The sequence below is a fragment of the Streptomyces nidicola genome (assembly GCF_050106155.1).
In the GTDB taxonomy this organism is placed as follows: Bacteria; Actinomycetota; Actinomycetes; order Streptomycetales; family Streptomycetaceae; genus Streptomyces.
Genome location: NZ_JBNBPI010000001.1, coordinates 6,071,963 through 6,185,437, shown reverse-complemented (window position 1 = coordinate 6,185,437; position 113,475 = coordinate 6,071,963). Strand labels below are relative to the sequence as shown.

Annotated in this window: 95 protein-coding genes and 1 pseudogene (2 of these 96 only partly in view); 43 read left to right on the top strand and 53 right to left on the bottom strand. The window is 71.6% G+C overall.

From position 1 onward, the window contains the following. From dnaG to ACOKM3_RS27870, 4 genes are all read right to left on the bottom strand, one after another. A protein-coding gene (gene dnaG / locus ACOKM3_RS27885; RefSeq protein ID WP_426903766.1) for a DNA primase crosses the window boundary here: on the bottom strand, nt 1-507 show its start. Its footprint begins 1,401 nt before the window's first position; 507 of the gene's 1,908 nt are visible here — the first part of the coding sequence; the start codon lies at nt 505-507; the stop codon falls past the left edge of the window. Nucleotides 508-562: 55 nt separating this feature from the next. Further along, on the bottom strand, nt 563-1,828 hold the full coding sequence (locus ACOKM3_RS27880) for an NAD(P)/FAD-dependent oxidoreductase (protein ID WP_426903765.1): 1,266 nt from the start codon (nt 1,826-1,828) through the stop codon (nt 563-565). Between the two features lie 78 nt (nt 1,829-1,906). Next, entirely contained in the window at nt 1,907-3,238 is a 1,332-nt protein-coding gene (locus tag ACOKM3_RS27875) for a deoxyguanosinetriphosphate triphosphohydrolase (RefSeq protein WP_426903764.1), read from the bottom strand. 46 nt (nt 3,239-3,284) lie between these two features. Next, nucleotides 3,285-4,169, bottom strand: a complete 885-nt coding sequence (locus tag ACOKM3_RS27870) for a sirohydrochlorin chelatase (RefSeq protein ID WP_426903763.1) — start codon at nt 4,167-4,169, stop codon at nt 3,285-3,287. 158 nt (nt 4,170-4,327) lie between these two features. Between ACOKM3_RS27870 and ACOKM3_RS27865 the strand changes: the two genes are divergently transcribed. The 5 genes from ACOKM3_RS27865 to ACOKM3_RS27845 all read left to right on the top strand — a co-directional run bounded on the left by ACOKM3_RS27865 (nt 4,328) and on the right by ACOKM3_RS27845 (nt 10,977). Continuing rightward, nucleotides 4,328-5,014 (top strand): SanA/YdcF family protein, encoded by a 687-nt coding sequence (locus ACOKM3_RS27865; protein WP_426903762.1) that lies wholly within the window; start codon nt 4,328-4,330, stop codon nt 5,012-5,014. A gap of 79 nt (nt 5,015-5,093) precedes the next feature. Then, nucleotides 5,094-7,202 carry a molybdopterin oxidoreductase family protein gene (locus ACOKM3_RS27860; RefSeq protein WP_426903761.1) on the top strand — a complete coding sequence of 703 codons (2,109 nt, stop codon included), beginning with the start codon at nt 5,094-5,096 and terminating at the stop codon, nt 7,200-7,202. A gap of 773 nt (nt 7,203-7,975) precedes the next feature. After that, nucleotides 7,976-9,565: a M4 family metallopeptidase gene (locus tag ACOKM3_RS27855; RefSeq protein ID WP_426903760.1), complete on the top strand. Its 1,590-nt coding sequence runs from the start codon at nt 7,976-7,978 to the stop codon at nt 9,563-9,565. 124 nt (nt 9,566-9,689) lie between these two features. Then, nucleotides 9,690-10,235, top strand: a complete 546-nt coding sequence (locus tag ACOKM3_RS27850) for a hypothetical protein (protein WP_426903759.1) — start codon at nt 9,690-9,692, stop codon at nt 10,233-10,235. 79 nt (nt 10,236-10,314) lie between these two features. Then, entirely contained in the window at nt 10,315-10,977 is a 663-nt protein-coding gene (locus ACOKM3_RS27845; protein WP_426903758.1) for a class F sortase, read from the top strand. Between the two features lie 26 nt (nt 10,978-11,003). Here ACOKM3_RS27845 and ACOKM3_RS27840 read toward each other — a convergent pair whose 3' ends face one another. Together ACOKM3_RS27840 and ACOKM3_RS27835 are read right to left on the bottom strand one after the other, a co-directional pair. Beyond that, nucleotides 11,004-11,786, bottom strand: coding sequence for a sulfite exporter TauE/SafE family protein (locus tag ACOKM3_RS27840; RefSeq protein ID WP_426903757.1), 783 nt, complete (start codon nt 11,784-11,786; stop codon nt 11,004-11,006). 303 nt (nt 11,787-12,089) lie between these two features. After that, complete coding sequence (locus tag ACOKM3_RS27835) at nt 12,090-13,544, bottom strand: ferredoxin reductase family protein (RefSeq protein ID WP_426903756.1); 1,455 nt, start codon at nt 13,542-13,544, stop codon at nt 12,090-12,092. A gap of 251 nt (nt 13,545-13,795) precedes the next feature. On the opposite strand from ACOKM3_RS27835, the gene ACOKM3_RS27830 reads away from it, so the two are divergent. The 4 genes from ACOKM3_RS27830 to ACOKM3_RS27815 all read left to right on the top strand — a co-directional run bounded on the left by ACOKM3_RS27830 (nt 13,796) and on the right by ACOKM3_RS27815 (nt 19,430). Further along, entirely contained in the window at nt 13,796-15,052 is a 1,257-nt protein-coding gene (locus ACOKM3_RS27830; protein WP_426903755.1) for an NAD(P)/FAD-dependent oxidoreductase, read from the top strand. Nucleotide 15,053: 1 nt separating this feature from the next. Further along, nucleotides 15,054-17,591, top strand: coding sequence for a nitrite reductase large subunit NirB (nirB, locus tag ACOKM3_RS27825; protein WP_426903754.1), 2,538 nt, complete (start codon nt 15,054-15,056; stop codon nt 17,589-17,591). Continuing rightward, entirely contained in the window at nt 17,588-17,932 is a 345-nt protein-coding gene (gene nirD, locus ACOKM3_RS27820) for a nitrite reductase small subunit NirD (RefSeq protein ID WP_426903753.1), read from the top strand. The genes nirB and nirD overlap by 4 nt, the downstream gene beginning before the upstream one ends. Nucleotides 17,933-18,143: 211 nt before the next feature. Next, the gene (locus ACOKM3_RS27815) at nt 18,144-19,430 is read left to right on the top strand and encodes an LPXTG cell wall anchor domain-containing protein (protein ID WP_426903752.1); all 1,287 of its coding nucleotides are present in this window, start codon (nt 18,144-18,146) and stop codon (nt 19,428-19,430) included. Nucleotides 19,431-19,497: 67 nt separating this feature from the next. Here the strand turns inward: ACOKM3_RS27815 and ACOKM3_RS27810 are convergent, their stop codons facing one another. The 3 genes from ACOKM3_RS27810 to ACOKM3_RS27800 form a co-directional block, all read right to left on the bottom strand. Next, on the bottom strand, nt 19,498-20,421 hold the full coding sequence (locus ACOKM3_RS27810) for an oxidoreductase (protein ID WP_426903751.1): 924 nt from the start codon (nt 20,419-20,421) through the stop codon (nt 19,498-19,500). Nucleotides 20,422-20,592: 171 nt separating this feature from the next. After that, nucleotides 20,593-23,310, bottom strand: a complete 2,718-nt coding sequence (ppdK, locus tag ACOKM3_RS27805) for a pyruvate, phosphate dikinase (protein ID WP_426903750.1) — start codon at nt 23,308-23,310, stop codon at nt 20,593-20,595. 415 nt (nt 23,311-23,725) lie between these two features. Further along, nucleotides 23,726-24,928: an ROK family protein gene (locus tag ACOKM3_RS27800; RefSeq protein WP_426903749.1), complete on the bottom strand. Its 1,203-nt coding sequence runs from the start codon at nt 24,926-24,928 to the stop codon at nt 23,726-23,728. 145 nt (nt 24,929-25,073) lie between these two features. Between ACOKM3_RS27800 and ACOKM3_RS27795 the strand changes: the two genes are divergently transcribed. Beyond that, nucleotides 25,074-26,429, top strand: a complete 1,356-nt coding sequence (locus ACOKM3_RS27795; protein ID WP_426903748.1) for an MGH1-like glycoside hydrolase domain-containing protein — start codon at nt 25,074-25,076, stop codon at nt 26,427-26,429. Further along, nucleotides 26,426-28,399 (top strand): amylo-alpha-1,6-glucosidase, encoded by a 1,974-nt coding sequence (locus ACOKM3_RS27790; protein ID WP_426903747.1) that lies wholly within the window; start codon nt 26,426-26,428, stop codon nt 28,397-28,399. The genes ACOKM3_RS27795 and ACOKM3_RS27790 overlap by 4 nt, the downstream gene beginning before the upstream one ends. Before the next feature lie 83 nt (nt 28,400-28,482). Here the strand turns inward: ACOKM3_RS27790 and dusB are convergent, their stop codons facing one another. Both dusB and ACOKM3_RS27780 read right to left on the bottom strand, forming a co-directional pair. Beyond that, nucleotides 28,483-29,610: a tRNA dihydrouridine synthase DusB gene (gene dusB / locus ACOKM3_RS27785; protein WP_426903746.1), complete on the bottom strand. Its 1,128-nt coding sequence runs from the start codon at nt 29,608-29,610 to the stop codon at nt 28,483-28,485. A gap of 129 nt (nt 29,611-29,739) precedes the next feature. Then, nucleotides 29,740-30,597, bottom strand: coding sequence for a helix-turn-helix transcriptional regulator (locus ACOKM3_RS27780; protein WP_426903745.1), 858 nt, complete (start codon nt 30,595-30,597; stop codon nt 29,740-29,742). Nucleotides 30,598-30,697: 100 nt separating this feature from the next. Here ACOKM3_RS27780 and ACOKM3_RS27775 point away from each other — a divergent pair, with 100 nt between their 5' ends. Both ACOKM3_RS27775 and ACOKM3_RS27770 read left to right on the top strand, forming a co-directional pair. Further along, nucleotides 30,698-32,131, top strand: coding sequence for an MFS transporter (locus tag ACOKM3_RS27775; RefSeq protein ID WP_426903744.1), 1,434 nt, complete (start codon nt 30,698-30,700; stop codon nt 32,129-32,131). Between the two features lie 95 nt (nt 32,132-32,226). Next, on the top strand, nt 32,227-33,696 hold the full coding sequence (locus ACOKM3_RS27770; protein ID WP_426903743.1) for an MFS transporter: 1,470 nt from the start codon (nt 32,227-32,229) through the stop codon (nt 33,694-33,696). Here the strand turns inward: ACOKM3_RS27770 and ACOKM3_RS27765 are convergent. After that, a complete protein-coding gene (locus ACOKM3_RS27765; protein WP_426903742.1) occupies nt 33,691-34,575 on the bottom strand; it encodes a helix-turn-helix transcriptional regulator in 885 nt (294 codons plus the stop codon). The genes ACOKM3_RS27770 and ACOKM3_RS27765 overlap by 6 nt on opposite strands. 101 nt (nt 34,576-34,676) lie before the next feature. Here ACOKM3_RS27765 and ACOKM3_RS27760 point away from each other — a divergent pair, with 101 nt between their 5' ends. The 3 genes from ACOKM3_RS27760 (at nt 34,677) to ACOKM3_RS27750 (ending at nt 37,800) form a co-directional block, all read left to right on the top strand. Beyond that, entirely contained in the window at nt 34,677-36,107 is a 1,431-nt protein-coding gene (locus tag ACOKM3_RS27760) for an MFS transporter (RefSeq protein ID WP_426903741.1), read from the top strand. A gap of 73 nt (nt 36,108-36,180) precedes the next feature. Next, nucleotides 36,181-37,191, top strand: coding sequence for an aldo/keto reductase (locus ACOKM3_RS27755; RefSeq protein WP_426903740.1), 1,011 nt, complete (start codon nt 36,181-36,183; stop codon nt 37,189-37,191). A gap of 24 nt (nt 37,192-37,215) precedes the next feature. Beyond that, entirely contained in the window at nt 37,216-37,800 is a 585-nt protein-coding gene (locus tag ACOKM3_RS27750) for a TetR family transcriptional regulator (RefSeq protein ID WP_426903739.1), read from the top strand. A 432-nt stretch (nt 37,801-38,232) separates the two neighbouring features. Here the strand turns inward: ACOKM3_RS27750 and ACOKM3_RS27745 are convergent, their stop codons facing one another. Then, a complete protein-coding gene (locus tag ACOKM3_RS27745) occupies nt 38,233-38,679 on the bottom strand; it encodes an ATP-binding protein (protein ID WP_426903738.1) in 447 nt (148 codons plus the stop codon). Nucleotides 38,680-38,853: 174 nt separating this feature from the next. Between ACOKM3_RS27745 and ACOKM3_RS27740 the strand changes: the two genes are divergently transcribed. From ACOKM3_RS27740 to ACOKM3_RS27730, 3 genes are read left to right on the top strand one after another with little or no spacing between them, the layout of a single operon-like run. After that, nucleotides 38,854-39,711, top strand: a complete 858-nt coding sequence (locus ACOKM3_RS27740; RefSeq protein ID WP_426903737.1) for a helix-turn-helix domain-containing protein — start codon at nt 38,854-38,856, stop codon at nt 39,709-39,711. Further along, a complete protein-coding gene (locus ACOKM3_RS27735) occupies nt 39,711-39,941 on the top strand; it encodes a DUF397 domain-containing protein (protein ID WP_266719861.1) in 231 nt (76 codons plus the stop codon). The genes ACOKM3_RS27740 and ACOKM3_RS27735 overlap by 1 nt, the downstream gene beginning before the upstream one ends. Beyond that, complete coding sequence (locus ACOKM3_RS27730) at nt 39,938-40,204, top strand: DUF397 domain-containing protein (protein ID WP_426903736.1); 267 nt, start codon at nt 39,938-39,940, stop codon at nt 40,202-40,204. Before ACOKM3_RS27735 ends, ACOKM3_RS27730 begins: the two co-directional genes overlap by 4 nt. 85 nt (nt 40,205-40,289) lie before the next feature. Here ACOKM3_RS27730 and ACOKM3_RS27725 read toward each other — a convergent pair whose 3' ends face one another. Beyond that, nucleotides 40,290-41,672 carry a glycine--tRNA ligase gene (locus tag ACOKM3_RS27725; protein WP_426903735.1) on the bottom strand — a complete coding sequence of 461 codons (1,383 nt, stop codon included), beginning with the start codon at nt 41,670-41,672 and terminating at the stop codon, nt 40,290-40,292. A 188-nt stretch (nt 41,673-41,860) separates the two neighbouring features. On the opposite strand from ACOKM3_RS27725, the gene ACOKM3_RS27720 reads away from it, so the two are divergent. From ACOKM3_RS27720 to ACOKM3_RS27705, 4 genes are all read left to right on the top strand, one after another. Beyond that, nucleotides 41,861-42,826 (top strand): metal ABC transporter substrate-binding protein, encoded by a 966-nt coding sequence (locus ACOKM3_RS27720; protein ID WP_426903734.1) that lies wholly within the window; start codon nt 41,861-41,863, stop codon nt 42,824-42,826. 17 nt (nt 42,827-42,843) lie between these two features. Continuing rightward, nucleotides 42,844-43,617, top strand: coding sequence for a metal ABC transporter ATP-binding protein (locus tag ACOKM3_RS27715; RefSeq protein WP_426903733.1), 774 nt, complete (start codon nt 42,844-42,846; stop codon nt 43,615-43,617). After that, entirely contained in the window at nt 43,617-44,489 is an 873-nt protein-coding gene (locus ACOKM3_RS27710; RefSeq protein ID WP_426903732.1) for a metal ABC transporter permease, read from the top strand. The genes ACOKM3_RS27715 and ACOKM3_RS27710 overlap by 1 nt, the downstream gene beginning before the upstream one ends. A gap of 67 nt (nt 44,490-44,556) precedes the next feature. Further along, the gene (locus ACOKM3_RS27705) at nt 44,557-44,958 is read left to right on the top strand and encodes a Fur family transcriptional regulator (RefSeq protein WP_399233016.1); all 402 of its coding nucleotides are present in this window, start codon (nt 44,557-44,559) and stop codon (nt 44,956-44,958) included. 174 nt (nt 44,959-45,132) lie between these two features. Here the strand turns inward: ACOKM3_RS27705 and ACOKM3_RS27700 are convergent, their stop codons facing one another. The 3 genes from ACOKM3_RS27700 to ACOKM3_RS27690 are packed head-to-tail and all read right to left on the bottom strand — an operon-like array spanning nt 45,133 to nt 47,321. Then, entirely contained in the window at nt 45,133-45,963 is an 831-nt protein-coding gene (locus tag ACOKM3_RS27700; protein ID WP_426903731.1) for an isoprenyl transferase, read from the bottom strand. Between the two features lie 37 nt (nt 45,964-46,000). Next, a complete protein-coding gene (recO, locus tag ACOKM3_RS27695; protein WP_426903730.1) occupies nt 46,001-46,750 on the bottom strand; it encodes a DNA repair protein RecO in 750 nt (249 codons plus the stop codon). A gap of 49 nt (nt 46,751-46,799) precedes the next feature. Further along, on the bottom strand, nt 46,800-47,321 hold the full coding sequence (locus tag ACOKM3_RS27690; protein ID WP_426903729.1) for an RrF2 family transcriptional regulator: 522 nt from the start codon (nt 47,319-47,321) through the stop codon (nt 46,800-46,802). Between the two features lie 65 nt (nt 47,322-47,386). Between ACOKM3_RS27690 and ACOKM3_RS27685 the strand changes: the two genes are divergently transcribed. Beyond that, nucleotides 47,387-48,838 carry an MFS transporter gene (locus ACOKM3_RS27685; RefSeq protein WP_426903728.1) on the top strand — a complete coding sequence of 484 codons (1,452 nt, stop codon included), beginning with the start codon at nt 47,387-47,389 and terminating at the stop codon, nt 48,836-48,838. A gap of 8 nt (nt 48,839-48,846) precedes the next feature. Here the strand turns inward: ACOKM3_RS27685 and ACOKM3_RS27680 are convergent, their stop codons facing one another. Further along, on the bottom strand, nt 48,847-49,062 hold the full coding sequence (locus ACOKM3_RS27680) for a hypothetical protein (protein ID WP_389278117.1): 216 nt from the start codon (nt 49,060-49,062) through the stop codon (nt 48,847-48,849). Nucleotides 49,063-49,416: 354 nt separating this feature from the next. Between ACOKM3_RS27680 and ACOKM3_RS27675 the strand changes: the two genes are divergently transcribed. After that, nucleotides 49,417-50,250, top strand: a complete 834-nt coding sequence (locus ACOKM3_RS27675; protein WP_426903727.1) for a helix-turn-helix domain-containing protein — start codon at nt 49,417-49,419, stop codon at nt 50,248-50,250. After that, on the top strand, nt 50,232-50,435 hold the full coding sequence (locus tag ACOKM3_RS27670; RefSeq protein WP_426903726.1) for a DUF397 domain-containing protein: 204 nt from the start codon (nt 50,232-50,234) through the stop codon (nt 50,433-50,435). The genes ACOKM3_RS27675 and ACOKM3_RS27670 overlap by 19 nt, the downstream gene beginning before the upstream one ends. On the opposite strand, the gene ACOKM3_RS27665 is transcribed toward ACOKM3_RS27670, so the two are convergent. Beyond that, nucleotides 50,377-51,501 (bottom strand): PP2C family protein-serine/threonine phosphatase, encoded by a 1,125-nt coding sequence (locus ACOKM3_RS27665; protein ID WP_426903725.1) that lies wholly within the window; start codon nt 51,499-51,501, stop codon nt 50,377-50,379. The two genes, ACOKM3_RS27670 and ACOKM3_RS27665, sit on opposite strands and share 59 nt — an antisense overlap. Before the next feature lie 236 nt (nt 51,502-51,737). Here ACOKM3_RS27665 and ACOKM3_RS27660 point away from each other — a divergent pair, with 236 nt between their 5' ends. Next, entirely contained in the window at nt 51,738-53,831 is a 2,094-nt protein-coding gene (locus ACOKM3_RS27660; protein ID WP_426903724.1) for an ATP-binding protein, read from the top strand. Here the strand turns inward: ACOKM3_RS27660 and ACOKM3_RS27655 are convergent. Then, nucleotides 53,818-55,017 carry an MFS transporter gene (locus ACOKM3_RS27655; RefSeq protein WP_426903723.1) on the bottom strand — a complete coding sequence of 400 codons (1,200 nt, stop codon included), beginning with the start codon at nt 55,015-55,017 and terminating at the stop codon, nt 53,818-53,820. The two genes, ACOKM3_RS27660 and ACOKM3_RS27655, sit on opposite strands and share 14 nt — an antisense overlap. Nucleotides 55,018-55,117: 100 nt before the next feature. On the opposite strand from ACOKM3_RS27655, the gene ACOKM3_RS27650 reads away from it, so the two are divergent. Beyond that, entirely contained in the window at nt 55,118-56,047 is a 930-nt protein-coding gene (locus tag ACOKM3_RS27650; RefSeq protein WP_426903722.1) for a LysR family transcriptional regulator, read from the top strand. Here ACOKM3_RS27650 and ACOKM3_RS27645 read toward each other — a convergent pair. Continuing rightward, a complete protein-coding gene (locus ACOKM3_RS27645) occupies nt 56,025-57,119 on the bottom strand; it encodes a PP2C family protein-serine/threonine phosphatase (protein ID WP_426903721.1) in 1,095 nt (364 codons plus the stop codon). The two genes, ACOKM3_RS27650 and ACOKM3_RS27645, sit on opposite strands and share 23 nt — an antisense overlap. A 248-nt stretch (nt 57,120-57,367) precedes the next feature. Between ACOKM3_RS27645 and ACOKM3_RS27640 the strand changes: the two genes are divergently transcribed. Both ACOKM3_RS27640 and ACOKM3_RS27635 read left to right on the top strand, forming a co-directional pair. Next, nucleotides 57,368-59,440, top strand: a complete 2,073-nt coding sequence (locus ACOKM3_RS27640) for an ATP-binding protein (protein WP_426903720.1) — start codon at nt 57,368-57,370, stop codon at nt 59,438-59,440. A 56-nt stretch (nt 59,441-59,496) separates the two neighbouring features. Then, nucleotides 59,497-59,844 carry a VOC family protein gene (locus ACOKM3_RS27635; RefSeq protein WP_426903719.1) on the top strand — a complete coding sequence of 116 codons (348 nt, stop codon included), beginning with the start codon at nt 59,497-59,499 and terminating at the stop codon, nt 59,842-59,844. An 88-nt stretch (nt 59,845-59,932) separates the two neighbouring features. Here the strand turns inward: ACOKM3_RS27635 and ACOKM3_RS27630 are convergent, their stop codons facing one another. Next, nucleotides 59,933-60,628, bottom strand: a complete 696-nt coding sequence (locus ACOKM3_RS27630; protein WP_426903718.1) for a TerB family tellurite resistance protein — start codon at nt 60,626-60,628, stop codon at nt 59,933-59,935. A gap of 187 nt (nt 60,629-60,815) precedes the next feature. Next, the gene (leuA, locus tag ACOKM3_RS27625; RefSeq protein WP_426903717.1) at nt 60,816-62,537 is read right to left on the bottom strand and encodes a 2-isopropylmalate synthase; all 1,722 of its coding nucleotides are present in this window, start codon (nt 62,535-62,537) and stop codon (nt 60,816-60,818) included. Between the two features lie 288 nt (nt 62,538-62,825). Between leuA and ACOKM3_RS27620 the strand changes: the two genes are divergently transcribed. Beyond that, on the top strand, nt 62,826-63,911 hold the full coding sequence (locus ACOKM3_RS27620; RefSeq protein WP_426903716.1) for a M4 family metallopeptidase: 1,086 nt from the start codon (nt 62,826-62,828) through the stop codon (nt 63,909-63,911). Between the two features lie 25 nt (nt 63,912-63,936). Then, a complete protein-coding gene (locus ACOKM3_RS27615) occupies nt 63,937-64,203 on the top strand; it encodes a protealysin inhibitor emfourin (RefSeq protein WP_426903715.1) in 267 nt (88 codons plus the stop codon). A 15-nt stretch (nt 64,204-64,218) separates the two neighbouring features. Here ACOKM3_RS27615 and ACOKM3_RS27610 read toward each other — a convergent pair whose 3' ends face one another. Beyond that, nucleotides 64,219-65,073, bottom strand: coding sequence for an NAD-dependent epimerase/dehydratase family protein (locus ACOKM3_RS27610; protein ID WP_426906915.1), 855 nt, complete (start codon nt 65,071-65,073; stop codon nt 64,219-64,221). Nucleotides 65,074-65,218: 145 nt separating this feature from the next. Here ACOKM3_RS27610 and ACOKM3_RS27605 point away from each other — a divergent pair, with 145 nt between their 5' ends. After that, entirely contained in the window at nt 65,219-66,055 is an 837-nt protein-coding gene (locus tag ACOKM3_RS27605) for a helix-turn-helix transcriptional regulator (RefSeq protein ID WP_426903714.1), read from the top strand. A gap of 33 nt (nt 66,056-66,088) precedes the next feature. Here the strand turns inward: ACOKM3_RS27605 and era are convergent, their stop codons facing one another. Continuing rightward, on the bottom strand, nt 66,089-67,057 hold the full coding sequence (gene era, locus ACOKM3_RS27600; protein WP_426903713.1) for a GTPase Era: 969 nt from the start codon (nt 67,055-67,057) through the stop codon (nt 66,089-66,091). Nucleotides 67,058-67,177: 120 nt separating this feature from the next. Here era and ACOKM3_RS27595 point away from each other — a divergent pair, with 120 nt between their 5' ends. Together ACOKM3_RS27595 and ACOKM3_RS27590 are read left to right on the top strand one after the other, a co-directional pair. Further along, complete coding sequence (locus ACOKM3_RS27595; protein ID WP_426903712.1) at nt 67,178-68,479, top strand: ammonium transporter; 1,302 nt, start codon at nt 67,178-67,180, stop codon at nt 68,477-68,479. After that, entirely contained in the window at nt 68,476-68,814 is a 339-nt protein-coding gene (locus ACOKM3_RS27590) for a P-II family nitrogen regulator (RefSeq protein ID WP_426903711.1), read from the top strand. Before ACOKM3_RS27595 ends, ACOKM3_RS27590 begins: the two co-directional genes overlap by 4 nt. A gap of 369 nt (nt 68,815-69,183) precedes the next feature. Here ACOKM3_RS27590 and ACOKM3_RS27585 read toward each other — a convergent pair. The 3 genes and pseudogenes from ACOKM3_RS27585 to ACOKM3_RS27575 all read right to left on the bottom strand — a co-directional run. Continuing rightward, nucleotides 69,184-69,513: pseudogene (locus ACOKM3_RS27585) on the bottom strand (transglycosylase family protein); the annotation flags it as partial. Nucleotides 69,514-69,866: 353 nt separating this feature from the next. Next, complete coding sequence (locus ACOKM3_RS27580) at nt 69,867-70,220, bottom strand: cytidine deaminase (protein WP_426903710.1); 354 nt, start codon at nt 70,218-70,220, stop codon at nt 69,867-69,869. Between the two features lie 28 nt (nt 70,221-70,248). Continuing rightward, entirely contained in the window at nt 70,249-71,070 is an 822-nt protein-coding gene (locus tag ACOKM3_RS27575; RefSeq protein WP_426906913.1) for a helix-turn-helix transcriptional regulator, read from the bottom strand. A gap of 145 nt (nt 71,071-71,215) precedes the next feature. On the opposite strand from ACOKM3_RS27575, the gene ACOKM3_RS27570 reads away from it, so the two are divergent. Beyond that, on the top strand, nt 71,216-72,631 hold the full coding sequence (locus ACOKM3_RS27570) for an MFS transporter (protein ID WP_426903709.1): 1,416 nt from the start codon (nt 71,216-71,218) through the stop codon (nt 72,629-72,631). Between the two features lie 4 nt (nt 72,632-72,635). Here the strand turns inward: ACOKM3_RS27570 and ACOKM3_RS27565 are convergent, their stop codons facing one another. The 6 genes from ACOKM3_RS27565 to ACOKM3_RS27540 all read right to left on the bottom strand — a co-directional run bounded on the left by ACOKM3_RS27565 (nt 72,636) and on the right by ACOKM3_RS27540 (nt 78,561). Next, complete coding sequence (locus ACOKM3_RS27565) at nt 72,636-73,001, bottom strand: MmcQ/YjbR family DNA-binding protein (RefSeq protein ID WP_426903708.1); 366 nt, start codon at nt 72,999-73,001, stop codon at nt 72,636-72,638. Then, the gene (locus tag ACOKM3_RS27560) at nt 72,998-74,287 is read right to left on the bottom strand and encodes a hemolysin family protein (protein WP_426903707.1); all 1,290 of its coding nucleotides are present in this window, start codon (nt 74,285-74,287) and stop codon (nt 72,998-73,000) included. The genes ACOKM3_RS27565 and ACOKM3_RS27560 overlap by 4 nt, the downstream gene beginning before the upstream one ends. Beyond that, complete coding sequence (gene ybeY / locus ACOKM3_RS27555; protein ID WP_426903706.1) at nt 74,284-74,781, bottom strand: rRNA maturation RNase YbeY; 498 nt, start codon at nt 74,779-74,781, stop codon at nt 74,284-74,286. The genes ACOKM3_RS27560 and ybeY overlap by 4 nt, the downstream gene beginning before the upstream one ends. A gap of 12 nt (nt 74,782-74,793) precedes the next feature. Next, on the bottom strand, nt 74,794-75,828 hold the full coding sequence (locus ACOKM3_RS27550) for a PhoH family protein (protein WP_426903705.1): 1,035 nt from the start codon (nt 75,826-75,828) through the stop codon (nt 74,794-74,796). 172 nt (nt 75,829-76,000) lie between these two features. Beyond that, nucleotides 76,001-76,762 (bottom strand): GNAT family N-acetyltransferase, encoded by a 762-nt coding sequence (locus ACOKM3_RS27545; RefSeq protein ID WP_426903704.1) that lies wholly within the window; start codon nt 76,760-76,762, stop codon nt 76,001-76,003. Between the two features lie 710 nt (nt 76,763-77,472). Continuing rightward, the gene (locus tag ACOKM3_RS27540; RefSeq protein WP_426903703.1) at nt 77,473-78,561 is read right to left on the bottom strand and encodes a carbohydrate kinase family protein; all 1,089 of its coding nucleotides are present in this window, start codon (nt 78,559-78,561) and stop codon (nt 77,473-77,475) included. Nucleotides 78,562-78,668: 107 nt separating this feature from the next. Here ACOKM3_RS27540 and ACOKM3_RS27535 point away from each other — a divergent pair, with 107 nt between their 5' ends. Both ACOKM3_RS27535 and ACOKM3_RS27530 read left to right on the top strand, forming a co-directional pair. After that, nucleotides 78,669-79,487, top strand: coding sequence for an IclR family transcriptional regulator (locus ACOKM3_RS27535; RefSeq protein WP_426903702.1), 819 nt, complete (start codon nt 78,669-78,671; stop codon nt 79,485-79,487). A 268-nt stretch (nt 79,488-79,755) separates the two neighbouring features. Next, on the top strand, nt 79,756-81,141 hold the full coding sequence (locus ACOKM3_RS27530) for an MFS transporter (protein ID WP_426903701.1): 1,386 nt from the start codon (nt 79,756-79,758) through the stop codon (nt 81,139-81,141). Here the strand turns inward: ACOKM3_RS27530 and ACOKM3_RS27525 are convergent. The 9 genes from ACOKM3_RS27525 to hrcA all read right to left on the bottom strand — a co-directional run bounded on the left by ACOKM3_RS27525 (nt 81,093) and on the right by hrcA (nt 91,824). Further along, entirely contained in the window at nt 81,093-82,124 is a 1,032-nt protein-coding gene (locus ACOKM3_RS27525) for an adenosine deaminase (protein WP_426903700.1), read from the bottom strand. The two genes, ACOKM3_RS27530 and ACOKM3_RS27525, sit on opposite strands and share 49 nt — an antisense overlap. Before the next feature lie 33 nt (nt 82,125-82,157). Continuing rightward, nucleotides 82,158-83,066, bottom strand: coding sequence for a ribonuclease Z (locus ACOKM3_RS27520; protein ID WP_426903699.1), 909 nt, complete (start codon nt 83,064-83,066; stop codon nt 82,158-82,160). A 3-nt stretch (nt 83,067-83,069) separates the two neighbouring features. Continuing rightward, nucleotides 83,070-83,423: a histidine triad nucleotide-binding protein gene (locus ACOKM3_RS27515; protein ID WP_426906912.1), complete on the bottom strand. Its 354-nt coding sequence runs from the start codon at nt 83,421-83,423 to the stop codon at nt 83,070-83,072. A gap of 123 nt (nt 83,424-83,546) precedes the next feature. After that, nucleotides 83,547-86,762: a S41 family peptidase gene (locus ACOKM3_RS27510; RefSeq protein WP_426903698.1), complete on the bottom strand. Its 3,216-nt coding sequence runs from the start codon at nt 86,760-86,762 to the stop codon at nt 83,547-83,549. 45 nt (nt 86,763-86,807) lie between these two features. After that, nucleotides 86,808-87,344: a hypothetical protein gene (locus ACOKM3_RS27505; RefSeq protein WP_426903697.1), complete on the bottom strand. Its 537-nt coding sequence runs from the start codon at nt 87,342-87,344 to the stop codon at nt 86,808-86,810. A gap of 103 nt (nt 87,345-87,447) precedes the next feature. Beyond that, nucleotides 87,448-88,194 (bottom strand): 16S rRNA (uracil(1498)-N(3))-methyltransferase, encoded by a 747-nt coding sequence (locus ACOKM3_RS27500; RefSeq protein WP_426903696.1) that lies wholly within the window; start codon nt 88,192-88,194, stop codon nt 87,448-87,450. Further along, on the bottom strand, nt 88,194-89,267 hold the full coding sequence (locus ACOKM3_RS27495; RefSeq protein WP_426903695.1) for a nitronate monooxygenase: 1,074 nt from the start codon (nt 89,265-89,267) through the stop codon (nt 88,194-88,196). The genes ACOKM3_RS27500 and ACOKM3_RS27495 overlap by 1 nt, the downstream gene beginning before the upstream one ends. Nucleotides 89,268-89,667: 400 nt before the next feature. After that, nucleotides 89,668-90,807: a molecular chaperone DnaJ gene (dnaJ, locus tag ACOKM3_RS27490; protein ID WP_385757015.1), complete on the bottom strand. Its 1,140-nt coding sequence runs from the start codon at nt 90,805-90,807 to the stop codon at nt 89,668-89,670. Continuing rightward, on the bottom strand, nt 90,808-91,824 hold the full coding sequence (hrcA, locus tag ACOKM3_RS27485; protein ID WP_422407266.1) for a heat-inducible transcriptional repressor HrcA: 1,017 nt from the start codon (nt 91,822-91,824) through the stop codon (nt 90,808-90,810). It abuts the gene before it with no gap. Nucleotides 91,825-91,955: 131 nt separating this feature from the next. Between hrcA and ACOKM3_RS27480 the strand changes: the two genes are divergently transcribed. Both ACOKM3_RS27480 and ACOKM3_RS27475 read left to right on the top strand, forming a co-directional pair. Then, on the top strand, nt 91,956-92,696 hold the full coding sequence (locus tag ACOKM3_RS27480) for an MBL fold metallo-hydrolase (RefSeq protein WP_426903694.1): 741 nt from the start codon (nt 91,956-91,958) through the stop codon (nt 92,694-92,696). A 34-nt stretch (nt 92,697-92,730) separates the two neighbouring features. Further along, complete coding sequence (locus ACOKM3_RS27475) at nt 92,731-93,552, top strand: DUF3097 domain-containing protein (protein WP_426903693.1); 822 nt, start codon at nt 92,731-92,733, stop codon at nt 93,550-93,552. A gap of 33 nt (nt 93,553-93,585) precedes the next feature. Here ACOKM3_RS27475 and hemW read toward each other — a convergent pair whose 3' ends face one another. Further along, entirely contained in the window at nt 93,586-94,818 is a 1,233-nt protein-coding gene (hemW, locus tag ACOKM3_RS27470; RefSeq protein WP_426903692.1) for a radical SAM family heme chaperone HemW, read from the bottom strand. A gap of 42 nt (nt 94,819-94,860) precedes the next feature. After that, a complete protein-coding gene (locus ACOKM3_RS27465; protein WP_426903691.1) occupies nt 94,861-96,816 on the bottom strand; it encodes a SpoIIE family protein phosphatase in 1,956 nt (651 codons plus the stop codon). Nucleotides 96,817-96,918: 102 nt separating this feature from the next. On the opposite strand from ACOKM3_RS27465, the gene ACOKM3_RS27460 reads away from it, so the two are divergent. Both ACOKM3_RS27460 and ACOKM3_RS27455 read left to right on the top strand, forming a co-directional pair. After that, on the top strand, nt 96,919-101,076 hold the full coding sequence (locus ACOKM3_RS27460) for a HAMP domain-containing protein (RefSeq protein WP_426903690.1): 4,158 nt from the start codon (nt 96,919-96,921) through the stop codon (nt 101,074-101,076). 12 nt (nt 101,077-101,088) lie between these two features. Next, the gene (locus tag ACOKM3_RS27455) at nt 101,089-101,667 is read left to right on the top strand and encodes a response regulator (protein WP_426903689.1); all 579 of its coding nucleotides are present in this window, start codon (nt 101,089-101,091) and stop codon (nt 101,665-101,667) included. 41 nt (nt 101,668-101,708) lie between these two features. On the opposite strand, the gene ACOKM3_RS27450 is transcribed toward ACOKM3_RS27455, so the two are convergent. After that, nucleotides 101,709-103,598, bottom strand: coding sequence for an AMP-dependent synthetase/ligase (locus tag ACOKM3_RS27450; protein ID WP_426903688.1), 1,890 nt, complete (start codon nt 103,596-103,598; stop codon nt 101,709-101,711). 254 nt (nt 103,599-103,852) lie between these two features. Next, a complete protein-coding gene (lepA, locus tag ACOKM3_RS27445) occupies nt 103,853-105,724 on the bottom strand; it encodes a translation elongation factor 4 (protein ID WP_426903687.1) in 1,872 nt (623 codons plus the stop codon). 233 nt (nt 105,725-105,957) lie between these two features. On the opposite strand from lepA, the gene rpsT reads away from it, so the two are divergent. After that, nucleotides 105,958-106,224 (top strand): 30S ribosomal protein S20, encoded by a 267-nt coding sequence (rpsT, locus tag ACOKM3_RS27440; protein ID WP_266719751.1) that lies wholly within the window; start codon nt 105,958-105,960, stop codon nt 106,222-106,224. 318 nt (nt 106,225-106,542) lie between these two features. On the opposite strand, the gene holA is transcribed toward rpsT, so the two are convergent. The 6 genes from holA to ACOKM3_RS27410 all read right to left on the bottom strand — a co-directional run. Then, nucleotides 106,543-107,532 (bottom strand): DNA polymerase III subunit delta, encoded by a 990-nt coding sequence (gene holA, locus ACOKM3_RS27435; protein ID WP_426903686.1) that lies wholly within the window; start codon nt 107,530-107,532, stop codon nt 106,543-106,545. Between the two features lie 150 nt (nt 107,533-107,682). Next, nucleotides 107,683-107,928 (bottom strand): hypothetical protein, encoded by a 246-nt coding sequence (locus tag ACOKM3_RS27430; RefSeq protein WP_426903685.1) that lies wholly within the window; start codon nt 107,926-107,928, stop codon nt 107,683-107,685. A 49-nt stretch (nt 107,929-107,977) separates the two neighbouring features. Further along, on the bottom strand, nt 107,978-108,859 hold the full coding sequence (locus ACOKM3_RS27425) for a YceI family protein (RefSeq protein ID WP_426903684.1): 882 nt from the start codon (nt 108,857-108,859) through the stop codon (nt 107,978-107,980). A 133-nt stretch (nt 108,860-108,992) separates the two neighbouring features. Next, nucleotides 108,993-111,611: a ComEC/Rec2 family competence protein gene (locus ACOKM3_RS27420; RefSeq protein ID WP_426903683.1), complete on the bottom strand. Its 2,619-nt coding sequence runs from the start codon at nt 111,609-111,611 to the stop codon at nt 108,993-108,995. Nucleotides 111,612-111,652: 41 nt separating this feature from the next. Next, nucleotides 111,653-112,648, bottom strand: coding sequence for a helix-hairpin-helix domain-containing protein (locus tag ACOKM3_RS27415; protein WP_426903682.1), 996 nt, complete (start codon nt 112,646-112,648; stop codon nt 111,653-111,655). A 135-nt stretch (nt 112,649-112,783) separates the two neighbouring features. Further along, nucleotides 112,784-113,475: the 3' portion of a DegV family protein gene (locus ACOKM3_RS27410; RefSeq protein WP_426903681.1), read on the bottom strand. Its footprint extends 157 nt past the window's final position; only the last 692 of its 849 coding nucleotides appear in the window; its start codon lies beyond the right edge, outside the window; its stop codon occupies nt 112,784-112,786.

Genomic DNA, 113,475 nt, shown 5'->3' with positions numbered 1-113,475 from the left:
GAGGTGGTCCCAGCCCGCCGGGCTGTAGCCGACGCCGAAGTGCTGGGCCGCGGCCTGGTCGAAGCCGCGCTCGGCGAGGAACTTGCGGCCGATCTCGGCTTCCGGCGACTCCAGCTGCTCGACGTAGAACTGCGCGGCGACCTTGTGCGCCTCGACGAGGCGGATGCGCTCGCCGCGCTGGTGGGTGGGGTTGTACCCGCCCTCCTCGTAGCGCAGCGTGATGCCCGCCTGGCCGGCGAGGCGCTCCACCACTTCGGAGAAGGAGAGGTGGTCGACCTTCATCACGAATGTGATGGTGTCGCCGCCCTCCTGGCAGCCGAAGCAGTGGAACAGGCCCTTACTGGGGCTGACCTGGAAGGACGGGGACTTCTCGTCGTGGAACGGGCACAGACCCTTGAGGTTTCCGCCGCCCGCGTTGCGCAGCTGCAGGTACTCGGACACCACGGCGTCGATCGGGACCGCGTCCCGAACCGCCTTCACGTCCTCGTCATTGATCCTGCCTGCCACGCGGCAATTCTACGGGCCGCCACTGACACTTCTGTCACTGCTCCAGAAGATCAACTCACTGCTCGAGAAGATCACCGAGCGGAACCGACGGGTCCGAGAGGCGCTCGACCCCGGGCCTGGCCCCGGACCTGATCAGCCGCTGGATCTGCTCCGTGACGTCCCACACATTCACGTTCATCCCCGCGAGGACCTGGCCGTCCTTCAGCCAGAACGCGATGAACTCGCGCTTGCCCGCGTCCCCGCGCAGCACCACCTGGTCGTACGAGCCCGGGGGCGCCCAGCCCGAGTACTCCAGGCCCAGGTCGTACTGGTCGGAGAAGAAGTACGGCACGCGGTCGTAGCTGACGTCCTTGCCGAGCATCGCGCGGGCGGCGGCAGGACCGCCGTTCAGCGCGTTCGCCCAGTGCTCGACGCGCAGCCGGTCGTCGAAGAGCGGGTGCTGGACCGCCGCCACGTCGCCCGCCGCGTAGATGTCGGGGTCGGAGGTGCGCAGCGTCGCGTCCACGGCGATGCCGCCGCCGTGCGCCCGGTCGGCGAGCTCCAGGCCAGCGGCCTCGGCGAGACCGGTGCGCGGGGCGGCGCCGATCGCGGCCAGCACATCGTGCGCCGGGTGCTCCTCGCCGTCGTCGGTGAGGGCGGCGAGGACCATGCCGTCCTGGCCGGTGATCTCGGTGAGCCTGGCGCCGAAGTGGAAGCGGACGCCGTGGTCGCCGTGCAGCTCGGCGAAGATCTGGCCGAGCTCGGGGCCGAGCACGGAGTGCAGCGGCGTGGCCTCCGGCTCGACGATGGTGACCTCCGCGCCGTACTCACGGGCGGCCGCGGCGACCTCCAGGCCGATCCAGCCGGCGCCGGCGATCACCAGGTGTCCGTTGTCCCTGCCGAGCGAGGCCAGTACGCCCTTGAGGCGCTCGGCGTGGGCGAGGCGGCGCAGGTGGTGGACGCCCGCGAGGTGGGTGCCGGGGATGTCGAGGCGGCGGGGCTCGGCGCCGGTGGCGAGCAGCAGCTTGTCGTAGCGGACGACGGTGCCCTCGCCGAGCAGCACGGTCTTCTCCGCGCGGTCGATCGTCGTGACCGTCTGGCCGAGGTGCAGCTCGATGTCGTTGCTCGCGTACCAGGCCGGTTCGTGGACGAAGACGCTGTCGCGGTCCTCCTTGCCCTGGAGGTAGCCCTTCGACAAGGGCGGTCGTTCGTACGGGTGGTCCCGCTCGTCACCGATGAGGATCACCCGGCCGGTGAACCCCTCCGAGCGAAGTGTCTCGGCGGTCTTGGCTCCGGCGAGCCCTCCCCCGACGATGACGAACGTCTGGTCCGCGTCGACCACTTGATGCCTCCTCATTGCCATGCCGTCATATGCGAGCGTCCCGCACGCAGCGTAATGCGGGAAGGGGGCGTGGCCCGATCAGGGCATCTTTTCGTCACGCCCAGTGGTCGCGTCTCCCTCTCGATGATGCCCGGCGACGGTAAGCCGCGCGTGAAGGGAACGGGCCGAGGCGTCGGTCAGGGAGGCGATCTGATCGACGATCACCCGCTTCTTCGCGCGGTCGTCGGGCGCCGCGTCGAAGAGGGCGCGGAACTGCGGGTCGAGGCCGTCGGGCGCGCGGGCGACGAGCGCCTGCGCCAACTCGGCCACCACGATGCGCTGGTCGGCCCGCAGCCGCTCCTGCTGGGGGCGCTGCATCACATACCGGTCGGCGACCGCCTTGAGCACCGCGCACTCGTGGCGGGCGGCGCGCGGGACCACCAGCTCGGCCCCGTACCGTGTCAAACGGCCCGTGCCGTGTCTCGCGCGTGTCGCGCCCTCGGCGGCGAGGCAGAAACGCCCGATCAGCTGGCTGGTCGCGTCCTTGAGCCCGGCCTGGGCGACCGCCGTACCGTCGTAGCCGTGCGGCCACCACTCCTGGTCGAGGAGGCGGTCGAGGGCGGCGGAGAGCTCGGCGGGATCCGTGCCCTCGGGAACGTAGCGTCCGATGGCGACGGCGAAGATGTCGGCGCGCTCGGGCTCGGCATGCAGCACGTTCGGATCCAAGTGTCCCGCGTGCAGGCCGTCTTCGAGGTCGTGCACGGAGTACGCCACGTCGTCCGACCAGTCCATGACCTGCGCCTCGAAGCAGGTGCGGCGGCCGGGGGACGTCTTCCTGATCCAGTCGAAGACCGGCCGGTCGTCCTCGTAGACCCCGAATTTCAGTGACTCGGGGTCACTGGGGTGCTCGCCGCGCGGCCACGGGTACTTCGTCGCGGCGTCCAGCGCGGCCCGCGTCAGATTCAGGCCCACGCTGGTCGGCTCGCCGGAACTGTCGCTGCGCGCGAAGCGCTTGGGCTCGATGCGGGTCAGCAGGCGCAGCGACTGCGCGTTCCCCTCGAAGCCGCCGCAGTCCTCCGCCACCTCGTTGAGCGCCTGCTCGCCGTTGTGCCCGAAGGGCGGGTGGCCCAGGTCGTGCGAGAGGCAGGCCGTCTCGACGAGGTCGGGGTCGCAGCCGAGCGCGGCGCCCAACTCCCGCCCCACCTGGGCGCATTCGAGGGAGTGCGTGAGCCGCGTGCGCGGGCTCGCGTCCCAGTGGTGGCCGAGGGTGCCCGGCGTGACGACCTGGGTCTTGCCCGCGAGGCGGCGCAGCGCCGACGAGTGCAGCACCCTGGCCCGGTCGCGCTGGAACGCCGTGCGCCCCGGGCGCTTGTCGGGCTCGGGGGCCCAGCGCTCGACCGCCACCTCGTCGTATGTGTCGCTGCCTTCCATGTCCTGACAGTAAGGGCAGCCACCGACAACCGGGGGCTGCGAACGCTCAGACGGACGCGGTCTGCGCCACCGTGGCGTATTCGGCCGTGGCCGGTGCCCGGTCGTAGCGGTGCAGGACGAGGCGGGCCAGGGACGGGTGGGCGGCGAGCGGGGCCGCGGCGATGCCGGGCGCGGCCGCGGCGGTCTCCGTGGCGAAGCGGCCGGGGGCGGTGAAGTACGAGGCGACGGCGATCCGGTCGCGGCCGCGTGCGGCGAGGGAGCGGGCGGCCGTGGCGACGTCGGGGGCGATGGCGGAGGCGTATCCGGGGACGACGGGGACGCCGAGGCGGTCGGCGAGGAGCGCGGCCGTGCGGCGGACGTCGTCGGCAGCGTGCGGGTCGCGGGACCCGGCGGCGGCGAGGACGACTCCGGCGCGGCGGCGGTCGCGGTCGGTGGACCGCTCGGGCCAGCCGGCCTCGACGAGCCGGTCGTGGAGGGCGTCGACGAGCAGCGGGTGCGGGCCGAGCGGGTCCGCGACGCGGGTGCGCAGGTGCCCGGCGGCGTCGGCGGCCCGCGGCAGATCGTGCTTGACGTGGTGGCCGCGGGAGAGGAGCAGCGGCACGAGGACGGCCCGGCCGGCGGGCAGCTCGGCGAGGGTGTCGCTCAGCAGCGGCTCGTTGAGTTCGATGTGGCCGAGGCGGACGGTGAGTCCCGGGCGTCGCTCGCGTATCCGCTCGACGAGCTCGGAGACGGTGGCGAGGGCCCGTGGGTCGCGGCTGCCGTGCGCCACCAGCACGAGGGCGGGCGGCTGCCGGTGCCCGCGCAGCGGGGACACGTGGCTGAGTCTGCTGCCGAGCTGGTCGCTGATCATGGTGAGGAGTCCCGCCGTGCCGACTGTGTGATCCAGGTGGGTCGTGCCGTGGTCCTTGGGGCCGTACGACTCGTCCGTCATGAACAGATCGTGCCGGTCGGTGGTTGCCGGGCTGTTGCCGGGCGGTGACGGGTGGTTGCCGGTAGTTCACGGGGCGGGCCGCGCGGCGGTGAGCAACCGCGCGGCCGCGCCGCGCGTCTCCTGTCAGCACCGAGCCACGCCTGCCCCGGGGGTCCCGAATGCGTCTGCCACGTCCACGCCTGCCACGTACCAGGAGGGCGCAGCGCAGGACGGTGCAGGCGGTGATGGCGGCCTGTGTGCTGGCGCTGCTGCCCGCGACCTGGCTGTTCGTGTCGACCGGGGACCGGCTGCGGACGGTGGCGGACGCGCCGCGCGGCGAGGTGGCGGTGGTGTTCGGGGCGGGCCTGTGGAACGGGGAGCCCTCGCCGTACCTGGCGCACCGGCTCGACGCGGCGGCCGAGCTGTACCGCACGGGAAAGGTCCGCGTGCTCCTGGTCACGGGCGACAACAGCCGCGAGGAGTACGACGAACCCGACGCCATGCGCGCGTACCTGACCCGCCACGGGGTGCCGTCGCGGGCCGTCGTCAGCGACTACGCGGGCTTCGACACCTGGGACTCCTGCGTCCGCGCGAAGAAGATCTTCGGCGTCGACCGCGCCGTCCTGGTCACCCAGGACTTCCACGCGCGGCGCGCGGTGGCGCTGTGCGAGGCCGCGGGCGTCTCCTCGTACGGGATCGGGGTCGCCGAACCGCACGACGTCACCTGGTACGCGGGCGGGGCTCGGGAGACGCTCGCGGCGGCGAAGGCGGCGCTCGACGTGGTGGTGCGTCCTGATCCGCACTTCCTGGGGCCCGAGGAGCCGGGCGTGCGCGAGGCCCTGGGCGCGACCTCACGCCGTCCGTAGGACGGCCGGGAGATGCTCGTTCCGGTCGCGTAACCTCCAGGCGCGCCGACCGGCAACACACCCGGCGCACCCTCGGGGCATGCTCAACACCACGGCGACGCCCACCCACTGCCCGTACTGCGCCCTGCAGTGCGGCATGAACGTGCTGCCCGGTACCGACGCTCCCACGGTCGAGGGCCGCGCGGAGTTCCCGGTCAACCAGGGCGCGCTGTGCGGCAAGGGCCAGAGCGCCGCCTCCGTGCTCTCCTCCCAGGTGCGGCTGACGGAGCCACTGGTCCGTAGCCCCGCCACCGGTCGGCTCACACCCGCCACCTGGGAGGAGGCCCTGGACAAGGTCGCGGACGGTCTGGCACGCGCGCGTACCGGGCACGGTCCGGACGCGTGCGGCGTGTTCGGCGGTGGTGGCCTGACGAACGAGAAGGCGTACGCGCTCGGCAAGTTCGCCCGCATCGTTCTCGGCACGTCGCAGATCGACTACAACGGCCGGTTCTGCATGTCGTCGGCGGCGGCAGCCGGGCAGATGGCGTTCGGCCTTGACCGGGGTCTGCCGTTCCCGCTGGAGGACATTCCGCGTACGGGCTGCGTGATCCTGGTCGGTTCGAACCTCGCCGAGACCATGCCCCCGGCCCTGCGCTACCTCAGCGAACTCAAGGCCAACGGCGGCACGTTGATCGTGATCGACCCCCGCCGCACCCGCACCGCGGACCAGGCGGACCTGCACCTGGCGCCCCGCCCCGGCACGGACCTGGCGCTCGCGCTCGGGATGCTGCACCTGGTGGTGGCGGAGGGCCGGGTGGACGAGGAGTACGTACGCGGCCGTACGCAGGGGTGGGAGGAGGCCCGGTCGGCGGCGATGGCGCACTGGCCGGAGTACGTGGAGCGGGTCACGGGGGTGCCGGTGCCCCAACTGCGCGAGGCGGTCGGCATGTTCACGGCGGCCGAGCGGGCGATGGTCCTCACCGCGCGCGGGCCCGAGCAGCAGTCCAAGGGCACGGACACGGTGGGCGCGTGGATCAACCTGGCGCTCGCGACGGGGCGGCCGGGCCGGCCGTACTCCGGTTACGGGTGTCTGACCGGCCAGGGCAACGGTCAGGGCGGCCGCGAACACGGCCAGAAGGCCGACCAGTTGCCCGGCTATCGCAAGCTCACGGATCCGGCGGCGCGGGCGCATGTGGCGGAGGTCTGGGGCGTGGACCCGGACACGCTGCCGGGCCCCGGCCGGTCGGCGTACGAGCTCCTCGACGCGCTGGGCGGTGACATCCGGGCGCTGCTGCTGATGGGGTCGAACCCGGTGGTCTCGGCGCCGCGCGCGGCGCACGTCGAGTCCCGGATCCGGTCCCTTGACTTCCTGGCCGTCGCCGATGTCGTCCTCTCCGAGACCGCCGAACTGGCCGACGTGGTCCTGCCGGTGACGCAGTGGGCCGAGGAGACGGGCACGGTGACGAACCTGGAGGGGCGGGTGCTGCTGCGGCGGCGCGCCCTTACACCCCCTCCGGGGGTGCGTACGGACCTTTATGTCCTCCAGGAACTCGCGGCCCGGCTCGCGCCCGACCTGGAGAAGGGCTTCCCGACGGATGCGCGGGAGGTGTTCGACGAGCTGCGTCGGGCGTCGGCGGGCGGCCCTGCGGACTACTCCGGGATCAGCTACGACAGGTTGGCCGAGGGGGAGGGCGTCTTCTGGCCGTGCCCCGCGGACAATGCGGATGACGCGGTAGCCGATGCCGGTGGGTCCGGTACCCCGCGGCTCTTCCTCGAACGGTTCGCCACGGAGGACGGGCGGGCGCGGTTCGCGCCGGTGGCGCATCGGCCCGCGGCGGAGGAGCCGGATGCGGAGTATCCGCTGTATCTGACGACGGGGCGGGTCGTGGCCCAGTACCAGTCCGGGGCGCAGACGCGGCGGGTGCCGGAGCTCAACAAGGCGGCTCCCGGGGTGTTCGTGGAGCTGCATCCGCGGTTGGCGGGGCGGCTCGGGGTCGGGCAGGGGGACGTGGTCGCGGTGACGTCGCGTCGTGGCCGGGTCGAGGCACCGGCGCGCCTCACCGCCACGATCCGGCCGGACACCCTCTTCATGCCGTTCCACTGGCCGGGGGCGGGCCGTGCCAACACGTTGACCAATCCGGCGCTCGACCCCACGTCCCGGATGCCGGAATTCAAGGTGTGTGCGGTGCGGGTGGAGCGGGTGGGGTGACGCTGCTGCGCGGCACGGTGTCCTTGTCACCTGCGCCGGGGCCGGGGCCCTCTTAGCTGGCGCGCGGCACCGGGGTCCTGCCATGTCGGCCGGGGCCGGGGCCCTCGTGACTGGCGCGCGACACCGAGGTCTCGCCACCTTGTCCGGGTCCGGCCCCCTCACAACTTGTGCGCAACACCGGCGTCTCGCCACGTCGGCCGGGGCCGGACCCCTCGTAACTGGCGCGCGGCACCGGGCGCCGCCTTGCCCACCCTGCCGCCCCAGGCGGCAGATTGCCCAAGCCGGTGACGGCCACCCGTTGGCCTGCGCGGCAAGTCGACCCGGTCGGGCGGCGGCCACTCGTAGGCCCAGGCGGCAGCTTGCCCCAAGCCGGTGACGGCCACGCGTAGGTCTGCGCGGCAAGTTGCCCGGGGCGGGCACCCCGTCGGGCCGACGCCCCCGGAGGGGGCGGGTGGGTGGGAGATGGGCGGGGCAGATCAAGCCCCTGCGGCAGGCAGGCAATTCGAGCCCTGCGCAATCTCAGCCCCTCCGGCGATTGAGGAGCGGGGTCCGGGGCGGAGCCCCCATCTTTCCAGCCCCGCCGGCGTTTGAGGCGCGGGGTCCGGGGCGGAGCCCCGTGGCGTGGGCACGGGCGACCCCCTTGGGCGGAGCCGACCGGTCCTTCACAGGGCCGACACCGCGGATCCATGGACTCCATTTGTCATGGACGCCTAAAACTGAATCAGCGTCAGGAACAAACCCCGCTCATCTCACCGTCCCCACGGAGCCGCTTGATGAGACACATACGGACCACATCGCGCCTCACCACCGGCATCACCACCCTGGCCACCCTCCTCGCCGCCACCCTCGCCCTCGCCCCCACGGCGACCGCGGCCCCCTCCCCCACCACCGCCGAGGCCACCTCCGTACGGGACGTGATCACCGACCCCGACGGGACCCGGCACACCCGCTACGACCGCACGTACGGTCAACTCCCGGTTCTGGGAGGGGACTTCGTCGTGCACCAGGGCGCCGACGGCACGTACAAGGGCACCGACCGCGCCGTCTCAGGCAGCGTCTCCGTGCCGAGCACCACGCCCCGCCTCTCCGCCCCCAAGGCCGCGAACCTCGCCACCACACTCCTGCGCGAGGCCAACCCCGGCCGGGTGCTCCACAGCCTCATGGCCAAGCCGCGACTCGTCGTGGACGCACTGCACGGCAGCCCCAAACTGGCCTGGCGGACGACCGCCGCCGCGAAGGACTCCCTCGGCAACCCCATGGCCCGCACCGTCCTCACCGACGCCACCACCGGCGCCGGGATCGACTCCTGGGACAGCCTGGAAACCGCCACCCCCGCCGCGGCCACGGGCGACGGCCGCTCCCTCTACTCCGGCACCGTCCCCCTCACCACCACCCGCGCCTCCTCCGGCGGCTACCAGCTGAACGACTCCACCCGCGGCAACACCTACACCGGCGACGCCGCCAACAAGACCGACACCTGCGTCCTCGGCATCTGCCTGGAGCGCGCCCCCGCCACGGTCTACAAGGACGCCGACAACCACTGGGGCACCGGAAAGGCCACGGACCGGAGCACCGCCGCCGTGGACGCCCAGTACGGCACCGACCAGACGTGGGACTACTACAAGGACGTCCACGGCCGGATCGGCATAGCCGACGACGGCAAGGGCTCGTACAACCGCGTCCACTACGGCAAGGACTACAACAACGCCTTCTGGGACGACAACTGCTTCTGCATGACGTACGGGGACGGCGACGGCAAGACGTTCGGCCCGCTGGTCGCCCTCGACGTCACGGGCCACGAGATGTCCCACGGCGTCACCTCGTCCACCGCGGCCCTCACCTACTCCGGCGAGTCCGGCGGCCTCAACGAGGCCACCTCCGACATCTTCGGAACGCTCGTCGAGTTCCACGCGAAGAACGCCTCCGACCCCGGCGACTGGCTCATCGGCGAGAAGATCGTCAAGCCCGGCGCGAAGACGGCGGCGCTGCGCTTCATGGACAGGCCGAGCCGGGACGGCAAGTCGGCGGACTGCTGGAACTCCAAGGTCGCCGGCCTGGACGTGCACTACTCCTCCGGCGTCGCGAACCACTTCGCGTATCTGCTCGCGGAGGGCAGCGGCGCGAAGACGATCGGCGGCGTCCAGAACAACAGCCCCACGTGCGACGGCTCGAAGCTCACCGGCATCGGCAAGGAGAAGCTCGGCAAGATCTGGTACCGCGCGCTGACCGTCTACATGACGTCCTCGACCGACTACAAGGGCGCGCGTACGGCGACGCTGAAGGCCGCCAAGGATCTGTACGGGGCCGACAGCAAGGAGTACGCGGCGGTGGCGGCCACCTGGTCGGCGGTGGCGGTGAACTGACCGGTCGTCACTCGCACGCCCGCCTCCGTCACCCGGTCGCCCGCATCAGGAGGCGGGCGGCCACGACTGGCACTTACCTCGACCTTGGCAGGGCGCGCCCGACGCCCGCGAAGGAGCTTGGACGATGCGCGTGCGCAGGGGCATGGGCCGACCGCTGACCGCGGCGGCGTTCCTCACCACCGCGGCCACGACGGCGCTGCTCGCCGTCGCCGCCCCCGCGACCGCCGCGCAGGGCGGCCTGGAGGTCTACCCGGCGACGGCCGCCCCGGGCGACCGCGTCACGGTGGACACCACCGCGTGCGGCGGGAGCGACACGGCGACCGGTGACGCCAGCGCGGTCGGCGCGGGCACCTTCACGCTGGCGCCGGCCACCCCGACCGCGGCGAACGCCACAGGGCGCTTCCGGATCCCGGTCTCCGCGCAGCCGGGAACGTACGAGATCGTCGCGAAGTGCGCGAGCGGCCCCGAGGTGACGGGCGACCTCATCGTCTCCGTGACCGGCACCGGCGCCTCCGTGGCCCAGCTCCCCAAGGGCCACGTGAACACGGGCGTCGGCGGCGCGCTCGGCCCCGAACCCACGCGCACCTCCGCCGGTGTGGCGGCGCTGGCGCTGGCCGCCGCGGGCGGCACCTGGCTGCTGCACCGCAGGGCGCGCGGCGACCGCATCTGAGCTCGGGGCGCCTCCCTCTCTCCCCCGCCCGCCCCGTGCAGCACCGCCCTGTGAAGAACTGCGAGGAACCCCAGCCCCCATGCGCACCCCCAAGCGCACCGGCACGCCCGCGCGCCCGCGCGCCGCGAACCGCGTCAACTCCGCCATAGGAGCAGCCACCGCCCTGGCCCTCGCCGCCGGCGCCTGGCTGCTCGCCAGCGGCGCGGAGGGCCAGCCGCCGCCCCAGCCGTCCGCCGCGCAGGCCCGCGTCGACACCGGCCGCGAGCCACCGGCCGCCGCTCCCCTGGCCCCGTCCCCGCCGGACCGCATCCGCATCCCGTCGATCGAGGTCGACGCCCCGCTGATGGGCCTGGACCTGACCCGTTCCGGCAGCCTCGACGTGCCTCCGGCCGGCGACAAGAATCTCGCGGGCTGGTACGAGGAGGGCACCAAGCCCGGTGAGACGGGTACGGCGGTGGTCGCGGGCCACGTCGACAACGCGCGCGGCCCGTCCGTCTTCTACGCCCTGGGCTCGCTGAAGCGCGGCCGCACGATCGAGGTGGAGCGGCGGGACGGTTCGGCGGCGGTGTTCACGGTGGACGCGGTCGAGGTGTACGACGCGAAGCACTTCCCCGACGCGAAGGTCTACGGCGCGGCCCGCCGCCCCGAACTCCGGGTGATCACCTGCGGCGGCCCGTACTCACGCAAGACGGGCTACCAGGGGAACGTCGTCGTCTTCGCCCACCTGACGGGCAGCCGGTAGCCACGCCGAACCAAAAGGAATGCGGCTCACGCCACCCACTGCTCGTACGCCATCTTCACCACCAGCGCGCACACCACCGTCAGCAGCACCACCCGCACGAACCCGGCGCCCCGCTTCAGTGCCGTGTGCGCGCCGACCATGCCGCCCGCCAGGTTGAACACCGCCATGAGCCCCGCGAGTTGCCAGTACACCTGGCCCTTCCAGGCGAACATCGCCAACGCGCCCGCGTTGGTGCAGCAGTTGACGATCTTCGCGGTGGCGGAGGCGGTGACCAGGTCGAGGTGGAGGACCGCGGTCAGGGCGAGGACCAGGAAGGTGCCGGTGCCCGGGCCGATCAGGCCGTCGTAGAAGCCGATGCCGAGGCCCGCGAAGCCGATGGCCGCCCAGATCCGGCGGGGCGAGGCCGGGACCGCCGTCGGCGCCGTGCCGAACGCCGGACGGAAGATCACGAACGCGCCCACCGCCACGAGCACCACCATCACGATGGGCTTCAGCACCTCCGTGCTCATGCCCGTCGCGAGCAGCGCCCCGAAGGTCGATCCGGCGAGGGCCGCGATACCGATGCGTACGGCGAGCCGTACGTCGACGGGGGCCTTGCGGGCGTAGGTGACGGCGGCGCCCGTGGTGCCGACGATGGCGACGGCCTTGTTGGTGCCGAGGGCGTGGCCCGCCGCGGCGGAGTTCGGCAGACCGAGGAGAAGGGCCGGGAGCAGGAGCAGTCCGCCGCCGCCCACCACCGCGTCGACCCAGCCCGCCGCGAGCGCGGCGATACACAGCACGACGACGGTGGTCAGGGATATGTCAGGCATGATCGGGACTCTACGGATCCGCCGCCTGCACGGCCCACGGCCCCCTGGAAGGCTGAGCTGGATCTGAGGGTTCCGTACCGGTATGTGGGACGGCCCGGTCGGGGGCCGGGGGCGCCGCCGGTTCGACGGTGAGCGCGAGGCACGCCGCGACCAGGGCGCTGGCCGAGGCGAGCCCGGCGGTGAGCCTGCGGCGGGCCTGGATCGTGGGGGCGTGTGCGGTGCGGGCGGGTCTGGTGTGGCGGCCCATGGTGGTGTGTCTTCTCTTCTCCGGTAGACGGGGCGGGTGGGGCGCGTCAGTACGTATCAGTACGTAAAGGACTCCGCGTGGATGCGGTTCTCGGGTACGCCGGCCCTGGCCAGTGCCGCCGTCGCTGTCTCCGTCATGCCGGGCGGGCCGCACAAGTAGACGTCGTGGTCGGCGAGTTCGGGCACGAGGTCGCGCAGGGCCTGTGGGGCGAGGGAGTCGAAGGCCGCGCCGGAGGGGCCGAGGAGGTAGTGCAGGGCAGCCTCGCGGGTGCGGGCGATGGACTCCAACTCCTCGCGCAGGACCAGCTGTTCGGCGTTGCTCGCGCGGTAGAGGAGCGTGATGTCCCCGGGTTCGCCGGACAGCGTTTCGAACAGGGCGCGCAGCGGCGTGATGCCCACTCCCCCGGCCAGCAGCAGCACCTTGCGCCGGGTGCGGCGGTGCGCCGTGAGCGCGCCGAACGGCCCGGTCGCGACCACTCGCACGCCCGGCTGCAGCCTCCGCACCCGGCGCGTGTGGTCGCCGACGGCCTTCACGGTGATCCGGACGTGGTCGCCGTCGACCGGCGCGGACAGGGAGAACGGCAGCGCCGTGTGCCACAGCCGCCGTGTCAGGAACCGCCAGCGCAGGAACTGGCCCGGTTCCGCGCGCAGCAGGCCCAGGTCGGTGCCGCGCATCAGGACCGAGGCGACGCCGGGGCCCTCCTGCCGTACGTCGACGATCCGCAGCCGGTGCCGCAGCGCCTGCCGCACCGGCACGACCAGCCGGTACCAGCCGAGCAGCACCGCGACGGTGGCGTGCAGCAGCGACCACAGGCCGAGGGCGAGCGGGTTGGACGCGATGTCGGGGCCCGCGAGCTGGTGGGCGAAGGCCAGCGCCGCGGCGACGTACGTCAGCAGGTGCAGTCCACGCCACGCGCCGTGCCCGACGCGGCGGCGGACGGCGCGGGCGCTGCTCACGCCGACCGCGGCGAACAGCGCGGTGCCGAACGCGGCGGCGGCGAGCCCCGGGTAGCCGAGCAGCTCGGTGACCGTGCCGACGAGGTCGGTTCCGGTGTGCGCCGCGTACCCGCACAGGGCGAGCACGACGTGGGCGGCGCAGAGGGTCAGGACGTGACGCCCGCCGCGCGCGTGGTGGCGGGCGAGCCGGTCGGCGCCGATGCCGTGCTCGACGGCGGGCACCCGGGCCATGAGGAAGAGCATGACCAGGATTCCGTACCCGGCGAGCAGTCCGCTCAGATGGGCGCCGGTCGTGAACAGCGCGTCGATCCGTGCCGAGGGGCGGACCTGCGCCATCCACAGGGCGGTCACGAGCAGCGCGCCCGCCCGGATCCCGGTCCGCAGCTGGTACGCGGTGACGCGGGCGGGCGCGGCGGGCCGCACGCGGGGTGCCCTGCGGGGGCGCGGCGGGATCGGCGGGGCCTCGCGGCGCCGCTCGGTCTGCCTGCGGTAGGACGCCAGAGCGGGGTAGCGGGCGAGTTCGTGGTCGACGGCCTTGGTGGTCACGACCGGCACACTAGGTTCCAACGAGCCCGGGTTTCGGCTGGTCAGCGCCGTACGGCCGATCCTTAAGGCGCCCTTGAGGACGGACTGAACACGGGTTAAGCCATCGGCGGCGGACGCCCCCTGACAACGCCCCTCACAGGCCCGCCGCCGCGCCCGTACGGAACCCTCACACCGCCACGCGCCCCCCGCTGAGCGCAGCGTTCCTCGTGGGAAACGAAGGAGACGCCACCGAGAAACACCCGCCACGCACGCTGCGAAGCATGACCGCACCGTACGAGCACGACGACGCCACGACCGGCCCCGGCCGCGTCGTCGTCATCGGCACCGGCCTCGCCGGGACCCGTATCGCCCACCGCCTGGGCGAGCGGGCCACGCTGATCGGCGAGGAGACGCACGCCCCGTACAACCGCGTGCTGCTCGCGGAGGTGCTGGCCGGGACGTACGCGCCGGAGGTCATCGAGCTGCCCCGCGCCACCGGGCCGCACCTGCGCACCCGCGCCGTCCGCATCGACCGCGAGCGGCGGCTCGTGCAGTGCGAGAACGGGGACGAGGTCGGCTACGACACCCTCGTCCTCGCCACCGGTTCGAACCCGGTACTGCCCCCGCTGCGCGGCCTGTTCGCGCCCGATGCCACCGAACTGCCGGGCGGCGTCCACGCCTTCCGCACGATGGACGACTGCCTGGCGCTGACCGGGGCCGTCACCGATGGCACCCGCGCCGTCGTCATCGGCGGCGGCCTCCTCGGTGTCTCGGCGGCCCGCGCGCTCGCCCGGCGCGGCGCGCAGGTGGTCCTCACCCAGCAGTCCGAGCGGCTGATGGAGCGCCAGCTCGACCCGCGCTCCTCCGAGCTCGTCCGCCGCCACCTCACCGCGCTCGGCGTGGAGATCCACACCGAGTGCCGGGTGCGCGGCGTCGGCGTCGTCGAAGGACACGTGCGCCGCGTCGAGCTGCACGACGGCTACGTGCTCGGCACCGACGTCACCGTCCTCGCCTGCGGCGTCCGCCCGCGCACCGGACTCGCGCAGGCCGCGGGGCTCGACGTCCGCAAGGGGATCGTCGTCGACGACGCGCTGCGCACCAGCGACCCCCGCATCCGCGCGGTCGGCGACTGCGCCCAGCACGCCGACATCGTCTACGGCCTCGCGACCCCGGCCCTGGAACAGGCCGACGCGCTCGCCGACATCCTCACCACGGCCGGGTCCACCACCACGTACACCGGCACCCGCACCCTGACCCGGCTCACCCTCCCGCACGAGGCCGGGCCGCTGGACCTCGCCGCGTTCGGCGAGACCGAGGCGCTGCCCGGCGACGACGTCGTGCAGCTCGCCGACGCCACCCGCGGCACGTACCGGAAGGTCGTCGTGCGCGGCGACCGGCTCGTCGGCGGCGTGCTGATCGGGGAACTGGCCACGGTCGGCGCGCTCGCGCACGCCTGGGAGTCGAACGAATCGCTGCCCGCCGACGACGCCGTCGGCGCGCCTCTGCTGCACCTGCTCACCCACGACGGAGGCCTCTGACATGCCGACCGACAAGGCACTGCCCACGATCGTCCTCATCGGCCACGGCATGGTCGGCCAGCGTTTCCTCGAGGCCGCCGCCGAGCGCGGGCTCACGGACTCGCACCGCGTGGTCGTCCTGTGCGAGGAGCCGCGCCCCGCCTACGACCGCGTGCACCTCACCTCGTACTTCTCGGGCACCACGCCCGAGGAACTCTCCATGACGGACCCGGAGTTCATCGAGAAGCACGGCATCGAGCTGTACGTCGGTGACCCCGCCGTGGTCGTCGACCGCGAGGCCCGCGTCGTGCACGCCCGCTCCGGTCTCAAGGTCCCCTACGACACGCTGGTCCTTGCCACCGGCTCGTACCCGTTCGTCCCGCCGGTGCCCGGCAAGGACGCGACCGGCTGCTTCGTGTACCGGACGATCGAGGACCTGTACGCGATCGAGGAGTACGCGAAGAACAACGCGACGGTCGGCGCCGTGGTCGGCGGCGGCCTGCTGGGCCTTGAGGCGGCGGGCGCGCTCCAGGGGCTCGGACTCGCCACCCACATCGTCGAGTTCGCGCCGCGCCTGATGCCGGTGCAGGTCGACGAGGGCGGCGGCGCGGCCCTGTTCAAGACCATCAGCGACATGGGGCTCGACGTGCACACCGGCGTCGGCACCCAGGAGATCGTCACGGACGACGCGGACACGGTGCGCGCCATGAAGCTGTCGGACGGCAGCGAACTCGCCACCGACCTCGTCGTCTTCTCCGCCGGCGTTCGCCCCCGCGACCAACTCGCCCGCGACATGGGCCTGTCGGTGGGCGAGCGCGGCGGCATCACCGTCGATGAGCAGTGCCGCACCAGCGACCCCGACATCTTCGCGATCGGCGAGTGCGCGCTCGCCTCGGACGGGCGGGTGTACGGACTCGTCGCCCCCGGCTACGAGATGGCGCTCGCGGTCGCCGACACCATCGCCGACGAGGACGCGTCGTTCACCGGCGCCGATCTCTCCACCAAGCTCAAGCTGCTCGGCGTCGACGTCGCCTCGTTCGGCGACGCGCACGGCGCCACCGAGGGCTGCCTCGACGTCGTCTACTCGGACTCGCGCTCGGGCACGTACAAGAAGCTCGTGATCGGCGGCGAGGGCGAGCTGCTCGGCGGCATCCTCGTCGGCGACGCGGAGGCGTACGGGACGCTGCGCGCGCTCACCGGGAGCGTGCCGCCGATCGCCCCCGAGCAGCTGGTCCTCCCCGCGGGCACCGGCGCGCCCGCCCAGCTCGGCCCGGAGGCGCTGCCCGACGACGCCGTCATCTGCTCCTGCCACAACGTCACCAAGGGCGCGATCTGCGAGCACACCTCGCTGCCCGAGGTGAAGAAGTGCACCAAGGCCGGTACCGGTTGCGGGAGTTGCGTCAAGCTCATCGGCCAGCTGCTGCCGAAGAGCGGTGACGACGGACTGTGCGGCTGCTTCAAGCACACCCGCGAGCAGCTGTACGAGATCGTGCGGGTCAAGCGGATCACGACGTACGCCCAACTCCTGGACGAGCACGGCCGGGAGGGTGCGCGCGGCGGCGAGGGCTGCGAGATCTGCAAGCCGACCGTCGGCTCGATCATCGCCTCGCTCGCCCCGTCGATCGGCGCGGACGGCTATGTCCTCGACGGCGAGCAGGCCGCCCTCCAGGACACCAACGACCACTTCCTCGCCAACCTCCAGAAGAACGGCTCGTACTCGGTCGTGCCCCGGATCCCCGGCGGCGAGATCACCCCCGAGAAGCTGATCGTGATCGGGGAGGTCGCGAAGGACTTCGGCCTCTACACGAAGATCACGGGCGGCCAGCGCATCGACCTGTTCGGCGCGCGGGTCGACCAACTTCCCATGATCTGGGCCAGGTTGGTCGACGCCGGCTTCGAGTCCGGGCACGCGTACGGCAAGGCGCTGCGGACCGTGAAGTCGTGCGTGGGGCAGACCTGGTGCCGCTACGGGGTGCAGGACTCGGTCCGGATGGCGATCGACCTGGAGTTGCGCTACCGGGGCCTGCGGGCCCCGCACAAGCTGAAGTCGGCGGTCTCCGGGTGCGCCCGCGAGTGCGCGGAGGCCCAGTCGAAGGACTTCGGCGTCATCGCCACGGCCAACGGCTGGAACCTGTACGTGGGCGGGAACGGTGGCATGACACCCCGTCACGCGGACTTGTTGGCCCAGGACTTGAGCGACGCCGAGCTGATCCGGCTGATCGACCGCTTCCTGATGTTCTACATCCGCACCGCCGACCGCCTGGAGCGCACCGCGGCCTGGCTGGAGCGGATCGAGGGCGGGCTCGACCACGTACGGGACGTCGTCGTGCACGACTCGCTCGGCATCTGCGACGAGCTCGAAGCCCTGATGCGGGACCACGTCGCACACTACCGCGACGAGTGGGCCGAGACCATCGAGGACCCCGAGCGCCTCTCCCGCTTCGTCTCCTTCGTCAACGCCCCCGACACCCCGGACCCGACGGTCCGCTTCATGCCCGAGCGCGACCAGATCAAGCCCGAGCTGCCGCTGATCCCCCTGGAAGGACTGACTCTGCGATGACCATCGCTCCTGAGCTGACGACCACTCTCGTGCAACTCGACGTGGACGGCGAGCTGTTGGCCGTGTGCGAACCGTCCCGTCTGGACGCGGGGCGCGGGGTCGCCGTCCTGCTGCCCGACGGCCGGCAGGCCGCGGTCTTCATGGACCGCGCGGGCCGTGTGTACGCGATCGACAACACCGACCCGTTCACCGGGGCGTCCGTGCTCTCGCGAGGACTGCTCGGCTCGGCGGAGGGGCGGCCGTTCGTGGCCTCGCCCCTGCTGAAGCAGCGGTTCGACCTGGAGACGGGACAGTGCCTGGACGACGACGGGGTCACCGTCCGGACGTACGCGGTGCGTTGACACCCCCTCCGCGGGGCAGTGACATCAGTCACAGAGAAAACACAGGGATAGAGAGCAACTTTCACAATCTGTCCATATTTCAACTCCAGTAGCCGCAGAACACCGCTCACACCCGGACAGAAGGCCCGCACGGGCGCCCTCGAACCGCCTTAGGATCTCGGATCTCAGCGCTTACACGCGCCTTACTCCGACTCCGAACAGAGGGCGTCCCGTGCAGATCCGTCAGATTCTCGCGACAGCCGCAGTCGCCGCCGTGACCACTCCGGTGGCGCTGCTGTCCGTCTCTCCGGCGTACGCCGACACGAAGCCTGCGGCGCAGACCCAGGAGAAGCCCTCCATAGCCGAGTTGAAGAAGGCCGTGAAGGAGGCGCGGCAGGCGTACCGGGCCGCCGTGGCGGCCGTGGAGGCGCTGAACCAGAAGATCGACGACGCGGACCTCCCGTCGAATCCGCTCGTCGCCGCCCGCGACCGCGCGAAGGTGGACGCCGACGCCGCCGCGGGCAAGAAGTCCGAGGCCGACGCGGCCGTCACGGCGGCGCAGACGAAGCTGGACAACGCCAAGACGGAAGACGAAAAGGCGGCCGCCCAGAAGGAACTGGACGCCGCCAAGCTCACGGCGGGCACCGCGGCCTCCGGCAAGACCGACGCCGACGCCGCGCTCACGAAGGCCCAGACGGCCCTCGACGACTTCCGGGTCGACCTCTTCCGGCAGCTCAACCAGGCCCAGAAGGACGTCAAGGCCACCCGCGCCGCGAAGGAAGCCGCCGAGAAGGCCCTCGCCGACGCGAAGGACGAGGCGGGCGAGCCCGGCGAGCCGGAGGAGCCGACGGACCCCGAGTGCTCGGAGGGCTCCGACCTCAAGGCCGCCCTCTCCGGCCTGCCGTCCAAGGTCGCCGCCGGTTCCACGGTCGACTTCCGGCTGCGCCTCACCAACACCACCGAGCGGACCCTCGAAGCGGTGGTGCCGTACGTGGAGGTTGTCGCGTTCGCCAAGGCCGACGACAAGGACATCACCAGCAAGCTGCACCTCAAGGCCAAGCAGGGCGGCACCTGGAAGTCCCTCGGCGCGGGTGACGTCGCGGGCGAGTTCACCAACGTGAAGTCGGGTGGGCACGTCGAGGTGCCGCTGCGTCTGTCGATCGACCGCTCGACGCCGGCCGGTGAGGGCGTCAGCTTCGCCGCGGGCGCCCACTTCAACCAGGACGCGAGCTGCGGCTACAGCGACCTCGCCACGTACTACTTCACGATCAACCCCGTCGGCGCCGGCAACTCCACCACCCCCGCCGACAAGGGCAACAAGCCCAAGCCGCAGGGCAGCGCCTCCCCCGTCGCCACCCCCGGCTCGGGCAACGGCTCCGGCACCACGGACGGCTCCCTCGCCTCCACCGGCTCCTCCTCCGCCCTGCCGACGATCGGCCTGGCGGGCGGCGCGGCCGTCGTGGTCGGCGCCGGTGCGGTGTACGTGATGCGCCGCCGCAAGGCCGACGCCAACAGCTGAGGCCCGCACCGATAGCCGACGTTGGACCGGCACCCCTGCTGGAGGGGGTGCCGGTCCAACGTCTTTTTCAGCCCAGCCCCTTGAAGTCCACGCCCGTCAGCTGCTCCGACGCGGCCCACAGCCGCTCCCCCGCCGCGTCGTTGACCGTCCACGACGCCCGCCAGGACTTGGTGGGGGCGCCGCGCCACATCGCCAGGCGCGGGCCGTAGAAGTCGTCGGGCCGTACGTCGGGGGCCGTGGCCGCGCGCAGCGTCGGCAGCGCACCGGTCGCGGCGGGCTGACCGAAGAACCGGTTGCCGACCTCGAAGAACCGCTCCATGCCCCTGCGGCCCTCCATCTGGGCGCTGCGCGCCTGGAGTTCCGTGGCCGCGTAGCCGGGGTGCGCCGCGGCCACCACGAGCCCCGCACCCGCCGCCTCCACTCTGCGCGCCAGCTCGTGCACGAACAGCAGGTTGGCCGTCTTGGACCGCCCGTAGGCGACCCAACGGCCGTACTTCCGCTCGCTGTTGAGGTCGGCTATGTCGATGTTGGCCAGGGCGTGCAGCGCGCTGGAGACGGAGACGACGCGGGGCGCGGGCGCCGCGAGCAGGCCCGGCAGCAGCAGCCCGGTCAGCGCGAAGTGCCCCAGGTGGTTCACGCCGAACTGGGTCTCGAAGCCGTCGGCGGTGCGGCCGTACGGGAGGGCCATCACGCCCGCGTTGTTGACCAGGAGGTCGAGCGGGCGGTCCTCGCGGGCCTCGGCGAAGCCCCGTACCGAGGCGAGGTCACCGAGGTCGAGCCGCGCGAACTCGGCCTGCGCGCCGCGCACTTCGGACGTCAGACGCTCCAGGGCCGCGACGCCCCGCCGCTCGCTGCGGCAGGCCAGGACCACGTGGGCGCCCGCGCGGGCCAGTTCGCGTGCGGTGACGTAGCCGATGCCGGTGTTGGCTCCGGTGACCACCGCCGTACGGCCCTGCTGGTCGGGGATGTCGGTCGCGCTCCAGCCGCTCATGGGTCGGCTCTCCTTCGGGGGGACGTCGTCTGTGGGGGTTACCGAAGGGTACGCACGCACGGAAAAGGGCGGCACCCCCCGCACAGGGGTGCCGCCCTTCCGTTGGTACCGGGGCCGCCGCGAATCGGTGAGGGTCGGGGACTCGCGACGGCCCCGGAGTTCGGCCGCCGGTCAGCGGTGGTCGCTGCCCACGGAGGTGGAGGCCGCGCGGCCCGCCTCCAGGCGGGCGACCGGGATGCGGAACGGGGAGCAGGAGACGTAGTCGAGACCCACCTCGTGGAAGAAGTGCACCGACTCCGGGTCGCCGCCGTGCTCGCCGCACACGCCGAGCTTGAGGTCGGGGCGCGTGGCACGTCCCGCCTCGACGGCGGACTTCACGAGCGAGCCGACGCCGTCCTTGTCGATCGTCTCGAACGGCGACACCCCGAAGATGCCCTTCTCCAGGTACGCGGTGAAGAACGAAGCCTCCACGTCATCGCGCGAGAAGCCCCAGACGGTCTGCGTGAGGTCGTTCGTGCCGAAGGAGAAGAACTGCGCGGCCTCGGCGATCTGCCCGGCCGTGAGGGCGGCGCGGGGCAGCTCGATCATGGTGCCGATGGCGAGCTTCAGCTTGATGCCGTGGCTCTCCTCGACCTCCGCGATGACCTGGTCGGCCTCCTCGCGGACGATCTCCAGCTCCTGGACGGTGCCGACGAGCGGGATCATGATCTCGGCACGCGGGTCGCCCTTGGCGGCCTTGCGCTCGGCCGCGGCCTCGGCGATGGCGCGGACCTGCATGGTGAACAGGCCGGGGATGACGAGGCCGAGGCGGACGCCGCGCAGGCCCAGCATCGGGTTCTGCTCGTGCAGCCGGTGCACGGCCTGGAGCAGGCGCAGGTCGTTCTCGTTGTTGTCCTTGCGGGACTCGGCGAGCGCGACGCGCACGGACAGCTCGGTGATGTCCGGGAGGAACTCGTGCAGCGGCGGGTCGAGCAGGCGGACGGTGACCGGGAGGCCGTCCATCGCCTCGAACAGCTCGACGAAGTCCTGCTTCTGGAGCGGGAGCAGCTGCTTCAGCGACTCCTCGCGCTCGGCGTCGGTGTCCGCGAGGATCAGCTTCTCGACCAGCTCGCGCCGGTCACCGAGGAACATGTGCTCCGTGCGGCACAGGCCGATGCCCTGGGCGCCGAAACGGCGGGCACGCAGTGCGTCTTCCGCGTTGTCGGCGTTGGCGCGTACCCGGAGGCGGCGTACTCGGTCCGCGTAGGCCATGATCCGGTGCACGGCGCCCACGAGTTCGTCGGCGTCGTCGGCGCCGGCGTGCATGCGGCCCTCGAAGTACTCGACGACCGGGGAGGGCACGACGGGCACCTCGCCGAGGTAGACCTTGCCGGTGGAGCCGTCGATGGAGACGACGTCGCCCTCCTCGACGACGGTCTCGCCGATGGTCATCCGGCGGCGCTTGGTGTCGACCTCCAGCTCCTCGGCGCCGCAGACACAGGTCTTGCCCATGCCGCGGGCGACGACGGCCGCGTGCGAGGTCTTGCCGCCGCGCGAGGTCAGGATGCCCTCGCAGGCGATCATGCCGTCGAGGTCGTCGGGGTTGGTCTCGCGGCGGATCAGGATGACCTTCTCGCCGGAGCGCGACCACTTGATGGCGGTGTACGAGTCGAAGACCGCCTTGCCGACCGCGGCGCCCGGCGAGGCGGCGATGCCGCGGCCGAGCAGCTCGACCTTCGCCTCGTCGTCGAAGCGCGGGAACATCAGCTGCGCGAGCTGGGCGCCGGAGACACGCTGGAGGGCCTCGGCCTCGTCGATCAGGCCCTGGTCGACGAGCTGCGTCGCGATGCGGAACGCGGCACCGGCGGTGCGCTTGCCGACGCGCGTCTGCAGCATCCACAACTGGCCGCGCTCGATGGTGAATTCGATGTCGCAGAGATCCTTGTAGTGGTTCTCCAAGGTCTCCATGATCTGCATGAGCTGGTCGTACGACTTCTTGTCGATCTGCTCCAGCTCGGCGAGCGGCACGGTGTTGCGGATGCCCGCGACGACGTCCTCGCCCTGCGCGTTCTGCAGGTAGTCGCCGTACACGCCCTGGTGGCCCGAGGCCGGGTCGCGGGTGAACGCGACGCCCGTGCCGGAGTCCGCGCCGAGGTTGCCGAAGACCATCGAGCAGACGTTGACCGCCGTGCCCAGGTCGCCGGGGATGCGCTCCTGGCGGCGGTACAGCTTGGCGCGGTCGGTGTTCCACGACTCGAAGACGGCCTTTATGGCCAGGTCCATCTGCTCGCGCGGGTCCTGCGGGAAGTCCCGCCCGGCCTCGGTCTTGACGATCTTCTTGAAGCGCGTGACGAGCTTCTTGAGGTCGGCGGCGTCCAGGTCGGTGTCGACCGCGACCTTCTTCGCCTCCTTGGCCTTCTCCAGGGCGTCCTCGAAGAGCTCGCCGTCGATGTCGAGGACGGTCTTGCCGAACATCTGGATGAGGCGGCGGTACGAGTCCCAGGCGAAGCGGTCGTCGCCGGCCTGCTTGGCGAGGCCCTGCACCGACTTGTCGGAGAGACCGATGTTGAGGACGGTGTCCATCATGCCGGGCATGGAGAACTTCGCGCCCGAACGGACCGACACCAGAAGGGGGTTGTCGGCCTGGCCGAGCTTCTTGCCCATCTTCTTCTCGAGCGCGTCGAGGTGCGCGGAGACCTCGTCACGGAGTGCCACCGGCTCCTCGCCGCTGTCGAGGTAGACCTTGCAGGCCTCGGTGGTGACGGTGAAGCCGGGCGGGACGGGAAGTCCCAGGTTGGTCATCTCGGCGAGGTTGGCACCCTTGCCGCCCAGCAGGTCCTTGAGGTCCTTGTTGCCCTCGGTGAAGTCGTAAACGAACTTCGCTACCTGAGGATCCTTGTTCTCCGACACGTGTCTCGACTCCTCGAGGCTCGGTGGCTGCCCTGACGGCGAGGAACATACCCAGATCCAAGGCCTGTGGGTACGTCCACTCAGCTGTCACACGGGCGTAACCACCCGTCCGCCAGGAGATCGAAAGTGACGGGCAGCTGGTGACCCTCTTAGCCTTTCGTTCATTACTTGAAGACACTACCCCCGTAGACCCCACTCAACGCTCACTTGAGCGCGCTCTGCTCGTTTGTGCGTTCAGGTCGTAAATGATCGAACGGTGGCACTGAGTGCCAGGGCTTGGAGAAGTGCAGACGGGCTTCTGATGCTCATCTGAGCGCAACCCCGATCAGGGGTGGCGAGAATCACGCCGTTTGAAGCGGCTCCCGGACGCTCCCGTTCCAGTATGCGGACGCGTATCGGGGACGAAACGGGCGCGTCACAGGCCCAGAGCCGCCAACCGCCGCTCGGCCCGCGCGGGGGCGTACAGCTCCTCCACCACCAGCGCTCCCGCTCCGATGAGCGCCGAGCGCTCGCCGAGCCGGGACGTGACCACGTCCAGGTGCGCGGTCGAGCGCGGCAGGGCCCGTTGATACAGGAGTTCACGGACGCCGGTGAGGAAGGCAGTTCCGGCCAGATCTCCGGCGATCATGAGAACGCCGGGGTTGAGGAGCGTCACGACGGTCGCGAGGACCTCGCCGACGGCGTGCCCCGCCTCCCGCGCGAGCCGCAGCGCCTCCGGGTGCCCTGCGGCCAGCAGCTCGCGCACATCGGAGCCGGACGTCGCGGGCACGCCCGCCTCCGTCAGCCGGCGCGCCACGGCCCGGCCGCTGGCGACGGCGGCCAGGCAGCCGTACGAGCCGCACTTGCACAGCGCGTCCGCGCCGTCCGGCACGCGGATGTGCCCGATGTCGCCCGCGCCGCCGTCGATGCCCCGGTAGATCGCGCCGTCCACGACGACGCCCGCCCCGATGCCGGTGGAGACCTTGACGAGGGCGAAGGCGCGGCAGTCGGGGTGGGCGCCGCGCTGCTCCCCGTACGCCATGAGGTTGGCGTCGTTGTCGACGAGGACCGGGACGTCCGCCGGGGTGCCCGCACCCTCGGCCGCCGCGCGGGCGAGCCGGCCCACGATGTCGTAGCCGTCCCAGCCGGGCATCATCGGCGGCTGGACGACCCGGCCGGACGCGAAGTCGACGGGGCCCGGCACCGCGAGGCCGATCCCGCACACCAGGCCCGGCGAGCGGTCCGCCTTCCGCAGCAAGTCACCGAACCAGCCGCCCAGTTGGGACAGCACCCGCTCCGGCCCGTCGTCGACGGTGAGGGTGTCCATGTGCTCCGCGAGCACCTCGCCGGTCAGGGTCAGGACGGCGGCGCGGGCGTGCCGGGTGTCGAGGTCGGCGGCGAGCACCACGGCGTGCGCGTCGTCGAACTCCAGGTGGATCGAAGGGCGGCCGCCGAGCCGGGAGTTGACGGGGCCCGCGGCGCCCTCGCGCAGCCAGCTCGCGCGGAAGAGCCGGTCGAGGCGCTGGCCGACCGTGGCCCTGGACAGGCCCGTGACCTCTTGGAGGGCGCCTCGCGTGGTCGCTCTGCCGCTGCGCACCAGGTGCAGCAGCTCTCCGGCGCTCGCCTGATTCCCCGCCATCCCGTTCCGACCCCCTCACGGGCCGTCCGGCCCCCTTGCGTTCATCAACTGTGCGTTACATTCTAGGTTTTGCGTGTTAAATAGACGTAACCCTATGCGGCGAACCGCGTAACCGACACCCGTTGGAAGGGGTGTGGGAAAGCCTGTGGAGCACACGACCGAGCGGCGAGGAGCAGCGCTGCGGCCCGCGCGGCCACGCTCCTCCTTACGGGACCGCGCCGCGCGCGTGCTCGACGCGAACTGGACGGGGACCTCGACCGTCCCCTCGCGCACGCTCTACCCCCACCAGTGGTCGTGGGACTCGGCGTTCATCGCGATCGGCCTGCGCCATGTCTCTCCGCTGCGCGCCCAGGGCGAGTTGGAGACGCTGCTTGCCGCGCAGTGGGGCGACGGCCGGATCCCGCACATCGTCTTCAACCCCGCCGTCGCGCTCGACGCGTACTTTCCCAGCCCCGACTTCTGGCGCTCCTCCACCGCGGGCCGCGCCGCGGGCGCCCCGTCCGCCGTGCAGACCTCCGGCATCGTGCAGCCGCCCGTACACGCGCTGGCCGCCTGGCTGGTGCACCGCGCGGACCCGGGCCTCTCCCGCTCCCGCGGCTTCCTGGCGCGCGTGTACCCCGGCCTCGCCGCCTGGCACCGCTACCTCCTCCACCGCCGCGACCACGGCGGCGCGGGCCTCGTCTCCGTGGTCCACCCCTGGGAGCAGGGCATGGACAACAGCCCGTGCTGGGACGCCCCGTTGAGCCGTGTCTCCCCCGCGCCCCCGCTCTCGTTCCGCCGCGCGGATCTGGAGCACGGCGCGGCGGACGACCGCCCGACGGACCTCGACTACGGACGGTACGTACGCCTTGCGGCCGACTACCGGGACGCCGAATACGCGGACGTGGGCGGGGAGTTCGCGGTCGAGGACCCGTCGTTCAACGCCCTGCTCGCGGCCTCCGAGCACGCACTGGCCCGGATCGCCTGCGAGTTGGGGGCCGTGGGGACGGCGCGGCACGCGCGCGCGGAGCGGCTGACGGCGGCGCTGGTGCGGCGGCTGTGGGACCCGCGGGCCGGGATGTTCTTCTGCCGGGATCTACGGGGCGGGGGCGGCCTCGTCCGTGAGTACGGCGTCTCCGGGCTGCTGCCGCTGATCCTGCCGACGCTGCCGCGCGAGGTGGTGCGGGCGCTCGTCGACACGGCATGCGGACCGCACTTCGGCGTCGGGGACCTGGTGCGGATGGCGCCCAGTTACGACCTGCTCGGACCGGCCTTCGACCCGCACCGCTACTGGCGCGGACCCGCCTGGTTCAACACCAACTGGCTTCTGGAGTACGGGCTGCGGCTGCACGGCGAGGACGCGCGGGCCGGGCGCCTGCGCGCCGCCATGCTCGACGTCGCGGGGGCCTCGGACTTCGCCGAGTACGTGGATCCCCGAACGGGGGCGGGCTGCGGCGCCCGCGGCTTCGGCTGGACGGCCGCGCTGACGCTGGATCTGCTGGCCGAGAGGACGACACGATGACGGACGGGTACGGACACGGGCAGGGGCGCCAACTCCTGGTGCGCGGAGAGACGTTCGCGGCGACCGACCCTTCCGGGGCGCTGACCGCGGTGCGCGACGGCTCCTCGCCGGACGGCCTGTTCGTGCGGGACGCGCGCCACCTGTGCCGCTGGCAGCTCACGGTCGACGGGGCGGCGCCCGAGGTGCTGATGCCGATGTCGTACGAGGAGGAGGGCGTCGGCCGTTGCGTGCTCGTGCCGCGCGGTGGGCGCCAGGAGCCTTCGGCGTACACCCTGTTCCGCGAACAGGCGGTGACGGAGGGCTCGTTCGTGGAGCTCCTCAAGGTCGTCTCGAACCGCCCGGCGCCGACGACGGTGCGCGTCGCGCTCACGGTGGACGCGGACTTCACCGACCAGTTCGAGCTGCGCTCCGACCACCGTACGTACCAGAAGCCCGGGGCGGTGCGCACGCGTGAAGTCCTGGACGACGGCGTGGAGTTCACGTATACGCGGGGCGACTGGCGCTCGTCGACGACGGTGACGAGCGAGCCCGCGCCGGACGCGGTGGAGGAGACAGGAACCGGGGCGCGCCGCCTCGTGTGGACGCTGGACCTCGCGGGGCAGGGCGGCGCGGAGCTGGCGCTGCGGGTGGTGGCACGGCCGTCGGGGGCGGAGCCGACGGGGGTGTCGGCGGACGGGGCGGCGGCGAGTCCGGCGGCGGTGGCGGCCGAACTCGCCCGGACCGTCGGGGAGTTCACGGAGGGTGTCGAGCTGCCGGGTGCGTGGCCGGAGCTCGCGGACGCCTGTACGCGGGGCCTCGCCGATCTGGCGGTGCTGCGGGTGCCGGCGGCGGGGCCCGACGGGGAGCGGCATCTGGTGCCGGCGGCCGGCGTGCCGTGGTTCCTCACCCTGCTCGGCCGGGACGCGCTGCTGACCTCGCTCTTCACCCTCCCCTACCGGCCGGAACTGGCCGCGGCGACGCTCCCCGTGCTGGCCGCGACGCAGGCGACCGAGCAGGTGGAGGGGGCGGTGGCGCAGCCCGGGAAGATCGTGCACGAGGTGCGGCACGGGGAGTTGGCGCACTTCGGGCAGGTGCCGTACGGGCGCTACTACGGTTCGGTGGACGCGACGCCACTGTTCCTGATCCTGCTCGGGGCGTACGTGGAACAGACGGCGGACGTGACGCTCGCCCGCCGGTTGGAGTCCCACGCGCGGGCGGCGGTGGGCTGGATGCTCGACCACGGCGGCCTCACGTCCCGCGGCTACCTCGTCTACCGGGCCGACCGGGGCGGGGGGCTCGCCAACCAGAACTGGAAGGACTCCCCCGGCGCGATCTGCTCGGCGGACGGCGGCCGGGCGACGGGTCCGGTGATGGCGGCGGGCGCGCAGGGCTACGCGTACGACGCACTTCGGCGCACGGCGACGCTCGCCCGCACGATCTGGGACGACACGGTGTACGCGGATCTGCTGACGCAGGCGGCGTCGGACCTGCGGGACCGCTTCGTACGGGACTTCTGGATGGAGGAGGCAGGGTTCCCGGCCCTGGCGCTCGACGGAGAGGGACGCCAGTTGGACGCCCTCGCCTCGGACGCGGGGCACTTGCTCTGGTCGGGCCTGCTGGACAAGGAGTACGGGGAGGCGGTCGGCCGTCGTCTCCTCGAACCGGACTTCTTCTCCGGCTGGGGCGTCCGCACGGTGGCCTCCGGCCAGGCCGCGTACCACCCGCTCTCGTACCACCGGGGTTCGGTGTGGCCGCACGACAACGCCCTGATCGCGCTGGGCCTGGCCCGGTACGGGCTGCATGACGAGGCACGGACGGTGGCGGGCGGCCTGATCGCGGCGTCGACCGCGTGCGGCGGCCGCCTCCCGGAGGTGATCGCGGGCTACGCAAGCTCGGCCTACCCGGCACCGGTCCCCTACCCTCACGCGTGCACCCGCGAATCTCGCTCGGCGGCGACTCCGTTGGCGCTGCTCAGTGCGGTGGGCGGGTAAATCGAGCCCCGCCCCGGCGTTTGAGGCGCGGGGGCCGGGGCGGAGCCCCGTGGCGTAAGGGCGGTGCCGGTCGACAGGACCCGTCAGCCGCCGGACGTGTCCAGTTCCGCGTCCGCCGAGATGCCCGCGCAATCGTTGGGGTCGTTCAGCCAGCCGTCCGGCAGGACCACTCGGCCGTTGCCCGACGTGCGGCCCCGCGGGCCGTCCGCACCCGCCGGCCACCCCTGGTCGAGGTCCAACTCGTCCAGCCCGGAACGGAGTTCGGCCAGGGACGACGTCGTCGCGAGACGCTTGCGGAGTTCGCCGCCGACCGCGAAACCCTTCAGGTACCAGGCCACGTGCTTGCGGAAGTCGATGACTCCGCGCGACTCGTCGCCGATCCACTCGCCGAGCAGCGTCGCGTGGCGCACCATCGCGTCCGCCACCACCCGCAGCGTCGGCCGGACCCGCTCCTCGCGCCCCTCGAACGCCGCCACCAGGTCGGCGAACAGCCACGGGCGGCCGAGGCAGCCGCGTCCCACGACCACCCCGTCGACCCCGGTCTCGCGGACCATGCGCAACGCGTCGTCCGCCGACCAGATGTCGCCGTTGCCGAGGACGGGGATCTCCGGGACGTGCTCCTTCAACCGCGCAATCGCGTCCCAGTCCGCCGTGCCGCCGTAGTGCTCCGCCGCCGTACGCCCGTGCAGCGCGATCGCCGTGACGCCCTCCTCGACCGCGATCCGGCCCGCGTCGAGGAACGTGATGTGGTCGTCGTCGATGCCCTTGCGCATCTTCATCGTGACCGGCAGGTCACCCGCCCCCGAGACCGCCTCCCGAAGGATCGCGCGCAGCAGCGGACGCTTGTACGGCAGCGCGGACCCGCCGCCCTTGCGCGTCACCTTCGGCACCGGGCAGCCGAAGTTCAGGTCGATGTGGTCGGCCAGATCCTCCTCCGCGATCATGCGGACGGCCTTGCCGACGGTGGCTGGATCGACCCCGTACAACTGGATCGAGCGAGGCTTCTCGGTCTCGTCGAAGTGGATGAGCTGCATCGTCTTCTCGTTGCGCTCGACCAGCGCCCGCGTCGTGATCATCTCGCTCACGAACAGGCCCTTGCCGCCCGAGAACTCCCTGCACAGGGTGCGGAACGGCGCGTTCGTGATCCCCGCCATGGGTGCGAGCACCACGGGGGGCTGCACCAGGTGGGGGCCGATGGTCAGAGCGGACATCTCAGGGCTCTCCGGGACGGACGACGGGTGGGGGCAAGCACCCATTGTCCCTCACTCCCCGCTCAGCCCGTCACGGCCGCTGTCCCTCACTCCCCGCCCGGCCCCCGCCCGGCCGGCACGGCCGCCGACTCAGCCCGCCACGGCCGTGAGCGCCGCCAGTTCCTCCAGGCGCCCGCCGGTCTCCTCGTCCGCGGGAACGTACGCGACCAGCCGGTACGCGCTGTTCTCCGGCGACAGCCACAGGTTGCGGTGCTCCAGGCGCAGCAGCCCCACCTCGGGGTGCCGGTACCGCTTCACGTGCGGCGCCATCGGCGCGACCTCGTGCCGCTCCCAGATCGCGCGGAACTCCGCCGACGCCTCCAGGAGGCGGGCCACCCGCGCCTTCCAGGCCGGTTCGGCGACATGCTCGGCCATCGACGTGCGGTACTTGGCGGCCAGGTCGCTCAGCATCTCGTCGCGGTCGAGGAACTCCTCGCGCCACCGGTCGCTCATGGCGAGCAGCCACATGCAGTTGCGCTCCTCGGGGGCGAGTTCGGCGGGGTCGCCGAAGACGGCCGCGTAGGCGGGGTTGTAGGCGAGCACGTCGTAGCGGGCGTTCTGCAGGGACGCCGGGTACGGCGCCAGGGTTTCCATGAGGCGCAGCATCGTCGGCGTGACGGCCGGGCAGACGGTCTCCGCGTGCGGGTCGGTGGTGCCGGCGAGCGCGAAGGCGTGGGAGCGCTCGGTCGGGTCCATCTGGAGGGCGCGGGCGATCGCGTCGAGGACGCCGGGCGAGACGTTGATCGCGCGGCCCTGTTCGAGCCACGTGTACCAGGTGACGCCGACCGCCGAGAGGTGCGCGACCTCCTCGCGGCGCAGCCCCGGGGTGCGGCGGCGCGCGGTGCGCGGCAGTCCGGCCCGCTCCGGCGTGATCCGCTCGCGGCGGCTGCGCAGGAACGCGGCGAGTTCCAGCCTGCGGGGGTCCTCGGACACGGGTCGGGTCGACATGCCACCAGGATGCCCCGCCCGTCATCCGGTTGCCAGGTACTGCCTGTAACAGGACGAGGAGACTCTGGTACCAGGCTGAGCGCCCGGCGATGGTCGTCCCATGACCACCGTCGAAACCACCCCCACCGCGCCACCGGCACCGGCGGCGCCACCCCGCCTCGGCCCCGTCGGCCTCTTCACCGTCCTCATCGGCGCCGCCCTCCCGATGATCGACTTCTTCATCGTGAACGTCGCCCTCCCCAGCATCGCCCGCGATCTCGACGCCTCCCCGGCGGGCCTGGAGATGGTGGTCGCCGGTTACGCCGTCGCGTACGCCGTGCTGCTCGTGCTCGGCGGCCGGCTCGGTGACACCTTCGGGCGGCGCCGGCTGTTCCTGCTCGGCGTCGTCGCCTTCGGCCTGACCTCGCTGGCCTGCGGCCTCGCGCCGAACGCGTGGGCGCTGGTCGCGGCCCGCGTCGCACAGGGCGCCGCGTCCGCGCTGATGCTGCCGCAGGTCCTCGCCACCATCCACGCCACGACGAGCGGGGAGCGCAGGGCGAAGGCCGTGTCCCTGTACGGGTCCGTGGGCGGCGTCTCCGTCGTGCTCGGGCAGGTGCTCGGCGGGGTGCTCGTCGCCGCCGATCTCGCCGGGACCGGGTGGCGCGCCGTTTTCCTGGTGAACGTGCCGGTCGCCGCTGCCGCCCTGCTCCTGGCCGTACGCACCGTGCCGGACAGCCGGGCCGAACGCCCCGCGCGCGGCGATCTCGCCGGGACGGTGCTCCTCGCGGCGTCGCTGACCGCGCTGCTGCTGCCGCTGACCGAGGGCCGGGCGGCGGGCTGGCCGCTGTGGTCGGTGCTCACGCTGCTGGCCGCGCCGTTCCTGACCTGGGCCTTCGTCTCCGTCGAGCGGCGGGCCGAGCGCGGTGGCGGCAGTCCGCTGCTGCCGCCTTCGCTGGTGGCCGCCCCGGCGGTGCGGCGCGGGCTGATCCTCGGCCTGCCGGTCTTCGTCGGGTTCGCGAGCTGGATGTTCGTGAGCGCGGTCACCCTCCAACAGGGCCTGCACTACGGGGCGTTGAAGGCGGGCCTGACGCTGGTGCCGATGGGCGTGACCCAGTTCGCGGCCTCGGTCCTCGCGCCGCGGCTCGCGGCCCGGTTCGGAGCGCGGACACTGGCGCTGAGCGCCGCCGTGCACGTCGCGGGCCTCGCGACGGTGGCGCTGACCGCGCTGTGGGTGCCCTGGGACCGGATCACTCCGCTGGTCCTGGCGCCGGGCCTGGCCCTGATCGGGGTCGGCGGCGGCCTCCAGCTGCCGCTCTACTACCGGATCGTGCTGGCCGCCGTGCCGGCCGCACGCGCCGGGGCCGGCAGCGGTCTCGCCGCCACCGTGCAGCAGGCGTGCCTCGCGGTCGGCGTGGCCACGCTCGGCTCGCTGTTCCTGGCGCTGGTGCCGGGGGCGGGGATGCGGACGGCACTGGCCGTCGTCCTCGCGGTGCAGGCGGCCGGACTGCTCGGCCTCGCGGTCCTGAGCGCGCGCATGCCACGCAGCCTGGACTGACGCCACCCGCCGCGCGCCGTACCGCGAACGCGTCCGCCCACGCCCACGCCCACCGCACATGCCCGCACACAGCACATCCGGCTAACGTCAAACACATGCCCGATGCACCCAACCCCCTCCCCCACCGCAGGCGCATGCTCGTCCTGGCGATCTGCTGCATGAGTCTGCTGATCGTCAGCCTCGACAACACCGTCCTGAACGTCGCCCTCCCCTCCATGGCGAAGGACTTCGACGCCACGCTCTCGGGCATGCAGTGGACGATCGACGCCTACACGCTGGTCCTCGCGGCGCTGCTGATGCTGGCCGGTTCGACCGCTGACCGGGTCGGGCGGCGCAAGGTCTTCAAGATCGGCCTCATCGTCTTCACGGCCGCCTCGGTGGCCTGCTCCCTCGCGCCGAACCTGGAGTCCCTGGTCGCGTTCCGGATGCTCCAGGCCGTCGGCGGCTCGATGCTCAACCCGGTTGCCATGTCGATCATCACGAACACCTTCACGGACCCGCGCGAGCGGGCCCGTGCCATCGGTGTGTGGGGCGGCGTCGTCGGCATCTCCATGGCGGCCGGGCCGCTGGTGGGCGGCCTGCTCGTGGACTCGGTCGGCTGGCGTTCGATCTTCTGGATCAACCTGCCGGTCGGTCTCGCCGCGCTCCTGCTCACCATCCGCTACGTCCCCGAGTCCCGCGCCCCGAAGGCCCGCCGCCCCGACCCGGTCGGCCAGCTCCTGATCATCGCGCTGCTCGGTTCGCTGACGTACGCGATCATCGAGGCGCCCTCGGCGGGCTGGACCTCGGTGCGGATCATCGTCTTCGCGGCGATCGCCGTCGCCGCGCTCATCGGCATCCTGCTGTACGAGCCCCGGCGCGAGGAACCCCTCATCGACCTGCGGTTCTTCCATTCGGCGCCGTTCAGCGGCGCCACCGTGATCGCGATCTGCGGCTTCGCGTCGCTCGGTGGCTTCCTGTTCCTCTCCACGCTCTACCTCCAGGACGTACGCGGTCTGGACGCGCTGCACGCGGGCCTGTGGATGCTGCCGATGGCGGCGATGACGCTGGTGTGCGCCCCGCTCTCCGGCCGCCTGGTCGGCAGCCACGGTCCGCGCCTGCCCCTCCTCGTCGCGGGCGTGATGATGACGGCGAGCGGGATCCTCTTCGCGGCGTTCGACGCGGAGACCTCGAACGTCACGCTGTTCATCGGCTACGTCCTGTTCGGCATCGGCTTCGGTTTCGTGAACGCCCCGATCACCAACACCGCGGTCTCCGGCATGCCGCGCGCGCAGGCGGGTGTCGCGGCGGCGGTCGCCTCCACCAGCCGGCAGATCGGCCAGACCCTCGGCGTCGCGGTGATCGGCGCGGTGCTCGCGTCGGGCGTCGCGGGATCCTCGTACGCGAAGGCCTTCGTGGAGGCCAGCCGCTCCTGCTGGTGGATCATCGCGGGCTGCGGCCTCGCGGTGCTGGTGCTCGGCGCGCTGACCAGCGGGCACTGGGCGCGGGAGACGGCGCGGCGGACGGCGGAGCGTCTTGAGGACGCGGAGGACGCGGCCGTCACGAAGGCGGCCACGGGCTCATGACCGGGCGGCCGCCAACTCCCTGAGCGCTTCGAGGCGTTCACCGGTCTCGGCGTCCGCGGGTGTGTACGTGACCATGCGGGCGCCGCAGTCCCGGCCGAGCCACAGGTCGGTGTGGACGACGGAGAGCGGACCCACGTACGGGTTGTGGAAGTGCTTCACCTTGCTGGGCACGGACTGCACCACGTCGTGCCGCTCCCACAGCTCACGGAACTCGGCCGACTCCTCCAGGAGCCGCTTGAGGACCAGCTTCCAGGCGGGCTCGCCGAGGTGTTCGGCCATGCCGGAGCGGAACTTGGCGGCCATGATCCGCAGCACGTCGTCGAGGTCCGAGATCGCGGAGCGCCAGCCCTCGTGCGTGAACGCAAGCAGCATCCAGTTGCGGTCCTCCGGCGGGACCTCGTCGAGGTCGCAGAGCAGCATCCCGTACGTGCGGTTGTAGGCGAGGATGTCGTAGCGGCTGTTCTGTACGCAGGCGGGGACGGGCTCCAACCGGTCCATCAGTTCCAGGAGTTCAGGGGTGAGCGTGGCGCAGCTCGCCGCCGGTGTCGGGTCGATGGCGCCCGCGAGGCCGAACAGATGGGCCCGCTCGCTCGCGTCGAGCCGCAGCGTCCGGGCGAGCGCGTCGAGGACCTGCGCGGAGACCTGGATGTCGCGGGCCTGCTCCAGCCACGTGTACCAGGTGACGCCGACCGCCGAGAGGTGCGCCACCTCCTCGCGGCGCAGGCCGGGGGTGCGGCGGCGCCGGCCGCGCGGCAGGCCCACGTCCTCGGGTGCGATCCGCTCGCGGCGGCTGCGCAGGAAGTCCCCCAGCTCGTGCCGCCGGATGTCGGCCGAACCGCTGTCCCGCACATTCGGTACGTCCCGTGTCATCGTGGCCATTCATCCAGGATGGACCCGGCCGGATCCTGTTTCCAGGTAGCGCTTCTACCAGGATAAGAACACTCTGGTACCCGTCTCGGATCGGGCCGACGCTCGATGGCATGACGACCCACACCCAGGCCCGGCCCACCCGTGCCGGCGACCTGGCCCCGCCCGCGCTCGGCGGCCTCGGACTGCTCACCGTGCTGCTCGGCGCGGCCCTGCCCCTGATCGACTTCTTCATCGTCAACGTCGCCCTGCCCACCATCGGCCGCGATCTGCACGCGAGCGAACCCGTCCTCGAACTCGTCGTGGCGGGCTACGGCATCACGTACGCGGTGCTGCTCGTCCTCGGCGGCAGGCTCGGCGACCTCCTCGGACGCCGCCGCCTGTTCGTCCTCGGCACGGCCGCCTTCGGCCTCACCTCGCTGGCCTGCGGTCTCGCCCCGACCGCCTGGACCCTGGTCGCCGCCCGGATCGCGCAGGGCGCCGCGTCCGCGCTGATGCTGCCGCAGGTCCTCGCCACGATCCAGGCCACGACGAGCGGACCGCACCGGGCGCGCGCCATGAGCAAGTACGGTGCCACGGCGGGCCTTTCGATGGTGGCGGGCCAGGTGCTCGGCGGCCTGCTCGTCTCGGCCGACCTGTTCGGCACGGGCTGGCGCTCGGTGTTCCTGGTGAACGTGCCGGTGGTGATCCTGGCCCTGGTGCTCACCGCCCGTACGGTCCCGGAGACGCGCTCCGACCGCCCGGAGCCGGTGGACGTGCCCGGCACGGTGCTGCTCGCCCTCGCCCTGATGGCACTGCTGGCGCCGCTGACCGAGGGCCGGGCGGCGGGCTGGCCGCTGTGGACGTGGCTGTCGCTCGCGGCGTTCCCGGTTCTTGCGTACGCGTTCTACGCGGTGGAGCGCCGGGCCGACCGGGCGGGGCACACGCCGCTCATTCCGCCGTCGCTCCTCCAACTGGTGTCGCTGCGCCGGGGGTTGATGATGGTGGTGCCCTTCTCCATCGGCTTCAGCGGCTTCATGTTCGTGATCGCGGTGGCGTTGCAGCGCGGCGAGGGCCTCGGCGCGACGGAGGCCGGACTGACGATCGCGCCGATGGCGGCGGTCTTCTTCGTGACCTCGCTCGCGGGGCCGCGCCTGGTGTCCCGCTGGGGCGCACGGGTCGTCACGGTGGGCGGCCTGTTGCAGGCGGCCGGGGTGGCGCTGATCGCGCTCGCCGCGTGGCGCGCCTGGCCGGACCTCGGGCTCCTGGAGATGCTGCCGGGCGCGGTGCTCGCCGGTGCGGGCCAGGCGCTCCAGCTCCCGATCCTCTTCCGGATCATCCTCTCCGAGGTCCCCGCGGCGCGGGCGGGCGTCGGCGGCGGCGTCATGACGACGACCCAACAGGCCTCCCTGGCCCTGGGCGTGGCCACGCTGGGTTCACTGTTCCTCTCCCTGGCCCCCTCGCAGGGCATGCGCGACGCGCTGATCACGACACTGCTCGCGCAGCTCGCGGCGGTGGCGGTGACCGTGGTCATGAGCCTGCGGCTGCCGCGAGCAATCGCCTGACCCCAGGGCGACCCGAGCGCATGACAGGTGACAGATATTGAAATCTGTCACCTGTCATGTCATGGTGGATGGCATGAACCTCCACACCCGCCCTCTGGGCGCCACCGGCCCCGACGTCTCCGCCCTCGGCCTCGGCTGCATGGGCATGTCCGCGCTGTACGGGGAGGCCGATCGCGCCGAGTCCGTCGCCACGATCCATGCTGCGCTCGACGCGGGCGTCACGCTTCTCGACACCGGTGACTTCTACGCGATGGGTCACAACGAGATGCTGATCGGCGAGGCCCTGCGCACGGCCCCCGCCGCGGCCAGGGAGAACGCGCTGACCAGCGTGAAGTTCGGCGCCCTGCGCGGCCCGGACGGCTCGTGGAACAGCTATGACGCCCGCCCCGAGGCGGTGAAGAACTTCGCCGCGTACTCGCTCCAGCGCCTCGGCGTCGACCACATCGACATCTACCGGCCCGCCCGCCTCGACCCCGAGGTGCCGATCGAGGAGACCGTCGGCGCCATCGCCGAGCTCGTCGAGCAGGGCTACGTACGCCACATCGGACTCAGCGAGGTCGGCGCGGACACCATCCGCCGGGCCGCCGCCACGGCTCCGATCTCGGACCTCCAGATCGAGTACTCGCTCATCTCGCGCGGCATCGAGGACTCGATCCTGCCCGCCACCCGCGAGCTGGGCATCGGCATCACCGCGTACGGCGTGCTGTCCCGCGGTCTGATCTCCGGCCACTTCACCCGCGACCGGCAGCTCGGCGCCGGCGACTTCCGTGCCTTCAGCCCGCGCTTCCAGGGCGAGAACCTCCAGCACAACCTGGACCTCGTCGACCAGCTCCGTAAGATCGCCGAGCAGAAGGGCGCGAGCGTCGCGCAGATCGCGATCGCGTGGGTGGCAGCCCGCGGCGAGAACATCGTGCCGCTGGTCGGCGCCCGCACCCGCGAGCGTCTCTCGGAGGCCCTCGGCGCGCTCGACGTGCGCCTGGACGCCGCCGACCTCGCCGCCATCGAGGCGGCCGTGCCCGCCGACGCCGCGGCCGGCGAGCGCTACCCGGCGGCCCAGATGGCACACCTCGACAGCGAGCGCTGATCGGCGCCGGGTAACTTCGTAGCCATGGCCCCCGAGACCCTGACCCCCGAGCGCATCCTCGCCGCGACCGAGGACGTACTGCGCAGGCACGGGCCCGCGAAGGCGACCGTCGTCGACGTGGCCCGCGCGCTGGGGGTCAGCCACGGCTCGGTGTACCGGCACTTCCGTACGAAGGCGGAGCTGCGCGGCGCGGTCACCAAGCGCTGGCTGGACCGCACGACGGGGCGGCTCGCCGAGGTCGTCGCGGCCGACGAGCCCGCCGCCGGCAAGCTGCGCCACTGGCTGGCGACGCTCTTCGAGGCGAAGCGCCACAAGGCGGGCGACGACCCGGAGCTGTTCGCCACGTACACCGTCCTGACGGACGAGCAGGGCGGCGTGGTCCACACCCATATCGCCGAACTGACGGACCAGTTGACCGTGATCCTCCAACAGGGCGCGGACACGGGCGAGTTCGAGTTCGAGGACCTTCCCGCGACGGCCCGGGCGGTCTTCGAGGCGACGGCCCACTTCCACGATCCGGTGTACGCACCGCAGTGGTCACGCCCGGACGCGCAGCACGCCTTCGACACACTGGTGTCCCTCGTGGTGCGCGGGATCTCGGCGCACTGACGAGGGCTCTCCCGACGGAACCGTGCATTCACTCTCGGCCATGCTGTGCGGCCGTTTTCAGCGCTGAGCAGCAGGCCCGTCCTCGGCATGCTGCGCCACCACAGCGGCCAATACCAGCAGTAACACCGTTGGCCATGGCTTGACTTCGGCCGATGCAGGCCTCCAAACATCTGACCGAATCCACATGGCTGCCACTGTGAAGTTTTCGCAGCCGCTCGTACGCTCCGCACGAGGGCTGGATCACAGATCTTCCCCACGCTCTCCCGACTTCCGCCCCAAACGGAAGCAGCGCCCCGGACCCCGGCGCGGTCGACCCCTGGACCCCCGCGACAGCGGAGTCGACCCCGGCAGTCCCGCGGACGGCGCGACCAGAGGATTCGCTTGAACCCCCACAGACGCACAAGGACGCCTCCCTGCGGAGCACCTGCTCCGTCAGCCGGATCCGCCCGCGTCTCTGTCCTTGAGGGCCAGTTCGGCCCACACCACCTTTCCGGTGGGCGTCGGCCGCACACCGACGGCGGAGGCGTAGGCCGAGACCAGGAACAGACCCCGGCCTCCGGGTTCGAGGAAGTCCGGTGGCCCCTCGGGGATGACCACGAGCTCGGTGGACGTGTCCGCCACCTCGAGCCGGACACCGTCGACGGTTCGGATGATGGCCAGCTCGAAGGTGCCACCGTCGCAGTGCCGCACATTGCTGCACAGCTCAGTCACCACGAACGAGGTGTCGTACACCAGCCCGTGCAGGCCCCAGCACCGCAGGCGGGCACCGACGATCCGGCGAATCTGCTCCAGGCGGTGCGGGCTGTACTCCATACGGATCGAGCACGGCTGATCGAGCATGTCGATCACATCGATCTCATCCGTCGACTGGTCCGGCATTACCCCTCCGGGGGTCCCATGGGAGTGAACTCGCTTGTGGACAACGGGCGTTGGACCGTCATCTTGGTGCCGAAACCCTGCCTTAGGCAAGTATTACGTAAGAATCACCATTCCGATGGAGCGGGTAGGCATATGACAGTTGTGTGGCCTGAAGGCGCGGGACATCATGTGGCCATGCCCCAGAGCGAGATGCCCACCATGCGGAGCCGTCGCCTCGGTGCCGAGCTGCGACGACTGCGCTCGGAAGCCGGGCTGAAGGTCAACGACGCGGCACTGGCACTCGAATGCGGGCAGCCGAAGATCAGCCAGATCGAGACGGGAAAACGGGGCATCCGCCGGCTCGATCTGACAACGCTCCTCAATCTGTACGGAGTCGAGGACGAACGGCAGCGCACCAACCTCAAGCGGCTCGCCCGGGACATCCACAAGGTGGACTGGTGGTCGGGCCAAGGGCCGCTGCTGAGCGACGACTTGCGCGACTACCTCACGCTCGAAGCGGATTCCTCGCTCGTGCGGTCCTTTGAACCTTCGGTACTGCCAGGGCTTTTGCAGACAGAAGCATATATGCGCGAGATATTCACCGTGGGGGCCGAAGAGGATCGCGTCGAACCCCTTGTGAATACTCGAATGAGGCGCAAGGATCTACTCGGCGGACCCGCGGAATTCCGCCTGAGAGTGGTCATCGACATGCCCGCACTGCACCGCATACCGGGCCCGCGGGCATTGATCCGTGAGCAGTTCGAATACCTGATGGAAGCAAGTGGATTGCCCAATGTCACCATTCAGGTGCTGCCATTGGACATCACGCTGCCCCTCGCGCAGTACGCTCCGTACACGCTCTTCACGATGCGCGGCGAACCGCCCGTGCAGGTGGCGTGGCTGGAGCACATGACCGGCGGCACGCTCCTCGAGCAGCGCCCCGACGTGGAGATGTACACGAAGGCCTGGGACGACCTGACGGCCGCCGCGCTGTCCCCCGCGCAGTCCCGCCGGTACATCAGTGACCGAATCAAGCAAGAAAGTGGGCCGTGATGCTCCCCACCTCCGCCCCCACCGCCTCGCACGTCGAAGTCGGGTCAGCGGTCTGGCGAAAGAGTACGTTCAGCGGCGCATCCAATGGATGCGTCGAGCACGCCGAACTGACATCGGACCGGCGGGCAATCCGCGACACGAAGCATCGGGAGTTCGGAGCGGTCGTCTTCGAATCCTCGGCGTGGCACGCATTTGTTTCAAGCGTCAACTCTGGAGTCCTGCCACTATGAGCACGGGCACCACGGACAGCATTCCGTTCGGTATCGCGCTGGAGAAAGAGAAAGAGCGGCTCTATGCGCTCGACATCTCCGAGGCCCAATGGCTGAGTGCCCCCGGCGGCCCGACCCGGGGCGGCCCCGTGGAGGTCGCCGCGCTCGGCGGCGGCGCGGTGGCCCTGCGCAATCCGGCCGACCCACGAGGGCTCGTCCTGCGCTTCACCGCCCATGAGTGGGAGGCGTTCAAACTCGGGGCGCTGCACGGCGAGTTCGACTGAAAACCATTCGACTGAGGACTGAAAACCGAACGCCCCGGCCCACCGCGGAAGCGGCGGGCCGGGGCGTTCGTACGTGCGGGGCCGGTCAGCAGCCGACCAGACGGCTGGCCAGGTAGCCCTCGATCTGGTCGAGGGAGACGCGCTCCTGCTTCATGGTGTCGCGCTCGCGCACGGTCACCGCGTTGTCGTCGAGGGTGTCGAAGTCGACGGTGACACAGAACGGCGTGCCGATCTCGTCCTGGCGACGGTAACGGCGGCCGATGGCGCCGGCGTCGTCGAAGTCGATGTTCCAGTTCTGCCGCAGCGCCTGCGCGAGACCCTTCGCCTTCGGCGACAGCTCCGGGTTGCGGGACAGCGGAAGGACCGCGACCTTCACCGGGGCGATGCGGTGGTCGAAGCGCATGACCGTGCGCTTCTCCATCTTGCCCTTGGCGTTGGGCGCCTCGTCCTCGACGTACGCGTCCATCATGAACGCGAGCATCGCGCGGCCGACACCGGCCGCGGGCTCGATGACGTACGGCGTGTAGCGCTCGCCCTTCTCCTGGTCGAAGTAGGAGAGGTCCTGGCCGGAGGCCTTGGAGTGCGCGGACAGGTCGTAGTCGGTGCGGTTGGCGACGCCCTCGAGCTCGCCCCACTCGCTGCCGCCGAAGCTGAAGCGGTACTCGATGTCAGCGGTGCGCTTCGAGTAGTGGGAGAGCTTCTCCTTCGGGTGCTCGAACCAGCGCATGTTCTCCTCGCGCATGCCGAGGCCCGTGTACCAGTTCCAGCGCTGCTCCATCCAGTATTCCTGCCACGCCTCGTCCTCACCGGGCTTGACGAAGAACTCCATCTCCATCTGCTCGAACTCGCGAGTGCGGAAGATGAAGTTGCCGGGCGTGATCTCGTTGCGGAACGACTTGCCCATCTGCGCGATGCCGAAGGGCGGCTTGCGGCGCGAAGTCGTCTGCACCTGGCTGAAGTTGGTGAAGATGCCCTGCGCGGTCTCGGGGCGCAGGTAGGCGACGGAGCCGCTGTCCTGCGTCGGGCCGAGGTGCGTGGAGAGCAGGCCGGAGAACTGCTTGGGCTCGGTGAACGTGCCCTTGTTGCCACAGTTGGGGCAGGAGAGGTCGGCCAGACCGTTCTCGGGGAGCCGGCCCTTCTTCGCCTCGTACGCCTCTTCCAGGTGGTCCGCACGGAACCGCTTGTGGCAGGAGGTGCACTCGGTCAGCGGGTCCGTGAACGTGGCGACGTGGCCGGAGGCCTGCCAGACCTCGGTCGCCAGGATCACGGACGAGTCGATACCGACGACGTCCTCGCGCGAAGTGACCATGTAGCGCCACCACTGGCGCTTGAGGTTCTCCTTCAGCTCCACGCCCAGCGGCCCGTAGTCCCAGGCGGCACGCTGACCACCGTAGATCTCGCTGCAGGGGTAGACGAAGCCACGGCGCTTGCTGAGGCTGACGATGGTGTCGATCTTGTCGGCGGCCACGGTGCTCTCTTCATTACGACGACGGTGAGCGCGCTGGATACGCGCTCCGGGAGCGAAGCTTTTAGGTTACCGGCGGGCCCACCCCCCGAACCAAATCGGTTCCGGGGACAGAGCGGGACCGAGCGTGACGAAGACCTCGACGAACATCTTGTTGACAACCGTTTCCAGTTTTGTTGAAAATGACAGTCATGAACGTACGTGTGCTCCGCAGCCCTCGCCGCCTGATACCCGTCGCCGCCGTCACCGCCCTCGGCCTCGGTGCCCTGACCGCGTGCGGCAGCTCCGCCGCGGAGGACAAGGGGAGCGGCGGCAAGCTGAGCGTCGTCGCGTCGTTCTATCCGATGCAGTACCTCGCCCAGGAGATCGGCGGCGACCACGTCGACGTCACGAACCTGACGGAGCCCGGCCAGGAGCCGCACGACCTGGAGGTCAGCGCCAAGCAGCGCGCCCAGCTCGAGGAGTCCGACGTCGCCGTCTACCTGAAGGGCCTCCAGCCCTCCGTGGACGAGGCCATCGACCAGTCCGGCATCAAGACGAAGGTCGACGCCGGCACCCTGACCTCCCTGGAGAAGCACGGCAACGAGGTCGACGGTCACGACCACGGGCACGGCGAGCACACCCACGACGCGGACGCCGCCGACCCGCACATCTGGCTCGACCCGGTGAAGTACGCCGAGGTCGCCGAGGGCGTCGGCAAGGCCCTTCAGAAGGCCGACCCGGACCACGCGGCCGAGTACAAGAAGAACACCAAGGCCCTGGTCGGTGACCTGGACGAGCTGAACACCAAGTTCGAGAAGGGCCTGAAGGACACCAAGTCCTCGACCTTCATCACCACGCACGCCGCCTTCGGCTACCTCGCCGAGCGCTACGGCCTCACCGAGGAGGCCATCAACGGCCTGGACCCGGAGAGCGAGCCCAGCGCCGCCCGCGTCAAGGAGCTCCAGAAGACGGCGAAGGCCGACGGGGTCTCCACCGTCTTCTACGAGACGCTCGTCAGCGACAAGACGGCCAGGACCCTCGCGGGCGACGCGAAGCTCAAGACCGATGTGCTCGACCCGATCGAGGGCATCACCGACAAGTCCAAGGGCGACGACTACATCTCGGTCATGGAGTCGAACCTCGCGGCGCTGCAGAAGGCGCTGGGCACCAAGTGACCTCGAAGGAGGGCGACATGGGTGATCGGGAAGCCGTCATCTCGCTGAGCAAGGTGACCGCCGAGCTCGGCGGGCGCCCCGTGCTGCGCGGCATCGACCTGACCGTGCACCGCGGCGAGGTCGTCGCCCTGCTCGGTGCGAACGGCTCGGGCAAGTCCACCGCGATCCGCAGCGTCATAGGCCAGGTCCCGACCACCGGCGGCGGGATCGAGATCTTCGGCACGCCGCGGCGGCGCTTCAAGGACTGGGCGCGCGTCGGCTACGTACCGCAGCGCACGACGGCCGCGGGCGGCGTGCCCGCGACGGTGTCCGAGGTCGTCTCGTCGGGCCGCCTGTCGCGCGCGAGGTTCGGCGTGATGCGCAAGGCCGACCGGGACGCCGTGACCCGCGCCCTCGAGCTCGTCGGGATGGCGGACCGTGCCAAGGACTCCGTGGACGCGCTCTCCGGAGGCCAGCACCAGCGCGTGCTCATCGCGCGCGCCCTGGCCGCCGAACCCGAGCTGCTGATCATGGACGAGCCGATGGCGGGCGTCGACCTGGCCAGCCAGGAGATCCTCGCGGCGACGCTGCGCACGCAGGTCGCGGCCGGCGCCTCGGTCCTCCTCGTGCTGCACGAACTCGGCCCGCTGGAACCGCTGATCGACCGCGCGGTCGTCCTGCGCGACGGCTGCGTGCTGCACGACGGCCCGCCCCCGCAGGCCGTGGGACAGCACGCGCTGCCCGGACACGACCACGTACACCCGCACACGCACGCGGCCGCCGAGCCGATCCGGACAGGACTGCTGAGCTGATGGAACTCCTCTCCTACGACTTCATGCGGCGGGCGCTGCTCGCCGCCGTCCTCGTCGGCATCACCGCCCCGGCCGTCGGCATCTACCTCGTGCAGCGCCGCCAGGCCCTGATGGGCGACGGCATCGGCCACGTGGCGATGACGGGCGTCGGCCTCGGCTTCCTCCTGTCCACCTCCCCCGTCTGGATGGCGACGCTGGTCTCCGTACTCGGCGCCGTGATCATGGAGTTGATCCGCTGGTACGGGAAGACGCGCGGCGACATCGCGCTCGCGATGCTCTTCTACGGAGGCATGGCGGGCGGCGTCATGTTCATCAACCTGGCGCCCGGCGGCTCCAACGCCAACCTCAACTCGTACCTCTTCGGGTCGCTGTCGACGGTGTCGCAGGACGACGTCCTCGCCATCTGTCTGCTCGCGGCGTTCGTGGTGCTGGTGACGGTGGGCCTGCGCAAGCAGCTGTTCGCGGTGAGCCAGGACGAGGAGTTCGCGCGGGTCACGGGCCTTCCGGTGCGCTTCCTGAACCTGCTGATCGCGGTCACGGCGGCGGTCACGGTGACCGTCGCGATGCGCGTGGTCGGCCTGCTCCTGGTCTCCGCCCTGATGGTGGTGCCGGTCGCCGCCGCGCAGCAGCTGACCCGCAGCTTCAAGGCGACGTTCGTGATCTCGGTGGCGCTCGGCGTCGCGGTGACGCTCGGCGGCACCGCCACGTCGTACTACCAGGACGTGCCGCCCGGAGCGACGATCGTGCTGCTGACCATCGCGGCGTTCATCGTCCTCGCGCTGCTCGCGAAGCCGCTCGCCCGGCGCAGGGCACGAGCGGTCCCGGCCCACTCCGAGTGCCCGATCCCGGAGCAGGCCGCGGCCGAGGTCTGACCCGCCTACGGCGCCGCCTGGCACAATGGCGGCCGTACGTACGTGGCAGGGATGTGAGGAGAAACCCGTGGCAGCCCCGGTTCGAGGCAGGTCGACCCGCCAGCGCGCGGCCGTGGCGGCGGCGCTCGACGAGGTGGACGAGTTCCGCAGCGCCCAGGAGCTGCACGACGTCCTCAAGCACAAGGGCGACTCGGTCGGGCTGACCACGGTGTACCGCACGTTGCAGTCCCTCGCCGACGCGGGCGAGGTCGACGTGCTGCGCACCTCGGAGGGCGAGGCGGTCTACCGCCGCTGCTCCACGGGCGAGCACCACCACCACCTGGTCTGCCGCGTCTGCGGCAAGGCGGTCGAGGTCGAGGGCCCCGCGGTGGAGAAGTGGGCGGAGGCCATCGCCTCCGAGCACGGCTACGTCAACGTGGCCCACACGGTGGAAATCTTCGGCACGTGCGCGGAGTGCGCCGCAGGTTGACCCATTTAACCCCCTGCGGCGATTGAGCTATTTGAGCCCCTCCGGCGATTGAGGAGCGGGGTCCGGGGCAGCGCCCCGGCGGCGCTGCGCAGCCAACGACTCGGGGCTCCGCCCCGGACCCCGCTGCTCAAACGCCGCAGGGGCTGAATTTGCCCACCCGCCGCAGGGGAAGCGCTACTTACCAGCCTCCAGCTGAAGCAGCACCTCGTTCGGTGTTGCCCCGCCGAACCGCCGGTCGCGGGACGCGTACTCGACGCACGCGCGCCACAGGTCACGACGGTCGAAGTCCGGCCACAGGACGTCCTGGAAGACCATCTCGGCGTACGCGCTCTGCCACAGAAGGTAGTTGGACGTGCGCTGCTCGCCGCTGGGGCGCAGGAAGAGGTCCACGTCGGGCATGTCCGCGTAGTAGAGGTACTTCGCGAAGGTCTTCTCGCTGACCTTGGACGGGTCGAGGCGGCCCGCCTTCACGTCCTCCGCCAGCGCCTGCGCCGCGTCGGCGATCTCCGCACGGCCGCCGTAGTTCATGCAGAAGTACAAGGTCAGCTTGTCGTTGTCCTTGGTCTGCTCCTGGGAGATCTCCAGCTCCTTGGCGACCGACTTCCACAGCTTGGGCATCCGCCCCACCCACCGCACCCGCACACCCAACTCGTCGAGCTGGTCGCGGGTCTTGCGGATGAAGTCCCGGTTGAAGTTCATGAGGAAGCGGACCTCGTCGGGCGAGCGCTTCCAGTTCTCCGTGGAGAAGGCGTACAGGGAGATGGCGCCGACGCCCATCTCGATGGCGCCCTGGAGCACGTCGAGCACACGCTCCGCGCCGACCTTGTGGCCCTCCGTGCGCGGCAGGCCGCGGTCCTTGGCCCAGCGTCCGTTGCCGTCCATCACGATCGCCACGTGCTGGGGCACCAGCTCGCCGGGGATCTTCGGCGGCCGCGCGCCCGACGGGTGCGGTTCGGGCGCTGTGTACTCACGGCGGTTCCGTCCGAGGATTCCGCGACGTGCCATGTTCCGGGCCTCTCCCCTAGCTCAGTGCCAGCTCTCGCTAGCTTTTCTCTACGTAGCGCAGCGAGCGCAGTCCGCGCTCCAGGTGCCAGTGCAGGTAGGCCGACACCAGCCCGTTGCCCTCCCGGACGAACCGTGCCTCGCACGTGTCCGCCGTCTCCCAGTCCCCGGTGAGCAGCGCACCGAGCAGGTCGAGGGCCTGCGGTGAGGGTACGACGCTGCCCGGTACCCGGCAGTCGACGCAAACCGAGCCGCCCGCGCCGACGGAGAAAAACCGGTTGGGACCGGGCAATCCGCACTTCGCGCAGTCGCCGAAGCTGGGCGCGTAGCCGTTGACCGCGAGCGAGCGCAGCAGGAACGCGTCGAGCACGAGGCCCGCCGCGTGCTCTCCGCGCGCGAGCGTGCGCAGGCCGCCGACGAGGAGCAGGTACTGCTGCACCGCGGGTTCGCCCTCGTGGTCGGTGAACCGTTCCGCCGTCTCCAGCATCGCGGTGCCGGCCGTGTACCGCCCGTAGTCCGTCACGATGCCGCCGCCGTACGCGGCGATGGTCTCGCTCTGCGTGCACAGCGGGAGCCCGCGGCCGATCAACTCGCTGCCCCGCGCGAAGAACTGCACGTCGACGTGGGAGAAGGGTTCGAGCCGGGCGCCGAACTTGGACTTCGTACGCCGCACACCGCGGGCGACGGCGCGCACGCGGCCGTGGTTGCGGGTGAGCAGCGTGATGATGCGGTCGGCTTCGCCGAGCTTCTGGGTGCGCAGCACGACGCCGTCGTCCCGAATGAGACTCATCGCGCGCCCTCGCGCTTCTCGTCGTCGCAGCGGAACAGGCTCATGCCACTCATTGTCCCTTACGCACGGAGCCCGTTTGCGGGAACGGGGGCAGGGGCGCGGCCGGATCCGCCAGCCATGCGCGGCCGCGCGAGCGCACCGTCTTGCTCAGGCCCGCGCTCAGGTCCGCCACCGTCACGGCCCGCAGCGACTCCCGCCAGGCCCGGTCCGCGTCGTACATGACCTGCGCCACTCCGCACGGCCCCGTGCACCGCTCGGGCGGGACGGCGCAGGCGCCGCGCTGCCGGATCTCGCCGCAGACGAAGGCGGGCGCGGAGCCCTCGACCGCCTCCACGACGTCGAGCACGGTGATGTCCTTCGGGTCGCGGGCGAGCCGGAACCCGCCGCGCGGACCGGATGTGGCAGTCAGCACACCGGCGGCGGCAAGGGACTTGAGGTGCTTGGCGAGGTACGCCTCGGGCAGCCCGTAGTACCCGGCGAGCGTGGAGCGGCGCACGGCGGCGCCGGGCGGTGCCTGCACGAGGAGCACGCAGCAGTGCACGCCCCACTCGACGCCCTGGGACAACTTCATGGAACCCGAGGCTACCCTTCCATCCACTTGATGGATATTCAATGTCCATGATACCGATGGCTCTCATGGCTGACATCCGGATCGGCACCACCATCGGCACCGCCCCCGAGCAGGAGGACACCTCCGTCGGGCCCTCCCCCGCCGACCGGCGGATGCTCGCGGTCGCCCTCAGCGCCACGTTCATGGGGAGCTTCGACCTCTTCGTCGTGAACGTCGCCACCGAGGCGCTCCGTGCGGACCTGCGCGCGAGCGACGCGGCGCTCGAACTCGTCGTGTCCGGCTACGCGTTCGCGTACGCGGCGGGGCTGATCACAGGCGGCCGGCTCGGGGACAGGTTCGGTTACCGGCGGACGTTCGTGGCGGGCATGGTGGCGTTCACGGTGACGTCGCTGCTGTGCGGGCTCGCCCAGGGGGCCGGGGAGCTGGTGGTGGCGCGGATGGCGCAGGGGCTCTCGGCGGCGGTGATGGTGCCGCAGGTGCTGTCGCTGGTGACGGCCCGCTTCCCGGCGGCGCACCGGGGCCGGGCCACCGGCTGGAACGGCGCGGTGGCGGGCATCGGGTCGATCGCCGGGCAGCTCCTCGGCGGCGTACTCCTCCAGGCGGACGTGTCCGGGCTGGGCTGGCGCGCGGTGTTCCTGGTGAACGTTCCCGTGGGCGTGGCCGCATCGGTCGCCGCGTGGCGGATGCTGCCGCCCCATCTCTCAGGCCCCCGGCGGCAGTTCGACGCGCTCGGCGCGCTGGGTGTCACCGCGACGCTGGCCCTGCTCCTGGTGCCGCCGGCGCTCGGCCGGGACGAGGGGTGGCCGGTGTGGACGTGGGTGTGCCTGGCGGCGGCCGCCCCCGTGGCGTGGGCGACGTGGCGGTGGCAGCGGGCTCTGCGGGCGCGCGGCGGCGAACCGGTCCTGAACCCCGCCCTGTTCCGCAACCGCCCGTATCTGACCCTGCTCGCGGGCCTGGGCGCCTTCCAGCTCTACTTCGGCGCCTATATGTTCACGCTGGCGCTGCTGCTCCAGGCGGGCCTCGGCGCGAGCCCGCTCACGGCCGGCGCGGTGTTCGTCCCGCAGGCGGTCATGTTCACCACGGGTTCGCTGCTCAGCGGGCGACTCACGGCACGCCACGGGGTGCGGTGGCCGGTGGCGGGCGGGGCGCTGGTGGTGGCCGGCCTGGCCCTCGCCGCGGCCCAGCTCACCGCGTCCGGCGGGACGCTCTCCCCCTGGGCCCTCACGCCCGCCCTCCTCCTCAACGGCCTCGGCAACGGCCTGCTGATGCCGCCGATCATCGGCGCGGCCCTGTCACGGGTGACACCCGGGACGGCGGGCGCGGCGTCCGGGATGCTCAACACGGCACAGCAGGCGGCGAGTTCACTGGGTGTCGCCCTGCTCGGCATGCTGTTCTTCGCGGTGTCCGGACCCGGCCTGCGGGACGCGCGGGCCGGGATGACGGCCGTATCGGCGGTGTTCGCGGTGCTCGTGGCCGTGGCGGCGGCCCTGATGTGGTCGACCCGCCGAAGGGCCTAGCCGAAGGGCTAAGGGACCTCACCCCGGCTTCTTCTGTTCTCGTACGCCGTCGCCGCCCGCACCCGCTCCGTCGTCGACGCCACGCGCAGCACCTCCGGCGGGCAGTCCCACTCACGCCCGCCCCCGAAGGGCCGCAACTGTACGTACGGCCCCTCGTGCCCCATCACTCGTCCCACCTGACCCGTGCTCGTGTCGACCGCGTACGAACCGATCGGCGGTTTCATGGCGTAGCGCTCCTGTCGTCCGACCCTGCGAGGAGTACGGCGGCGAGCCGGGCCGCCGCGTCAACCGGACAACGTCCCAATTCCACCAAGGGACACGGGGCACTCCGTGCGATTGACCCGGGATCGAGGCCGAGCGAGGGCAGCACAATTCCCGCTCCGGCGAGTGCGGCTCGCAATGTCTCCACCATTTCCTCGGCTTCCTCCACGCACAGCGCGGCGTGCTTCGATTGTTCCGTCACGTGGCTCCCCTGCCTCATTGAATTTCACGCTTTGTGTCTCCACGGTGGCGCTCCGCTTCTACAGTGGGGAGAGGTCTGCGCACTACAACTGCGTGGCTTCACATGGGGGTTGGCCATGGCCAAGGGTTCGCGGCAGGCGGCGTGGGAGTTCTTCGGCGTGGAGTTGAAGCGGCGTCGCGAGGACGCGGGGCTGACCCAAGTGGAGTTGGGGTTACGCGTATTCGTTTCCGGCGGCTACATCGGCCAGTTCGAACAGGCAATTCGCAAACCGCAGTTGGATGTAGCCCAGAGGATTGACGAGGCGCTGCAATCCGACGGTATTTTCGAGCGGATGTGGCGCGGCCTGATCGACGACCATCGCTACGCGGGGTATTTCGCGGAGGTGGTCGAGCTTGAGCGGACCGCCACGAAGATCTGCGAGTTCGCACCCATCGTGGTGCCGGGACTGTTGCAGACGGCTGCGTATGCCCGGGCGGTCACCCTCTCGGCGAACCCGTTCGTCACGGACGACTACGTGGAGGAGATGGTGTCTGCCCGCCGGGAGCGGGCGACCATCCTTCGGGACGCCGCACGGCCCGAGTATTGGGTGACGTTGCACGAGAACGTCCTGCGCACGCCTGTGGGCGGACCGGCCGCCATGGCTGAGCAGTTGGAACACGTGGCGGACTTGATGCGACAGCGCGTGACGTGGGTGGCGGTGATCCCGTACGCCGCGGGGTCGTTCCCCTCGATGGGCGGGATGCTCAAGCTGATGGAGTTCGAGGACGCCCCACCGGTCGCCTATACAGAGACGGAGTATTCGGGGACGCTCATCGACAGTCCGGCCGTAGTGAAGCACGTGCTGCGCACATACGATCTACTCAGGGTCGCCGCGCTGTCGCCGGAGGTGGCCCTGGCCCTGATCGAATCGGCGGCGGAGGACCACAGACGATGCGCGAGTACGAACTGAGCAACGCGCGCTGGCGCAAAAGTAGTTACAGCAACGGCCAAGGCGGCGACTGCCTCGAGGTCGCCGACGGAGTCACCGGCGTCGTGCCCGTCCGGGATTCCAAGGTCCCGGAGGGGCACGTCGTCGTCATCGGCGCGGCAGCATGGGCCGCCTTTGTGACGGGTACGGTGCGGCCGCGGGGCTGAACCGGTCCCCGGCGGAGCCCACGTCCTCGCAGAGGACCAGGGCCACGTCGTCCCGCAACGGCCCACCCGTGTGCGTGGTCACCGCCTCGTACAGCGTGTCCAGGAAGTCGTCGGGCCGGACCGTGGAGGAGGCGGCGTCGGCGGCCGCCTCCTCCAGCGGGAACTCGACGCCCTGCCGGTCACGGGCCTCGGAGAGGCCGTCGGTGTAGAAGAGCAGGCGGTCGCCGTGCTGGAGCCAGTACTTGCTCTGCTCCGGTTCCGGGCCGAGACCCAGGGGCCGGCAGGCGACGTGCGGTTCGAGGAGTTTGGGCGGGGACCCGAGGCGCAACGGCGGCGGGTGGCCGCAGTTCACGCTCTTGACCTCGCTCGGCCCGAACTCGGCGAACACGGCCGTGACGAAGTCCTCCGCACCTAAGTCGGACGCCAGACGAGCGTCCAACTCACGTACCAACTGAGGGAGTTCGGGCGTCACGTAGGCGAGGTCGCGGAAGCCGCTCAGCGCGCTCGCCGTGATGCGTACCGCGTCCAGGCCGTGCCCTCGTACGTCCCCGATGAACAGCCTCGTGCCGTACGGGGTGTGCACGACGTCGTACAGATCGCCGCCCACCGTGGTCCCGGAGACCCTGCAATGGTGCCGCGTGCACACGGCGATCCCGCCGACCCGCGCGGAGAACGGCCGCAGGATCGCCGCCTCGGCGACGCGGGCGACCTCCGTGGCATGGGAGAGCGCCGTCGCGCGCACCGCGTCGCGCATCGAGAGCCGCACGGTCAGCACGCCGCCCATCAGCAGTGCCAGACACTCGGCGGCGGCCCACGGCGTCAATACCAGATCGCGCACCACCGTCACGGTGACGGCGAGGACCATCGCGAGTACGGCCGCGCCCGCCGTGCACCGGGCGTCGAGACGCAGCGCGGCCAGCATCGGCACGATCAACAGGAATGCGATCATCGGCGGCCAGCCGGGTACGAGGAGTCCCGGTCCGGCCGCCAGCACCCCCGACCCCAACAGCGGGATCACCTCCGCCGGCCGTGGTCGTCCTCCCCGTCCCACGTCCTGCTCAGCCATGGGCGGCCTCCTGACTTTTCTTCCCCCGCACGCTCCACCCCGCCGTACCAAGTCGGCCACGATGCCCCAAATACCGGACGCTCACCTCCCGTTGTCCGGAGTCGATCACACATCGACCATGTATGACCGAAGCGCACCCATCCGGCAGCCAACGGGCCCGGCCGGCCCCGCACCGCCCTCGCATCGGAGGAGACTTCTTCCGGGCCTGCGGAGTGCACACGGACAGTGGAGGGCGCATGTCGACCACGAGGTACCTACCCGTCGAGACGACAAGCTTTGTGGGCCGCGCCCGCGAACTCGACGGGATCGAGAAGGCATTGACGGGCAGCCGCCTGGTGACCCTCACCGGAGTGGGCGGCGTCGGGAAGTCGCGGCTCGCGGCGCGGGCGGCGGCACGCGTCGCCCCGGCGCTCGCGGACGGCGCACGCTTCGTCGCCCTCGCCCCGCTGCGCGACGCCTCGCTGCTCGGGCACGTGCTCCTGGAGGACTTGCGCCTCGCCGACCAGTTCAACCGGTCGCCCGAGGAACTGGTCGCCGAGTGGCTGGCCGACAAGGAGCTGCTCCTGGTCCTCGACTCCTGCGAGCACCTCGTCGAGGCCTGTTCCCGTCTCGTACGCATGCTGCTCGACGCGGCGCCGGGGCTGCGGATCCTGACCACCAGCCGGCAGGGGCTCGCCGTGCCCGGTGAACTGGTCTTCCCCGTCGACCCGTTGCCGGTTCCGGAGGTGGTGGCCGCCAGGGACGCGCCCGCCTGCGGCGACGCCGTCGCGCTCTTCGCCCAGCGGGCCGCCGAAGCGGTCACCGGCTTCTCCCTGGCCGACACCGACCGGATGGCGGCCGCCGCCGTCTGCCGCCGGCTCGACGGCATCCCGCTCGCCATCGAGCTGGCCGCCGCCCAGCTCGCCGAGCTGCCCGACCACTCGGTGTACGAACTCAACGACCGGCTTCAGCACCGCTTCGAGACCCTCGTCGCCCAATCCGGCAAGGCGGGCCGGACGCTGCCCCGGCATCGGACGCTGCGCACCACCATCGGGTGGAGCCACGAACTGTGCACGCCGCTGGAGCGGTTGCTGTGGGCGCGCCTGTCCGTGTGCACCGGCGGCTTCGACCTCGCGGGCGCGCAGGCGATCGGCTGCGGCGGGCCGTTGGCGATCGAGCGGGTGGCGGAGGTGCTCGCGGGACTCGTGACGAAGTCGCTTGTGGGCAAGCACCCCGATGGCCTGGGCGGCGAGCGCTACAGCATGCTCGACACGGTGCGCGAGTTCGGCGCGCACTGGCTGTACGAACTGAGCGAGGAGACCGAGGTGCAGGTGCGCCACCGGGACTTCTACCGGGACCTGGCGTGCCGGGCGGACGCAGAGTGGGTCGGCCCTGACCAGGTCTCCTGGTACACCCGACTGATCGCCGACCGCGCCAACTTCCGTACGGCACTGCGGTTCTGCCTGGCCCGGGGCGAGGGGCGCACCGCCCTGGAGATCGGCGGGTCACTGTGGATGATGTGGGCGGGCTTCGGCCACACGCGGGAGGGGGCGCACTATCTGGAGCTGGCGCTCGACCTCTGCCGCGAGCCCAGCCCCGAGCGGGCGAAGGCACTGTGGGCGCGCGCCTACGTCGCGCTGGCGCTGGGCGACATCGCGGTGTCTCAGCGCTTCTCCGACGAACTGCGGACCTACTCCGCCACCCATGGCGACGAGGCCACGCGACTCGCGGCGGCCCACATCCAGGCTGCCACATTGGCTCTGCGGGGCGAGCACAAGCAGGTCGCGTTGGACGTCAGCCCGACACCGTCCCGGCTGCCGCCTCGTGATGTGTTCCCTGCGACGTGGTACCTGCTGCGCATCACCCACTCGTACGCCCGTCTCGGCCAGGGGGACGCGGCGGGCTGCGCGGCCTTGGTGTCCGAGATGACGGAGGAGTGCGAACGCCTCGGAGAGCTCTGGATTCGCGGGTTCGCGGATTACGTACGAGCCCTCGCCACCCTCTCCCTCGGTCACATCTCCGAGGCCGGCGCCCATGCCCGTACCGCCATCGAGCACAAGTCACTGTTCCACGACAGCTTCGGCGTCGTCATGGCCGTCGAGGCCCTGGCCACCGCCACCACGGCCACCGGCCGCTCCGAACGGGCCGCCCGGCTGCTCGGCATCGGCCAACGGATCTGGCAGACGCTGGGCCGGCCCCACTTGGACTCCGCCGAGATGGTCGCGGCCCACACCGCGACGGAGCGCCAGATCCGCACGGCCATCGGCGACGCCACGTACGACACGGAGTACGCCGCGGGCCGCGCGATGTCCCCCGACGACGGCATCGCCTACTGCCTCACGCCCGGCTGACCTCCGCCACCGGCGCGCCCGCCGCCCGCAGCCGCGTCACGGCCGCCACGACCAGCGCGAGCGCGGCCACCGCCGCCAGCAGCTCCCAGGTCGGTGCCGTGCCACCGAGGAGGGTCAGGACGTACGGGGTGAACATGCCGAGGTACGCCGCTGTCCAGAACTTGGCCGTCCAGCGCGCGAGTTGGTGGGGCGGGGCGAGGGTCGCCGTGCGGGTCAGGCCGTGGGCGAGGCTCAGTCCGTAGCCCGCGCCGAGGACCGCCGCGGCGGCCATCGCGAGGACGCGGCTGCCGCTCGCGGCGGCGGTCGCTGCCGCCGCCGCGCCGACGGCGGTCGTGAGCAGGCCCGGCACCGGTGTGGCGACGGCGCGGCGCGCGGTGAGCAGGCCGATGCCGGGGACGACGGCCGTGGCGACACCGGTGAACAGCAGGCCCGCGTGGACCGCGCCGGGGAGCGTGACGAAGCCGATGGTGGGCGCCACGAAGACCCAGGGGGCGACCGGCAGCACCTTGCGCCGGAAGCGGGAGCGCGCCTCGGTGTCCAAGTTCGTTGCTGCGGAGGCTGGTTCGGCGTTCGGCTCCACGGCGGGCATCGGGGCCTTCGAGCGACGCCTGCCCGTCTCCGGGGCCGTCAGCGCGAGCAGACCCGCCGCCGTGCCGAGCACCACGTGCGGCACGTACGCCGTCACCATCGGCTCCGGGGCCCACTGCGCGATGAGCGCCGCCGCCAGGCCGCCGGTGGCGAAGCCCGCCGAGACGTAGAGGCCGGAGAGGCGGGGCGAGTGCGACAGTTCCTTGATCCAGGCGCTGCCCGCCGCGAGCAGCGCGCCCGCGCTGATCCCGGTCAGGAAGCGGCCGGGCAGCAGCAGCGCGGTGCCCCACACGGCGCCCGCCATCAGCATCAGGGTCGACAGGACGTTGAGGCCGAGGGCGGCGAGCGCCACCGGGCGGCGGCCGTGCCGGTCGGCCAGCGGGCCCGCGACCAGCAGCGCCGGGATCAGTCCTACGACGTACACCGCGAAGAGGCCCGTCACCGCCGACGCGGTCAGGCCGAGCTCGGAGTGGTACGGGCCGAGCAGCGCCGAGAACTGGTTGGCGCTCCAGCCGGACGCGAGCATGATCCAGGCGGCCCGGGTGCCGTGGGGCTTCGCTGAGGAGGTGGGAGGCGCGAGGGCGGATGCTGCGGTCATGCCCTCATTCCTACGGCCGAGACCGTTCGGCGCGCGCCGTACATTCACGTTTCGTGAACGGCACGCGTCACCCGCACGCGCGTGCGCCTACGCTGGGCGTATGGCGCTTGACCTGCGGCTTCTGTCGTCGTTCCTGGCGGTCGTCGAAGAGGGGCACTTCGGACGGGCCGCGGGGCGGCTCTTCCTGTCGCCGCCGGCCGTCACACAGCATGTACGGCGCCTGGAGAACGAGGTCGGCGCGCGGCTGCTCGACCGGACGGCGACCCCTGTCGTGCCGACCGCCGCCGGGGTGCGCCTTGCCGGGCACGCGCGCGTCCTGCTCGCCGCCGCGAACGCCGCGCTCGACGACGTGGCGGAGGTCACCGCCCGGGAACCGGAGCACGGCCGACCGCTGCGGGTGGGGATCATGGGGCACGGCTCGGCCGAGCTGACCCCGGCGGCCATCAACGCGTACCGGCGGGCCCGCCCCGACGTGAAGGTCGAGATCCGGCAGCTGAACTTCACGGAGCACGTGACCGCGCTCCTGGAGGACCGGGTCGACGTCGCGTTCGTGCGGCCGAGCCCGGACGACGAGCGGGTCGTGGCCGACGTGCTCACCACGGAGCAGCGGATCGTGGTGGTGCACGAGCGGTCGCCGCTGGCCGACGCCCGGGAGAGCGGAGTGGGTGTCGCGGACGTGGCCGACCTGCCGATCTTCCGGGTGCCCCGGCACACGCCGCACACCTTCGTCGACTACCTGTACTTCGACGACCGGGCGCGGCGCCGCAGCACCGAGTGCGCGCTCACCCCGCAGGAGGTCCTCACGGGCGTCGTGACCGGGCGAGCGGCGGGTTCGGGGCTCCGCTCCTTCGCCCGCTATTACGCATGGCCCGGCGCGGTGTTCGTGCCGGTGCTCGACGCGCCGTGGGAGAGCAGTTACCTCGCGGTACGGGCGACCGACGACAACCCGGAGGTCCGCATCTTCCGCGCGCTGGCGACGGCGTTGGCGAAGGACCTGGGGCCGGTCATCAACGCGCGTCCGTTGCATTAGAGCCCCGCTTGGGGACGACAGCCTGCGGAGCTGAATTTGCCGGAGCCGCTCGATGCGCCCCAAGAGCGGAAGCGCTCTCGCACAGGACCAGCGCCACGTCGTCCCGCAGCGGCCCACCCGTATGCGCCGTCACCTCCGCGTACAACCGGTCGAGCGCCTCCCACGGCAACGTGCGCGACAGCGCCCCGCACGCCCGGTCGAAAAGCGGGAACTCCGCGCCGGAGGCGTCCCGCGCCTCCACGAGGCCGTCCGTGTAGAGGAGCAACCGGTCACCGGACTGCATCCAGTAGCGGGACTGCGTGGGCGTACAACCGAGGCCCAGGGGCAGCGAACAGGTCACCGGGGTGAGGACCTTGGTGTGGGCGCCCACCCGTAGAGGCGGCGGATGGCCGCAGTTGACGAGCCTGACCTCGCCCGGGGCGAACTCGGCGAACACGGCCGTGACGAAGTCCTCCGGGCCGAGCACGGGGGCGATGCGGGCGTCGAGTCGCACGGCGAGCTCCGTGAGGTCCGCTGTGACATAGGCGAGGTCGCGGAACCCGTCGGCGACCGCCACGTTGACGCACACCGCGTCGAGCCCGTGCCCCCGCACGTCGCCGATGAACACCCGCAGCCCGTACGGGGTGTTGGCCACGGCGTAGACGTCGCCGCCGACCGTCTCCGAGGCGACCGCGCAGTGGTGGCGCGTGTGCACGTCGATGTCGCCGAACCGCGCCTCGACCGGCCGCAGCAGCGCCGCCTGCGCCACCTGCGCGACCTCGCCGAGCCGGCGCAGCCCGGCCGAACCGGCCGCCTCCCGGCGGGCGATGCGGACCGCGGTGAGGCCGCCGCCGAACAGCACGAGGTACTCGACCGCGAGCTGTGGCCCCGCGCCGACGTGCCGTACGCCGCCCACCGCCACCGCGAGGGCCACCGCCCACGCGGCCGTGGTGAGCGTGGCCCGCACGCCGAGCCGGGCGCAGGCCAGGAGCGGGCCGATGAGCAGGACCGCGACAGCGGGATGCGCGGGACGCCAGGCGGCGGCGCAGGCCGCGAGCGCGGCGCACAGGCCGAGCAGGGCGACGCACGGCACGTGGGCTCCCCACCGACTTCGTAGCATTTCTCGACCTCGACCTCGCCGCTCCACCCCGCGTGCGTGAACCGCCCACTATGGACCAACACACCGACGGTCACGCTCCGTTGAACCTCATCGGACCAGTGCGGACCGGAACTGGTAACTCTCCGTCGCATTCGGTCCGGTATCCGGGGAAGGGGGCGCCGCAGGCGCTCGGCTCGACCGATCCCGGCGAGTCGGCGCGCCGGACGGAGCAAACTGTCACTGTGGAAACCCTGCCCGTCGAGGCCACCCAGTTCATCGGCCGAGAGGCCGAACTCGCTTACCTGGAGCAGGAGCTGAGCGACCATCGGCTGCTCACACTCACCGGCGTCGGCGGCGTCGGCAAGACACGGCTCGCCGCCCGCCTGGCCCTGCGCACGGGCCCGCGCCTGGCGGACGTGGTGTGCTTCGTGCCGCTCTCCCCGCTGCACGACCCGGCACTGCTCGGCAACGTACTCCTGGAGGAGCTGCGGCTCGCCGACAACTCGAACGAGGCCGCCACCGACGTCGTCGCCCAGTGGCTCGCCGACAAGCGGGTGTTGCTCGTCCTCGACACGTGCGAGCACCTTCTGGAGGACTGCGGCCGGCTGGTCCGCGAGCTGCTCGACGTCGCGCCCGGCCTTCGTGTCCTGGCGACGAGCAGGCAGCCGCTGGGGCTCGCCGACGAGACCCGGTTCATGGTCGCGCCGCTGCCCGTCACGGCCGAGGGCGACGAGGAGCGGCCCGGCGACGCGGTCGCGCTCTTCGCCGACCGGGCCGCGCTCGCCTTCCCCGGCTTCCGGCTCGGGCCCGGCGAGCGGGGCGTCGCCGAGGCCGTCTGCCGACACCTCGACGGCATCCCGCTGGCGATCGAACTGGCCGCGGCCCGGCTCGCCGAACTCCCCCTGGAGCGGCTCGGTTCCCTGCTCGGCGACCGCCTCGACGCGCTGACCGCCTCGGACGGGCACACGGGACCCCCGCGCCATCGCACGCTGCGCGCCACCATCGGCTGGAGCCACGAACTGTGCACGCCGCTCGAACGGCTGCTGTGGGCGCGGCTCTCCGTGTTCACCGGCGGCTTCGACCCGGCCGGCGCGCGGGTGGTGGGCCGCGGCGGGCCGCTCGGCGAGGACGCGGTGGCCGGGGCGCTCGATGGGCTCGTGGCCAAGTCACTGATGCGGCGCAGGCCCGGCGGGCGCTACGACATGCTCGACACGGTCCGCGAGTTCGGGGCGTCGTGGCTGGCGCAGCTCGGGCCCGAGGAGGTGGCGGGGGCGCGGCGCAGGCACCGGGACTTCCACCTGGAGCTCGCGCGGCGGGCGGACGCGGGCTGGATGGGGCGCGAGCAGGAGCAGTGGTACGAGCGCCTCGTCACCGACCACCCCAACTTCCGCCTGGCGCTCGACTTCTGCCTGGAGACCCGCGACGGGCCGGCCGCGCAGCGGCTCTGCGGGCACCTGTGGATCCTCTGGTTCCCCTGCGGGTTCGCCCGCGAGGGACGGCGGTACGCGGAGGCGGCGCTGGCCCTGTCCGAGCGGCCGGGGACCGAGCATCCGCTCGCTCTGTGGGCCTGGGGGGTGGCGGCGATGACAGGCGGCGACATGGAGACGGGCCTGAAGGTGTCGAGGCTGTTCCGCGAGCGCATCGGGCCGGATCCGACACCGGGCCAGATGATGGCGGCGGCCTACCTGGAAGGCGTGGCGCTGTGTCTGACGGGCCGCCTGCGCGAGTCCGCCGTAGTGCTCGACACCGCCCTGGCCACCCCGGCGTACACCGGCCCCTACGATGCGGCCTGGTTCGTGGTGACGGCGTGCCGCTCGGTCGTCCACGTCCTGTCGGGCGAGTTCACGGAAGCCGCCGAGGTGGCCGCCAAGCTGGTCGCCGAGTGCGACCGGCGCGGCGAGCAGTGGTCCCGCGCCTGGGCCAGCTGGGCGGCGGCCCTCGCGGCGAACGGCCAGGACCGTCCCGCCGAGGCCGCGCGGCACGCGCTCACCACCATCGCGGGCAAGTCCCGGTTCCGTGACCGGGTGGGCGTGGCCGTCGCGATCGACGCGCTGGCCGCCTCGCTGAGCACGCTCGGCGAGCCCCGCCGCGCGGCCCGGCTGCTCGGCATCGGCCAGCGCGTGTGGCTGGGCCTGGGCCGCCCCCAGCTCGGCTCCCCCGACCTGGTGGCCACGCGGGACCGCACGGAGCACCGCATCCGGGAGGCGCTCGGCGACAGCGCGTACGAGTCGCAGTACGCGGCGGGCCTGGAGATGGACACCGCGGACGGCGTCGCCTACAGCCTGGCCACGGAAACCGGTGCCGCCCCGGGCTGACCGCACCCTCGCGCCGCTACGGCGTGATCCAAACGACGGGCCCTAGGCTCACCCGCATGATCACAGGAGCGCACACCATCCTCTACTCCTCCGACGCGGACGCCGACCGGGCCTTCCTCCGGGACGTGCTCGGCTTCCCGCACGTCGACGCCGGGGGCGGCTGGCTGATCTTCACGGCGCCGCCCTCAGAGATCGCCGTGCATCCGACGGAGGACGCGCCCAGGCACGAGCTGATGCTGATGTGCGACGACGTGGACCGCACGGTCACCGAACTCACGGACAAGGGCGTCGAGTTCACGTCCCCCGTCCAGAACATGCGCTGGGGCCGCCTCACGTCCTTCCGCCTGCCCGGCGGCGGCGAGGTGGGCCTGTACCAGCCCCTGCACCGGACGGCCCACGGCTGAACGCGACAGCCCCTGCGGCAGTTCGGGCAAATCAAGTCCCTGCGGCGATTGAGCAGCGGGGTCCGGGGCAGAGCCCCGAGACGTGGGCTCAGCTCGGCGTACGCGCAGCGACGACCAGAAGCTCTCCGACCTCATCCGTGCACAAGGTAAGAGCGGCGCCCACCGTGCCGAGCACATCCCGCTCCCCCACCGAATACACCCCGTCCGCGAGCGCGATCCGCGCCCCCTGCAACAGGATCGACTCCCGCCCCGCCGGAGCGAGATGCTGCGCCAGCGGATCGAGCGCCTCGTGCAGCTCTATGGCGAGCCCGGCCCCCGTCCCGCACTGCTCCGCGACGCGCCCCGCATCGGTCACCAACGCCTCGACGAGCGCCGCGAGTTGTTCCTCGGAGGTGTCCTCGAACCCGGCGTCCCGCAACGTACCCACCGCGCACTCGAGGGCCTGCGGCGACGTGCCACCGCCCGCGAGGACCGCGAGCACCACCGTGTGCACGGCGTCCCGCAGCATCGCCGAGAAGCGGTGCGTGGTGGGGTGGTCGAGCGCGTCCGTGCCGAACCGGCCCTCGCAGGCCGCGCATTCGACGACAGGGCCCGCCTGTCCGCGCGGCACGACGGGAACGCCGAGCAGCACCAGCCGTCGTTTCCCGGTCCGCCGTTGGTAGTTGCGATCGCCGCCGCAGCCCGGACAGAAGAACTCGCCGTCGCCGACGGTCGTCCATATGGTGTGCACCCCGAACACCCGCGAGAGCCCGGTCAGTCCCATGCGTCCATGATTCGGCAGCACGTCGCACACCTCCCGTCGTGGCGCCGCATCATCGCGGCGTTGGCGTGATGTTAGCCACATTGTTGATGCGGCGTCAGTACCTTGGTCACGCCGAGGTCACGGAACTTCTCGTTCCTGGCCGGGAGACGACGCGGCCCCGGGCACCCACAAAAGGTGCACGGGGCCGCATCACCGCAGCTCAAGCGCCTCAGCGGCTCGCGCGGTTGACCGCGGAGACGACCGCCTTCAGCGACGCACGTGTCGTGTTCGCATCGGTGCCGATGCCCCACAGAACCTTGTCCTCGATGGCGACCTCGATGTACGAGGCGGCGACCGCGGAGGCGCCCTCGCTCATCGTGTGCTCCTGGTAGTCCAGCAGCCGGGCGTCGATGCCGATGCCCTGCAGGGCGTGGAAGAACGCGGAGATCGGTCCGTTGCCGGTACCGACCAGCACCTTCTCCTCGCCGTCCACCTCGGCCTCGACGGTCAGCGTGTCCACGCCGTCCGTGTCGGTCGTGGTCTGGCCCGTCTTGACCTGGATGCGGCCCCACGGGTTGGCCGGGTTCGGCAGGTACTCGTCCTGGAAGACGTTCCAGATGTCCTTCGGCGTGACCTCGCCGCCCTCGGCGTCCGTCTTCTGCTGGATCACCTTGGAGAACTCGACCTGCATACGGCGCGGCAGGTCCAGGTTGTGCCCGTCCTTCAGGACGTACGCGATGCCGCCCTTGCCGGACTGCGAGTTGACGCGGATGACGGCCTCGTAGGAGCGGCCGACGTCCTTCGGGTCGATCGGCAGGTACGGGACGGCCCACTCGATGTCGTCGACGGTGACGCCCTTGGCCTTGGCGTCGGCCTCCATGGCGTCGAAGCCCTTCTTGATGGCGTCCTGGTGGGAGCCGGAGAAGGACGTGTAGACCAGGTCGCCCACGTACGGGTGGCGCGGGTGGACCTCCATCTGGTTGCAGTACTCCCACGTACGACGGATCTCGTCGATGTCGGAGAAGTCGATCTGCGGGTCGACGCCCTGCGAGAACAGGTTCATGCCCAGGGTGACCAGGTCGACGTTGCCGGTGCGCTCGCCCTGTCCGAACAGGCAGCCCTCGACGCGGTCGCCGCCCGCCATCACGCCCAGCTCGGCGGCGGCGACGGCGGTGCCGCGGTCGTTGTGCGGGTGGATGGACAGGCACACGTACTCGCGGCGCGACAGGTTGCGCGACATCCACTCGAAGCGGTCCGCGTGCGTGGACGGCGTCGAACGCTCCACCGTGGCGGGCAGGTTGAGGATGATCTCGCGGTCCGGGCCCGGCTGGTAGACGTCCATGACGGCCTCGCAGACCTCCAGGGCGAACTCCAGCTCGGTGTCCGTGAAGATCTCGGGGCTGTACTGGTAGCCGAACTTCGTCTCGGGGCCCAGCAGCTTCTCCGCGTACTCCATGACCAGGCGCGTGCCGTCGACGGCGATCTGCTTGATCTGCTCCTTGGAGCCGCGGAAGACGACGCGGCGGAAGACCGGCGCCGTCGCGTTGTACAGATGCACCGTGGCGTTCTTGGCGCCCTTCAGGGACTCCACGGTCCGCTCGATCAGGTCCTCACGGGCCTGGGTCAGTACGGAGATCGTGACGTCGTCCGGGATGGCGGCCGGGTCCTCGATGATCGAGCGTACGAAGTCGAAGTCCGTCTGCCCCGACGCGGGGAAGCCGACCTCGATCTCCTTGTAGCCCATCTTGACCAGCAGGTCGAACATCGCGCGCTTGCGGGCCGGCGACATCGGGTCGATCAGCGCCTGGTTGCCGTCGCGCAGGTCGGTGGAGAGCCAGCGGGGGGCGGTGGTGATCCGCTTGCCGGGCCACGTGCGGTCCGGGATGTCGACCTGGTCGTACTGGCCGTACTTGTGGATCGGCATGCTGCTGGGCTGCTGACGGTTTGCCATGATGCGTGGGCTCCTCGGAGGTGGCCTTGAAGGCGGCCGACGGCGCAACACCAAACTCCGCGGGGAGGGAGCCGGCCTTGTCTACAGGCCCTCGCCGCGGCAGCTAAGGAGAAGCAGCCCGAAACGCATGATGCACCGCACCTTAGTCGAGTACCGCCCGACGCGAAGACCCGTATCAGTATGCGGGACCACGGACAGGTAACGGGTAAGAGGTGATCAATACCTCTATTTCGCTAATCATGGTGGCAGGTAGTGACAGCGGCATCACCCGGTGCCAGATTGCCTCGCATGACCGCAAATCCAACGGGGAACCCACAGGGGTTCGAGCCCGTGTTCTGCACCATCGTGCCGCCCCACGTCCTCGACAAGGCCGCTCAGGCCGAGGACTCCGCGATCGCCGCCAGGGCCCGCCGCTCCCTTGAGCGCGACGCCTTCGAGCGCACGCACCGCCGGATGACGACCGTCATCGGCGCGCCCTCCGTCGCCCCGCCCGCGGGCCTGGAGGGCCAGAAGCCGCACCGCACCATCTACGACGCCCGGCACCGCACGGAGCTGCCGGGGCGCAAGGTCCGCGGCGAGGGGGACAAGCCCGGCAAGGACGCGACCGTCAACCGCGCGTACGCGGGGCTCGGCGCGACGTTCGAGCTGTACCTGGAGAAGTTCTCCCGGCACTCGATCGACGGCAGCGGTCTGCCGTTGAACGCGACGGTGCACTACTCCGAGGAGTACAACAACGCGTTCTGGAACGGCGAGCAGATGGTGTTCGGCGACGGTGACGGCGAGATCTTCCTCGACTTCACCATCCCCGTCGACGTCATCGGCCACGAGCTGACCCACGGCGTCACGCAGTACACGGCGAACCTGACGTACTTCGGTCAGCCGGGCGCGCTCAACGAGTCGATGTCCGACGTCTTCGGCTCGCTGATCAAGCAGTACACGCTGGGCCAGACCGCTTCCGAGGCCGACTGGCTGATCGGCGCGGGTCTGCTGGCGCCGCGCGTCACGGGCGTCGCCCTGCGCTCCATGAAGGCCCCGGGCACCGCCTACGACGACGATGTCCTCGGCAAGGACCCGCAGCCCGCCGACATGGACCACTTCGTGAAGACGGGCCGTGACAACGGCGGCGTGCACATCAACTCCGGCATCCCCAACCACGCGTTCTACATCCTGGCCGAGGCGCTCGGCGGGCACGCGTGGGAGCGGGCGGGCCAGATCTGGTACGACACGCTCACCGGCGGCGAGCTCGCGCAGGACTGCCTCTTCGCCGACTTCGCCAAGGCGACGCTGAAGGCCGCGAAGGCCCGTTACCAGGAGGGCGAGGAGTACCAGTCGGTGCTCAAGGCCTGGGAACAGGTCGGCGTTCCTACCCAGTAGGCGCCCGTAGGAGTAGACAGGACCCATGCGTATTCACGTCTCACGCACGGGCGGATTCGCCGGCATCGACCGGCACGCCGAGGTGGACACGGCGGGCCGGTCCGATGCCGACGAGTGGCGCGCCCTGGCCGAGAAGGCGGTGGCCTCCGGCCGGAGCACGCCGCCGATAGGGGTACCCGACGGCTTCAGCTACACGATCACGGTCGACGACACGACCGTCTACTGCGCGGACCCCCGCCTGTCGGAGGAACAACGCAGGCTGATCTCACGGGTGTTGAAGGAGGGCGCCTAATACGCGCCTGCGGCGCTAAAGCACGCCCGCGTCCCGCGCCGCCCACACCGACGGGAACACCGGCCGATATCCCAGCTCTCGGCGAATACGGTCCGTCGACATGACCCCGTGCCACGAGTCGGCGTCCCCCGTCTCGTAAACCTCCACAGGAACCGGCACGGCGTTGAGCTGGAACAGGTCGACCGTCGTCACCGGCGCGTCGTCCGCGATGTTGTAGACGCCGCTCGCCCCTGGCGCGTACAGCAGCCGCCGCAGACCCTGCGCGACGTCGACGTGATGGCCCATGTGCAGGCGCTGCATCGCGGGCCAGTTCGGCGCCCACCGCAGCACATCCGCGAGGTGCGGGTCCCCCTCGCCGTACACGAACGGCAGCCGCCCGATGCGCAGGTCGTCGAGGCCGTCCATGGCCACCAGCGCCCGCTCCGCCTCCCACTTGGACTGGGGGTAGGCGCCCCACAGACTGCCGCCCGGCACCGTCTCGTCGCTCTCGACCAGCGGCCGCCGCCGCCCGGCCCCGTACACGAGCCCCGTGCTGACCTGCACGAACCTCCGCACGCCTGATGCCACCGCGGCGCGGCCCAGCTCGATCGCCGCGTCCCGGTTGACCGCCCGCGCCTCCTCGTCCGGCACCCCGCGGAACGCCGCCGCGACGTTCACCACGGAATCCACCCCGGCCGTCGCCTTGCCCAGCACGCCGGCGTCGCGCAGATCGCCGACCACCACCTCCGCGCCCAGCCCGGCGAACCGCTCCCCGCGGGCCTCGTCCCGTACGAGCACCCGCACCCGGTCGCCCTTCGGCGCGCCCGCCAGCAGCCGGGGCACGAAGCGCCGCCCGACCTGTCCCGTCGCACCCGTCACCAGTGTCAGCATGGCCGCCTCCTCGATAGCGATGTCGTAGCCATGCCTCGAAGCCTCGGAGATCCGGGCGCCCGGCGGGAGAGACGCGTTCATCCAGGGACCGGCACTCCCTGGATACGGGCTGGATACGACGCCCGGCCCGCGCGATCCTGAATACGTGAACCGCCCCGAACTCGCCGACTTCCTGCGCCGCTCCCGCACCCGCCTGTCCCCGCCCGACGTGGGGCTCACGGCAGGCCCGCGCCGCCGCATCCCGGGCCTGCGCCGCGAGGAGGTGGCGCAGCTCGCCGGGATGTCCACGGACTACTACACGCGGCTCGAACAGCGCCGCGGCTCGCATCCGTCGCGGCAGATGCTCACCGCCCTGGCCCGCGCGCTGCGCCTGTCCGACGTCGAGCGGGACCATCTGTTCCATCTGGCGGGCGAGGAGCCGCCGCGGCCCGGGACCTCGTCGGAGCACGTCAGCCCGGGCCTGCTGCTGATCCTGGACCGGCTGTACGACCTGCCGGCGTCGGTGATGAGCGACTGGGGCACGGTGCTCGCGCAGAACCCGATGTCGGTGGCGCTCACCGGGGAGCACGTCGGGGAGAACATGGTGCGCCGCTGGTTCGTGGAGCCGGACTGCCGGGCCCTGTTCCCGCCGGAGGCGCACGAGCCGCACGCCCGCTCCCATGTGGCGAATCTGCGCGCGGTCACCGCGGCCCGCCCCGACGACCCGGGCCCGGCCGCGCTCGTCACCGAGCTGCGCGCCGCTTCGAGGGAGTTCGAGTCGATGTGGCGCAGGCACGACGTCGTGGTGAACCGGCCGTCACCGAAGCGCTTCGTGCACCCCGTGGTCGGCGTCCTCGACCTCGACTGCGAGGTGCTGACGGGCAACGGCCACGGCCAGCAGCTCGTCGTGCACTCGGCGCGGCCGGGCACGGAGACGTACGAGCGCCTGGAGCTGCTGCGGGTGATCGGCCTCCAGGACCTGACGCCGAGCGACCCCGCGTAGAGCTCTCTCAGGGCCTTCCTGATGGCCCCGGGCTCAGAACCCGAGCTTGCGCAGCTGCCGCGGGTCCCGCTGCCAGTCCTTGGCGACCTTGACGTGCAGGTCCAGGTAGACCGGCGTACCGAGAAGCGCCTCGATCTGCTTGCGGGACTTGATGCCGACGTCCTTGAGGCGCTTGCCCTTCGGGCCGATGATGATGCCCTTCTGGCTGGGCCGCTCGATGTAGACGAACGCGTGGATGTCGAGGAGCGGCTTGTCCTTGGGCCGGTCCTCGCGCGGCAGCATCTCCTCCACCACGACGGCGATGGAGTGCGGCAGCTCGTCCCGTACGCCCTCGAGCGCGGCCTCGCGGATCAGCTCCGCGACCATGACCTGCTCGGGCTCGTCCGTGAGGTCGCCCTCGGGGTAGAGCATCGGCCCTTCGGGCAGCATCGGGATCAGCAGATCGGCGAGCAGGTCCACCTGCTTCTCTCCGACGGCCGACACGGGCACGATCTCCGCCCACTCGATGCCCAGCTCCCGGCCCAGCTGGTCGATGGCGATGAGCTGCTCGGCGAGGGTCTTGCTGTCGACGAGGTCCGTCTTGGTGACGATGGCGACCTTCGGCGTCTTCTTGATCGACGCGAGTTCCTTGGCGATGAACTTGTCGCCGGGGCCGAGCTTCTGGTCGGCGGGCAGGCAGAAGCCGATCACGTCGACCTCGGCCCACGTGGTGCGCACCACGTCGTTGAGCCGCTCGCCCAGCAACGTACGCGGCTTGTGCAGGCCGGGGGTGTCCACCAGGATCAGCTGCGCGTCCTCGCGGTGCACGATGCCGCGCACGGTGTGCCGCGTGGTCTGCGGCTGGTCGGCGGTGATCGCCACCTTCTTGCCGACCAGAGCGTTCGTGAGGGTGGACTTGCCCGCGTTGGGGCGGCCGACGAAGCAGGCGAAGCCGGCGCGGTGCACGGGCTCCGAGGAATTCGACGACTGGGACGGCTGGGTACGAGCGCTCATGGCGCCCATTGTCCCCGATGGCGGGGGTGCCGCAGCACAGTGAGGCCCCGGTAACCACCCGGCAACAAGAAACACGGCGGAAACCCGTACGTGCGGTTCCGGAAACGCGGACCCATGACGCTGATCGGCATGCCTGCCTCGACCGTGCCCCTCGCCGCCCCCGCACTCGATACCGGCGACACCGCCTGGCTGCTCGCCGCCACCGCCCTCGTGCTGCTCATGACGCCGGGACTCGCGCTCTTCTACGGCGGCATGGTCCGCACGAAGAGCGTCCTCAACATGCTGATGATGAGCTTCGTGTCGATCGCGCTCGTGACGGTGGTGTGGCTGGTCGCGGGCTACTCGCTCGCGTTCGGCGACGACGCCTTCGCGGGCCTGATCGGCGGCCTGGAGCACGCGGGCATGGTGGGCATCGGTCCGTCCGACGTCACCGGCACGGTCCCGACCTTCCTCTTCACGACCTTCCAGCTGACCTTCGCGATCCTCACCGCGGCACTGATCAGCGGGGCGGTCGCGGACCGCACGAAATTCGGGGCGTGGCTGGTCTTCGTACCCGTCTGGGCACTGCTCGTATACGTTCCCGTGGCGCACTGGGTGTGGGGGCCCGGAGGCTGGATCGCGAACCACCTCGGAGCCCTCGATTTCGCGGGCGGACTGGTCGTGGAGATCGCCTCGGGCGCGTCGGGTCTGGCGCTCTGTCTCGTCCTCGGCCCACGCATCGGCTTCAAGAAGGACGCGATGCGCCCGCACAACCTGCCGATGGTGGTCATGGGCGCGGGCCTGCTGTGGTTCGGCTGGCTGGGCTTCAACGGCGGCTCGGCGCTCGGCGCGAACGGCGTCGCCGCGGCCTCCCTGTTCAACACCCTGATCGCGGGCTGCACGGGGCTGCTGGGCTGGCTGTTCGTGGAGCAGCGGCGGGACGGGCACCCGACGACGTTCGGCGCGGCCTCGGGTGCGGTCGCCGGTCTGGTCGCGATCACCCCGGCCTGCGGGGTCGTCGGCGTACCGGGCGCGGCGGTGGTCGGGCTCGTGGCCGGTGTCGTCTGCTCGTACGCGGTCGCCTGGAAGCTGCGCTTCTCCTACGACGACTCGCTCGACGTGGTGGGCGTGCACTTCGTGGGAGGTGTCGTCGGCACGCTGCTCATCGGCCTGTTCGCGACATCCGCGATGACGGGGTCCCCGGCGAAGGTGGGCCTGCTGTACGGCGGCGGGTTCGGCCAGCTCGGCAAGCAGCTGCTCGCGGTGCTGGTGGTCGCGGCCTACACGTTCCTCGTCACGTACGGGATCGGGAAGGCCATCGACAAGCTGATGGGCTTCCGGGCCGCGCCCGACGAGGAGATGACGGGGCTCGACCAGACGGCCCACGCGGAGAGTGCGTACGATCACGGCGTCCTGAGTGCCGCCCCCGTCGCCCGAAAGGTCGCGCCATGAAGTTGATCACCGCGGTCGTGAAGCCCTTCCGCCTCGACGAGGTCAAGACCGCGCTCCAGGAGCTGGGCATCATGGGCCTGACCGTCACCGAGGCGAGCGGCTACGGCCGCCAGCGCGGGCACACGGAGGTGTACCGGGGCGCCGAGTACCAGGTCGACCTGGTCCCGAAGGTGCGCATCGAGGTCGTCGTCGATGACGCGGACCTCGACCCGGCGATGGACGCGATCGTGCGGGCCGCACGGACCGGGAAGATCGGCGACGGCAAGGTCTGGGCGACGCCGGTCGACACGGTGGTCCGCGTCCGCACCGGCGAGCGGGGCCCGGAGGCGATCTGACGTCCTTCGCCGGACCGCACACTCAAGCCCCGGCCCGGCAAATCCAGCCCCTGCGGCACGCTCAAGCGCGAGGCGGGGCAAATCCAGCCCCTACGGCACACTCAAGCGCGAGGCGGGGCAAATCCAGCCCCTACGGCACACTCAAGCGCGAGGCCGGGCAAATCCAGCCCCGCCGGCGTTTGAGGCGCGGGGTCCGGGGCGGAGCCCCGTGGCGTTGGGCGCGCGGCGCCGCCGGGGCTCTGCCCCAGACCCCGCTGCTCAATCGCCGCAGGGGCTTAAATTGAGCGGCGCCGCTGGGGCTCTGCCCCAGACCCCGCTGCTCAAACGCCGCAGGGGCTTGAAGCGCGCGGCTTACAGGCCCGCCTTGGCGCCGCAGACCGGCCACGCCCCCGGCCCCTGTTCGGCCAGAACCTTGTTGGCGACAGCCATCTGCTCCGACGCCGTCGCCTGATGCGCGGAGGACGCGTACTGCGTACCGCCGTACGCGGCCCACGTCGACGGCGTGAACTGAAGCCCACCCGAGAACCCGTTCCCCGTGTTCGCGGCCCAGTTCCCACTGGCCTCGCACTGGGCGACGGACTGCCACTGGGACGCCGACGCCCCGGTGGCCGCCGAAGCGCTGCCGGTACCGGCGAGCACCAGCACCCCACTGGCCCCGGCCAGAACGGCGGCCGCGCCAAGACGACGGGTACGGGACATACGGGCGGCGGAGGGACGACGAAGCACGGCGGAGAACACGAAGCAGAACCTTTGTTTGGGGACGTGGTGGGTCGCCCGGTGCGGCGGCCGGTCGGTCGGCTGCCGCAGCGGGCGACCACTCCACCGTGAGCCACGCCGAGCCACCGCCCCATGGGCCGCCCGACCCACCGCGCCACCCTTCGGTCCCGCCCCGGGGTCCCGTCCCGCCGGGACCTTCGCCCCGGGCCATCGGTCCCGCAGGACGCTCCCCGGGCCCCCGCGCCCACACGCACGACGCCCGCCGCACCGGGCCGTCGGGCCCGGGTGAGCGGCGGGCGTGAGGGTGCTCACAAAGCCGTTGCGCACAAGGGAGTTCAGCCCGCCGGCAGGGTCTCCTTCACCGCACCGTCGCCCCCGGCGAGGAACACCGGCGTACCGGCCCCGCCCAGGTCACGTACGGCCGCGAGGTCCTCCGCCGGAAGCTCGTCGGACGCGGAGACGACGGCCGCCGCCTCCAGGGACTGCGCTCCGGACGCCACCGCCATGGCGACGGCCGTCCGCAGCGCGCTCAGCTTCAGGGAGTCGAGGGCGACGGTGCCCGCGACGTAGGTGCGCCCCGTCTCGTCACGCACGGCCGCGCCCTCGGGCACACCGTTGCGGGCCCGCGTGGAGCGGGCCAGGGTGACGATCTTGCGGTCCTCGGGGCCGAGGTCGGTGCTCTCAGTCATGAGGTGAGCATAAGGAAGTGGGTCGGGTTCACCCCGCGACGGGGTACATCGCCCCACGCCGCCCCTCCGGCGACGCCAGCCACTCCAGCTTCGCCGCCGTGTCCGCCTCGGCCATCGGGGTGTGCAGCACGACGGTCAGGTCCGGCCGCGCGGGGATCTTCATGGCGGTCGACTCCATGACCAGCAGCCCGGCCACGGGATGCGTGAGCTCCTTGCGGACCTGCCCCTGCTGCTTGATGTCGCGGCGCTCCCACAGCTCCACGAACTCCGGGCTCACCGCCTTGAGTTCGGCGACGACCTCCTGGAAGCCCTCGTCGTCGGGGCACTCCGAACACGCGGCACGGAACTGGGCGACGACCGTCGCCGCGTTCTGCTCCCAACTCTCGCTGCGGGCGCGGTAGAGGGAGTCGGTGAAGAAGTCGATGACGCAGTTCTGCCGGTTCTCCGGACGCATCGCGAGGACGATCGCCGCCGCGTCGTTGTACATCACGCAGTTGTAGTACGCGTCCATGATGTGCGCCGGGAACGGCATCCAGGCGTCGATGAGCCGCTGCAACCCGTCGCACATCTGCTGGTCGCCCGGATCCACCTCGTACGCGGGCGGGTTGAGCCCGGCGAGCACGTACAGGTGGCGCCGCTCCGCGCTGGTCAGCTTCAGCACCCGCGCCACGGAGTCGAGCACCTGCGGCGACACCGAGATGTCCCGCCCCTGCTCCAGCCACTGGTACCAGGAGGCGCCGACCCCGGCGAGCACGGCGACCTCTTCGCGGCGCAGGCCGGGCGTACGGCGCCGGGCGCCGCCGTCGGGCAGGCCGGCCTCGGTGGGCGAGACCCGCGCGCGGCGGCTCATCAGGAACTCCCGCAACTCGCTGAGCCGGTGCTTCTTGAGCGCTGCGCTCTCGGCCACGTACGACTCCCCCGGTTGTCTGGTGGTGCGACCACCAGCATAAGTTCCCACTCTCCACGGTTATTCCGGTCGTACGAAGCTCATGGCCATGGCGATCGACACCGCATCCCCGCAGACCACCACCACCTCCCGACCACCCGCCGCGCCCCGCCTGTCGGGCCGCGACAAGCTCGTCCTCTTCGTCCTGTGCGCCGCCCAGTTCATGGTGGCGCTCGACTTCTCCGTGCTGAACGTGGCGCTGCCGGTGCTCGGTCCCGACCTCGGTATGAGCACGTCCGCGCTGCAGTGGGCGGTGACCGCCTTCGCCCTGCCGTCCGGCGGCTTCCTGCTCCTCTTCGGCCGGATCGGCGACCTGTACGGGCGGCGCCGGATCTTCCTGTCCGGGCTCGCCCTGTTCGGCGCGGCCTCGCTGCTCGCGACGTTCGCCTGGGACCCGGCATCCTTCCTCGCGGGCCGCGCGCTCCAGGGCGTGGGCGCGGCGGCGATCGTGCCGACCGGCATGTCGCTGCTGACCACGACGTTCCCCGAGGGCCCGCAGCGCGACAAGGCGCTCGGCATCTCCGGCACCCTGATGTCCCTCGGCTTCACCGTCGGCATGGTCGCCGGCGGTACCCTCACCGACGCGCTCGGCTGGCGCTCCACGATGGGCCTGCTGACCGTGTTCGCGCTGATCGTGCTGCCGCTGGCCCCCGCCCTGCTGCCCGAGTCCCGCACCCCGGACCGCCCGCGCCTGGACGTCCCCGGCGCCGTCACGGTCACGGGCGGCCTGCTCGCCCTGATCTACGCGCTGTCCACGGCGGCGGAGGTCGGCTTCGGCCGCGCCGACGTCCTGATCACGCTCGTCGCGGGCCTCGCCCTGCTGACCGCCTTCGTCTCCGTCGAGTCCCGCAGCGCCCAGCCGCTGGTGTCGCTGCCGATGCTGCGCCGCCGCACCATCGCGTGGGGCAATCTGGGCGGCCTGGTCACCTTCTCGATGATGTCGACGATCGTCTTCGTGCTGACCCTCTACCTCCAGGAGGTCCTGCACCTGTCGGCCTTCGAGACCGGCCTCGTCTTCGGCGTCCAGGGCGTCCTGTCGGTGGTCGCGGGGGCGTACACGCCGAAGGTCGTCGGCCGCTTCGGCGCCCGCCGCACCCTCATCGGCTCGCTCGTCGGACAGGGCGTGCTCATCGCCTCGCTCCTGGGGATCGGCACCGACGGCGCCTCGGTCTGGCTCGCGACCGCCGGGGTCTCGCTGGCCAGCGCCTTCCACCTGGGCGCGATCATCTCGTACGGCCTCACGGTCACCTCGGGTGTGCCGGACGAGGAGCAGGGCCTGGCCACGGGCCTGGTCACCTCGACCCAGCAGATCGGCATCACCGTCGGCATCCCGCTGCTCGGCGTCCTCGCGACGACGTCCACGGATCTGCTGACCGGTGCGCACACGGTGATCACGCTCGCCGCGGCGATCACCCTGGTGGCGGCGGCGCTGGTGGCGCTGGGCCTGCGGACCCGACGCGATTAGCGGCCTAGGGCCTGTCGAGCCGCAGCCGCTCCGCCTTCGGCAGGCCCGCAACCACCAGGTCGTACGAGTCCTCGATGAGCTCCCGGACCAGCCGGTCCGGGAGCTCATCGGGGCTGTCGACGGTCACCGTGTTCCAGTGCCGCTTGTTCATGTGCCAGCCGGGCACGATGACGCCCTCGTACTCGCCGCGCAGCCGCACCGCGTCCTCGGGTGCGCACTTGAGGTTCACGGTCAGCGGGCGGGCGTCGAGATGCGACAGGGCGAACATCTTGCCCAGCACCTTGAACACGGAGATCTCCGGACTGAACGGGAAGTCCTCCACCGCCGCGTTGAACGACAGGCAGAACGTGCGCAGCTCCTGAGGCGTCACCCGGCGCTCTCCTCCTCGCCGACCGGCTCCGAGAGCACGGTCACGATCTTGTTCCTGCGGCCCGCAGCGGCCTCCGCGGTCAGCCGCAGCGCCCGCCCGTCGGGCAGTGTGACCAGGGACGAGGCCCCGGCGATCGGGACCCGGCCGAGGGCCTTGGCGAGCAGCCCGCCCACCGTCTCCACGTCCTCGTCGTCGAACTCCTCGATGCCGTACAGCTCGCCGAGGTCGCCGATGTCGAGGCGGGACGTCACCCGGAACCGCTCGTCGCCGAGCTCCTCCACGGAGGACACCTCACGGTCGTACTCGTCGGTGATCTCGCCGACGATCTCCTCGAGGATGTCCTCGATCGTGACGATGCCGGCCGTACCGCCGTACTCGTCGATCACGACGGCGACGTGCGTGCGCAGCTGCTGCATCTCGCGCAGCAGATCGCCCGCGTTCTTGGTGTCCGGCACGAACGTCGCGGGCCGCATCGCGGTCGACACCAGCTCGGCCTCTGCGTCCCGGTTGATGTGCGTCTTGCGCGAAAGGTCCTTCAAGTACACGACGCCCACGACGTCGTCCTCGCTCTCGCCGACCACGGGGATCCGCGAGAAACCGGACCGCAGGGCGAGGGTGAGGGCCTGCCGGATGGTCTTGTACCGCTCGATGACGACGAGGTCGGTGCGCGGCACCATCACCTCACGCACGAGGGTGTCGCCCAGCTCGAAGACGGAGTGCACCATGCGGCGCTCCTCGTCCTCGATGAGGGACTCCTTCTCGGCGAGGTCGACCAGCGCCCGCAGCTCCGCCTCGGAGGCGAACGGGCCGCGGCGGAAGCCCTTGCCGGGGGTGAGCGCGTTACCGATGAGGATCAGGAGCGGCGGGATCGGACCCATGATCCGAGCCAGCGGCAGCAGCACGTACGCGGCCGCGGTGGCGGTGTTCAGCGGGTGCTGCCGCCCGATGGTGCGCGGCGAGACGCCCACGGCGACGTACGACACCAGCACCATCACGCCGATGGCGACGAGCAGCGCCTGCCACGTCTCCTGGAACTCCTCCAGGCACGCGTACGTGACGAGCGAGGCGGCCGCCATCTCGCAGGCGACGCGCACCAGGAGCGCCACGTTCAGATAGCGCGTCGGGTCGGCGGCCACCTGGGAGAGCTTGGCGCTGCCGCGCCGCCCGGACCGCGCGGCCTCCTCGGCACGGAAGCTCGACACCCGCGCGAGGCCTGCCTCGGCGCAGGCGGCGAGCCAGGCGATCACGACCAGCGCGACGGCCCCGGCGATCAGCGAAGGACTCATGACACGGTCGGCGCCGGAGACGGCCCCGTCAGTCCCTTCTCCGCACGCCAGCCGTCCACGATGCTCGCCTGGAGGCCGAACATCTCGGCCTTCTCGTCGGGCTCCTCGTGGTCGTAGCCGAGCAGGTGCAGCACTCCGTGCACGGTGAGGAGCTGGAGCTCCTCGTTCATGGAGTGCTGCGTGGGCGCGTCCTCACCCTGCTTCTTGGCGACCTCCGGGCACAGCACGATGTCGCCGAGCAGGCCCTGCGGGGCCTCGTCGTCGTCCTTCATCGGCGGCCGCAGCTCGTCCATCGGGAACGACATGACGTCCGTCGGCCCCGGCAGGTCCATCCACTGCACGTGCAGCTGCTCCATGGCGTCGCCGTCGACGACGATCACCGAGAGCTCCGACAGCGGGTGGATCCGCATCCGGGCGAGGGCGTAGCGGGCGATGTCGAGGATCGCCTGCTCGTCGACCTCGGTTCCGGACTCGTTGTTGACGTCGATCGACATGGCGCTGTTGGACTACTTTCCTTGGTTCCCTCTGGGACGGCCCTTGTGAGTGCCGTTCTCCGTACCGTGCTCGGTGTCGTACTTCTCGTACGCGTCGACGATACGGCCGACGAGCTTGTGCCTCACGACATCCTGGGACGTGAGCCGCGAGAAGTGCACGTCCTCGACGTCCGCCAGGATGTCCTGCACCTGACGGAGCCCGCTCTTGGTGCCGCCCGGCAGGTCGACCTGCGTCACGTCACCCGTGATCACGATCTTCGAGTCGAAGCCGAGCCGGGTCAGGAACATCTTCATCTGCTCGGGCGTCGTGTTCTGCGCCTCGTCGAGGATGATGAACGCCGAGTTGATGGTGCGGCCGCGCATATAGGCCAGCGGCGCCACCTCGATCGTGCCCGCCGCCATCAGGCGCGGGATCGAGTCCGGGTCGAGCATGTCGTGCAGCGCGTCGTACAGGGGGCGCAGATACGGGTCGATCTTCTCGTACAGCGTCCCCGGCAGGAATCCGAGCCGCTCGCCCGCCTCCACCGCCGGCCGGGTCAGGATGATCCGGTCGACCTGCTTGGCCTGCAGGGCCTGGACGGCCTTGGCCATCGCCAGGTACGTCTTGCCGGTGCCGGCCGGGCCGATGCCGAAGACGATCGTGTGCTTGTCGATCGCGTCGACGTAGCGCTTCTGGTTCAGCGTCTTCGGGCGGATCGTGCGGCCGCGCGACGACAGGATGTTCTGCGTGAGCACCTCGGCGGGCGTCTCCTGCCCGTTGCTCCCGCCCGCCTTCAGCATGGCGATGGAACGCTCCACGGCGTCCTCGGTCATCGGTGCCCCTGTCCTCAGTACCAGCATCATCTCGTCGAACAGGCGCTGGATGAGGGCGACTTCCCCCGGCTCCCCCGTCGCGCTGATCTCATTGCCCCGGACGTGGATGTCGGCCTCCGGGAAGGCCTTCTCGATCACTCGCAGCAGCGCGTCCCCCGACCCGAGCACCTCGACCATGGGGTGCTTCGGCGGAACGGTGAACTGTGCGCGGGCGCTGGATGGTGTCTGCGTCATGAGCCGGGCCCGAGGCCCTTGCTTCCTCCCCGTACGGGACTCTCTGCGGTGGTGTCCTGCGGTGGTCTTCTGCGGTGTTCTACTGCACCGCCAAGGGTACGGCGCGGGTACGACAACGCCGAGCGGGTTTCGGATTCGGCCGGGGCCGGTCGGGGTCCGTCCGACGGATCGGTCAGGCATCGAGCGGGGCGTCGAGGCGGACGTAGCGGCGGGTGCCGCGCGGGCGGAAGCCGACGCGCTCGTACACGCGCCGGGAGTCGTGCCCGCCGTACTCCAGCCACACCGATGCGGCGCCGCGCTCGTGCAGCAGCACGCGGGCCAGTTCGGCGGTGACGGCGCCTGCGATGCCCCGGCCCCGGTGGGTGGGGCGGGTGCCGACGCCGGCCAGTTCGGCGGTGCCCGCGGCGGGCGCGCTGCACAGGGCCCCGCCGGCGACGGTGCCGTCGTCGGCCCGCACGAAGCGGACGGCGCCGCCGGTCTCCTCGGTACGCCGCAGCCGCGCGGCCCCTTCGGGCGACGAGGCGAACTCCCCGCTGAACGCCTCGGCGAGCGTCGCGTCGAGCGCGAGGTAGTCGCCGTCGTCGGCCGGGGCCTCGACGGTGGGGTGCGCGGGTACGACGAGCGTCCGCGCCGTGCAGACCAGGTACGTGTGCTCGGCCTCGGCCGTGAACCCGGCGGCGTCGAGCGCGGCGGCGGCCTGCGGTGCGGCGTCCGGCGCGAACTCCAGGCGCGGGGTGAGCCCCCGCTCCCGGAACGCGGCGATGAGCGCGCGCACATCGTCGGCGGTGGGCGTCGCGCCCGGCACCGGCGTCGCGTAGTTGACGTACGGGCTGGTGGTGGCCGGATCGAACCCGAGCACGAAGCCGCCCGCCTCGACCGGCTCCGGACGGCGGCGCAGGTGGGCGACGGTGAAGCTCTGGACGTCGATGTCCATGGTGATGGTGATGTCCTCACGTAAAAGAAGCGCACAGCTGACAGGTGACGTGTGTGCGTGGGGCCGCCGTGAGGAGCGAGTCCGTTGCCGCGAAAGCCCGGACTCAGTGCGGACGACGGCCGCTGCGGGTCGCCGAGATCATGGGCTTCAGTCCCTTGGGATCCGTGAAGTGCTGGGCCGCCGGTTGGCAACGGCAGCCAATCTCGCACGCGTGCGGTCAGGCGGACAAGGCATTTACGCGCGGGCGCGTTAGGCATCACGGTGGAGGCCGATGGCCGGGGCGGCCCGCTGGGGTCGGGTGGGGGTGCGCCTGCCCCGGGCGGGGGCAGGCGGTGGCTGGGCGAGGCAACTGGTGTCGGCCACACCGAACCACCAAGCCGACCGGCGGCGCCGACAACGCGGCAACCACGCCCGACCGGCACATACCCGGCCCGGCGGAAGCGCACCCCGGGAGGCCCAAGCCCCCGGAGGGGGCGGGCGGGTGGGAGATAGGCCAGGCAGCAGGGGCGCCTGCACCGGCGAGCGGCCGAACCCGATCGCCGGCGCCGACCACGCACCGGCCACGCCGAACCACCGATCCCGGTCATTGGCGTCGGCCGCGCAACGGACACGGCCCGGCTAAGCCGACCAGCGGACCCGATCGCCGGCCCCGGCCGCGCCGCGGACACCGCCCCGCCAAACCACCGACCCCGCCGGCCCCCGCCGGCCCGCTACGCCGAGCGGCCGAAGCCGATCGTTGGGACCGCGCGGCGCAGGGGCCAGGAGCGGGACGTGTCCGGGAGGAGGGGGGACATGAAGGCGTAGCGGTCCAGGGCGCAGCGGTTCTGGTGGTCGTTGGAGCGGACCTCCTTCCACCAGGCCGCGATCTCCGACCAGCCCGGCGCCGACAGCGAGCCGCCGAACTCCTGGACGGAGAGCGCCGCCGTGAGACCGGCGAAGGCGAGGCGGTCGGCGAGCGGCCAGCCCGCCAGGGTGCCGGTGACGAAGCCGGCCACGAACACGTCCCCGGCCCCGGTCGGATCGAGCGCCTCGACCTCGATGGCCGGGACGGACGCCGTCTCACCGGTCCGCCCGTCCACCGCGTACGCCCCCTCCGCCCCGAGCGTCACCACGGCCACCGGCACATGCTCGGTCAACGCGTGCGCCGCGGCCCGCGGACAGGACGTACGGGTGTACCGCATCGCCTCCTCGGCGTTCGGCAGGAACGCCTCGCAGTGCCGCAGGCCCGGCAGCGCCGCCAAGTCCCAGCGGCCGGTCTCGTCCCAGCCCACGTCGGCGAAGATCCGCGTACCGGAGCGCGCGGCCGTCGCGACCCACGGCTCCTCCGCGCCGGGCACGAGCGAGGCGACGGCGGCCCGGGCACGCGGCGGACAGTCCGGCGCGGGCTCCACGGGCGGCGGCTCGTGCCCGTGGCTCACCATCGTGCGTTCGCCCTCGTACGCCATCGACACGGTGACGGGCGAGTGCCACCCCGGCACCGTACGCGCGTAGCTCAGGTCGATGCCCTCACCGTGTTCGAGCGCGTCCCAGCAGTACTCGCCGTAGTGGTCGTCACCGAAGGCCGCGGCGAGCGAGGTGCGCAGGCCGAGCCGCGCGAGCGCCGTCGCCATGTTCGCGATCCCGCCGGGGCTCGATCCCATGCCGCGCGCCCACGACTCCGTCCCCCGCACGGGCGCGCTGTCGAGACCGGTGAAGATGATGTCGAGGAAGACCGTGCCGGTGAGATAGACGTCGTAGGGCGGGTCGGCCGTCGTGCGCAGCGCCGCGAGGGGGTCCGTTCTGGGTCGGTCGGAGGTCACGTCGCACTCCCTGCATTGGTACGGGTTTGGACAGTCTGCACGACCGGTTCGCGTACCACGGGGGACGACATCAACCTGTCACGAAGCGGCAGGATTACGATCGGCGCATGGCAGAGAGCAGGGCCGGGCAGCGGCAGGACGGCGAGCCGCAGCGCGGGGTCCGCGAGGTGAAGTCGGCCGCCCGGACCGTCGATCTGCTCGATGTGCTCGCCGCCCGCGGCGACCGCCCGGCCCGCCTCCAGGAGCTCGCCGACGAACTCGCGGTGCCGCGCAGCTCGATGTACGCGCTGCTCCAGACGCTCATCGCGCGCGGCTGGGTACGTACGGACGTGACGGGTTCCCTGTACGGCATCGGCATCCGCGCCCTGCTGACCGGCACCAGCTATCTGGACACGGATCCGTACGTACGTGCCGTGCGCCCGTTCCTCGACGAGGCGTCGGACGCGCTCGGCGAGACGATCCACCTGGGGCGCCTCGACGGCTTCGACGTCGCGTATCTGGCGACCCGTGAGTCGCACGAGTATCTGCGCACGATCAGCCGCGTGGGCCGCCGACTGCCCGCGCACATCGGCGCGCTGGGCAAGGCGCTGCTCGCCGAGCGCCCGGACGACGAGCTGCCGCCGGGCCCGTACGAGCAGTCCACCAGGCGCACGCACGCCACCCGCGAGGCGCTCGCCGCCGATCTCGCCGCGATCCGCGAGCGCGGTCACTCGGTCGACCGCGAGGAGGGCGTCGACGGCATCGTCGGCTTCGGTTTCGCGCTGCGCTACGCGGCCCCGGCGCACGACGCCATCAGCTGCTCGGTGCCGGTGTTCCGGCTGACGCCCGGGCACGAGGAGCGGATCGTGGCGGTCATGCGCGAGACCCGCGTGAAGATCGAGGCGACGGCCCACCGGGGCACCTCCGGCGTCCCCGACTGGCGCTGAGCGGCACCGCTGCATCCCCGCACCGCACCACCACCGCACCGCGCAAAAATCGCCTCTTCTGCCCGGCCGAACCACCCCCAAACCAAATGTGTCACGCGTCACAGCCCCCCGGCTTCCGTGCACCCCCCATGCGCTTGATACAAATTGGCCGCGCCCACGTCCCCGGTTCGGTCCCGTTCGCAAAGACGTCGCGCTCCCAACTCACCTGCCTTAGCACCCCCTTGCCCAAAACAGCGTCCAAGGCAAGGGGCCCGTCCTAGGAACGCCCGTGTCCTCGCGCACCTCCCGGCCCGCGCTCATCGCCCTCTTCACGGCCGGCTATCTCGCCGCCTACCTCCTGCCCACCATCGTCGGCAGAGTGGCCTACAGCCTGCGACTCTCCCCCACCCAGGCCGGCCTCATCGGCAGTGCGCTGCTGCTGAGTTCGGCCGCCGCGGGCCTCACGCTCGCGGCCCGCGTCGAACGGGTCGGCGCCCGCCGCGCGGCCCGCGCCGGACTGATCCTCGCCGCCGTCGGCTACGGCACCGCCGCCCTCGCCACCACCACTCCGATACTCGTCGCGGGTGCGATGGTCGGCGGCTTCGGATCGGGTACGGCGACGGCCGTCGCGGCCACCGGGATCGCCGCGCAGAAGGACCCGCACCGCGCCTCCACGCTCGGCCTGCTGAGCGTGTCCGCGCTCGCGTGCGGCCTCTACCTGACCATCCCGCGGATCAGCGAGGGCAGCTCCCTGCCGTTCGCGGCGCTCGCCGCCACCGCGCTCGCCGTGTGGCCCGCCACCCGCGGCCTCGCGGACCCCGCCACCCCGGACAACTGCGCGGCCCAGGCTCCCGACTCGCCGCTCCCCCATGCCCGTTCGGGCCTGCTGCTCGCGGTGACCCTGGTGTGCTGGTCGATGGCGCAGAACGCGCTGTGGGGTGTCAGCAGCCGCATCGGCACCGAACAGGCCGGCCTGTCCGAGGTCGCGGTCGGCTCGGTCTTCGCGGTGGCGCTCGGCGTCGGGCTGCTCGGCGTGATCGGCGCGGGCGCGGTCGGCGTCCGCCTGGGCCGCGCGCTGCCCATCGGGGCGGGCACGGCGGCGATCGCCTGCTGCGTCCTGCTCAGCGCCCGCGCGGACGGCCTCGCGTCCTTCGCCTCGGGCGAGATCGCCTGGAACACCCTCTACCCGGTGGTCCTGTCGTACGTCCTCGGCCTCGCGGCCTCGCTCGACCCGCGCGGCCGCTGGGCGGTCCTCATCGGCTCGGCGTCCTCGCTCGGCACGGCCTGCGGCCCGCTGGCCGGCAGCGTCCTGTCCCAGTCGGTGGGCTTCCCCGTGATGGGCGCGGTGCTCGCCGTCGCGCTGCTGCTGCTCGCGGTGCCGCTGACCGCGGTGACCCTGCACACCGGTGGCCGCCCGCTGTTCGCGGGGGCGGCACGGCGCCACAGTGGTGCCCCGGTCGGCGCGATCGTGCCGCCGTCGGGTGTGCTGGAGCAGCCGGTGGTCGAGCTGTTCGACATCGAGGTGCCCACGGCCCCGGCGCCCGCGTTCACGACGTTCACGGCGGTGGGCCCCGACGGCGTGGAGCCGGAGCCCCAGCCGTCGGTGCCGGAACACTGGCCGTCGGGTCAGCCGGAGATGTCGTCCAGCTCGTACGCCTCGACCTCGGCGATGTAACGCGCCCTGCGCGCCTCGTCCTCCTCGCCGCCGTCGAGGAACGACGCCACGAACGAGTTGCGGGCCAGCTCCCGCACTCGGTCGTGGTCGAGTGCGAGGGCCTCGTGGACGGCGTGGAAGGTGTCGCCGACGTAGCCGCCGAAGTAGGACGGGTCGTCGGAGTTGACCGTGCACAGCAGGCCCGCGTCCATCATCTTGGCCAGCGGGTGGTCCTCCAGCATGTCGATGGTGCGCAGCCGCACGTTCGACAGCGGGCACAGCGTGAGCGGGATCCGGTCCCGTACGAGGCGTTCCACCAGCTGCGGGTCCTCCAGGGACCGCAGCCCGTGGTCGACGCGCTCGACGCCGAGGACGTCCAGGGCCTCCCACACGTACGACGGGTCGCCCTCCTCGCCCGCGTGCGCGACCTTGCGCAGACCGAGCTCGCCGGCGGCCGCGTACACGTCTCGGAACTTGGACGCCGGGTTGCCGACCTCCGCGGAGTCGAGCCCGACGCCGACGATCCTGTCGAGGTACGGCTTCGCGGCCTCCAGGGTCTCCATCGCCGACTCGGCGGACTGGTCGCGCAGGAAGCAGAGGATCAGCTTGGTGGAGATCCCGTGCCGCTCCTCGCTGCGCGCGAGCGCCCGGTGCAGCCCCTCGACGACGGTGCCCATCCCCACGCCCCGCGCCGCGTGCGCCTGCGGGTCGAAGAAGATCTCGGCGTGCCGCACGCCCTGCTCGGCGGCGCGCGCGAGATAGGCGTCGGCGAGCGCCTCGAAGTCGTCCTCGGTGACGAGGACGGCCATCAGCGAGTAGTAGAGATCGAGGAAGGACTGGAGGTCGGCGAAGAGATACGCCTTCCGCAGCTCCTCGGTGTCGGCGTACGGCAGCGTGATGCCGTTGCGTGCGGCGAGTTCGAAGGCGAGCTCGGGTTCGAGGGTGCCTTCGATGTGCAGGTGAAGCTCGGCCTTGGGGATGCGCGCGAGTGGTGCGAGTGACATCCGACCAGCGTACGCAGGGCCGGATGCCTTGGCTCAGCGACGCTTCGGTACGGGGACGCGGTCCAGGTCGCGGGCGACCGTCAGCTCCCCGTCGAACCCGGCGGCGCGGGCCTGCCGCGCGAACTCCGCCGGGTCGGTGTAGCGCTGGCTGAAGTGGGTGAGGACGAGGTGCCGCACACCGGCGTCCCGGGCGACGCGGGCGGCCTGCCCAGCGGTCAAGTGCCCGTGATCGCCGGCGAGTTGATGATCCTCATCGAGGAAAGTCGACTCGATGACGAGCAGATCGCAGCCCTCGGCGAGCACCTCCACGCCCTCGCACAGCCGGGTGTCCATCACGAACGCGACGCGCTGCCCGCGCCGCACCTCGCTCACCTCGTCGAGCGTGACACCCGCGAGGGCGCCCTCCTTCTGCAGCCGCCCGACGTCGGGCCCCTTGATGCCGTGCGCGGCGAGCCGCTCGGGCAGCATGCGGCGCCCGTCGGGCTCGACGAGGCGGTAGCCGTACGACTCGACGGGGTGCGAAAGACGCCGTGCTTCGAGGCGGTACGCGGGGGTGTCCGCGAGCACCGCGCCCTCCCCGGCCACCGGTTCCTCCGCGATGTCGACGGTCTCCCGGTACGCGGTGGAGTAGCGCAGCCGGTCGAAGAACCGCTGCCCGGACGCCGGGTAGTGCGCGGTCACCGGGTGCGGCACCCGGTCGAGGTTGATCCGCTGGATGACGCCCGCGAGGCCGAGGGAGTGGTCGCCGTGGAAGTGCGTGACGCAGATCCGGTTCAGGTCGTGCGCGGCCACGCCGGCGCGCAGCATCTGCCGCTGGGTGCCCTCGCCGGGATCGAAGAGGATGCCCTCGCTGTCCCAGCGGAGCAGATAGCCGTTGTGGTTGCGCTGCCGGGTCGGCACCTGGCTGGCGGTGCCGAGCACGACGAATTCCCTTACGGACATGGGTTATCCGGGGGGCCACTGGAGGCCGCGGCCGCCCAGCACGTGGGCGTGCGCGTGGAAGACGGTCTGGCCCGCGCCGCTGCCGGTGTTGAACACGATCCGGTAGCTGTCCAGCTTCTCCTCCTTGGCGACCTCGCCGGCCTCGCGCAGCACGTCCGCGGCGATGGCCGGTTCGGCGGCGGCGAGGGAGGCGGCGTCCGGGTGGTGGACACGGGGGATGACCAGGACGTGGGTGGGCGCCTGGGGGTTGATGTCCCGGAACGCGACGGTGGACTCCGTCTCGCGGACCAGTGTGGCGGGGACGTCCCCCGCGACAATCTTGCAGAACAGGCAGTCCGCCTGCGGTTCCCCGGCCATTTCGGTCCCCTCGGTGCTGGTGTGTGGGTACGTCGGCATCGTATCGATCAGACGGGCCTGATCCTTAAGCCCCTGCGGCGATTGAGCAGCGGGGTCCGGGGCGGAGCCCCGTGGGCGTAACCACTACTGCGCAGACGGGCGCGGCAGCGTGGGTGCGGACCTGGCCGGGTTCTCCTCCAGCGCCGCCAGCGCGATGCGCACCGCCTCGTCCAGTTGCGGGTCACGCCCCGCCGCCGCGTCCTGCGGGGCCATCACCACCTCCACGTCGGGATCCACCCCGTGGTTCTCGAGCCCCCACCCGTAACCCTCCATCCACGTCGCATACTTCGGCTGCGTGACCAACGTCCCGTCGACGAGCCGGTACCGGCTGTCGATGCCGATGACGCCACCCCACGTACGTACACCCACCACCGGCCCGATCCCGAGCGCCTTGATCGCCGCGTTGACGATGTCGCCGTCCGAGCCGGAGAACTCGTTGGCCACCGCCACGACAGGACCGCGCGGCGCGTCCATCGGATACGTGAACGGGCGGCTGCCCCGCGGTACATCCCAGCCCACCACCCGCCGCGCCAACTTCTCCACGACGAGCTGCGACGTGTGCCCGCCCCGGTTCTCCCGGACGTCCACGACAAGCCCCTCCCGCGCCACCTCCACGCTCAGGTCCCGGTGGATCTGGGCCCAGCCCGGCGCCTGCATGTCCGGGACGTGGAGGTAACCGAGCCGCCCGCCCGACTGCTCGTGCACGTACGCCCGCCGGTCCGCGACCCACGCGTGGTAGCGCAGGGGTTCCTCGTCGTCGAGCGGCACGACGGTGACGTGCCGCGGGTCGCCGCCACCGGCCGGCGAGACCGTCAGCTCGACCGGCTTGTCGGCGGTGCCGACCAGCAGCGGCGCGGGCCCGGTCACCGGATCGACCGGCCGCCCACCCACCGCCACGATCGCGTCCCCGGCGCGCACCGCGACACCGGGCGCGGTGAGCGGGGAACGGGCGCGCGGATCGGAGGTCTCGGAGGGCAGCACCCGGTCGACGACCCAACTGCCGTCCTCGTGACGGGAGATGTCGGACCCGAGCAGCCCCTGCCGGCGCGCGGAGGACCCCCGACCGCCCCTCGGCGTCACATACGCGTGCGAGGTCCCCAGCTCACCCTGCACCTCCCACAGCAGGTCGACCAGGTCGTCGTGCGTGGCGAGCCGGTCTAGCACCGGCCGGTACCGCTCCAGCACCCCGTCCCAGTCCACCCCGTTCATGTCGGCGCGCCAGAAGTTGTCCCGCATGAGGCGCCCGGCCTCGTCGTACATCTGCCGCCACTCGGCCGCCGGGTCGACGATCTGGCTGACACGGGAGAGGTCGACGGTGATGTTCGTGTCGCTGTCGTCGTCGTGCGCGGGCCGCCGGTCGCTGGGGACCACCTTCAGGACCTCGCCGGTCCACAGCAGCACCCGCTTGCCGTCGCCCGTGACCTCGAAGTGGTCGGCGTCGGCGCCGATCTCCTCGATGCGCTGCTGGGCCAGGTCGTAGCGTTCCAGGCTGCTCTTCGGCTCCGGCGCGTCGAGACCGGCCCGGGAGTCGCCGAGCACGCCGCGCACCGGGTGCCGCAGCCACAGCACGCCGTCCTTGGCCGTCCGCAGCGTGGAGTAGCGCGCGGCCTCCACAGGGAACGGCACGATGCGGTCGAGCAGGCCCTCCAGGTCGACCCGGGTCGCGGGCGCGCCCTCGCTGTCGGGCGTCTCGTCCTTGTCGGGGGTGTCGAAGGGGCGGCCGTGCCGCTGCGGCCCGAACGGGGACGGGGTCGTCGCGGCCAGCGTGATCAGGTGCGGCCGCGAGCCGCTGACGAACGCGAGGTCGAAGGCGTGCTCGTCGTAGACCGGGTCGAAGGAGCGCGCCGACAGGAACGCCAGGTGCTTGCCGTCGAGCGTGAACGCGGGCGCGTAGTCCCGGAAGCGCAGCGGGGTCGCCTCGCTGACGGACAGGTCGGTGGCGTTGGCGAGCTTGAGCTGGCGCAGGTCGTGCGGGCCTGGGTGCGACCAGGCGAGCCACGCCGAGTCCGGCGAGAACGCGAGCCCACTGGCGTTCCCGTCCTCGCTGCGGTCCACCTCCCGTACGTCACCGCTGTCCCGCTCGACGAGCAGCACCCGGCCGTCGTGCGAGGCGACGGCGACGCGGCCGCCGTCCGGCGCCACCGTCAGGGCGAGCACCCGGCCGAGCCGGCCCGCCCCGAGCCTGCGCGGCGTGGCGCCCGGCGCGGCCCCGGTGGCGGGCGCGAACTCCAGGGCGTCGTCGCCCTCGGCGTCCGTCACCCACACGACGTGTTCCTCGCCGTCCACGCGGAAGGTGTGCGGGAGCCGGGCCCGTACGCCCGGTTCGGCGGCGAGCGCGCGGGCGGGGCCCGCACGGTGGGTCACCCAGTGCACGGCGCCGCGCACGTTCACGGCGCTGCCGCGTCCGGTGTGGTCGGGGGACGCGGCGCCGAACCAGTTCGCGGCGTCGACGGGCCGCGGCTGCAGATCGACGCGCTGGCCGCCGAGGCGGATGTCGAGCCGGCGCGCCTCCGCCCCCTCGCCCAAGCCGTCAACGACCCACAGTTCACCGGCACTTGCGTACACGACCCGCGCGCCGTCGGTGGCGGCGTGCCGCGCGTAGAAGCCGTCAACACCACTGTGTCGACGCAGTTCGGTCCCGTCGGGGAGGGAGGAGTAGAGCGCGCCGACGCCCTCGTGGTCGGAGAGGAACGCGACGCGGTCCCCCACCCACATGGGGCACTCGATGTTCCCGTCGAGCTCGGCGTGCAGCCGTACGAAGTCTCCTTCGCCCGACCGGTCGATCCACAACTTGCCCGCCGTGCCGCCCCGGTACCGCTTCCACCAGGCGGCCTCCCGCCCCATCGGCGCGGACAGCAGCAGCACCTGGGACCCGGGCCCGAACGCGACGCCGCCCACGGGCCCGTACGGCAGGGTCTCGGCGGGTCCGCCGTCCAGTGGCACGGCCCGCGCCCAGCTGCGGCGCAGCGAGGCCTGGCCGTGCGTGGTGGTGGCGAGGACCCGCCCGTCGGCCGTCCAGCCGCGCACCTGGGTCGTCCAACTCCCCCAGTGCGTCAGGCGCTTGGCGGGCCCGCCGGACACCGGGGCGATGTGCACCTCCGGCGCTCCGTCGCGGCGCGAGGTCCAGGCGACCGTCTCGCCGTCCGGGGAGAGCCGGGGGCCCGCGACGGGCATGTTGTCGGCGCTGATCCGCCAGGCGCGGCCGCCGTCGAGGGGCGCCGCCCACACGTCGTCCTCGGCGGTGAAGACCACCAACTCGCCGTGCAGGTGCGGAAACCGGAGGTACGCAGGAGTCGTCACCCGGCCCAGCCTAAATTTGGCCGCCGCCCACGTCAGCCCGTCCGATCACTTGCCCTGGTAAGTCGGCGGGGGCGCCGTCACGGTGACGGTCTCGGTGACCGTGTTCGTGGCGCCCGGCGCCGGCTCCTGCGGCGTCGGGTCCTCGGACGGCGCCGGTTGCTGCGATTCCTGCGGGGGCGAAGTGGCGTCGTTCGCCGCGCAGTTGCCGAGCACGCCGACGCTGAACCACACCTTGTTGTCGATACGCCCGATGGTCTTTCCGCGCACGCACTTGCCGGAGACGACCCCGTACACCCACCCCTCCACGGTGATGTCCTTGCCGTCCTTGGTCTTCCCCCGGCACTCGACCTTCACCTCGCCCGACGTGGCGCTGCCGGACGGGGAGCTGCTGCTGTACGTGCCGTTGCAGCTGAGCCAGGCGACCTTGGCGTTCTGCCGGTTCAGCTCGTCGGTGGCCGTCTGGTCGGTGGTGATCGCGACCGTGGACACATTGAGGTCGCCCTCGATCGGCTGGCACGCGACGCCCGTGGCGACGACGGCAGCGACGAGGACCAGTCCGCTGAACCCTCTCGATCCCCGCATGCACGGCAGAATGCCAGCGGACGTACAGCCTCGGTAGTGCGGTTGCAGCCACTGTTGCAGTCACTGTGGGCGCACCCGTCGGACAGGCACCTGTGACAGGTACCTACCCCCACCGTCCCGTACGTCCCAGCAGCAACGCCACCGCCGCCGTACCGGCCGTCGACGTGCGCAGGACGCTCCGGCCGAGCCGCATCGGCCGCGCCCCGGCCTCCTCGAAGACCTTCAACTCCTCGGGCGACACGCCGCCTTCGGGTCCTACGACGAGCACGATCTCGCCGCTGTCCGGGAGTTCGGCCGAAGCCAGTGCCCCGCTCGGGGTGTCCCGGTCCTCGTGCAGCACCGCCGCGAAGTCTGCCCCGGCGAGCAGTGCGGCGACCTCCTTCGTCGTCGCGGCCTCCCCGACGACCGGAAACCGCACCCGCCGCGACTGCTTCCCGGCCTCCCGCGCGGTGGCCCGCCACTTGCCGAGCGCCTTGAGCCCGCGGTCGCCGCGCCACTGCGTGATGCACCGGGAGGCGGCCCACGGCACGATCGCGTCGACGCCGGTCTCGGTCATGGTCTCCACGGCGAGCTCGCCCCGGTCGCCCTTGGGCAGCGCCTGTACGACGGTGATCCGCGGCCGCTCCTCGGGCTCCACCTGGACGGGGCCCGCGTCGACGAGCAGCCGGTCCTTTCCCTCGCTACCGGTGACGACGGCCTCGCACCACGAGCCGAGCCCGTCGGTGAGGGTGATGACCTCCCCGGCCCGCAGCCGCTTCACGGAGACGGCGTGCCGCCCCTCGGGCCCGTCGAGCACATACGCGCGGTCGCCGGGTACTGTCCCTTCGACCACGAAAACGGGAGCGGTCATCAGGCGGCACCCCGCTGCGCCAACGCGGCCTTCGCCGCGTCGAGTTCGGCCGCGAGGACCTCCACGAGCTGCCCCGCCGGGAGCTCCCGCGCGAGCCGGTGCCCCTGGCCCGCCCACAGCGCCATGCCCTGCGGGTCACCGGCCTTGGCGGCGGCCTTGCGCAGCGGCGACGTCATGTAGTGCACCTGCGGGTACGCGGCGGGGGCGTACGGGCCGTGCTCACGCATGAACCGGTTGACGAGCCCGCGGGCGGGCCGCCCGGAGAAGGCACGGGTCAGTTCGGTCCGGGTGAACAGCGGGTTGGTCATGGCCTGCTTGTGCGGCTCCGGTGCCCCGGACTCCGGGGTGACCAGGAACGCGGTGCCGAGCTGTGCGAAGTCGGCGCCGGCCGCGAGCACAGCGGCGATCTGGGCGCCGCGCATGATTCCGCCGGCGGCGATGATGGGCAGCTGCACGGCCTCGCGCACCTGCACGATCAGCGACAGCAGCCCGACCCCGCTCCCGTCGGCCTCGGGGTTGTCCCGGTGCGTGCCCTGATGCCCGCCGGCCTCGATCCCCTGTACGCACACCAGGTCGGCGCCGGCCTCCTGCGCGGCCTGCGCCTCCTCCACCGTCGTGACGGTGACCCCGACCTTCGTGCCGACGCGCTGCAGCGCCTGGACGACCGTGCGCCGGGGGCAGCCGAAGGTGAAGGTGACCAGGGAGACGGGGTCGTCGACGAGGATCGCGAGCTTGGCGTCGTAGCCGTCGTCGCCGCAGTTGTCGGTCTCTCCGAGGGGGGTGCGGTACCAGGTGGCCTCGCCCGAGAGCTGGTTGCGGTAGACCTCGACGGTGGCCGGGTCGGCGTGCTCGGTCTGCGGCATGAAGAGGTTGACGCCGAAGGGCCTGGCGGTCAGCGCCCGCGTCTGTTTGATCTCCTGGTACATCCCGTCGGCCGTTTTGTACCCGGCGGCGAGGAACCCGAGGCCGCCCGCTTCGGTCACGGCGGCGACCAACGCGGGGTGTGAAGCGCCGCCCGCCATGGGGGCCTGCACGATCGGAAGCGGGGAGAGATCGGTCAGTGCGGAGGACATGCCCGCATCGTGCCACGTCCCCCGCGACCAACCGAATCGACGTCACGGGGCTCCACCCCGGACCCCGCTGCTCAAGCGCCGCAGGGGCTGGAAATGCCCACCCGCCGCACGACTCGGAGTGTCCGTAAGCCCGCACACGCGCACGCAAACACCCGGCTCCCGCCCACCTCCCACCACCCGCCCCCTCCGGGGGCGTCGGTCCGACGAGGTGCCGCCACCCGCCTTGGGCAATCTGCCGCCTGGGGCGGCAGGGTGGGCAAGGCGGCACCACGGTGCCGCGCGCCCATGACGACGGGCCCGCCCCCGGCGCAGCGACCGGCAACCCGGCGCCGCGCACCGCGGACACGCGTCGGCCCCCGGTGCCGCACACCGGGGGCCGACCTTGCCTACGACGGCCGACTCAACGGCCGTTGAACGCGTCCTTCAGGCGGGAGAAGAGCCCCTGCTGACCCGGCTGGAACTGCCCCGTGGGCCGCTCCTCGCCGCGCAGCTTGGCAAGCTCCCGCAGCACCCGCTCCTGCTCCGGGTCCAACTTCTGCGGCGTCATGACCTCGACATGCACGATGAGGTCACCACGGCCGCCGCCCCGCAGATGCGTGACACCACGCCCGTGCAGCGGAACCGACTGACCGGACTGCGTGCCCGGCCGGATGTCGATCTCCTCCGTGCCGTCGAGCGTCTCCAGCGGCACCTTCGTGCCGAGGGCCGCCGCCGTCATCGGGATGGTGACCGTGCAGTGCAGATCGTCGCCGCGCCGCTGGAACGTCGGGTGCGGGAGTTCGTGGATCTCCACGTACAGGTCACCGGCGGGGCCGCCACCGGGGCCGACCTCGCCCTCACCCGCGAGCTGGATCCGCGTCCCGTTGTCCACACCGGCCGGGATCTTCACGGTCAGCGTCCGACGGGAGCGGATGCGCCCGTCGCCCGCGCACTCCGGGCACGGAGTGGGCACGACCGTGCCGAAGCCCTGGCACTGCGGGCACGGCCGCGAGGTCATGACCTGGCCGAGGAAGGACCGCGTGACCTGGGAGACCTCACCGCGACCGCGACACATGTCACAGGTCTGGGCGGAGGTCCCGGGCGCGGCGCCCTCACCGCTACAGGTCGTACAGACCACAGCCGTGTCGACCTGGATGTCCTTGGTGGTGCCGAAGGCCGCCTCGTCGAGCTCGACCTCGAGCCGGATCATGGCGTCCTGGCCGCGCCGCGTACGGGACCGGGGCCCGCGCTGCGACGCCGTACCGAAGAACGCGTCCATGATGTCCGAGAAGTTCCCGAACCCACCGGCGCCGAAGCCACCGGCCCCACCGCCTCCGCCGGCCTGCGACAGGGGGTCGCCCCCGAGGTCGTAGACCTGCTTCTTCTGCGGGTCGGAGAGCACCTCGTAGGCGGCGTTGATCTCCTTGAAGCGCTCCTGAGTCTTCGGGTCCGGATTCACATCCGGGTGAAGCTCACGCGCCAGCCTTCGGAAGGCCTTCTTGATTTCGTCCTGGGAAGCGTCGCGGCGCACGCCGAGTACGGCGTAGTAGTCCGTGGCCACTTACGACTCCGCCAGGATCTGTCCGACGTAACGTGCCACTGCGCGTACTGCTCCCATCGTTCCCGGGTAATCCATGCGGGTCGGTCCGACCACGCCGAGCTTGGCCACTGCCTCGCCGCCCGAACCGTAGCCGACCGACACGACGGACGTGGAGTTGAGTCCCTCATGGGCGTTCTCGTGACCGATCCGTACGGCCATGCCCGAATCCCCCAGCTCGCCAAGGAGCTTGAGGAGCACGACCTGCTCCTCCAAGGCTTCCAGGACGGGCCGGATGGTGAGGGGAAAATCATGTCCGAAGCGGGTGAGATTGGCGGTACCGCCGATCATCAGCCGCTCCTCCGTCTCCTCGACGAGTGTCTCCAGAAGAGTGGAGAGCACCGTGGAGACCGTGCCCCGGTCCTCCTGCTCGAAGGCCTCCGGCAGGTCCTGCACCAGCTGCGGCACGTCGGCGAACCTGCGGCCCGCGACACGGCTGTTGAGCCGGGCCCGCAGGTCCGCGAGGGACGATTCGCCGAACGGCGCCGGGCAGTCGATCATCCGCTGCTCCACGCGCCCGGTGTCCGTGATCAGTACGAGCATCAGACGGGCGGGCGCGAGCGAGAGCAGCTCGACATGGCGCACGGTGGACCGGGTCAGGGACGGGTACTGGACGATCGCCACCTGCCGCGTCAGCTGCGCGAGCAGCCGTACGGTGCGTCCGACGACGTCGTCGAGATCGACGGCGCCGTCCAGGAAGTTCTGGATGGCGCGCCGCTCGGGCGCGGCCATCGGCTTCACGGCGGTGAGCTTGTCGACGAACAGGCGGTAGCCCTTGTCGGTGGGGATGCGCCCCGCACTGGTGTGCGGCTGGGCGATGAATCCCTCGTCCTCCAGGGCCGCCATGTCGTTGCGCACGGTCGCCGGCGAGACCCCGAGCTTGTGCCGCTCGGTGAGCGCCTTGGAGCCGACGGGCTCCTCGGTGCCGACGTAGTCCTGGACGATTGCGCGCAGCACTTCGAGCCTGCGTTCATTGAGCATCGGCGCACACCTCCAGAAACAGCCGTTGCGATCATCCTGTCTTTGGCACTCCCTGTGGGCGAGTGCCAATCGTCCCCGGCTCAGTGTACGGCCGGTGGGTACGGGCCCGGCAAGGGCGCTAGCGTCGAGGTATGGAGCTCGCGCAGCGTATCGACTGGTCCTCGGTGGGATGGGAGGGTCTCGCGCCGAACGTGGGGCGGGTGCGGCTGCCCGGCCTCGACTGCACGAGCGGCCTCGTCGTGGGTGAAGACGCGGCGCTCTTGATCGACACCGGATCCTCACTCCGTGAAGGCGCCCGGCTGCGCGCCGACGTCCGTGCGCTCCTCGGGGCGCACCGGAGAGTGACCCATGTCGCGTTGACCCACCCGCACTTCGACCATGTGCTCGGCACGGCCGCGTTCGCGGGCGTCGAGGTGTACGGGGCGGTGGGCATCGACGTCCTCTTCGAGCGCGGCGCCGAGGGGCTGCGCACGGACGCGGTGCGGCACGGCGTCGACCCGGAGGCGGCCACCGAGGCGGTCGACATCCTCGTCACCCCTCGGCACCGGGTGTGCGGCGAGTGGACGCTCGACCTGGGCGGCGGCCTGACGGTGCTGCTCGCGAACATCGGTCCTGCGCACAGCGGCCACGACCTGGCGGTACTGGTTCCGGGGGCCCCGGAGATCGTCTTCTGCGGCGACCTGGTGGAGGAGTCGGGCGAACCGCAGGCGGGCCCGGACGCGGCGCCGCATCACTGGCCCGCGGCGCTCGACCGACTCCTGGACCTGGGCGGCGAGGACGCGGTCTACATCCCCGGGCACGGTTCGGCGGTGAATGCGCAGTTCGTCCGCGCGCAACGCGCCACATTGGCAGCGCGTTTCGGCGTGTCGTAGCCCTGGCCTGCGCTGTTCTCTTATCGTCTGCCGGATGCGCCAGTACTCTGCCGACCTCACGCCCCCGTGGAAGCGGAACAAGCCGGTCCCCGAGGTCCCGGCCGAACCGGACCTCGTCGTCGAAGAGATCTCGACCGGCTTCTGCGGAGCGGTGATCCGGGTCGAGAAGACGGCGCAGGGTCCGACGGTGACCTTGGAGGACCGCTTCGGCAAGCTCCGGGTGTTCCCGATGGAGCCGCGCGGCTTCATGATCGACGGCAAGGTCGTCACCCTCGTACGCCCCTCGGGCCCGGCCCCGACCCGCCCCGCCCGGAGCGCGTCCGGCTCGGTGGCGGTGCCCGGCGCCCGCGCGCGGGTGGCCCGGGCGGGACGCATCTACGTGGAGGGCAAGCACGACGCGGAGCTCATCGAGCGGGTGTGGGGCCACGACCTGCGCATCGAGGGCGTGGCGGTGGAGTTCCTGGAGGGCGTCGACGACCTCCCGGCGGTCGTCGCCGACTTCAGCCCCGGCCCGGACGCCCGCCTCGGCATCCTGGTCGACCACCTGGTTCAGGGCTCGAAGGAATGGCACATCGCCCAATCGGTGACGAGCGAACACGCGCTGGTCGTCGGCCACCCCTACATCGACATCTGGGAAGCGGTGAAGCCGTCCTCGGTCGGCATCGAGGCGTGGCCCCGCGTCCCGCGCGGCCAGGACTGGAAGACGGGCGTGTGCCGGGCGCTGGGCTGGCGGGTGGCCAACACGGGTGAGGCGTGGCAGCACATCCTGTCCCGGGTCCACACGTACAAGGACCTGGAACCGGAACTCCTCGGCCGCGTGGAAGAACTCATCGACTTCGTCACGGCCCCGGCCTGAACCTGCCCGCCGCGTTGCCCACCCCGGCCCAGGTCAATCCACCAGGTCCCGGACCACCGCGTCCGCCAGCAACCGCCCGCGCAGCGTCAGTACCGCGCGGCCCGCGGCGAACGGTTCCGCCTCCAGCAGACCGTCCGCCAAAGCCTTCCGCGCCGCCGCGAGCCCGGCTTCCCGCAGCAATGACAGCGGGCATCCGTCAAGGAGCCGTAGCTCGAGGAGGATCCGCTCGACCCGGCGGTCCTCCTCCGCGAGGATCTCCCGACCGGCCCCCGGCGAACGCCCGTCCGCGAGCGCCGCCGCGTACGCGCCCGGGTGCTTGACGTTCCACCACCGCACCCCGCCCACATGCGAGTGCGCGCCCGGCCCGGCCCCCCACCAGTCCGCCCCGCGCCAGTACAGCTCGTTGTGGAGGCAGCGCCCGGCCTCTGACGTCGCCCAGTTCGACACCTCGTACCAGTCGAACCCCGCCGCCCCGAGCACCTCGTCGGCGATCAGATAGCGGTCCGCGTGCACGTCGTCGTCGGTCATCGGCACCTCGCCGCGCCGGATCCGCCGCGCGAGCTGCGTACCCTCCTCGACGATCAGCGCGTACGCCGAGACGTGGTCAGGACCCGCCCCGAGCGCCGCGTCCAGCGAGGCCCGCCAGTCGTCGTCCGTCTCGCCCGGCGTGCCGTAGATCAGGTCGAGGTTGACGTGCTCGAACCCGGCCGCCCGCGCCTCCGCGACACAGGCCTCGGGCCGCCCCGGCGTATGCGTACGGTCGAGGACCTTCAGCACGTGCTGCCGCGCGCTCTGCATCCCGAACGAGATCCGGTTGAAGCCCCCGGCCCGCAGCTCCGCCAGGTACGCCGGGTCCACCGACTCGGGGTTGGCCTCGGTCGTGACCTCCGCGTCGTCCGCGAGCCCGAACTCGTCGCGGATCGCCCCCAGCATCCGTACGAGGTCGGCGGCCGGCAGCAGCGTCGGCGTACCGCCCCCGACGAACACGGTCCGGACCGGGCGCGGGTCGTCGCCGAGCACCTTCCGGGCCAGGCGTACCTCGTCGATCAGCGTCTCCGCGTAGTTGTCGCGGGACGCGAGCACGCCGCCCGTACCGCGCAGCTCGGTCGCCGTGTACGTGTTGAAGTCGCAGTACCCGCAGCGCGTGGCGCAGTACGGGACGTGCAGGTAGAAGCCGAGGGGGCGCGAGGCGGCGCCGGCCAGGGCGGACGCGGGCAGCGAACCGTCGTCGGGCACGGGCTCACCGTCGGGAAGTGCGGAAGGCATGCCCCCATTGTCCCGCCTCCGTGGATTCCACCCGCACCACCGTCACTGCGCCTGGAGCACCAGCAGCGCCAGGTCGTCGTCCGGCGGGCTGTCCCCGAAGGCGTGCACGAGCCGCCGGATCCGCTCGACGAGCAGCGGCGCCGTCAGGCCCGCGCACCCGGCGAGCGCCTGCGCGAGCCCGTCCCCGTCGTCGAACTGGAGGGCCCCGCGGCGCCGCTCCGTCACCCCGTCGGTGACGCCCAGGAGCGTGTCCCCGGTGCGCATCACAAACGTTTCGCTCGTGTAGTCCGGGTCGTCGACGACGCCCAGCAGCACCTGGGGCGAGGCCGCGGCGACGACCTCCCCGCCGGGCCGCATGAGCAGCGGCAGCGGGTGCCCGGCGGAGGCGATGGTGCACAGCACACCGTCCTCGGTGGGCGTCAGCTCCCCGTACAGGAGTGACAGGAAGCGGGACGTGGACCCCTCCGGTGGCACGCCCCTGCCGTCGGCCGCGGCGAGCGCGCGGGCCGCCGCGTCGGAGGCCTCGGTCGCGTCGTCGAGCAGCAGCCGGTTGAGCCGGTCGAGGACCTGCGAGACCTGGTACTCCTCGCGTGCGAGCAGCCGCAGCCAGGGCCGTACGAGCCCGATGACGACGGCGGCCTCCGGGCCCTTTCCCTGGACGTCGCCGAGCGCGAAGCACCAGCGTCCGGCGCCGGCCGGGAACACATCGTAGAAGTCGCCGCCGGGTCCTCCCGCCTCCTTCGGCTCGTACACGAGGGCGCTCTTGACGCCGGGGATCTCGGCCATGGAGGTGGGCAGCAGACCGCGCTGGAGGATGCGGCTGATGGTGGCCTGCCGGGTGAAGCGGCGGGCCGCGCTGACGGCGAGGGCGACGCGCCGGCTGAAGTCCTCGACGAGCCCGGTGACCTCGTCGGGGAAGCGGTGCAGCCCGGCCCGTCCGATCAGCAGGATGCCGAGGGCGCGGCCGCCGGCGGAGAGCCGGTAGGCGAGCGCCGAGCCCGTGTCCTGGGTGAGCGGGCTGCCCTGCCCGTCGAAGGGCCAGGGCACGGGGACGGCGCCGGAGAGGCGGTCGGGCAGCCGCGGGGGTTCCTTCTCCAGGAGCCCGCGGAGCTCCTCGGTGCGGTGTTCGTGGGTGTGCCAGACGCGGGCGAGCCGGGGCAGCGGCATCGGGTCCGCGCCGCGCATGTCGTGCTCGACGACGCCCGGCAGGCCGCGCCCCTCCTCCTCGTAGAACCAGACGGCGCACCAGTCGGCGAGCCGCGGCACGAGGAGCTGGCCGACGAGCGCGGCGACCATGTCCTCGTCGAGCTGTCCCGCGAGCAGGTCGGAGGCCTCGGCGAGGAAGGAGAGCGCGCCGCGGTTGATCCAGTCCTGGTCCTGGGGGGCGCGCCGGGACGCGGGCGCCAGGATCTCCGCGGCGCGCAAGCCCCTCTGCAGGCTGCGCACGCCGGCCGGAGTGTCGGGAATCTCCGCGGCGGATGTCGGGGCGTCGGCGGGGATGCGGGCCCAGACGGTCTTGGCGCCGCGACCGTAGGTGATGCCCCACAACTCGGAGAGTGACGCGACGAGTTGGAGTCCGCGGCCGTACTCGGGGGTCTCCGGCGAGCGGAAGGCCCGGTCGTTGCGGACGGCGCGGGCCGGGTGCCGGTCGGTGACCTCGACGACGAGTCCCGCGGTGACGCTGCCGTCGGGGGCGGCGCCCTCCAGGCGGCACAGCAGGTCGACGCCGGTGCCGGCGTGGACGACGGCGTTGGTGACGAGTTCGCTGAGTACGACGGTCGCGTCGTCCATGAGTCGCCCGTCGAGGGTCAGGGCCGCCGACAGCCCGGTCAGTTCCGTCCAGTCGACGAACGCGGCCCGCAGGAAGCGGCGGGCGGCCGCGGGCGCGAGCGGGTTTCCGGGCAGCGACGTGCATGCGACCACCGGCTCCCGGGACGGCTGGTCAGGCGCGTCCGGGGCGCTGAAAGCGCTCTCCCGCTGGATCGGAATGGAACCCACGTTTCGGCTCCTGAGTAGTTGTGGCAAAGACGCCTCAGGCGACACCGACAGAGTGACAGACTGGCCGCGCCCATAAGCGTGGAGTTACCTAAGTAGGCCGCTATGAGTGAGAACAGTGGTATGCGTGCACCTCAGAAGGGCTACGGTGACGACACCATCCGCCCGAGTGATCTCCGGCCGTTATTGGCCGCGCTGACGGCTGCCCGGGACGGCACGTTCGCGCATGTACCGATCGCGGCGGACGGGATCGTCGGTGAGCTCGGCGCGACATTCAACCAGCTCGCCGACCGCAGCGTGCACTTCAACGCCGAACTGGCGCGGGTGCGGCGGGAGATCACCCGGCACGGCCGGCTCGACGAGCGCCTGGAAGCGAGCCCGGGACAGGGCGCCTGGGTGACCCGGGTCGGCGACGTCAACACCATAATCGACGCGCTCGTCGCACCGGCCGCGAACGCCACGCGGGTGCTCGAGGCGGTCGCGGGCGGCGACCTCACGCAGCGTGTCGACCTGCACGACGGGACCCGCCAACTCCGGGGAGATTTACGGCGCTTGGGGCGTTCGGTCAACAAGATGGTGGACCAGCTCTCCCTGTTCACCGGCGAGGTGACCCGGGTGGCCCGTGAGGTGGGCACCGAGGGAAGACTCGGCGGGCGCGCGAAGGTCACCGGCCTGTCCGGGAGTTGGCGCGATGTGACCGAGGCGGTCAACACCATGGCCTCGCGGCTCACGGCGCAGGTGCGGGACATCGCGCTCGTGACGACGGCGGTGGCGCAGGGCGATCTGACACGTACGGTCACGATCGAGGCGACGGGCGAGCTGCTCGAACTCAAGCTGACCGTGAACACGATGGTCGACCAGCTCTCCGCGTTCGCCGACGAAGTGACGCGGGTGGCCCGCGAGGTCGGCACAGAAGGGCAGTTGGGCGGCCGCGCCCAGGTCCGCGGCGTCTCCGGGGTCTGGAAGGACCTCACCGACAACGTCAACTTCATGGCGTCGAACCTGACCTCCCAGGTCCGCAACATCGCGCAGGTCACGACGGCCGTGGCCGACGGCGACCTGAGCCAGAAGATCACGGTCGACGCCCAGGGCGAGATCCTGGAACTCAAGTCGACGATCAACACGATGGTCGACCAGCTCTCCGCGTTCGCCGACGAGGTGACCCGGGTGGCCCGCGAGGTCGGCACCGAAGGGCAGTTGGGCGGCCGCGCCCAGGTCCGCGGCGTGTCCGGGGTCTGGAAGGACCTCACCGACAACGTCAACTTCATGGCCGACAACCTGACGTCGCAGGTGCGCAACATCGCGCTCGTGTCGACGGCGGTGGCCCAGGGCGACCTCGGCAAGAAGATCACCGTCGAGGCGAAGGGCGAGATCCTCGAACTCAAGTCGACGATCAACACGATGGTCGACCAGCTCTCCGCCTTCGCCGACGAGGTCACCCGCGTCGCCCGCGAGGTCGGCACCGAGGGCAACCTCGGCGGCCAGGCCCAGGTCCGCGGTGTCTCCGGGGTCTGGAAGGACCTCACCGACAACGTCAACTTCATGGCGTCGAACCTGACCTCCCAGGTCCGAAATATCGCCCAAGTCACCACGGCCGTGGCCCAGGGCGACCTCTCCAAGAAGATCTCGGTCGACGCACGCGGCGAGATCCTGGAGCTGAAGGACACCGTCAACACGATGGTGGAGCAGCTGCGCGGCTTCGCCGACGAGGTGACCCGCGTCGCCCGCGAGGTCGGCACCGACGGCCGGCTCGGCGGGCGGGCGACCGTGCACGGCGTGTCGGGCGTCTGGAAGGACCTCACCGACAACGTCAACTACATGGCGGACAACCTGACTTCACAGGTGCGCAACATCGCGCAGGTCGCCACCGCCGTGGCCCAGGGCGACCTCTCCAAGAAGATCGACGTCGACGCGCGCGGCGAGATCCTCGAACTGAAGACGACCATCAACACGATGGTCGACACGCTCTCCTCGTTCTCCTCCGAGGTGACCCGGGTCGCCCGCGAGGTCGGCTCCCAGGGCCAACTCGGCGGCCAGGCACGGGTCGAGGGCGTGTACGGCACATGGAAGCGCCTGACGACGAACGTGAACGAGCTGGCGCTGAACCTGACCACACAGGTCCGCGCCATCGCCGAGGTCGCCTCCGCGGTGACCTCGGGCGACATGTCCCGCTCGATCACGGTCGACGCGCAGGGCGAGGTCGCCGAGCTCAAGGACAACATCAACCTGATGGTGGCCAACCTGCGCGAGACGACGCGCGCGAAGGACTGGCTGGAGTCGAACCTGGCCCGCCTCGCCGCGCTGATGCAGGGCCACCGCGACCTGATGGAGGTCGCCGACCTGATCCTGCGCGAACTGACGCCGCTGGTGAACGCCCAGTACGGCGCGTTCTTCCTCGCGGAGGAGGACGACGACGGCTCGCAGCAGCCCATGGCCGTACCCACCAAGGGACTCGCGTACATCGCCGGTTACGGTTCGGGCTCCGCCTCGGTCATCAACACGGGCGGGATGCCGGTCCACGGCCTCGTACGGCAGGCGGCGCTGGAGAAGAAGCGGATCCTGGTGGAGGAGGTGCCGCCGGACTACATCAACATCAACAGCGGGCTCGGCGAGGCGGCGCCCGCGTCGGTCGTGATCATCCCGATCCTCTTCGAGGACACACTCCTGGGCGTGATCGAGCTCGCTTCCTTCTCCCGCTTCTCCGACGTCCACCTGGCGTTCTTCGACCAGTTCGTGAACACCATCGGCGTCGCCATCAACACCATCATCGCCAACTCCCGTACGGAGTCGCTGCTCGGCGAGTCCCAGCGGCTCGCCATCCAGCTCCAGGACCGGTCGAACGAACTCCAGCGGCAGCAGGCCGAGTTGCAGCGCTCGAACGCTCAACTGGAGGAGAAGGCCGCCCTGTTGGCGACCTCCTCGCAGTACAAGTCGGAGTTCCTGGCGAACATGTCGCACGAGCTGCGCACCCCGCTCAACTCCCTGCTCATCCTGGCCCGGCTGCTCTCCGACAACCCGGACGGCCATCTCAACGACCAGGAGGTCCAGTTCGCGACGACGATCCACCGCTCCGGCTCGGACCTGCTCCAGCTCATCAACGACATCCTCGACCTGTCGAAGATCGAGGCCGGCCGGATGGACGTACGCCCCAAGAAGCTCCCCCTCATCAAGGTCCTCGACTACGTCCACGCGACCTTCCGGCCCATCACCCTCGACCGCGGCCTCGCCTTCGAGGTGTCGGTCGGCGATGACGTGCCGCGCGAGATGTTCTCCGACGAACAGCGCCTCCAGCAGATCCTGCGCAACCTCCTGTCGAACGCGATCAAGTTCACCGCTCAGGGCCGGGTCGAGCTGCGGGTCCGCCTGGTCAAGGCCCCCGAAGGGGCCCAGCTGGTCGACAGCGAGGACCTGCTCGCCTTCGCCGTCACCGACACCGGGATCGGCATCCCGCGCGACAAACTCGCCGTCGTCTTCGAGGCGTTCCAGCAGGCCGACGGCACGACGAACCGCAAGTACGGGGGCACGGGCCTCGGCCTGTCCATCAGCCGGGAGATCTCCGCGCTGCTCGGCGGCCACATCGTCGCGGAGAGCGAGCCCGGCGAGGGCTCGACCTTCACCCTGTACGTCCCCGTGCGGTGCCCCGGGCACGAGCCGCCCTCGGGGCAGGAGCTGTCCCCGGGGCAGGAGCCGTCCGCCCTGCCGCAGTCGGCCTTCGTACCCGAGCAGGGCGACCCCACGGACACGTACGCACCCCTGCAGCCGCCGGAACAGGAGGACAACTGGCCGGCGCCGACGAAGCTGGAGCAGTGGAAGACGGGCAGGCCGGGCCTGGTCCTGCCGGGCCGCCGCGTCCTGATCGTCGACGACGACATCCGCAACGTCTTCGCACTCACCCACGTGCTGGGCCGCGTCGGCATGCCCGTCCTGTACGCGGAGAACGGCCGCGAGGGCATCGAGACGCTGGAGAGCCACCCTGATGTCGAACTCGTCCTGATGGACATCATGATGCCCGAGATGGACGGCTACGAGACGATCTCTGTCATCCGCGGTACGCCACGGTGGGCGGGTCTTCCCATCGTGGCACTCACCGCCAAGGCCATGCCCGGCGACCGCGAGAAGTCGATCGCCAAGGGCGCGAACGACTACGTCCCGAAACCGGTGGACGTCGACCAACTGCTGAATGTCGTGTGCGAGCTGCTGGCCCCCGAGGAGGCGGAACCGTCCGCCGCCGAGGCCTCCGGCACTCCGGCGACCACTGAGTGAGGCACCGTCATCATGACCACTGCAGAGTCCACTTCGGCGGATCGGGCCAGCATCCTCCTCGTCGACGACATGGAGGACAACCTGACGGCGCTCGAAGCCGTCCTGGGGCCTCTCAACGAGCCGCTGGTCAGAGCCCGTTCGGGCGAGGAGGCGATGAAGGCGCTGCTGCGCAGGCAGTTCGCCGTCGTCCTCCTGGACATCCGGATGCCCGGCATGGACGGCTTCGAGACGGCGACGAACATCAAGCGTCTCGACCAGACGAAGGACGTCCCGATCATCTTCCTGACGGGCACGGAGGCCGACACCGGCTACGCCTTCCGCGGTTACGCGACCGGCGCCGCCGACTACCTGACCAAGCCCTTCGACCCGTGGGTGCTGCGCGCGAAGGTGACGGTCTTCCTCGACCTGCACCGCAAGAACCGCCAGTTGCAGCGCCTCCTGGCCCGCGAACACCAGCAGTTGGACGACCTGGCGGCCCGCATGACGACGATGGAGCGCCGCCTGGCCGAGAACGAGAACCCCGATGTGCGGGAACTGCGCCACGACATCGGGGAGATGAAGGAGACGCTGCGGCTGGTGCGCCGGGGCTAGGTTCCCGGGGCGCACCATCCGCGGCGTCTCCTCGGCGGGGATCAGCCCTCGCGGCTCCCGGCGTACATCTCGTCGAGGAGCGCCTTGTACTCCCGCTCGACGACCGGGCGCTTCAGCTTCAGGCTGGGCGTCAGCTCGCCGTGCTCGATGTCGAGGTCGCGCGGCAGGAGCTTGAACTTCTTGATGGTCTGCCAGCGCTGCAGGCCCTCGTTGAGCTCCTTCACGTAGCCCTCGACGAGCTCCACCGTCTGCGGCGCCGCGACGACCTCCGCGTAGGAGGAGCCGCTGAGGCCGTTCTCCTTCGCCCACTCAAGGATCGACGGCTCGTCGAGCGAGATGAGCGCCGTGCAGAAGTTCCGGTCGGCGCCGTGCACCAGGATGTTGGAGACGTACGGGCACACGGCCTTGAACTGGCCCTCGACCTCGGCCGGCGCGATGTACTTGCCGCCGGACGTCTTGATCAAGTCCTTCTTGCGGTCGGTGATCCGCAGGTAGCCGTCATTCGACAGCTCGCCGATGTCGCCGGTGTGGAACCAGCCGTCGGACTCCAGGACCTCGGCGGTCTTGTCGGGCAGCCCGTGGTAGCCCTCCATGATGCCGGGGCCGCGCAGCAGGATCTCGCCGTCGTCCGCGATCCGCACCTCGGTGCCGGGCAGCGGCTTGCCGACGGTGCCGGTGCGGTACGCCTCACCGGGGTTCACGAAGGAGGCGGCGCTGGACTCGGTCAGTCCGTAGCCCTCCAGGATGTGCACTCCGGCGCCGGCGAAGAAGTAGCCGATCTCCGGAGCGAGCGCGGCAGAGCCGGACACACACGCCCGCAGCCGCCCGCCGAAGGCCTCCCGCAGCTTGCCGTAGACCAGCCGGTCGGCGGCCTTGTGCTTCGAGGCCAGCTTGAACGGCACCGAGGCGACGCCCGTACGCCGGAAGTTGTCCTGGCTGACCTTCGCGTACTCGCGCGCGACGCCTGCCGCCCACTGGAAGATCTTGTACTTGGCGGAGCCACCGGCCCGGGCCTTCGCGGCGACGCCGTTGTAGACCTTCTCGAAGATGCGCGGCACGGCGGCCATGTACGTCGGCTGCACGACCGGCAGATTCTCGATGATCTTGTCGACGCGGCCGTCGACCGCGGTGACGTGCCCGACCTCGATCTGGCCGGACGTGAGCACCTTGCCGAAGACGTGCGCGAGCGGCAGCCACAGGTACTGCACGTCCTCGCCGCTCACCAGGCCGGTCGCCGCGATGGCCTTCGCCATGTACGACCAGTTGTCGTGCGGGAGCCGGACGCCCTTGGGCCGCCCGGTGGTGCCGGAGGTGTAGATGAGCGTGGCGAGCTGGTCCTTCTGGATCGCCCCGACCCGCTCCTTGACGACCTCGGGGTTCTTCTCCAGGTACGCGGCGCCGCGCGCCTCCAGGTCCTCAAGCGTGAGCACCCAGCCGTCGGGGTCGCCCGCGTCGGGCTCTACCCCGGTCGCGTCGATCACCACGACGTGCCGCAGCTCGGGCAGCTCGGCCCGGCGCGCCCGCGCCTTGGCGAGCTGCGCGGCGTCCTCCGCGACCATCACCTTGGACTCGGAGTCGGACAGGATGAACGCCGACTCGTCCTCGTTGGTCTGCGGGTACACGGTCGTGGTCGCGGCGCCCGCGCACATGATGCCGAGGTCGGCGAGTATCCACTCGACACGGGTCGAGGAGGCGAGCGCCACCCGCTCCTGCGGGCCCACGCCCAGTTCGACGAGGCCGGCGGCGATGGCGTACACGCGCTGCGCGGCCCCCGCCCAGCTCAGCGACTTCCAGTCGTCGGGGCCCGTGCCGGTGGCCGAGGGCACCGGATAGCGGTAGGCCTCGGCGTCCGGTGTCGCCGTCACGCGCTCCAGGAAGAGGTTCGCCACGGAGGGCGGACGGTTCTCGATCAAGGTCTGTGTGTCGCTCACGACGTCCTCCGGGGCCCGCGACAGTGCGGCTTGTCTCAGACTGCGCGGCTGGTTGATACGAGGCTTGTTTAACTGGCGAGTAACCATGGGGCAGTGATCAGGGTAAAGGTCACCCGCCTGCCGCGTAAGGGGCTCCGGCCACCGACTTCATCGGACTCACCCCTACGTCCTCACCCCTCACACGCCCCACACAAAAGCGGTGGGCCCGCCACGCGCGACGCGTGCCGGGCCCACCGCCGAGGACGGCTCCGTGGCTACTTCTTGCCCTTGGAGCCGCCGCCGTCGTCACTCGAAAGAACCGAGATGAAGGCCTCCTGCGGCACCTCGACGGAGCCGACCATCTTCATCCGCTTCTTGCCCTCCTTCTGCTTCTCGAGCAGCTTGCGCTTACGCGAGATGTCACCGCCGTAGCACTTGGCGAGGACGTCCTTGCGGATGGCGCGGATGGTCTCGCGGGAGATGACCCGGGATCCGATGGCCGCCTGGACGGGGATCTCGAACGCCTGCCGTGGAATGAGCTCCCGCAGCTTGGCGACCAGGCGCACCCCGTACGCGTACGCGGCGTCCTTGTGCGTGACGGCGGAGAACGCGTCGACGCGGTCGCCGTTCAGCAGGATGTCGACCTTCACCAGGTCGGAGGCCTGCTCGCCGGTGGGCTCGTAGTCCAGGGACGCGTAACCGCGGGTCTTGGACTTCAGCTGGTCGAAGAAGTCGAAGACGATCTCGGCGAGGGGGAGGGTGTAGCGGATCTCCACCCGGTCCTCGGAGAGGTAGTCCATGCCGAGGAGGGTGCCGCGGCGGGTCTGGCAGAGCTCCATGATCGCGCCGATGAACTCGCTGGGCGCGAGGAGCGTGGCGCGCACGACGGGCTCGTAGACCTTGTCGATCTTGCCCTCGGGGAACTCGCTCGGGTTCGTGACCGTGTGCTCGGTGCCGTCCTCCATGTCCACGCGGTAGACCACGTTGGGGGCGGTGGCGATGAGGTCGAGCCCGAACTCGCGCTCGAGCCGCTCACGGATCACGTCGAGGTGCAGCAGCCCCAGGAAGCCGACGCGGAAGCCGAAGCCGAGCGCGGCCGAGGTCTCCGGCTCGTAGACCAGCGCCGCGTCGTTGAGCTGCAGCTTGTCGAGGGCCTCGCGCAGGTCCGGGTACTCCGAGCCGTCCAGCGGATACAGGCCCGAGAACACCATCGGCTTCGGGTCCTTGTAACCGCCGAGGGGCTCGGTCGCGCCCTTGTTCAGGGAGGTGATCGTGTCACCGACCTTGGACTGACGGACGTCCTTCACGCCGGTGATGATGTAGCCCACCTCGCCGACGCCGATACCGTCGGCCGGGGTCATCTCGGGGGACGACACACCGATCTCGAGCAGCTCGTGCGTGGCCCCGGTCGACATCATCCGGATCCGCTCACGCTTGTTGAGCTGGCCGTCGACGACTCGTACGTACGTCACGACGCCCCGGTACGAGTCGTACACCGAGTCGAAGATCATCGCGCGGGCGGGCGCGTCCGCGACACCGACCGGCGGCGGGATCTCGGCGACGACCTTGTCGAGCAGCGCCTCGACGCCCATGCCGGTCTTCGCGGAGACCTTCAGCACGTCCTCGGGGTCGCAGCCGATGAGGTTGGCGAGCTCCTCCGAGAACTTCTCCGGCTGGGCGGCCGGGAGGTCGATCTTATTGAGCACCGGAACGATCTTGAGGTCGTTCTCCATCGCCAGGTAGAGGTTGGCGAGGGTCTGCGCCTCGATGCCCTGCGCCGCGTCGACCAGGAGGATCGTGCCCTCACAGGCCGCGAGCGAGCGCGAGACCTCGTACGTGAAGTCCACGTGGCCCGGCGTGTCGATCATGTTGAGGACGTGGGTACTGCCCTTGTCGGGCCCCTCGGTCGGGGCCCAGGGCAGCCGCACCGCCTGGGACTTGATCGTGATGCCGCGCTCTCGCTCGATGTCCATCCGGTCGAGGTACTGAGCACGCATCTGCCGCTGCTCGACCACTCCGGTCAGCTGGAGCATCCGGTCGGCGAGCGTCGACTTGCCGTGGTCGATGTGCGCGATGATGCAGAAGTTGCGAATCAGAGCCGGGTCGGTGCGGCTCGGCTCGGGCACATTTTTAGGGATCGCGGGCACGCAGGGTCCTGTCTCTTGAGGCCTTCTGCCTCAGGTCGGCCTCGGTTGGGATCAATACGTAGCCTCCATGGTCCCATGAGCGGGGGGCTGCGCTCGGTTTGGGCCGCCTGGATGACGGCTGATACCGTGGGCAGCTGTGTCTCTTGCCCTCTAAGCCGAGGCACGCACTCAGTGACAATCACCGGTACGGGACCCTCACCGGATCCGTGCCTGAACCTGCAAAGGCTCATTTCGTGGCGAACATCAAGTCCCAGATCAAGCGGATCAAGACCAACGAGAAGGCTCGGCTGCGCAACAAGGCCGTGAAGTCCTCCCTCAAGACCTCGATCCGCAAGGCCCGCGAGGCCGCTGCCTCCGGTGACGTCCAGAAGGCCGTCGAGGCGCAGCGCGTTGCCGCGCGTCAGCTCGACAAGGCCGTCTCCAAGGGCGTCATCCACAAGAACCAGGCCGCCAACAAGAAGTCGGCGCTTGCTTCGAAGGTCGCGTCCATCCAGGCCTGAACCTGAACTGATCTGCCGTCGGTAGGACCCGGGCGGGCCCTCTCTCTCCGCCCCCGACCGACACCCAAGAGCCCGCACGCGATCTGCGTTCGCCACGCGGGTGCGGGCTCGCACAAAGCTTGACCCGATGCCCCGCCCTTCCCCAGGGCGGGGCATCGGTGCGTTCTGCTGCGCATCCCGTCCGGCGTTCCATTCCAGCCCGTCCGGCGTTTGAGGACACGGCCGAAGGCCGAGGGGGGTCTGGGGCGCAGCCCCAGGGACGGGACGGGAAGGGGCGGCGGGGGCGACTTCCCGCGGTGCCGCACTGACGCTGACCCGCTACCCGCGCCCCCGCGCCCTAGCGGCCCGAGCCACCGTCACGACAGCCTTCTCCAACGCATACTCCGGATCGTCCCCCGCCCCCTTGACCCCCGCATCGGCCTCCGCCACCGCCCGCAACGCGACAGCGACCCCGTCCGGCGTCCACCCCCGCATCTGCTGCCGCACCCGATCGATCTTCCACGGCGGCATCCCCAGCTCCCGCGCAAGATCCGCCGGCCGCCCCCCACGCGCGGACGACAGCTTCCCGATCGCCCGCACCCCCTGGGCCAACGCCGACGTGATCATCACCGGCGCCACCCCGGTCGAGAGCGACCACCGCAGCGCCTCCAGCGCCTCGGCCACCCGCCCCTCCACGGCCCGGTCGGCGACGGTGAAGCTGGACGCCTCGGCCCGCCCCGTGTAGTACCGCCCGACGACGGCCTCGTCGATCGTCCCCTCGACGTCGGCCGCGAGCTGCGACACCGCGGACGCCAGCTCCCGCAGATCACTCCCGATGGAGTCGACGAGCGCCTGGGACGCCTCGGAGGTCGCGGACCGCCCGAGCGCCCGGAACTCGCTGCGCACGAAGGCCAGCCGATCCGAGGCCTTAGTCATCTTGGGGCAGGCGACCTCCCTGGCCCCGGCCTTGCGCGCCGCGTCCAGCAGGCCCTTCCCCTTGGCGCCGCCGGCGTGCAGCAGCACCAGCGTGATCTCCTCGGCGGGCGAGCCGATGTACGCCTTGACGTCCTTGACCGTGTCCGCGGACAGGTCCTGCGCATTGCGTACGACGACGACCTTGCGCTCGGCGAACAACGAGGGACTGGTCAGCTCGGCCAGCGTCCCCGGCTGCAACTGATCGGAGGTGAGATCCCGGACGTCGGTGTCCGCGTCCACGGCGCGCGCGGCCGCCACGATCTGCTGCACCGCGCGGTCGAGCAGCAGATCCTCCTGCCCCACCGCGACGGTGAGAGGAGCGAGCGGTTCGTCGTTTGCAGTCTTCCTGGCCATCGCGCCAAGCATCCCACGCGCCACTGACAACCCGGCCCCTACGGAACGAAGCCGGGGCGGGCCCGACCGGCCCGGGCACACAGGGCGCACAGGGCACACAGGGCACAGGGCTCAATGGGTCCGGGCGCAGGACCGACGACGGGCCCAGCCCTACGGCTCCTCGCGCCAGCCCTCCCACTCGGCCGCGAACTCGTCGAGCTCCGCGGCGGCCAGCCGCCCGGACGCGTCCTCGACGACCAGCAACCACTGCGCGTCCTCGGCGTCGTCCTCACCGGCCAGCGCGTCCCGTACGAGCTGGGGTTCCTCGGCCACCCCGAAGCGCTCACGGAGCGCCTCCGCGGCCTCCTCCGCAGCGTCCCGGTCGGGCAGCACCAGTACGTGTCTCACATCGCTCACGCCACCATTTTCCGGCACGCCGACGGCGCCGCCGCACGGGGTCGGCGGGTCAGCTCTTGGGCACGACCTGTATGTCGAGGTCGATGCGGACGCTGGAGCCGACGACGGCGATGCCCCTCGCCAGCATGGTCTGCCAGCTCACGGTGAAGTCGTCGCGGTGCAGCTCCGTGGTCGCGCGGCAGGCGGCCCGGGTCTCGCCCTCCATGCCCGTGCCCACACCCAGGTACTCGGCGTCCAGCGTGACCGTCCGGGTCACACCGTGCAGCGAGAGCGCCCCGGTGATCGCCCAGCGGCTGCCGCCCTTGTGCACGAAGCGGTCGCTGTAGAACTCCAGCGTCGGGAAGCGCTCGACGTCGAGGAAGTCCGCGGACCTGAGGTGGTCGTCGCGCATCTTGACGTTCGTGTCGATGGACGAGGCGTCGATGACGACGTGCATCGCGGAGTCCTCGACCCGCTCGCCCACCCGCAGCACACCGGCGAACGTGTTGAACCGGCCGTAGACCCGCGCCATCCCGATGTGCCGCGCCGTGAACCCGATCGAGGAGTGCGTCGGCTCGACCTCCCAGTCCCCCGGCGTCGGCAGCGGCGGCGGCGCGGACACCTGGAGCGTGACGTCACCGAGCGCCGCCTGCTCGCCCTCGGCCACGGTGGCTCCGCCGCGGAACGGCGCGTACCCCTCGGCCGACACCGCGAGCCGGTAGTCCCCCGCGGGCACGGTCGCCACGAAAGAGCCGAACGGGTCGACGCCCCCGCTCACCACCTTGCGCCCCATCGCGTCGTTCACCTGGAACTCGGCGCCGCGCACCGGCTCGCTCACGGCATCGATGATCCGGCCGCTGAGCACCCCCGCGCCGGGCGGCACCGCCCTCCCCCCGAGGGAACTCGACTCTACTGACCGGTTAGTACGGTTTCTCCATCGAAGGCCGAACATGCCCTACCCACCCCAGAACGCCTGGACAACAACCTGATCTGCTGCATTCGACAAGCATTCGATCATCGTGAGCCGTTTCGAGGCAACATGCGCCCACATGACAAGAACACCGCCCTGAACAGCACCGACCGTGCTACGGGAACACCCGGAGCTCCCCACCACCCCCTCCCACGACCGCGACCGCCCCCTCCCGGTCCGTCCTGAGCACGGCCGCACCGCGCGCCCGCAACGCCGCCAGCGTGCTGGGTGCCGGGTGGCCGTACGGGTTGTCGCGGCCCACCGAGATCAGCGCGACGCGGGGCGCGGCCCTGCGCAACAGCTCCGGATCCTGGTACGCCGAGCCGTGATGGGCGACCTTGAGCACATCGACCGGAGGCAGCGCGGCTCCGGCGGGCGTTCTCAACAGGGCTCGCTGCGCCGGGGGTTCGAGGTCGCCGAGGAGCAGCAGGGTCAGCCCCGCGACGCGGACGAGCAGGGTCACGCTCGCGTCGTTCGGCCCGTCCGGAGTCGGGGCCGGGTCCGGCGGGGGCCACAGCACCTGCCAGTCGAGCGGTCCTGCCCTGCGCCGCTCCCCCGCCACGGCGCGCACCACCGGGATCCCGCGCCGGGCGGCCTCCCTCCGCACGAAGGCCACCTGGTCCGGCGGTTCCTCGAACCCGCTCGTCTCGATCTGCCCGACGGCCCTTCCCCGCAACACCCCCGCGAGCCCGGCCACATGGTCCGCGTGGAAGTGCGTGAGCACCACCGCCGGGACCCGGGTGACGCCCAGCGAGCGCAGGCACCGGTCGACGAGCAGCGGGTCGGGGCCCGCGTCCACCACCACCCCGGTCCCCGCCCCCGCCGCGAGCACCAGGGCGTCGCCCTGCCCCACATCGCACATGGCCAGCCGCCAGCCGGCCGGCGGCCAGCCCGTGACGCCCCGCACGAGCGGCGCGGGCCGCGTGACCACCAGGACGAGCAGCAGCGCGCAGACCCCGCAGATCCACGGCGACGCGAGTGCTCTGCGCCCCGCGAGCACGAGAACCGCCGTGCCGAGCGCGAGCAGCGCCCCGCCGCGCCAGCCACCCGGCCAGTCCACCCCGCTGCCGGGCAGGGCGGCCCCGGTCCTGGCGAGGTCCGCGATCCACCCGGTGGGCCAACCGGCGCACCAGGCAAGGGACTTCGCCACCGGCATCGCGAGCGGCGCCGTCGCCAGCGCAGCGAACCCGAGCACGGTCGCGGGCGCGACCGCGAACTCCGCGAGCAGATTGCACGGCACCGCCACCAGACTCACCCGCGCCGCCAGCACCGCGACGACCGGGGCGCACACCACCTGCGCGGCAGCGGCGGCCCCCAGTGCCTCGGCGAGCCGCGCCGGCACCCCGCGCCCACGCAGCGCCGCGCTCCACCGCGGCGCCAGCGTCAGGAGCGCGCCCGTGGCGAGCACCGACAGCAGGAACCCGTAACTCCGCGCCAGCCACGGGTCGTACAGGACGAGCAGCAGCACCGCCGTGGCCAGGGCGGGGAGCAGGGATCTGCGGCGCCCGGTGGCCACGGCGAGCAGCGCGATCAGCCCGCACGACGCCGCCCGCAGCACGCTCGGTTCGGGCCGGCACACCACGACGAAGCCGAGCGTGAGGGCCCCGCCGAGCACCGCGGTCGTCCGCAACGGCAGACCGATCCGGGGCGCGAGCCCGCGCCGCTCGACGCGTTGCGCCATCCCCGGCGGGCCGATCAACAGGGCCAGCAGAATCGTGAAGTTGGCCCCACTGACCGCCATGAGGTGCAGCAGATCCGTCTCCGCGAAGGCGGCGTACAGCTCCGGTGTCACGCGCGCCGTGTCGCCGACGACGAGCCCGGGCAGCAGTGCGCGCGCATCCGGGTCAAGCCCGCCGGTGGCCTCGCGCAGCCCCGCACGCAACTCCCCGGCCACCCGCTGCGACCGGCTCGGCGCCCCCACGACCCGCGCCCGCTCCCCGCTCCCGACCCGCAGCACCGCCGCGACCCGGTCCCCCGCGACCATCGGCGGCGCGAGACTCCCCCGCACCCGCACCCTGGTACTCGGCAGCACCGCCAACCACGAACTGCCGTGCACCTGCGACGACTTGCCGGGCGGTCGCGGAGACGTGACCCCTCTGTCGCCGTCGCCTCCCGTCTCACCCCTGTCTCCCCTCGCACCCCTCTCACCTCCGTCTCCACTGTTGTCTCCGCCATCCCCTTTGCCTCCCCCACCCACCACGACCAGCACAGGCGCCCGCGTCCGCGCCGTGCGCCCGTCCGGGCCCGTCACCCGCACCACGTCCGCCTCCACCAGCACCGACGTCGGCGCCGCGTGGTCCCCGCGGATTCTCGGCCGGGTGAGCCGGGGATCGGAGGTCACCTCCAACTCGACGTCCACGCGGGCGAATTCGGCCCCGAGCTCGGGCACGGGCCCGCGCCGCAGGTCGGCCCCGTGCAGCCCGGCGGAGGCCGCGGCCGCGGCGATGCACAGGAGCAGCGCCGCCGCCGACGGACCACGCCAGGGCCTCGTCGCACTCCCGGCCCCACCACGCCCCGCGACCAACAGCCCCGTCCCACCGACCGCACACGCCACCGCCACGAGCCCCGCCCACCACGGCGGACCGGTCACCATCAGCGCCGCCGTGCCCCACGCCGCGAGCGCGGGCGGTACCAACCGCAGGTCCAGCGGCCCCTCTTGGCGAGGATGCGCGTCACCGAGCCGCCCGACCGTGGACACGGGCTCCCGGCCACCCCGCATGGCCGGGCGGTTCATGACCGGACGATTCACGACTGGCCGATTCACGCCCCGGCGACTCATGGCCGTACGGCGTTCTGCAGATCCTCGAAGCGGCGATCGCCGATGCCATTGACCTCCCGCAGTTCGTCGACAGAGCGGAAACCGCCGTGCTCCGTGCGGTAGTCGACGATGTGCTGCGCCAGTACGGGGCCGACGCCCGGCAAGGTGTCGAGCTGTTCCAGGGTGGCCGTGTTGAGGCCGATCGGGCCCGCCGGGGCCGACGCCCCCGCGGGTGCGCCCGACGGCGCGGCGGCTGCTGCCGGCGCCGGCGCGCCCACCACGACCTGCTCACCGTCCACGAGGAGCCGCGCCCTGTTGAGCCCCTCGGTGTCCGTACCGGGGCGCAGCCCACCGGCCGCCCGCAAGGCATCCGCGACCCGGGCCCCGGCGGGCAGCCGCTGGATCCCCGGCCGCCGCACCTTCCCGCTGACGTCCACGACGATCCCGGCGGCGCCGGTCGAGCCGCTCGCGCCGGTCGCAGCGGCCCCCGAAGCGGCCGACGAAGACCCGGCGCCGGGAGGCGCCACCGCTCGCGGCGCAGCCGCCCGCACTGTCTCGGGCGCCCGCACCGGCTGCGTACGCCCCGCCCAGAAGTGCTGCACGGCGAAGAGCCCCACCACGCCGACGAGTACGGCCAGCGCCACGGCGCCGCGCCGCTCGATGCCACACCTGGACTGCACCCACAGCGGCAGGCGGTCCCGCACGGCGAGCGCGGCACGCTCCCGCCAGGAGGGCGCCGGCGCCGAAGGAGGCTCGACCGACGACTCGGGCTCACGCGCCCACGACGGGCCAGCGACAGCCTCCGGCACCCGCACCGGCCGCGCCGACGGCGCCCCCGGCCCCGGTGGCGCGAACAGCGCCTCCGCCCGCAACCGGGTCCGCTCCGCCTCGACCCGCCTGCGCCGCGCGCGCCGCCGCACCAGATGCCGCTGCCTCGCGCGACTGTCCGACGCGGGTCCGCGCCCCGGCCCGCTGGAGGTGTGTGTCGTCCGTGTCCGTGATCGAAGTGCCATGTCACGAGACGTTAGGCACCGCGCCACCAACAAGTGGATCTTGCCCAATTCCCGGGGATTACCCAGCAGTTGTGGACAACTCCGTCACCCACACGGCCGACGGAGCAGACAACCAGGCAAACAGGCGCCACCGCCCTACGTCCGAGGCGAGACCACAGCCCCCAACAACCCCGGCCCGGTGTGCGCCCCGATCACCGCGCCCACCTCGCTGACATGCAGCTCGGCCAGGCCCGGCACGTGCTCGCGCAGCCACTCCGCGAGCGCCTCCGCCCGCTCCGGCGCGGCCAGATGGTGCACGGCCACGTCCACCTGCGCGCTGCCCGCCCGCTCGGCCACGATCTCCTGGAGCCGCGCGATCGCCTTCGACGACGTGCGGACCTTTTCCAGGAGTTCGATGCGGCCGCCGTCGAGCTGGAGCAGCGGCTTGACCGCGAGCGCGGACCCGAACAGCGCCTGCGCGGCGCCGATCCGGCCGCCCCTGCGCAGATAGTCCAGCGTGTCGACGTAGAAGTACGCGGAGGTGCCCGAGGCCCGCTTCTCCGCCGCGTTCACCGCCTCGTCGACGGTGCCTCCCGCGTCGGCCGTCTCCGCCGCTGCGAGCGCGCAGAAGCCGAGGGCCATGGCCACCATTCCGGTGTCCACGACGCGTACCGGGACCGGGGCCTCGCGCGCGGCCAGCACCGCGGCGTCGTACGTCCCGGAGATCTCGGCGGACAGGTGCAGCGAGACGATGGCGGTGGCGCCGGACTCGGCCACCTTGCGGTAGGTCTCGGCGAACTGCTCCGGGCCGGGTCTCGATGTCGTCACCGACCGGCGCTTCTGCAGCG

Excerpts from the sequence above, each read along its gene's own strand:
- ACOKM3_RS27515 (WP_426906912.1), bottom strand. The coding sequence starts at position 83,423 with ATGGCCGGGGAACCGCAGGCGGACTGCCTGTTCTGCAAGATTGTCGCG.
- hemW (WP_426903692.1), bottom strand. The coding sequence starts at position 94,818 with ATGCCTTCCGCACTTCCCGACGGTGAGCCCGTGCCCGACGACGGTTCG.
- ACOKM3_RS27730 (WP_426903736.1), top strand. The coding sequence starts at position 39,938 with ATGAGCACGGGCACCACGGACAGCATTCCGTTCGGTATCGCGCTGGAG.
- ACOKM3_RS27495 (WP_426903695.1), bottom strand. The coding sequence starts at position 89,267 with ATGTCCTCCGCACTGACCGATCTCTCCCCGCTTCCGATCGTGCAGGCC.
- ACOKM3_RS27875 (WP_426903764.1), bottom strand. The coding sequence starts at position 3,238 with ATGGAAGGCAGCGACACATACGACGAGGTGGCGGTCGAGCGCTGGGCC.
- ACOKM3_RS27595 (WP_426903712.1), top strand. The coding sequence starts at position 67,178 with ATGCCTGCCTCGACCGTGCCCCTCGCCGCCCCCGCACTCGATACCGGC.
- leuA (WP_426903717.1), bottom strand. The coding sequence starts at position 62,537 with ATGGCAAACCGTCAGCAGCCCAGCAGCATGCCGATCCACAAGTACGGC.
- ACOKM3_RS27545 (WP_426903704.1), bottom strand. The coding sequence starts at position 76,762 with ATGGACATCGACGTCCAGAGCTTCACCGTCGCCCACCTGCGCCGCCGT.
- ACOKM3_RS27570 (WP_426903709.1), top strand. The coding sequence starts at position 71,216 with ATGGCGATCGACACCGCATCCCCGCAGACCACCACCACCTCCCGACCA.
- ACOKM3_RS27675 (WP_426903727.1), top strand. The coding sequence starts at position 49,417 with ATGGCCAAGGGTTCGCGGCAGGCGGCGTGGGAGTTCTTCGGCGTGGAG.
- ACOKM3_RS27740 (WP_426903737.1), top strand. The coding sequence starts at position 38,854 with ATGCCCCAGAGCGAGATGCCCACCATGCGGAGCCGTCGCCTCGGTGCC.
- ACOKM3_RS27720 (WP_426903734.1), top strand. The coding sequence starts at position 41,861 with ATGAACGTACGTGTGCTCCGCAGCCCTCGCCGCCTGATACCCGTCGCC.
- ACOKM3_RS27790 (WP_426903747.1), top strand. The coding sequence starts at position 26,426 with ATGACGGACGGGTACGGACACGGGCAGGGGCGCCAACTCCTGGTGCGC.
- ACOKM3_RS27475 (WP_426903693.1), top strand. The coding sequence starts at position 92,731 with ATGCGCCAGTACTCTGCCGACCTCACGCCCCCGTGGAAGCGGAACAAG.
- ACOKM3_RS27580 (WP_426903710.1), bottom strand. The coding sequence starts at position 70,220 with ATGACTGAGAGCACCGACCTCGGCCCCGAGGACCGCAAGATCGTCACC.
- ACOKM3_RS27710 (WP_426903732.1), top strand. The coding sequence starts at position 43,617 with ATGGAACTCCTCTCCTACGACTTCATGCGGCGGGCGCTGCTCGCCGCC.
- ACOKM3_RS27535 (WP_426903702.1), top strand. The coding sequence starts at position 78,669 with ATGGCAGAGAGCAGGGCCGGGCAGCGGCAGGACGGCGAGCCGCAGCGC.
- holA (WP_426903686.1), bottom strand. The coding sequence starts at position 107,532 with ATGGCCAGGAAGACTGCAAACGACGAACCGCTCGCTCCTCTCACCGTC.
- ACOKM3_RS27750 (WP_426903739.1), top strand. The coding sequence starts at position 37,216 with ATGGCCCCCGAGACCCTGACCCCCGAGCGCATCCTCGCCGCGACCGAG.
- ACOKM3_RS27460 (WP_426903690.1), top strand. The coding sequence starts at position 96,919 with ATGAGTGAGAACAGTGGTATGCGTGCACCTCAGAAGGGCTACGGTGAC.
- ACOKM3_RS27745 (WP_426903738.1), bottom strand. The coding sequence starts at position 38,679 with ATGCCGGACCAGTCGACGGATGAGATCGATGTGATCGACATGCTCGAT.
- ACOKM3_RS27860 (WP_426903761.1), top strand. The coding sequence starts at position 5,094 with ATGCTCAACACCACGGCGACGCCCACCCACTGCCCGTACTGCGCCCTG.
- ACOKM3_RS27505 (WP_426903697.1), bottom strand. The coding sequence starts at position 87,344 with ATGCGGGGATCGAGAGGGTTCAGCGGACTGGTCCTCGTCGCTGCCGTC.
- ACOKM3_RS27685 (WP_426903728.1), top strand. The coding sequence starts at position 47,387 with ATGGCTGACATCCGGATCGGCACCACCATCGGCACCGCCCCCGAGCAG.
- ACOKM3_RS27870 (WP_426903763.1), bottom strand. The coding sequence starts at position 4,169 with ATGACGGACGAGTCGTACGGCCCCAAGGACCACGGCACGACCCACCTG.
- ACOKM3_RS27635 (WP_426903719.1), top strand. The coding sequence starts at position 59,497 with ATGATCACAGGAGCGCACACCATCCTCTACTCCTCCGACGCGGACGCC.
- hrcA (WP_422407266.1), bottom strand. The coding sequence starts at position 91,824 with ATGCTCAATGAACGCAGGCTCGAAGTGCTGCGCGCAATCGTCCAGGAC.
- ACOKM3_RS27775 (WP_426903744.1), top strand. The coding sequence starts at position 30,698 with ATGACCACCGTCGAAACCACCCCCACCGCGCCACCGGCACCGGCGGCG.
- recO (WP_426903730.1), bottom strand. The coding sequence starts at position 46,750 with ATGAGTCTCATTCGGGACGACGGCGTCGTGCTGCGCACCCAGAAGCTC.
- ACOKM3_RS27620 (WP_426903716.1), top strand. The coding sequence starts at position 62,826 with ATGACCGCAAATCCAACGGGGAACCCACAGGGGTTCGAGCCCGTGTTC.
- ACOKM3_RS27865 (WP_426903762.1), top strand. The coding sequence starts at position 4,328 with ATGCGTCTGCCACGTCCACGCCTGCCACGTACCAGGAGGGCGCAGCGC.
- ACOKM3_RS27670 (WP_426903726.1), top strand. The coding sequence starts at position 50,232 with ATGCGCGAGTACGAACTGAGCAACGCGCGCTGGCGCAAAAGTAGTTAC.
- ACOKM3_RS27770 (WP_426903743.1), top strand. The coding sequence starts at position 32,227 with ATGCCCGATGCACCCAACCCCCTCCCCCACCGCAGGCGCATGCTCGTC.
- ACOKM3_RS27415 (WP_426903682.1), bottom strand. The coding sequence starts at position 112,648 with ATGGCACTTCGATCACGGACACGGACGACACACACCTCCAGCGGGCCG.
- ACOKM3_RS27520 (WP_426903699.1), bottom strand. The coding sequence starts at position 83,066 with ATGTCCGTAAGGGAATTCGTCGTGCTCGGCACCGCCAGCCAGGTGCCG.
- ACOKM3_RS27680 (WP_389278117.1), bottom strand. The coding sequence starts at position 49,062 with ATGAAACCGCCGATCGGTTCGTACGCGGTCGACACGAGCACGGGTCAG.
- ACOKM3_RS27590 (WP_426903711.1), top strand. The coding sequence starts at position 68,476 with ATGAAGTTGATCACCGCGGTCGTGAAGCCCTTCCGCCTCGACGAGGTC.
- ACOKM3_RS27765 (WP_426903742.1), bottom strand. The coding sequence starts at position 34,575 with ATGGCCACGATGACACGGGACGTACCGAATGTGCGGGACAGCGGTTCG.
- ACOKM3_RS27660 (WP_426903724.1), top strand. The coding sequence starts at position 51,738 with ATGTCGACCACGAGGTACCTACCCGTCGAGACGACAAGCTTTGTGGGC.
- ACOKM3_RS27760 (WP_426903741.1), top strand. The coding sequence starts at position 34,677 with ATGACGACCCACACCCAGGCCCGGCCCACCCGTGCCGGCGACCTGGCC.
- ACOKM3_RS27420 (WP_426903683.1), bottom strand. The coding sequence starts at position 111,611 with ATGAACCGCCCGGCCATGCGGGGTGGCCGGGAGCCCGTGTCCACGGTC.
- ACOKM3_RS27425 (WP_426903684.1), bottom strand. The coding sequence starts at position 108,859 with ATGTTCGGCCTTCGATGGAGAAACCGTACTAACCGGTCAGTAGAGTCG.
- ybeY (WP_426903706.1), bottom strand. The coding sequence starts at position 74,781 with ATGTCGATCGACGTCAACAACGAGTCCGGAACCGAGGTCGACGAGCAG.
- ACOKM3_RS27455 (WP_426903689.1), top strand. The coding sequence starts at position 101,089 with ATGACCACTGCAGAGTCCACTTCGGCGGATCGGGCCAGCATCCTCCTC.
- ACOKM3_RS27655 (WP_426903723.1), bottom strand. The coding sequence starts at position 55,017 with ATGACCGCAGCATCCGCCCTCGCGCCTCCCACCTCCTCAGCGAAGCCC.
- ACOKM3_RS27850 (WP_426903759.1), top strand. The coding sequence starts at position 9,690 with ATGCGCGTGCGCAGGGGCATGGGCCGACCGCTGACCGCGGCGGCGTTC.
- ACOKM3_RS27800 (WP_426903749.1), bottom strand. The coding sequence starts at position 24,928 with ATGGCGGGGAATCAGGCGAGCGCCGGAGAGCTGCTGCACCTGGTGCGC.
- ACOKM3_RS27840 (WP_426903757.1), bottom strand. The coding sequence starts at position 11,786 with ATGCCTGACATATCCCTGACCACCGTCGTCGTGCTGTGTATCGCCGCG.
- nirD (WP_426903753.1), top strand. The coding sequence starts at position 17,588 with ATGACCATCGCTCCTGAGCTGACGACCACTCTCGTGCAACTCGACGTG.
- ACOKM3_RS27615 (WP_426903715.1), top strand. The coding sequence starts at position 63,937 with ATGCGTATTCACGTCTCACGCACGGGCGGATTCGCCGGCATCGACCGG.
- ACOKM3_RS27830 (WP_426903755.1), top strand. The coding sequence starts at position 13,796 with ATGACCGCACCGTACGAGCACGACGACGCCACGACCGGCCCCGGCCGC.
- ACOKM3_RS27700 (WP_426903731.1), bottom strand. The coding sequence starts at position 45,963 with ATGGCACGTCGCGGAATCCTCGGACGGAACCGCCGTGAGTACACAGCG.
- ACOKM3_RS27610 (WP_426906915.1), bottom strand. The coding sequence starts at position 65,073 with ATGCTGACACTGGTGACGGGTGCGACGGGACAGGTCGGGCGGCGCTTC.
- dusB (WP_426903746.1), bottom strand. The coding sequence starts at position 29,610 with ATGTCCGCTCTGACCATCGGCCCCCACCTGGTGCAGCCCCCCGTGGTG.
- ACOKM3_RS27845 (WP_426903758.1), top strand. The coding sequence starts at position 10,315 with ATGCGCACCCCCAAGCGCACCGGCACGCCCGCGCGCCCGCGCGCCGCG.
- ACOKM3_RS27735 (WP_266719861.1), top strand. The coding sequence starts at position 39,711 with ATGCTCCCCACCTCCGCCCCCACCGCCTCGCACGTCGAAGTCGGGTCA.
- ACOKM3_RS27575 (WP_426906913.1), bottom strand. The coding sequence starts at position 71,070 with ATGAGCCGCCGCGCGCGGGTCTCGCCCACCGAGGCCGGCCTGCCCGAC.
- ACOKM3_RS27810 (WP_426903751.1), bottom strand. The coding sequence starts at position 20,421 with ATGAGCGGCTGGAGCGCGACCGACATCCCCGACCAGCAGGGCCGTACG.
- ACOKM3_RS27500 (WP_426903696.1), bottom strand. The coding sequence starts at position 88,194 with ATGACCGCTCCCGTTTTCGTGGTCGAAGGGACAGTACCCGGCGACCGC.
- ACOKM3_RS27480 (WP_426903694.1), top strand. The coding sequence starts at position 91,956 with ATGGAGCTCGCGCAGCGTATCGACTGGTCCTCGGTGGGATGGGAGGGT.
- ACOKM3_RS27690 (WP_426903729.1), bottom strand. The coding sequence starts at position 47,321 with ATGAAGTTGTCCCAGGGCGTCGAGTGGGGCGTGCACTGCTGCGTGCTC.
- ACOKM3_RS27715 (WP_426903733.1), top strand. The coding sequence starts at position 42,844 with ATGGGTGATCGGGAAGCCGTCATCTCGCTGAGCAAGGTGACCGCCGAG.
- nirB (WP_426903754.1), top strand. The coding sequence starts at position 15,054 with ATGCCGACCGACAAGGCACTGCCCACGATCGTCCTCATCGGCCACGGC.
- era (WP_426903713.1), bottom strand. The coding sequence starts at position 67,057 with ATGGGCGCCATGAGCGCTCGTACCCAGCCGTCCCAGTCGTCGAATTCC.
- ACOKM3_RS27665 (WP_426903725.1), bottom strand. The coding sequence starts at position 51,501 with ATGGCTGAGCAGGACGTGGGACGGGGAGGACGACCACGGCCGGCGGAG.
- ACOKM3_RS27550 (WP_426903705.1), bottom strand. The coding sequence starts at position 75,828 with ATGACGCAGACACCATCCAGCGCCCGCGCACAGTTCACCGTTCCGCCG.
- ACOKM3_RS27560 (WP_426903707.1), bottom strand. The coding sequence starts at position 74,287 with ATGAGTCCTTCGCTGATCGCCGGGGCCGTCGCGCTGGTCGTGATCGCC.
- ACOKM3_RS27525 (WP_426903700.1), bottom strand. The coding sequence starts at position 82,124 with ATGTCACTCGCACCACTCGCGCGCATCCCCAAGGCCGAGCTTCACCTG.
- ACOKM3_RS27650 (WP_426903722.1), top strand. The coding sequence starts at position 55,118 with ATGGCGCTTGACCTGCGGCTTCTGTCGTCGTTCCTGGCGGTCGTCGAA.
- ACOKM3_RS27855 (WP_426903760.1), top strand. The coding sequence starts at position 7,976 with ATGAGACACATACGGACCACATCGCGCCTCACCACCGGCATCACCACC.
- ACOKM3_RS27780 (WP_426903745.1), bottom strand. The coding sequence starts at position 30,597 with ATGTCGACCCGACCCGTGTCCGAGGACCCCCGCAGGCTGGAACTCGCC.
- ACOKM3_RS27755 (WP_426903740.1), top strand. The coding sequence starts at position 36,181 with ATGAACCTCCACACCCGCCCTCTGGGCGCCACCGGCCCCGACGTCTCC.